91 protein-coding genes and 1 tRNA gene (1 of these 92 running past the window's edge) are annotated in these 98,377 nt (G+C 65.2%); 56 read left to right on the top strand and 36 right to left on the bottom strand.

All coding sequences use genetic code 11. The features are described from left to right. The 8 genes from B4F51_RS04230 to recA form a co-directional block, all read right to left on the bottom strand. Positions 1 to 1,460: the 5' portion of a PglL family O-oligosaccharyltransferase gene (locus B4F51_RS04230; protein ID WP_296223842.1), read on the bottom strand. 295 nt of this gene lie to the left of the window's left edge; the window shows 1,460 of its 1,755 coding nt (coding positions 1-1,460); its start codon is at positions 1,458 to 1,460; its stop codon lies beyond the left edge, outside the window. Positions 1,461 to 1,532: 72 nt separating this feature from the next. Then, on the bottom strand, positions 1,533 to 2,042 hold the full coding sequence (locus B4F51_RS04235) for a pilin (RefSeq protein ID WP_296223843.1): 510 nt from the start codon (positions 2,040 to 2,042) through the stop codon (positions 1,533 to 1,535). A 208-nt stretch (positions 2,043 to 2,250) separates the two neighbouring features. Continuing rightward, the gene (locus tag B4F51_RS04240) at positions 2,251 to 2,949 is read right to left on the bottom strand and encodes a TerC family protein (protein WP_296223844.1); all 699 of its coding nucleotides are present in this window, start codon (positions 2,947 to 2,949) and stop codon (positions 2,251 to 2,253) included. Positions 2,950 to 3,124: 175 nt separating this feature from the next. Then, positions 3,125 to 4,006 (bottom strand): succinate--CoA ligase subunit alpha, encoded by an 882-nt coding sequence (gene sucD / locus B4F51_RS04245; RefSeq protein ID WP_296223845.1) that lies wholly within the window; start codon positions 4,004 to 4,006, stop codon positions 3,125 to 3,127. A gap of 92 nt (positions 4,007 to 4,098) precedes the next feature. Beyond that, on the bottom strand, positions 4,099 to 5,265 hold the full coding sequence (gene sucC, locus B4F51_RS04250) for an ADP-forming succinate--CoA ligase subunit beta (protein WP_296223846.1): 1,167 nt from the start codon (positions 5,263 to 5,265) through the stop codon (positions 4,099 to 4,101). A 66-nt stretch (positions 5,266 to 5,331) separates the two neighbouring features. Next, positions 5,332 to 5,994, bottom strand: a complete 663-nt coding sequence (locus B4F51_RS04255; RefSeq protein WP_296223847.1) for a DUF2889 domain-containing protein — start codon at positions 5,992 to 5,994, stop codon at positions 5,332 to 5,334. A 287-nt stretch (positions 5,995 to 6,281) separates the two neighbouring features. After that, a complete protein-coding gene (gene recX, locus B4F51_RS04260; protein ID WP_296223848.1) occupies positions 6,282 to 6,761 on the bottom strand; it encodes a recombination regulator RecX in 480 nt (159 codons plus the stop codon). A gap of 96 nt (positions 6,762 to 6,857) precedes the next feature. Continuing rightward, complete coding sequence (recA, locus tag B4F51_RS04265) at positions 6,858 to 7,919, bottom strand: recombinase RecA (RefSeq protein ID WP_296223849.1); 1,062 nt, start codon at positions 7,917 to 7,919, stop codon at positions 6,858 to 6,860. Between the two features lie 259 nt (positions 7,920 to 8,178). Here recA and B4F51_RS04270 point away from each other — a divergent pair, with 259 nt between their 5' ends. The 3 genes from B4F51_RS04270 to B4F51_RS04280 are packed head-to-tail and all read left to right on the top strand — an operon-like array spanning position 8,179 to position 10,761. Then, entirely contained in the window at positions 8,179 to 8,883 is a 705-nt protein-coding gene (locus B4F51_RS04270) for a response regulator (protein ID WP_296223850.1), read from the top strand. Then, the gene (locus tag B4F51_RS04275) at positions 8,876 to 10,456 is read left to right on the top strand and encodes a sensor histidine kinase (RefSeq protein ID WP_296223851.1); all 1,581 of its coding nucleotides are present in this window, start codon (positions 8,876 to 8,878) and stop codon (positions 10,454 to 10,456) included. The genes B4F51_RS04270 and B4F51_RS04275 overlap by 8 nt, the downstream gene beginning before the upstream one ends. Further along, positions 10,453 to 10,761 (top strand): sodium/substrate symporter small subunit, encoded by a 309-nt coding sequence (locus B4F51_RS04280; RefSeq protein ID WP_296223852.1) that lies wholly within the window; start codon positions 10,453 to 10,455, stop codon positions 10,759 to 10,761. Before B4F51_RS04275 ends, B4F51_RS04280 begins: the two co-directional genes overlap by 4 nt. Positions 10,762 to 10,775: 14 nt before the next feature. On the opposite strand, the gene B4F51_RS04285 is transcribed toward B4F51_RS04280, so the two are convergent. The 4 genes from B4F51_RS04285 to B4F51_RS04300 form a co-directional block, all read right to left on the bottom strand. After that, positions 10,776 to 11,426, bottom strand: a complete 651-nt coding sequence (locus B4F51_RS04285) for a 3'-5' exonuclease (RefSeq protein ID WP_296223853.1) — start codon at positions 11,424 to 11,426, stop codon at positions 10,776 to 10,778. Between the two features lie 16 nt (positions 11,427 to 11,442). Further along, the gene (locus tag B4F51_RS04290) at positions 11,443 to 13,269 is read right to left on the bottom strand and encodes a DUF294 nucleotidyltransferase-like domain-containing protein (RefSeq protein WP_296223854.1); all 1,827 of its coding nucleotides are present in this window, start codon (positions 13,267 to 13,269) and stop codon (positions 11,443 to 11,445) included. Between the two features lie 64 nt (positions 13,270 to 13,333). Next, positions 13,334 to 15,064, bottom strand: a complete 1,731-nt coding sequence (locus tag B4F51_RS04295; protein WP_296223855.1) for a cation acetate symporter — start codon at positions 15,062 to 15,064, stop codon at positions 13,334 to 13,336. Next, a complete protein-coding gene (locus B4F51_RS04300; RefSeq protein WP_296223856.1) occupies positions 15,061 to 15,369 on the bottom strand; it encodes a DUF485 domain-containing protein in 309 nt (102 codons plus the stop codon). The genes B4F51_RS04295 and B4F51_RS04300 overlap by 4 nt, the downstream gene beginning before the upstream one ends. A 530-nt stretch (positions 15,370 to 15,899) precedes the next feature. On the opposite strand from B4F51_RS04300, the gene B4F51_RS04305 reads away from it, so the two are divergent. Further along, positions 15,900 to 17,603: an MFS transporter gene (locus B4F51_RS04305; RefSeq protein ID WP_296223857.1), complete on the top strand. Its 1,704-nt coding sequence runs from the start codon at positions 15,900 to 15,902 to the stop codon at positions 17,601 to 17,603. Between the two features lie 61 nt (positions 17,604 to 17,664). Then, positions 17,665 to 17,741: transfer RNA gene (locus tag B4F51_RS04310), tRNA-Met, on the top strand. A 107-nt stretch (positions 17,742 to 17,848) separates the two neighbouring features. Here B4F51_RS04310 and B4F51_RS04315 read toward each other — a convergent pair. The 3 genes from B4F51_RS04315 to B4F51_RS04325 all read right to left on the bottom strand — a co-directional run bounded on the left by B4F51_RS04315 (position 17,849) and on the right by B4F51_RS04325 (position 20,861). Then, positions 17,849 to 18,082 carry a hypothetical protein gene (locus B4F51_RS04315; protein ID WP_296223858.1) on the bottom strand — a complete coding sequence of 78 codons (234 nt, stop codon included), beginning with the start codon at positions 18,080 to 18,082 and terminating at the stop codon, positions 17,849 to 17,851. A 246-nt stretch (positions 18,083 to 18,328) separates the two neighbouring features. After that, positions 18,329 to 19,303, bottom strand: coding sequence for an alpha/beta fold hydrolase (locus B4F51_RS04320; RefSeq protein ID WP_296223859.1), 975 nt, complete (start codon positions 19,301 to 19,303; stop codon positions 18,329 to 18,331). A 16-nt stretch (positions 19,304 to 19,319) separates the two neighbouring features. Then, positions 19,320 to 20,861, bottom strand: a complete 1,542-nt coding sequence (locus B4F51_RS04325; RefSeq protein WP_414706677.1) for a flavin-containing monooxygenase — start codon at positions 20,859 to 20,861, stop codon at positions 19,320 to 19,322. Between the two features lie 112 nt (positions 20,862 to 20,973). On the opposite strand from B4F51_RS04325, the gene B4F51_RS04330 reads away from it, so the two are divergent. Then, positions 20,974 to 21,621: a TetR/AcrR family transcriptional regulator gene (locus B4F51_RS04330; protein ID WP_296223860.1), complete on the top strand. Its 648-nt coding sequence runs from the start codon at positions 20,974 to 20,976 to the stop codon at positions 21,619 to 21,621. 180 nt (positions 21,622 to 21,801) lie between these two features. After that, the gene (locus B4F51_RS04335) at positions 21,802 to 23,121 is read left to right on the top strand and encodes an MFS transporter (RefSeq protein WP_296223861.1); all 1,320 of its coding nucleotides are present in this window, start codon (positions 21,802 to 21,804) and stop codon (positions 23,119 to 23,121) included. Positions 23,122 to 23,164: 43 nt separating this feature from the next. Here the strand turns inward: B4F51_RS04335 and B4F51_RS04340 are convergent, their stop codons facing one another. Next, the gene (locus B4F51_RS04340) at positions 23,165 to 24,064 is read right to left on the bottom strand and encodes a LysR family transcriptional regulator (protein WP_296223862.1); all 900 of its coding nucleotides are present in this window, start codon (positions 24,062 to 24,064) and stop codon (positions 23,165 to 23,167) included. Positions 24,065 to 24,161: 97 nt separating this feature from the next. On the opposite strand from B4F51_RS04340, the gene B4F51_RS04345 reads away from it, so the two are divergent. Further along, on the top strand, positions 24,162 to 25,349 hold the full coding sequence (locus tag B4F51_RS04345; RefSeq protein WP_296223930.1) for an alpha-hydroxy acid oxidase: 1,188 nt from the start codon (positions 24,162 to 24,164) through the stop codon (positions 25,347 to 25,349). On the opposite strand, the gene B4F51_RS04350 is transcribed toward B4F51_RS04345, so the two are convergent. The 3 genes from B4F51_RS04350 to B4F51_RS04360 form a co-directional block, all read right to left on the bottom strand. Next, the gene (locus B4F51_RS04350) at positions 25,346 to 26,329 is read right to left on the bottom strand and encodes a M14 family metallopeptidase (RefSeq protein WP_296223863.1); all 984 of its coding nucleotides are present in this window, start codon (positions 26,327 to 26,329) and stop codon (positions 25,346 to 25,348) included. The two genes, B4F51_RS04345 and B4F51_RS04350, sit on opposite strands and share 4 nt — an antisense overlap. A 34-nt stretch (positions 26,330 to 26,363) precedes the next feature. After that, positions 26,364 to 27,704, bottom strand: coding sequence for an MFS transporter (locus B4F51_RS04355; protein WP_296223864.1), 1,341 nt, complete (start codon positions 27,702 to 27,704; stop codon positions 26,364 to 26,366). Positions 27,705 to 27,837: 133 nt separating this feature from the next. Then, positions 27,838 to 28,749 carry a LysR family transcriptional regulator gene (locus B4F51_RS04360; RefSeq protein WP_296223865.1) on the bottom strand — a complete coding sequence of 304 codons (912 nt, stop codon included), beginning with the start codon at positions 28,747 to 28,749 and terminating at the stop codon, positions 27,838 to 27,840. Positions 28,750 to 28,875: 126 nt separating this feature from the next. Between B4F51_RS04360 and B4F51_RS04365 the strand changes: the two genes are divergently transcribed. After that, positions 28,876 to 30,072 carry an FAD-dependent oxidoreductase gene (locus B4F51_RS04365; protein ID WP_296223866.1) on the top strand — a complete coding sequence of 399 codons (1,197 nt, stop codon included), beginning with the start codon at positions 28,876 to 28,878 and terminating at the stop codon, positions 30,070 to 30,072. A 20-nt stretch (positions 30,073 to 30,092) separates the two neighbouring features. Beyond that, positions 30,093 to 30,674 carry a hypothetical protein gene (locus B4F51_RS04370; protein ID WP_296223867.1) on the top strand — a complete coding sequence of 194 codons (582 nt, stop codon included), beginning with the start codon at positions 30,093 to 30,095 and terminating at the stop codon, positions 30,672 to 30,674. On the opposite strand, the gene B4F51_RS04375 is transcribed toward B4F51_RS04370, so the two are convergent. The 3 genes from B4F51_RS04375 to B4F51_RS04385 all read right to left on the bottom strand — a co-directional run bounded on the left by B4F51_RS04375 (position 30,658) and on the right by B4F51_RS04385 (position 33,204). After that, entirely contained in the window at positions 30,658 to 30,990 is a 333-nt protein-coding gene (locus B4F51_RS04375; protein ID WP_296223868.1) for a cupin domain-containing protein, read from the bottom strand. The two genes, B4F51_RS04370 and B4F51_RS04375, sit on opposite strands and share 17 nt — an antisense overlap. A 94-nt stretch (positions 30,991 to 31,084) precedes the next feature. Next, positions 31,085 to 31,825, bottom strand: a complete 741-nt coding sequence (locus B4F51_RS04380; RefSeq protein ID WP_296223869.1) for a response regulator transcription factor — start codon at positions 31,823 to 31,825, stop codon at positions 31,085 to 31,087. Between the two features lie 461 nt (positions 31,826 to 32,286). Beyond that, positions 32,287 to 33,204: a LysR family transcriptional regulator gene (locus B4F51_RS04385; RefSeq protein ID WP_296223870.1), complete on the bottom strand. Its 918-nt coding sequence runs from the start codon at positions 33,202 to 33,204 to the stop codon at positions 32,287 to 32,289. Between the two features lie 152 nt (positions 33,205 to 33,356). Between B4F51_RS04385 and B4F51_RS04390 the strand changes: the two genes are divergently transcribed. Then, positions 33,357 to 34,253: a pirin family protein gene (locus B4F51_RS04390; RefSeq protein WP_296223871.1), complete on the top strand. Its 897-nt coding sequence runs from the start codon at positions 33,357 to 33,359 to the stop codon at positions 34,251 to 34,253. A gap of 39 nt (positions 34,254 to 34,292) precedes the next feature. Here B4F51_RS04390 and B4F51_RS04395 read toward each other — a convergent pair whose 3' ends face one another. The 3 genes from B4F51_RS04395 to B4F51_RS04405 form a co-directional block, all read right to left on the bottom strand. Further along, entirely contained in the window at positions 34,293 to 35,345 is a 1,053-nt protein-coding gene (locus B4F51_RS04395) for a serine/threonine protein kinase (protein WP_296223872.1), read from the bottom strand. 5 nt (positions 35,346 to 35,350) lie between these two features. Continuing rightward, the gene (locus B4F51_RS04400) at positions 35,351 to 36,988 is read right to left on the bottom strand and encodes a DEAD/DEAH box helicase (protein WP_296223873.1); all 1,638 of its coding nucleotides are present in this window, start codon (positions 36,986 to 36,988) and stop codon (positions 35,351 to 35,353) included. 182 nt (positions 36,989 to 37,170) lie between these two features. Continuing rightward, positions 37,171 to 38,175, bottom strand: coding sequence for a LysR family transcriptional regulator (locus tag B4F51_RS04405; protein ID WP_296223874.1), 1,005 nt, complete (start codon positions 38,173 to 38,175; stop codon positions 37,171 to 37,173). Positions 38,176 to 38,312: 137 nt separating this feature from the next. Between B4F51_RS04405 and B4F51_RS04410 the strand changes: the two genes are divergently transcribed. From B4F51_RS04410 to B4F51_RS04540, 27 genes are all read left to right on the top strand, one after another. Next, the gene (locus B4F51_RS04410) at positions 38,313 to 39,626 is read left to right on the top strand and encodes an MFS transporter (protein WP_296223875.1); all 1,314 of its coding nucleotides are present in this window, start codon (positions 38,313 to 38,315) and stop codon (positions 39,624 to 39,626) included. 37 nt (positions 39,627 to 39,663) lie between these two features. Further along, positions 39,664 to 40,686, top strand: coding sequence for a histone deacetylase family protein (locus tag B4F51_RS04415; protein WP_296223876.1), 1,023 nt, complete (start codon positions 39,664 to 39,666; stop codon positions 40,684 to 40,686). Positions 40,687 to 40,944: 258 nt separating this feature from the next. Then, positions 40,945 to 42,000 (top strand): TetR/AcrR family transcriptional regulator, encoded by a 1,056-nt coding sequence (locus B4F51_RS04420; protein WP_296223877.1) that lies wholly within the window; start codon positions 40,945 to 40,947, stop codon positions 41,998 to 42,000. 95 nt (positions 42,001 to 42,095) lie between these two features. Then, positions 42,096 to 44,606, top strand: coding sequence for an acyl-CoA dehydrogenase (locus B4F51_RS04425; protein ID WP_296223878.1), 2,511 nt, complete (start codon positions 42,096 to 42,098; stop codon positions 44,604 to 44,606). A gap of 18 nt (positions 44,607 to 44,624) precedes the next feature. Further along, positions 44,625 to 46,037, top strand: coding sequence for a 3-oxoacyl-ACP reductase (locus tag B4F51_RS04430; protein WP_296223879.1), 1,413 nt, complete (start codon positions 44,625 to 44,627; stop codon positions 46,035 to 46,037). A gap of 7 nt (positions 46,038 to 46,044) precedes the next feature. After that, complete coding sequence (locus tag B4F51_RS04435) at positions 46,045 to 46,977, top strand: MaoC/PaaZ C-terminal domain-containing protein (RefSeq protein ID WP_296223880.1); 933 nt, start codon at positions 46,045 to 46,047, stop codon at positions 46,975 to 46,977. 4 nt (positions 46,978 to 46,981) lie between these two features. After that, positions 46,982 to 48,301 (top strand): acetyl-CoA C-acetyltransferase, encoded by a 1,320-nt coding sequence (locus B4F51_RS04440; RefSeq protein ID WP_296223881.1) that lies wholly within the window; start codon positions 46,982 to 46,984, stop codon positions 48,299 to 48,301. Between the two features lie 90 nt (positions 48,302 to 48,391). Continuing rightward, positions 48,392 to 50,131, top strand: a complete 1,740-nt coding sequence (locus tag B4F51_RS04445) for an AMP-binding protein (protein WP_296223882.1) — start codon at positions 48,392 to 48,394, stop codon at positions 50,129 to 50,131. Between the two features lie 26 nt (positions 50,132 to 50,157). Beyond that, positions 50,158 to 51,069 (top strand): DUF1571 domain-containing protein, encoded by a 912-nt coding sequence (locus B4F51_RS04450; RefSeq protein ID WP_296223883.1) that lies wholly within the window; start codon positions 50,158 to 50,160, stop codon positions 51,067 to 51,069. A gap of 198 nt (positions 51,070 to 51,267) precedes the next feature. Then, positions 51,268 to 52,155, top strand: coding sequence for an OmpW/AlkL family protein (locus tag B4F51_RS04455; RefSeq protein ID WP_296223884.1), 888 nt, complete (start codon positions 51,268 to 51,270; stop codon positions 52,153 to 52,155). 130 nt (positions 52,156 to 52,285) lie between these two features. Then, positions 52,286 to 53,284, top strand: coding sequence for an NAD(P)/FAD-dependent oxidoreductase (locus B4F51_RS04460; protein WP_296223885.1), 999 nt, complete (start codon positions 52,286 to 52,288; stop codon positions 53,282 to 53,284). A gap of 91 nt (positions 53,285 to 53,375) precedes the next feature. Continuing rightward, a complete protein-coding gene (locus B4F51_RS04465; RefSeq protein ID WP_296223886.1) occupies positions 53,376 to 53,795 on the top strand; it encodes a hypothetical protein in 420 nt (139 codons plus the stop codon). 70 nt (positions 53,796 to 53,865) lie between these two features. Next, complete coding sequence (gene miaB / locus B4F51_RS04470) at positions 53,866 to 55,233, top strand: tRNA (N6-isopentenyl adenosine(37)-C2)-methylthiotransferase MiaB (RefSeq protein WP_296223887.1); 1,368 nt, start codon at positions 53,866 to 53,868, stop codon at positions 55,231 to 55,233. Between the two features lie 27 nt (positions 55,234 to 55,260). Next, a complete protein-coding gene (locus B4F51_RS04475; RefSeq protein WP_296223888.1) occupies positions 55,261 to 56,253 on the top strand; it encodes a PhoH family protein in 993 nt (330 codons plus the stop codon). Between the two features lie 12 nt (positions 56,254 to 56,265). Then, positions 56,266 to 57,060, top strand: coding sequence for an rRNA maturation RNase YbeY (ybeY, locus tag B4F51_RS04480; protein ID WP_296223889.1), 795 nt, complete (start codon positions 56,266 to 56,268; stop codon positions 57,058 to 57,060). A 380-nt stretch (positions 57,061 to 57,440) separates the two neighbouring features. Then, positions 57,441 to 58,676, top strand: coding sequence for a hypothetical protein (locus tag B4F51_RS04485; protein WP_296223890.1), 1,236 nt, complete (start codon positions 57,441 to 57,443; stop codon positions 58,674 to 58,676). A 194-nt stretch (positions 58,677 to 58,870) separates the two neighbouring features. Continuing rightward, positions 58,871 to 59,764 carry an HlyC/CorC family transporter gene (locus B4F51_RS04490; protein ID WP_296223891.1) on the top strand — a complete coding sequence of 298 codons (894 nt, stop codon included), beginning with the start codon at positions 58,871 to 58,873 and terminating at the stop codon, positions 59,762 to 59,764. 67 nt (positions 59,765 to 59,831) lie between these two features. Then, entirely contained in the window at positions 59,832 to 61,343 is a 1,512-nt protein-coding gene (lnt, locus tag B4F51_RS04495) for an apolipoprotein N-acyltransferase (protein WP_296223931.1), read from the top strand. A gap of 174 nt (positions 61,344 to 61,517) precedes the next feature. Then, positions 61,518 to 62,489, top strand: coding sequence for a glycine--tRNA ligase subunit alpha (gene glyQ, locus B4F51_RS04500; protein ID WP_296223892.1), 972 nt, complete (start codon positions 61,518 to 61,520; stop codon positions 62,487 to 62,489). Continuing rightward, a complete protein-coding gene (locus B4F51_RS04505; RefSeq protein WP_296223893.1) occupies positions 62,486 to 63,154 on the top strand; it encodes a hypothetical protein in 669 nt (222 codons plus the stop codon). The genes glyQ and B4F51_RS04505 overlap by 4 nt, the downstream gene beginning before the upstream one ends. 70 nt (positions 63,155 to 63,224) lie before the next feature. Further along, a complete protein-coding gene (gene glyS, locus B4F51_RS04510) occupies positions 63,225 to 65,318 on the top strand; it encodes a glycine--tRNA ligase subunit beta (RefSeq protein ID WP_296223894.1) in 2,094 nt (697 codons plus the stop codon). 34 nt (positions 65,319 to 65,352) lie between these two features. Beyond that, the gene (gene gmhB / locus B4F51_RS04515; protein ID WP_296223895.1) at positions 65,353 to 65,931 is read left to right on the top strand and encodes a D-glycero-beta-D-manno-heptose 1,7-bisphosphate 7-phosphatase; all 579 of its coding nucleotides are present in this window, start codon (positions 65,353 to 65,355) and stop codon (positions 65,929 to 65,931) included. Between the two features lie 9 nt (positions 65,932 to 65,940). Beyond that, entirely contained in the window at positions 65,941 to 66,693 is a 753-nt protein-coding gene (locus B4F51_RS04520) for a lysophospholipid acyltransferase family protein (RefSeq protein ID WP_296223896.1), read from the top strand. Then, positions 66,690 to 67,574, top strand: a complete 885-nt coding sequence (locus tag B4F51_RS04525; protein WP_296223897.1) for a M48 family metallopeptidase — start codon at positions 66,690 to 66,692, stop codon at positions 67,572 to 67,574. Before B4F51_RS04520 ends, B4F51_RS04525 begins: the two co-directional genes overlap by 4 nt. Before the next feature lie 303 nt (positions 67,575 to 67,877). Further along, a complete protein-coding gene (locus B4F51_RS04530; protein ID WP_296223898.1) occupies positions 67,878 to 69,017 on the top strand; it encodes an MGDG synthase family glycosyltransferase in 1,140 nt (379 codons plus the stop codon). Then, positions 69,014 to 69,505, top strand: a complete 492-nt coding sequence (locus tag B4F51_RS04535) for a hypothetical protein (protein ID WP_296223899.1) — start codon at positions 69,014 to 69,016, stop codon at positions 69,503 to 69,505. Before B4F51_RS04530 ends, B4F51_RS04535 begins: the two co-directional genes overlap by 4 nt. Positions 69,506 to 69,518: 13 nt before the next feature. Beyond that, positions 69,519 to 70,115, top strand: a complete 597-nt coding sequence (locus B4F51_RS04540; protein ID WP_296223900.1) for a dual specificity protein phosphatase family protein — start codon at positions 69,519 to 69,521, stop codon at positions 70,113 to 70,115. A 13-nt stretch (positions 70,116 to 70,128) separates the two neighbouring features. On the opposite strand, the gene B4F51_RS04545 is transcribed toward B4F51_RS04540, so the two are convergent. After that, positions 70,129 to 71,019: an NmrA/HSCARG family protein gene (locus B4F51_RS04545; RefSeq protein WP_296223901.1), complete on the bottom strand. Its 891-nt coding sequence runs from the start codon at positions 71,017 to 71,019 to the stop codon at positions 70,129 to 70,131. A gap of 108 nt (positions 71,020 to 71,127) precedes the next feature. Between B4F51_RS04545 and B4F51_RS04550 the strand changes: the two genes are divergently transcribed. From B4F51_RS04550 to B4F51_RS04560, 3 genes are all read left to right on the top strand, one after another. Next, a complete protein-coding gene (locus tag B4F51_RS04550) occupies positions 71,128 to 72,030 on the top strand; it encodes a LysR family transcriptional regulator (protein ID WP_296223902.1) in 903 nt (300 codons plus the stop codon). 92 nt (positions 72,031 to 72,122) lie between these two features. Further along, positions 72,123 to 72,530 (top strand): lactoylglutathione lyase, encoded by a 408-nt coding sequence (gene gloA, locus B4F51_RS04555; RefSeq protein ID WP_296223903.1) that lies wholly within the window; start codon positions 72,123 to 72,125, stop codon positions 72,528 to 72,530. Next, entirely contained in the window at positions 72,514 to 73,419 is a 906-nt protein-coding gene (locus tag B4F51_RS04560; protein ID WP_296223904.1) for a DMT family transporter, read from the top strand. The genes gloA and B4F51_RS04560 overlap by 17 nt, the downstream gene beginning before the upstream one ends. Here B4F51_RS04560 and rsmA read toward each other — a convergent pair. The 4 genes from rsmA to B4F51_RS04580 form a co-directional block, all read right to left on the bottom strand. Further along, entirely contained in the window at positions 73,406 to 74,251 is an 846-nt protein-coding gene (rsmA, locus tag B4F51_RS04565; RefSeq protein ID WP_296223905.1) for a 16S rRNA (adenine(1518)-N(6)/adenine(1519)-N(6))-dimethyltransferase RsmA, read from the bottom strand. The genes B4F51_RS04560 and rsmA overlap by 14 nt on opposite strands. A 35-nt stretch (positions 74,252 to 74,286) precedes the next feature. Continuing rightward, positions 74,287 to 75,303 carry a 4-hydroxythreonine-4-phosphate dehydrogenase PdxA gene (gene pdxA, locus B4F51_RS04570; protein WP_296223906.1) on the bottom strand — a complete coding sequence of 339 codons (1,017 nt, stop codon included), beginning with the start codon at positions 75,301 to 75,303 and terminating at the stop codon, positions 74,287 to 74,289. Between the two features lie 89 nt (positions 75,304 to 75,392). Then, positions 75,393 to 76,883 (bottom strand): peptidylprolyl isomerase, encoded by a 1,491-nt coding sequence (locus tag B4F51_RS04575; RefSeq protein WP_296223932.1) that lies wholly within the window; start codon positions 76,881 to 76,883, stop codon positions 75,393 to 75,395. 7 nt (positions 76,884 to 76,890) lie between these two features. Continuing rightward, the gene (locus B4F51_RS04580; RefSeq protein WP_296223907.1) at positions 76,891 to 79,302 is read right to left on the bottom strand and encodes an LPS-assembly protein LptD; all 2,412 of its coding nucleotides are present in this window, start codon (positions 79,300 to 79,302) and stop codon (positions 76,891 to 76,893) included. A gap of 189 nt (positions 79,303 to 79,491) precedes the next feature. Here B4F51_RS04580 and B4F51_RS04585 point away from each other — a divergent pair, with 189 nt between their 5' ends. The 14 genes from B4F51_RS04585 to B4F51_RS04650 all read left to right on the top strand — a co-directional run bounded on the left by B4F51_RS04585 (position 79,492) and on the right by B4F51_RS04650 (position 92,550). Then, entirely contained in the window at positions 79,492 to 80,565 is a 1,074-nt protein-coding gene (locus tag B4F51_RS04585) for an aminoglycoside phosphotransferase family protein (protein ID WP_296223908.1), read from the top strand. 5 nt (positions 80,566 to 80,570) lie between these two features. Beyond that, positions 80,571 to 81,311 (top strand): AzlC family ABC transporter permease, encoded by a 741-nt coding sequence (locus tag B4F51_RS04590; protein ID WP_296223909.1) that lies wholly within the window; start codon positions 80,571 to 80,573, stop codon positions 81,309 to 81,311. After that, on the top strand, positions 81,308 to 81,634 hold the full coding sequence (locus tag B4F51_RS04595; RefSeq protein ID WP_296223910.1) for an AzlD domain-containing protein: 327 nt from the start codon (positions 81,308 to 81,310) through the stop codon (positions 81,632 to 81,634). Before B4F51_RS04590 ends, B4F51_RS04595 begins: the two co-directional genes overlap by 4 nt. Before the next feature lie 8 nt (positions 81,635 to 81,642). Further along, a complete protein-coding gene (gene murU / locus B4F51_RS04600; RefSeq protein WP_296223911.1) occupies positions 81,643 to 82,350 on the top strand; it encodes an N-acetylmuramate alpha-1-phosphate uridylyltransferase MurU in 708 nt (235 codons plus the stop codon). A gap of 70 nt (positions 82,351 to 82,420) precedes the next feature. Next, complete coding sequence (locus B4F51_RS04605; RefSeq protein ID WP_296223912.1) at positions 82,421 to 83,797, top strand: aminopeptidase P N-terminal domain-containing protein; 1,377 nt, start codon at positions 82,421 to 82,423, stop codon at positions 83,795 to 83,797. Next, positions 83,797 to 85,035, top strand: coding sequence for a UbiH/UbiF/VisC/COQ6 family ubiquinone biosynthesis hydroxylase (locus tag B4F51_RS04610; RefSeq protein ID WP_296223913.1), 1,239 nt, complete (start codon positions 83,797 to 83,799; stop codon positions 85,033 to 85,035). Before B4F51_RS04605 ends, B4F51_RS04610 begins: the two co-directional genes overlap by 1 nt. A gap of 186 nt (positions 85,036 to 85,221) precedes the next feature. Further along, on the top strand, positions 85,222 to 86,292 hold the full coding sequence (dusB, locus tag B4F51_RS04615; RefSeq protein WP_296223914.1) for a tRNA dihydrouridine synthase DusB: 1,071 nt from the start codon (positions 85,222 to 85,224) through the stop codon (positions 86,290 to 86,292). Next, positions 86,289 to 86,522, top strand: coding sequence for a Fis family transcriptional regulator (locus B4F51_RS04620; RefSeq protein WP_296223915.1), 234 nt, complete (start codon positions 86,289 to 86,291; stop codon positions 86,520 to 86,522). The genes dusB and B4F51_RS04620 overlap by 4 nt, the downstream gene beginning before the upstream one ends. Before the next feature lie 80 nt (positions 86,523 to 86,602). Next, a complete protein-coding gene (purH, locus tag B4F51_RS04625) occupies positions 86,603 to 88,177 on the top strand; it encodes a bifunctional phosphoribosylaminoimidazolecarboxamide formyltransferase/IMP cyclohydrolase (RefSeq protein ID WP_296223916.1) in 1,575 nt (524 codons plus the stop codon). Between the two features lie 93 nt (positions 88,178 to 88,270). After that, the gene (gene ruvC, locus B4F51_RS04630; RefSeq protein WP_296223917.1) at positions 88,271 to 88,816 is read left to right on the top strand and encodes a crossover junction endodeoxyribonuclease RuvC; all 546 of its coding nucleotides are present in this window, start codon (positions 88,271 to 88,273) and stop codon (positions 88,814 to 88,816) included. Positions 88,817 to 88,896: 80 nt separating this feature from the next. After that, entirely contained in the window at positions 88,897 to 90,039 is a 1,143-nt protein-coding gene (locus B4F51_RS04635) for a glycerophosphodiester phosphodiesterase (RefSeq protein ID WP_296223918.1), read from the top strand. A 51-nt stretch (positions 90,040 to 90,090) separates the two neighbouring features. Further along, positions 90,091 to 90,672 (top strand): Holliday junction branch migration protein RuvA, encoded by a 582-nt coding sequence (ruvA, locus tag B4F51_RS04640; protein WP_296223919.1) that lies wholly within the window; start codon positions 90,091 to 90,093, stop codon positions 90,670 to 90,672. 63 nt (positions 90,673 to 90,735) lie between these two features. Then, positions 90,736 to 91,809 carry a Holliday junction branch migration DNA helicase RuvB gene (ruvB, locus tag B4F51_RS04645; protein ID WP_296223920.1) on the top strand — a complete coding sequence of 358 codons (1,074 nt, stop codon included), beginning with the start codon at positions 90,736 to 90,738 and terminating at the stop codon, positions 91,807 to 91,809. 24 nt (positions 91,810 to 91,833) lie between these two features. Next, on the top strand, positions 91,834 to 92,550 hold the full coding sequence (locus B4F51_RS04650; protein WP_296223921.1) for a queuosine precursor transporter: 717 nt from the start codon (positions 91,834 to 91,836) through the stop codon (positions 92,548 to 92,550). On the opposite strand, the gene B4F51_RS04655 is transcribed toward B4F51_RS04650, so the two are convergent. Genes B4F51_RS04655 through tyrS form a run of 3 tightly spaced genes read right to left on the bottom strand, consistent with a single transcriptional unit; the run spans position 92,547 to position 95,026 of the window. Continuing rightward, the gene (locus B4F51_RS04655) at positions 92,547 to 93,227 is read right to left on the bottom strand and encodes a histidine phosphatase family protein (protein WP_296223922.1); all 681 of its coding nucleotides are present in this window, start codon (positions 93,225 to 93,227) and stop codon (positions 92,547 to 92,549) included. The genes B4F51_RS04650 and B4F51_RS04655 overlap by 4 nt on opposite strands. An 18-nt stretch (positions 93,228 to 93,245) precedes the next feature. Further along, on the bottom strand, positions 93,246 to 93,758 hold the full coding sequence (gene dtd / locus B4F51_RS04660; protein ID WP_296223923.1) for a D-aminoacyl-tRNA deacylase: 513 nt from the start codon (positions 93,756 to 93,758) through the stop codon (positions 93,246 to 93,248). Further along, positions 93,755 to 95,026 (bottom strand): tyrosine--tRNA ligase, encoded by a 1,272-nt coding sequence (tyrS, locus tag B4F51_RS04665; protein WP_296223924.1) that lies wholly within the window; start codon positions 95,024 to 95,026, stop codon positions 93,755 to 93,757. Before tyrS ends, dtd begins: the two co-directional genes overlap by 4 nt. 200 nt (positions 95,027 to 95,226) lie before the next feature. On the opposite strand from tyrS, the gene B4F51_RS04670 reads away from it, so the two are divergent. Continuing rightward, on the top strand, positions 95,227 to 96,387 hold the full coding sequence (locus B4F51_RS04670) for an anhydro-N-acetylmuramic acid kinase (RefSeq protein ID WP_296223933.1): 1,161 nt from the start codon (positions 95,227 to 95,229) through the stop codon (positions 96,385 to 96,387). Positions 96,388 to 96,462: 75 nt separating this feature from the next. On the opposite strand, the gene erpA is transcribed toward B4F51_RS04670, so the two are convergent. The 3 genes from erpA to B4F51_RS04685 form a co-directional block, all read right to left on the bottom strand. Continuing rightward, positions 96,463 to 96,837, bottom strand: a complete 375-nt coding sequence (gene erpA / locus B4F51_RS04675; RefSeq protein WP_003265486.1) for an iron-sulfur cluster insertion protein ErpA — start codon at positions 96,835 to 96,837, stop codon at positions 96,463 to 96,465. 127 nt (positions 96,838 to 96,964) lie between these two features. After that, positions 96,965 to 97,369, bottom strand: a complete 405-nt coding sequence (locus B4F51_RS04680) for a bactofilin family protein (RefSeq protein WP_296223925.1) — start codon at positions 97,367 to 97,369, stop codon at positions 96,965 to 96,967. A 41-nt stretch (positions 97,370 to 97,410) separates the two neighbouring features. Then, positions 97,411 to 98,157: a DUF6776 family protein gene (locus tag B4F51_RS04685; protein ID WP_296223926.1), complete on the bottom strand. Its 747-nt coding sequence runs from the start codon at positions 98,155 to 98,157 to the stop codon at positions 97,411 to 97,413. Positions 98,158 to 98,377: the final 220 nt, after the last annotated feature.

Below are 98,377 nucleotides of genomic sequence, written 5' to 3' on the forward strand. Positions count from 1 at the left end.
ATCGCCGCACTGTTTGCGATCGCCAACGTTCCGTACGGAACCAGCAGCAATTGCCCGCTGGCCTGGTAGCGTTGATACGTTGCCTGCCGCGCACCGTCTGGAATGTAGTAAAGGCGCTCAACTGATTTGTAATCGACCCACATGCGAGCGGTCAGCACTACCGTGCCCACCACCACAACCCCAGTCAACAGAGACACCATGCTGCCGGATGGCATGCGCAGTTCGCGCTCGTCCGCGTAACCGAGTGCAAATGCAAAGGGCAGCAAGAAAAATAGGTAATGCAATGGGTACTCAAGCATCGAATGCACACCCATCACCAGAATAATGGTCGCGAGGAAAGCCAACTCCGGCGTCAGGGGCCGTCTCCACGCACCATACAGCAACCACACGAAAGGCAGCGCCACGGCAAGTAATCCGATCGTCCCCACCTTGGCCAGGAGATCCAGCACGATGTTGTGTGCGTTTAACGACATCTCGACGTTGCCGAGCGTATCGGTCTGCACGTACTGGTTCCAGGCATAGTCGCCCCAGCCGCCACCGAGCCACGGATGGGCCAAGAACATGTGCCACGCGTGCTTCCAGAGCAGCAAACGCAGGTTATTGCCCTCGTCCTTGAACCGGTCGCCGAGCGACGAAGGCAGATCAAGGTGCCAGAGCACGTTAGCGTAATCCACCAGCCAATTGCAGACCTGATAGGCCACCGCCAACGCAACGAGCGGCACACAGGCCAACCACCAACGGCGCGCGCCACGCACGTCGGCAGACCAAACCAGCCCTGCGATGCCGCCCACCACACACAGGTGCAACCACGTCACGCGCGAGAACGTCAACGCCATGCCCAGCAAGAACACCAGCGCAGCCATGACCAGCGGTACCCGGCTGCGCCGGTATTTCTGCGCCAACAGCAGGCAGGCAGCCAAGCCAAACGCCAGATACGAGGCCACGTGATTCGGTTGGTTTAGGTTGCCCCACATGCGGCGCCCCGTACCAGCAGGCATCATCGCGACCCATGCCGACGGAAGACCTGGTACACGGAACAGTTGCAGACACTCGATCGCCACCGTCAAGAGCCCACCAATCAAGATGCCCACGGCAATCGCATCGAGGACGCCCGGCATACCCCGGCAACGCGCCCCTAATCCGCAGACGACCGCAGCTCCAAACAAGAACACGATGGCAGCAAAGGAGAAAAACGGATTGAGCGGTGTGGCAACAGCCAGTTGCACAAGCAACACAACAATCAGAGCGAGCGGCGCCAGCGCAATGCTCGGCAGCCCCGTCTTGCTCGCCCACGTCAAACCCAGCACGGACACTCCAAGCACGATCCAGCAAACAGCGGTGACAAACTCGCCATAGAACGTGGGAATGGGATAGGTATGCGGCGCCACCAGAAACGGAATAGACCAACATACTGCAGCGGCAATCCAAAGCGGCAACGATAGCGTGGGGAATCGGGGCATCGGCTACGGGCAAAGACGTGGCGAAACGAAAAGAGCGCCCGAAGGCGCTCTTGCTAGGCGAGCCAGTTTAGCTTACCGGCACTCTGCCGGGGCGTACTTAGTCGGAAGCGAACCCGCCGTAGTATTGGCGGCAGCGGAGGTCACTGCAGCTTGACACACCCACTTGATTTGTCCCGTCGGGGCCGTGCTGACAGTCAACGCTTTCCCACTCGCGCTATCCAAAGGAGAGAGCGTTAGCGTATTCCCGTTGGCGGAAGTAGAAACGTTCGAATTATAGGTAATCGTAATAACGCCAGTGCTCGATGCGATGGCAATCGTATTCACATTCTTGAGAGCATCGGTAGATGTCGGCGGAACGTAGCCTGCCGAAAGATCAGGCGCAGCGTTCGAAGCATTTTCAGCAACCGTGACCTTAGCAGCCGCAGCCAGCGACAAACCTTCCGTCACGCGCGCACGAATAGTGTAGTCCTGGTAAGCCGGAATGGCGATGGCAGCCAGAATACCAACGATCGCAACCACGATCATCAGTTCGATCAGCGTGAAGCCCTTCTGGGCACGCTTGTTGAAACGCATCGACTTCATAAAATCCCCCGGATTGTTTGGTTAAAGATGATGCGAGGGAGATAGAGCACGGACCGTGCCACCCGAAAAACTCCGCATATCGGCCAAAAATTGACGCGATTCGCGTGTTACGCACGCCACAGATTGTCAATTCTTGTCACAAATTGACGAGGTTCGTCAATTTAGCGTCCTCTCGATCACTTTCCGGCGCAGGGCTACGAGGAGTGGCTTATGCCTGGCGCAGCGCCCGTCGGCTTAACCACCACCCTACCGCCACCACGATCAGCGCGCCCAGGCAGCCCAGCACGACGCCAGCACGCGGCACTGCGTGCTCGAACCACACCGCATCCGCCGGGTCCGTGACCAACATGTCGCCAGCCAGATAGCCCAGCAACGCCGCCCCCAGCGTCACGATGATCGGAAACCGCGCCATCACCCCCACCAGCAGCGTGCTGCCAAAAATGATGAGCGGAACCGACAGCCCAAGCCCCAGCACCAGCAGCAGAAACGTCGTGCCCGGCGGCCCCTTCTCCGCTGCGGCGGCCACGGCGACGACGTTGTCGAGCGACATCACCAAATCGGCCATGAGGATGGTCTGAACGGCAGGCCACAGGCCGTCGCGCTGGCGATGCTCGCCGGAGGCATCCTCCTCCGCTTCAGCCTGCAGCTTGATACCGATGTAGACCAGCAGCACCGCGCCGATCGTCTTCAAATACGGCAACGCCAGCAGCTTGACCGCCAGGATGGTCAGCACGATGCGCAGCACGATAGCGCCGGCGCTCCCCCAGAAGATGGCCTGCTTCTGCTGCCGCTGCGGCAGGTGGCGCGCGGCCAGGGCGATGACCACCGCGTTGTCGCCCGACAGCACGACATTGGTCAGGATGATGGAGCCGAGCGCGAACCAGAATGCGCTGGAAGTGAGCGCCATGAATAACATTCCTGTGAATATTCTTGTTAAACAGGGATGAACGGATTAAAGGCTACGGCTTTGCTTATATACAGGTCGTGCATGGCACGCACGCCGCATTGCTCGCGAACCGTCGCCCCCAAACAAAAACGGGAGGCCAGGCCTCCCGTTCTCGCACAACCTCAAACCCTGCCGATTACAGCAGCGACTTCAGCAGTCGGCCCATCTCGGACGGGTTCTTGGTGGTCTTGATGCCGCAGGCTTCCATGATGTCCAGCTTGGCTTGCGCCGTGTCGGCACCGCCCGAGATCAGCGCACCGGCGTGGCCCATGCGCTTGCCCGGAGGCGCGGTCACGCCTGCGATAAAGCCAACCACCGGCTTCTTCATGTTGTCCTTGATCCAGTAGGCCGCGTTGGCTTCGTCCGGACCGCCGATCTCACCGATCATGACCACGGCGTCCGTTTCCGGATCGTCGTTGAACATCTTCATCACGTCGATGTGCTTGAGGCCGTTGATCGGGTCGCCGCCGATGCCGACTGCCGACGATTGGCCCAGGCCCAGCGCGGTGAGCTGGCCCACGGCTTCGTACGTCAGCGTGCCCGAGCGCGACACCACGCCGATGCGGCCCTTGCGGTGGATGTGACCCGGCATGATGCCGATCTTGATTTCGTCCGGCGTGATCAGGCCCGGGCAGTTCGGGCCCAGCAGCAGCGTCTTGCTGCCGGCCTTACGCATCTTGTCCTTGACCATCATCATGTCGCGCACGGGGATGCCTTCGGTGATGCAAACCACTAGGTCCAGTTCAGCTTCGACAGCTTCCCAGATGGCGTCAGCAGCGCCTGCGGGCGGCACATAGATGACCGACACGGTTGCGCCGGTCTGCGCCTTGGCGTCCTTGACGGTTGCGTAGATGGGGATGCCCTCGAAGTCCTCGCCGGCCTTCTTCGGGTTCACGCCTGCCACGAAGGCGTTCTTGCCGTTGGCGTAGTCGCGGCAGCCGCGGGTGTGGAACTGGCCGGTCTTGCCGGTAATCCCCTGGGTGATGACCTTGGTGTCTTTGTTGATCAGAATCGACATGCTTAATCCTCTTTGGCCTGATTGGCAGCAAGCCGCGCCGTTGGTCTCAACGGGCGCCGCTCGCGTTCGCGTATGGTTGGGCGGCGGGCGGCTTACTTGCCAGCGGCAGCGGCCACGACCTTCTGGGCGGCCTCTTCCATCGTGTCGGCGGCGATGATGGGCAGACCCGAGTCGGCCAGCATCTTCTTGCCGAGGTCTTCGTTGGTGCCCTTCATGCGCACGACCAGCGGCACCGACAGCGACACAGCCTTCGCCGCCGCGATCACGCCTTCGGCGATCACGTCGCAACGCATGATGCCGCCGAAGATGTTCACGAGGATGGCCTTCACGTCCGGGTTCTTCAGCATCAGCTTGAAGGCTTCGGTCACCTTCTCGGTGGTGGCACCGCCGCCCACGTCGAGGAAGTTGGCCGGCTCGCCGCCGAACAGCTTGATGGTGTCCATCGTGGCCATGGCCAGGCCGGCGCCGTTCACGAGGCAGCCGATGTTGCCGTCGAGCGAGATGTAGGCCAAGTCGAACTTCGAGGCTTCGATTTCGGCCGGATCTTCTTCATCCAGATCGCGGTAGGCGACGATTTCCGGGTGGCGGAACAGCGCGTTCGAATCGAAGTTGAACTTGGCGTCCAGCGCGATGACCTTGCCGTCGCCGGTCAGGATCAGCGGGTTGATTTCAGCTTGCGAAGCGTCGGTTTCCCAGAATGCCTTGTACAGGCCTTGCAGGGCTTGGCGGGCTTGCGGCACGCTCGCGTCGGGCACACCGATCTTGCGGGCGATGTCGTCAGCCTGGGCGTCTTGCAGGCCGGCTTGCGGATCGATCAGCAGCGTGTGGATCTTTTCCGGGGTGTGGGCAGCGACTTCTTCGATGTCCATGCCGCCTTCGCTCGAGGCCATCAGCGCGACCTGCTGCGACACACGGTCCACCACCAGCGACACGTACAGTTCCTTCTTGATGTCCGCGCCTTCTTCGATCAGCAGACGCTTGACCAGCTTGCCTTCCGGACCGGTCTGGTGCGTCACCAGCGTCATGCCCAGGATGCTGCTGGCGTATTCCTTGACCTGCTCCATGCTCTTGGCAACCTTCACGCCGCCGCCCTTGCCACGGCCACCCGCATGAATCTGCGCCTTCACGACCCACACCGGGCCGCCCAGGGTTTCAGCAGCCTTGATGGCCTCGTCGACCGAGAAGGCCGGAATGCCGCGCGGAACCGGCACATTGTATTTGCGCAGGATTTCCTTGCCTTGGTACTCATGGATATTCATGCGTGTTTCCTTTGCTAGGCAGTGTGAGTGTGATGAATGTTGAAAACGCGAGCGGCGCAGCGTCCGTCAGGACGACGGCTCCGAAAATGGCTCCGATTGCGGCTCGGTAACTGGCGGTAGGATCTTGGCCTCGGGCTTGGTGTGCGATTCAGGTTGTGACTGATAAGCAAACCAGCGGGGGTAATGCTTGCGGACCACCTCGCCCTCAAGGTGCAGGGCATGGCAGCCGTGGAGTTGATAAGGCGGCTTTTCGCCGGACTCGATCGGCCGGTGGTCGTTGGAATTGTCTCGTACCGGAAAGACATCACCCGCGAAGGCCTGGATAGCGGCGGTCGGCAACACGCCGCACAGCTCGGTCAGGTGCGTACAGCCCGCCACGCCGCCGAGTCTCTCACGCGAGGCCTTGCGGAAACCTTTCATCAGGTTCAAGCCGATGAGCTTGCGGTAGGCCGGACCGATCGTGTCGCAATGTGTTGGATACGGCACCCAGTCGGAGCACGCTTCGGCGTCCACGACGTTCATGCGGGTGTCGATGGTCACGCGCAGCCACAGATCGTGCAGCGGCTGACCTTCTGCGCGAACTCCGCCGCTGGCCAGCGGGATATCGCGAGGTTTGGTGTCGGTCAGGCGCGCTTCAATGTCCCACAGACCGTCTTCCCGCAAATAGGCCTCCACCGTGATGGCACGGCGGTGGCGCATGACGCGCGGGACGGGAGCAGACAAAGGCATGGACCAGACAGACCGATAGGACCGATGGAGGCAGGCGCACGCGGATCTCGCGCGCTACCTACGGGACATGCGCAACGGCGAATAGCCTGCTGCACACGAACACAACCGCCCTGCAACCGAAGTAGAGGACGGTATCAAAGCTGTGGATTTTAACACGTCGTCACGACCGGGCCGGGTCGCGTGCTGCAATGCGGTGCCAGAAGGGTTGAACAGCCGCCGGAGGTGCAAACCACCGATTCGCCGCACAGACGGATTGTTTGCGCGAATTGCCACAAGATCGGCGATGTTCAGGCCGATTCGTCACCGTCGCCCAGCAATTCATCCGCCCCGGCGATGATGCGCGACACCACCGACCGGGAAAACCCGCGCGCCATCATGTAGCGCACCTGCTTGGCGCGCTCGGCAAGGTCGGCGGGTGGATGGCCGAAGCGCTTTTCCCACAGAGCCTTGGCCCGCTCGACCTCGGTGGCCTGCAACTGGGCCTTGACCTCGCCCAGCGTCTCCTCACCGAGCTGATGCGTCTTCAACTCCTGCATCAGCCGAGCCGTGCCATAACGGCCAGCGCGGCGGTGCACCACGCTTTCGGCAAAGCGGGTGTTGGACAGCCAGTTTTCGCGCTCCAGCCAATCCAGCAGCGCGTCCACCTCCTCGGCGGATTCGGCGTGCGGGGCCAATTTGCGGCGCAGCTCGGCGCGACTGTGCTCGCGTCGGGACAGGTAGCCCAGCGCGCGCGCCTTCAGCGACAACGGTTGACGCGGCAACGGCATATGATTTCATGCCCCAAAGAAAAACGCCCACCGTTGGGGGACGGCAGGCGTGTCAAGCTCGATAGGACCACCAATCTGTGCTGGTGGCCAACCCAATTACTCTTCCTCAACCTCTTCTTCGGCCGCCACGACGGCGCCCATCGGCGTCACGCCCAGTTGCTCGCGGACCTTGTTTTCGATCTCGCGGGCCAGGTCGGGGTTCTCGCGCAGGTATTCACGGCAGTTGTCGCGGCCCTGGCCGATGCGCTCGCCGCCGTAGCTGTACCAGGCGCCGGACTTCTCGACCACCTTGGCTTCCACGCCCAGGTCGATGATCTCGCCCTCGCGCGACACGCCCTGGCCGTAGAGGATGTCGAAGATGGCCTCGCGGAACGGCGGCGCCACCTTGTTCTTGACGACCTTGACCTTGGTTTCGTTGCCGACCACCTCGTCGCCCCGCTTGATCGAGCCGATGCGGCGGATATCCAGGCGCACCGAGGCGTAGAACTTGAGCGCGTTACCGCCCGTGGTGGTTTCCGGCGAGCCGAACATCACGCCGATCTTCATACGGATCTGGTTGATGAAGATCACCAGGCAGTTGGTGCGCTTGATGGTACCGGTCAGCTTGCGCAGTGCCTGGCTCATCAGGCGGGCCTGCAGGCCGGGCAGCGCGTCGCCCATCTCGCCTTCGATTTCGGCCTTCGGCACCAGGGCGGCCACCGAGTCGATAACGATCAGGTCCACCGAGCCCGAGCGCACCAGCGCGTCGGCAATTTCCAAGGCCTGTTCGCCGGTATCCGGCTGGGAGATCAGCAGGTCCGGCACGTTCACGCCGATCTTGTCAGCGTAGGTCACGTCCAGCGCGTGCTCGGCGTCGATGAAGGCGCAGGTGCCGCCCAGCTTCTGCATCTCGGCTACCACCTGCAGCGTCAGGGTGGTCTTACCGGACGATTCCGGGCCGTAGATCTCGACCACGCGGCCGCGCGGCAGGCCGCCGACGCCCAGGGCCACGTCCAGCCCCAGCGAGCCGGTGGACACCACTTGGACCGGTTCCACCTCGGCATCGCCCATCTTCATGATCGAGCCCTTGCCGAACTGCTTTTCGATCTGCGCGAGCGCGGCAGCCAGCGCCTTCTGCTTTTCCGCGCTCATCGTGGCTGCCTTCTTGCCGTCTTCCATGGTCGTCCTTCGTGCAAATTGGTGTATAAACTGGCCGCAAGGGCTTGCGATTCCAGCGGTTGCCAGCAACAACGGGCCGCAAAGCACGACCCAATTCCATTACTTTAGCGCCGCCAAGACTACAGCACGGCGAATTCGGGATACTGTATAAAAAACCAGTGGTTTTGACAAGTCTCCCGCACTTCGTGTCGCGCAAAAACCATGTAGCGGGCGGGATGGGCAAGCCAGACACCTTGCCCGGCATCGCGGGGAGACACGCATGCGCATCTTGATTGCCGAAGACGACGCCACGCTGGCCGACGGGCTGACCCGTTCGCTGCGCCAGGCCGGTTATGCCGTTGACCAAGCCTCCGACGGGGCCGCCGCCGACGCGGCGCTGTCCGCCCAGACGGCACAAACCTACGACCTGCTCATCCTCGACGTGGGCCTGCCGCGCATGTCGGGGCTGGAGGTGCTCAAGCGCCTGCGCTCTCGCGGAGCGATGCTGCCGGTGCTGATCCTGACCGCCGCCGACAGCGTGGAAGAACGCGTCAAGGGCCTCGACCTGGGCGCCGACGATTACATGGCCAAGCCTTTCGCCCTGTCCGAGCTGGAGGCGCGCGTGCGAGCGCTGGTGCGGCGCGGCGCCGGCGGCGGTGCCACGCTCATCCGCCATGGGCCGCTGGCATTCGATCAGGTCGGGCGCATCGCCTATATCCATGACCAGATGGTGGAGCTGTCGGCGCGCGAGATCGGCCTGCTGGAGATATTGCTCGCCCGCGTGGGCCGGCTGGTGTCGAAGGAACAACTGGTCGACCACCTGTGCGGTTGGGGCGAAGAGGTCAGCAACAACGCCATCGAGGTCTACGTCCATCGCCTGCGCAAGAAGATCGAGGTGGACGGCATCCGCATCGCCACCGTGCGCGGGCTGGGCTATTGCCTGGAGCGCGTCGCCGCACCAACCCAGGCCGCCGCCCATGGGTGACCGGCTGGTCTGGCCGTGGCGCCGCCATCGCGTGCCCCGCGCACCGCTCGCAAGCGCCGCGCCCCAGGCTGATGGCCGCGATGACAGCAGCGACCTCGCCGATACCCTCCCCCACCTTGAAGACGACGCCACCCGGCCTGTCGCGCGCTCGCTCTTTGGCGAGATTCTTGACTGGATGCTCGCGCCGCTGTTGCTGCTCTGGCCGATGAGCATTGCGGTGACGTACCTGGTGGCCAAGTCGATTGCCAATGCGCCGTACGACCGGGCGCTGGAATCGAGCGTCATCGTACTGAGCCAGCAATTGCGCGAGGTGAACGGGCGCGTGACGCTGCAATTGCCGATCTCGGCACGCGAGATCCTGCGCGCGGACGAAACCGACAACATCTACTACCAGGTGCTCGGCACGACCGGCGAGTTCATCTCGGGCGATCGCGACCTGCCGCTGCCGCCCGAGGAAGACACCAACTCCGGCGGTCTCGTACAACTGCGCGACGACCGCATCCATGGCGCAGACATCCGCGTGGCGTATACGTATGTGCAGCAACCCGGCATGGGCGGCGTGAGCGGAGGCAAGCCGGCGCTCGTGCAGGTGGCCGAGACGCTGGACAAGCGCGCGCAACTGGCCAACGAGATCATCAAGGGCGTGATCCTGCCGCAGTTCGTGATCCTGCCGCTGGCCGTGATCCTGGTGTGGTTCGGGCTGACGCGCGGGCTGGCGCCGCTGACCGCCATCCAGCAGCGCATCCGTGCACGCAACCCGGGCGACACCAGCCCCATCGACGAAGGCGCCGCGCCGCAGGAGTTGACGCCGCTGGTCGCCTCGTTCAACGATCTGCTTGGGCGACTGGAGCAATCAGTGCAGACGCAGAAGCGCTTCATTGCGGACGCCGCGCACCAGATGAAGACGCCGCTGGCCGGCCTGCGCATGCAGGCCGAGTTGGCTCAGCGTGAACAATCGCCCGACGAGCTGCGCCGCACGCTCGCGTACATTGCCGACAGTTCGGACCGCACGGCGCATCTGGTCAAGCAGTTGCTGTCGCTGGCGCGCATGGAGAACATGGGCGCGACCGACGGGATGGTGCCGCTGGATATCTGCGCACTGTCACGCCAAGTGGTGGCCGAATGGCTGCCCAAGGCGTGGGCCAAGCACATTGACCTTGGCTTCGAAGAACCCGGCCCGCCGGTCATGACTTCCGGCAACGCGACCATGCTCGCCGAGATGCTCAACAACCTGCTCGACAACGCCATCCGCTACACGCCCGATGGCGGCCACGTGACGGTGCGCGTGACTACCGCGCCGTTCGAGCCCTTCCTCTTCATCGACGTGGACGATACCGGCCCCGGCATCCCCGTGGCAGAGCGCGAACGCGTGATGCAGCGCTTCTACCGCATCCTCGGCACGCAGGTCGAGGGCAGCGGGCTGGGCCTGGCCATCGTGCGCGAGATCGTGCAGCAGCACGGCGGTGACATTGAGGTGCTCGACAACGTCTACCAATCGTCGCCGCGCCTGGCGGGAGCACGCTTTCGCATCACGCTGCATCGCTGCACAGCCAATGGCGAGGCGGCCACGTGAGCATCACGCCGGGCACCCCCGCGCGCCGGCGCTGGATCGCCAACATGCGCTGGATCGCCGCACTGCTGGGCGTGTGGTTTGTGGTGACGTTCGTGGTGGCGTTCTTCGCGCGCGACCTGTCGATGCGCTTCTTCGATTGGTCGTTTGCGTATTGGGTGGCAGGCCAGGGCGCGCCCATCGTCTATGTGCTGATCACGGTGCTGTATGCGTGGCGCACCAACCGCGCCGCCGCGGATGCGGCCTCCCAAGAGGCGGAATCCGCGCAGCTCGACGCACCGAAACAACCGCCACCGCCGTCCATCTGAGGCGCCGCGCCGCGTCAGGCCGCGCCGAGGTGACGCAGTTTCACGAAGGCCAGCGCCGCCATCACCGCATCGTTGAGCGCATCGTGGGCATCCCAGGTTGGCAGATCCAGCTCGGTCATCAGGGTGGCGAAGCGCAGGTCCAGATCGGGGTCACCCTGCTGCCGATAAGGCGGCAGTTGGCGAAACTGGTAGTCGTAGTAAAGGGCTGAGACTTCGATCTGCTGCTGCGGCAGGCCGATGCCCAGCATTGGCGCCAGCACCCGGTTCAGCATCGCCACGTCGAACTCAAGGTAGTAGCCCACCAGCGGCCGGCTACCGATGAAACGCAGCAACGTCAGGATTGCCTGCTCGATCGGCACGCCGTCGGCCAGGTCGCGCTTGCGCAGCCGGTGCACGCAAATGCTCTCCGCACCCACGGTACCCTGCGGCTTGATCAGCAACTCCAGGCGTTCACTGGTCAGGATACGGTTGCCGACAATGCGAACGGCACCAATGGAGATGATCTCGTCTGTGCGCACGTTCAGGCCGGTGGTCTCGCAATCAAGCGCAACCCATTCATCGGGCGGCGGCGGATCGAACAGGAAACGGAACGTCGGATCGCGCAACCTGCGCAACTGGCGCCGCCTTTGCAGTGCCCGAAGCCAATCGGAGAGCAGCGCGGTCATGGCAGCCGACCTGCGCTCACATCCACTCGGTCCGCCAGCGCTGCCGCAGCAGCGCCTTGAACCGTTTGACTGCGCCCAGCGCGTCCTTGAGCAGGTCCCGCTCCAGCGACGACAGGCGCGACACGTGCACATCGCACGACAGCGGCTGATGCGCGTCGATCTCCGCCAGCCCGGCTTTGAGCCGCAGCGCCATCAGGAAGTGCAGGCTCTCGCGCAGCTCGGCGGCCATTTGCGCGTCGAGCGCCTGGGCACGCACCAGCGCATCCAGGCGTGGCACGGTGCCGGTCTCGTCCAGCACATGGTGCGCGAGCGCGAGACTTCGCACGCCGTGGACGATCGGGAAAATACCTTCCTTCTTCACGTCGAGCACCGGGTCGGCCTCCCCCAGGCCGAACAAGCGATCACGCCATCCGGAGGCATGGCCGAAGGCTTCGATGGCCGCGGCAAAGCGGCCCAACACGGCGTCGTTATCGAGTGTGAGATCGAGCAGGGTCCGGCGCAATTGCTTGAGCAGGGAGGCGTCGCCGCACACGGCATGCGCATCGAAGAAGATCGCCAGATGCATCAAGCCTTCCGGGCTTGGCAGGATCAGCCATTCCCGGATGCGTCGCGCGAAGTCGCTCGCGCTCAGGCACCATTCAGGCCGGCTGAGCATGATGCCGCCCGGGCAAGGCGGGTAGCCGAACGCCGCGAGCGCATCGGAGAAATGCGCAACGATGCGCGGCAGATCCGGTGGTGGCACAAAGCCGTCGCGCAGCACTAGGCCGTTGTCCTGATCGGTCTTGAGCAGTTGTTCGCCACGGCCCTCGCTGCCCATGACGAACAGGCAGCTGTTGGCCACCAGTTCCGGCGGCGCGATCATCTGCCAGGCGCGTTCGAACAGGCGCGCGTTGATTTCGCGCACCAGGTTGGCAATGTGGTCCACGCGCGAGCCGCCGCGCAGAAGCAGCGACACCATGCGCGTGATCTGCGACGCCACCTGTGCGAGCGCATCCAGATCCTGGGCCAGGTTGATCTGCACCGTCAGCAAATACGAGTGATTGGCCAGGAAACTGAACACATCCAGCGATTCGAGCAAGCCGAGAATCTCGTCTTCACGCGTCACGACCAGGCGGTGCACTCGATGGCGCAGCATCAGCGTCAGCGCGTCGCCAATCTGCGCAGATGCGGGCACGCTGATAAGCGAGAACTGGCTCATCTGCCCGACCGGCAGGCGATCGAGCGGTGTGCCATGCAGGACAGCACGCTGCAGGGAACTGCGTGTGAAGATACCCAAGCGCGGCGGAACGCTGGTGCGATCGCGCACCAGCACGTTCGACGTGCCGTGGGCCTGGAACAGCCTGACCACGGAGACGACATCCGTGTCGGCATCGACAAAATGCGCGGGCCGGATGAAAGCATCGCTCACGCGCGAGACGGCCAGCGACTGCATCGTCTCCAGGCTCTGCAACTGCGCGATCACACCGAGCTTGCTGCCCAGGTCTGAGAACAGCAATGCGCCAAAGGTTGCGTTGGCGGCAATAAGATCGCGCACCGCCTGGCGCGCAACCTGGTAGGCCACAACCTCCTCGGTGGCGACGAAACGGCTGCTGGCCTTGCCCGCCACCAGGGCTCGCCCATCAAAGCAATCGTCGGGGCCGTAGGTGGCGATCAGTTCCTCGCCGTCGTACTGGGCGACACCGCCTTTGATGATCACGAAGAGGTGCGACGGCGCCGCACCGACATCGAGGATGGTTTCCCCTTCCGGGTAGTAGCCGATATCGACGGCATCCCGCACCAGGCGCTGTTCGTCCTGGCTCAGGCAGTCGAAGGGCCAGACGGAGAAGTTGAAGGCGCTGGGCATGGGGGCCTGGAGGGCAAGCGGCGCGACGCGTCACCCGCCCTCGATCAGCACAACCCGCAGCCGCTCAGTGGCCGGATGCGCCGGCTGCCCCGAGGCCCGTCTCCGAGCGCACCTGCTGTGCGGCAAAGGAGGCCTTCTCGTTCTTGGCGCGGACGCTTGTATCAAGCACCGAGAACAGCCACACGCCCACAAAGCCGATCGTCATCGAGAACAGCGCGGGCGAGGTGTACGGGAACCACGCCGAGCCCTTCGGATAACCCAGCGTCGCTTCCCACACCGACGGCGAAACGATGGTCAGCCCCACCGACGAAATCAGCCCCAGGAACCCGCCGATGACCGCGCCACGCGTGGTGCAGCCCTTCCACAGCATCGAGAGGAACAGCACCGGGAAGTTGGCCGAAGCCGCCACCGCAAACGCCAGCGACACCATGAACGCGATGTTCTGCTTCTCGAACGCGATGCCCAGCAGCACGGCGATAACACCGAGCACCATCGTGGTGATGCGCGACACCTTCAGCTCATCAGCGCTGTTGGCCTTGCCGTTCTTGAAGACGGTGGCGTACAGGTCGTGCGACACCGCCGAGGCACCGGACAGCGTCAGCCCCGCCACCACCGCAAGAATCGTGGCAAAGGCCACGGCCGAGATGAAACCGTAGAACACATCGCCGCCAACCGTCTTGGCCACCAGCACCGCAGCCATGTTGGCTGTGCCTGCACCGCCCTTGATCACGCCCTTGGCCACGTCGGCCAGCTCGGGATTGGTCAACACCAGGGTGATCGCACCAAAACCGATGATGAAGATCAGGATGTAAAAGTAGCCGATCCAGGTGGTGGCCCAGAACACGGATTTGCGTGCTTCCTTGGCATCCGGCACTGTGAAGAAGCGCATCAGGATGTGCGGCAGCCCGGCGGTGCCGAACATCAGCGCCATACCAAAGGAGATGGCCGAGATCGGGTCTTTAATGAAGCCGCCCGGCGACATTACCGACAGCCCGATCTTGGCAGCCTCGTCGGGCGACTTACCGGCGTTTGTTGCGATGGCCGTCTTGACTTGGACCGCTTTGGCAAACAGTGCCTCCAGGCTGAAGCCGTACTGGGCCAGCACCATGATCGCCATGAACGTTACGCCGGCGAGCAGCATGCACGCCTTGATGATCTGCACCCAGGTCGTTGCCGTCATGCCGCCAAACAGCACGTAGACCATCATCAGCGCGCCGACGATGACCACCGCCACCCAGTAGTCCAGGCCGAACAACAGCTTGATGAGCTGGCCGGCGCCCACCATCTGCGCGATCAGGTAGAAGGCCACCACCACCAGCGTGCCGACGGCGGCAAAGCTGCGGATCGGACCTTGCTCGAACCGGTAGCCGGCCACATCGGCAAAGGTGAACTTGCCAAGGTTGCGCAGCCGCTCGGCCATCAGGAATGTAATGACCGGCCAGCCGACCAGGAATCCGATGGAGTAGATCAGCCCGTCATAGCCGGTGGTCATGACGGCCGCCGAAATGCCGAGGAAGGACGCCGCCGACATGTAGTCGCCGGAGATCGCCAGCCCGTTCTGGAAGCCGGTGATGCCGCCGCCCGCCGTATAGAAATCAGCCGCCGAGCGCGTGCGCGAAGCCGCCCACTTGGTGATCCACAGCGTGCCGGCCACGAACAGCGCGAACAGCACGATGGCCGTGGTGTTGGTTTCCTGCTTGGCGGTCTGCCCGACATCGCCACCAGCGGCCAGGGCTGCACCGCAAGCGCCGGCGGCCAGTAGCGCCACCAGCATCATCGAAAGCGTTTTCTTCATTTGGCGACGTCCTTCAGGATGTCCTGCGTCAGTTGATCGTATTCGTTGTTCGCGCGGCGCACGTAGATGCCGGTGATGACGATCGTGAAGACAATCACCGCAATGCCGACCGGCACGCCAACGCTCATCACGCCCGTGCCCACGGGCTTGGCGAGAAACGATTTATCGAATGCAATCAGCGCGATGTAGCCGTAGTACACAACCAGCATCAGCACCGTCAGGAAGAGGCCAAGCGCATTGCGCCGCCGCTTGAGCTCTGCATACTTTGGATGCACCTCGATTTTTCCTACCAATGAATCCTGCATCGCCTGTCTCCTCGTTCTCTCTTGGAATGGGTGCGCCGATTCTCGGTAGCGAAACTGACTGAACTCTTACTCGGCCCCTCTGCAGTGACTTGGCGGAGATAGTGGTTTTCCCTAGCGCAATGGGGCATGCGAAGGCGTGACCGACGAAGTTCGTGTACGAGCAGGCCGCCGTTTCACTCGAGCTTGCGACTCGATCACCCCAGCAACGCTGCAAACGGTGCATCTCTTGTGCGATCGCACATTCGTCGAGCCCCGCATCGCACTCGGGTATTGCGCGTGCAGATCTGTTTTTTGATGATGCGCTGCACTCGCCATCGTGGCCGACCAAATACCACGCACCGTCCGCAGGATGTGCGTCAAGTGCTTGATTTTGTTGGAGTCCTCGCGAGTCGAACGGGTGAACCAAAAAGCACGCGCCTGTCAGAACGCCGTAAGCTTCGCTTCCCACAATCGTTCACAATTCCGCGGGCGATTGCTTTGCGTTGTCATGTCCATGCCCAGCGGGACGACCTACGAAAACAGGAGACAACATGGCAACCGTGCAGAGTGCACCGAATGCGCCCGCCGGGCGCATACAGCCCGCGCCCATGACAAAGGAGGAGAAGAAGGTCATCTTCGCCTCGTCGCTGGGGACGGTGTTCGAGTGGTACGACTTCTATCTCTACGGCTCGCTTGCGGCCATCATCGCCAAGCAGTTCTTCTCTGGCCTGGACCCGACGGCGGCCTTCATCTTTGCACTGCTGGCGTTTGCTGCGGGCTTTCTGGTGCGTCCGTTCGGCGCGCTGGTGTTCGGCCGCCTGGGCGACATGATCGGGCGCAAATACACCTTCCTGATCACCATCGTGATCATGGGCACGTCGACCTTCATCGTCGGCCTGCTGCCCTCATACACCACGATTGGCGTGGCTGCCCCGGTCATCCTGATTGCATTGCGGTTGCTGCAGGGCCTGGCGCTGGGCGGTGAATACGGCGGCGCTGCCACATACGTGGCCGAGCACGCCCCGCATGGGCGTCGTGGCGCCTATACGTCATGGATCCAGACCACCGCCACGCTGGGCCTGTTCCTCTCGCTGATCGTCATCCTGGTGGTGCGCGAACTGACCGGCAAGTCCTTCGACGACTGGGGCTGGCGCATCCCGTTCCTGATGTCGATCCTGCTGCTGGCCACGTCGGTGTACATCCGCCTGTCGATGAGCGAATCGCCGGCGTTCCAGAAGATGAAGGCCGAGGGCAAGACCTCCAAGGCCCCGCTGACCGAAGCCTTCGGCCAATGGCGCAACCTGAAGATCGTGATCCTCGCGCTGCTCGGCCTGACCGCCGGCCAGGCCGTGGTGTGGTACACGGGCCAGTTCTACGCGCTGTTCTTCCTCACGCAGGTGCTGAAGGTGGACGCGTTCACGGCCAACGTATTGATTGCGGTGGCGCTGGCCATCGGCACGCCGTTCTTCGTGTTCTTCGGCTCGCTGTCGGACCGCATCGGCCGCAAGTGGATCATCATGGCCGGCTGCCTGCTGGCGGTGCTGACGTACTTCCCGCTGTTCAAGGCGCTCACGCACTATGCCAACCCAGCGCTGGAGCGCGCGCAGCAAACGGCGCAGATCGTCATCAAGGCCGACCCGAAGGAATGCTCGTTCCAGGGCAGCCCGATCGCGCGGGAAGTGGACTTCCGCTCATCGTGCGACATCGCCAAGCGCACGCTGGCACAGTCATCCGCCAGCTATGAGACGGCCGAAGCCCCGGCCGGCACCATTGCCACGGTGACCATCGCCGGCAAGGAAATCGCCTCACTCAATGCCGGCCGCACGGCCGACGGCCAGAACTTCGACGCCGACAGCAAGACCAAGATCGCCGACTTCAAGAAGCAGGTCGCCGACTCGCTCAAGGCCGCCAACTACCCGACCAAGGCCGATCCGGCGCAGATGAACACGGTCATGGTGCTGGTGATCCTGGTGATCCTGGTGATCTACGTGACCATGGTCTACGGCCCGATTGCGGCGATGCTGGTGGAACTATTCCCGACGCGCATCCGCTACTCGTCGATGTCGCTGCCGTATCACATCGGCAATGGCTGGTTTGGCGGGCTGCTGCCGACCATCTCGTTCGCCCTGGTGGCCCAGAACGGCAATATCTACCACGGCCTGTGGTACCCGATCTGGATCGCAGCCATTACCTTCGTGATCGGTGCGCTGTTCGTGCGCGAAACCAAGGACGTGGATATCTATCAGAATGACTGACCAACGCGATTGACGGAGGGGGTTGACGACCCCTCCGAAGTCGGTATAATCCCGTTTCTTCGGCGAATTAGCTCAGTCGGTTAGAGCGACGGAATCATAATCCGCAGGTCCGGGGTTCGAGTCCCTGATTCGCCACCAAACAAAACAAAGGGTTACGAGCGCAAGTTCGTAGCCCTTTGTGCTTTTCTGGCGCCGGAAAAGATCGCGAGCCCGCTGCTGTGGGGCCCACGACCTTCTATCAAGCGCTACTCAACGGTCTTCTCATAGACGTCCAGCCCATGGAAGCCGGGTGGAACCACACTCTGCCGCCGGCGGATGAATTCATCGCCATGCTCCAGCACGGCCAGCGGCGATAGCCCGCTGCCGATCCACGCATCGCTCAGCCACAGCGACAGGCGCAGCCCGAGCAATTGCCTGAGCAGCAGAACGTGCCCCGTTCCGCTGCGTTCCGCTGAGAGATCGATCGGCGTAAGCGCCATCCACGCTACCTTGCTGGACCAGCCGATAGATCGATGGAATATCCAATAGCCCCGCGCGGCGAAACACCATCTCGCCTTCTGTAACACGCATGCCCCACATCCCCCTCAATCCGACTCCGGCCTGCATTCCCTGCGGCACGTAATATCGGCGACTCTGACGAGAAGTTGGGCGGTGGGGAATCCGGGGAACTGCGATGGGGCCGCGCGATGTTGCCAGCGGTGTCTGCGGCTTTCCTGGCCGACCTGTCAGCGCTCGACCGCCTGTTCGGCAAACGCCTCGGGTTGTGCGGGCGCCGATAAGGCAAGCGCCATCACCCATTCCGTCGTCAACGCGGGCTGGGTCACGGGCAGCATGTGTCCGCCCTCCACCACGCGCAGATTGACTCGATCGAGCTTCTGCTTGAGCGCCTCGCCCTGGCGCTTCACATTGAGGATTTTGTCGCCGCGGCCATACAGCACGTCGACCGGCACCGTCATCGACGCATACCGGCGCTCCATGTCAGGCAGATCCTGCGGGGCTGAAACCAGGTCGGACGACGCTGCATAGAACACGTGCGGGCGCAGCCCGAGCAGCCCGCCGCCCTTGAACGGAAAATCCTTCGGCATGGACTCGGGCGCAAAGACGGCGTCGGTGGCCTTGCGCGCGGTGACGATCGACATCGGGATTGCCAGCGTCCACGACACCAGCCGGCGCACCAGCGGCGACGGCAGCACCAATCCATTGAACGCACCGGGCGGCGCGCTCTCGGCATGCGTGAGCGGCGCAATGAGCGCCAGCCGGCGGATCGCCTGCGGGTGGTTGAGCCCCACCGCCAGCGCGATCGCGCCGCCCAACGAATGGCCCACCAGCACAGGCTTGTCCAGCCCAAGCGCCTCGATGCATTGCGCGACCATGCGCGCCTGCGCATAGATGTTGGCCGGCGACTGCGCACCGCGCAGTGAAAGCCCTGCCCCCGGCCGGTCGATCAGGATCACGCGGTGCGACTGCGCCAGCCGCTCGAAATCCAGGTAGGCGAAGTTGCGCAGGTTGCCGCACAGCCCATGCACGAACACGATGGCCGGACCATCGCCCCGCTCGACGTAGTGCACGCGATCCCCATCGACGTCGACAAACTTGCCCTCCGGCGCAAACGCCTTGGTAACGCGACGTGCGATGAAGAACGTCAACACGACGGGCGCTGCAATCACAAGAACGATGGCGCCAAGAAGAATGCTGGTCATGATGTGTCGGGATTCGTTAAGCGGGTTGCTGCGCACCGACCGGCTGCGCGCGGCGCTCGAACTGCATCGCGCTGTCGTCGAGCGTACCGAATTTCAGCATCATCAGGTCGCGCGCATAGTTCTGGTACGACTTCCACGGCTGCTTCGTGCCTTGCTTTGGCAGGATGGCGGCGGCGCGCTGAATGTAGCCCGAGGTCAGGTCGACGGCGGGTTCGCGGCCCATGGCCTCGTCGTCCAATTGCGGCACGCAGGTGTCGAAGCCGTTGGCGTGCATATGGTTGAGCAGTCGGCACACGTACTGCGCAATGAGTTCGGCCTTGAGCGTCCACGACGCATTGGTGTAGCCGAACGACGACGCCAGGTTCGGCACGCCGCTGTACATCATGCCCTTGTAAGACACCGTCTGCGCCAGGTCGACGGGACGCCCGTCCACGGTAATGGCCGCACCACCCAGCACCTTCAGCTTGAGCCCGGTGGCAGTGACGATTACGTCGGCGTCCAGGTGCTGGCCGCTCTTGAGTTGCAGGCCGGTGGACGTGAAGCGCGCGATCTCGTCGGTGGCGATGGAGGCCTTGCCTGCGCGGATCGTCTTGAACAAGTCGCCATCAGGGACGAGACACAGGCGCTGGTCCCACGGGTTGTAACGCGGCGTCAGGTGCTTGCGCACGTCGAATTCCGGGCCGAGCTGCTTGCCCGCCATGCGGATGATGAAGTCCTTGAACGCGCGTGGCTTGCGGCGGGCGAGACCGTAGAAATACATCGTCAGCAGCACGTTCTTCGTGCGCACGAGCCGGTGTGCGAGACCGGACGGCAGCCAACGGCGCAGCGTGTTGGCCACGGCATCCTGCTCCGGTCGCGAGACGATATACGTAGGCGAGCGCTGCAGCATCGTCACGTGCTGCGCGGCGTCCGCCATGGCAGGCACGAGCGTGACGGCCGTCGCGCCGCTGCCGATCACGACCACGCGCTTGCCAGCGTAGGACAAATCGGCGGGCCAATGCTGCGGATGAACGATGCGGCCCTGGAACTGCTCCATGTCGGGCCATGTGGGCGCGTGACCTTCTTCGTAGTCATAGTAGCCGCTGCACATGTAGAGGAATTTGCACGTGAAGTGCGCCTCTTCCTTGCGCGTGCCATCTGTGCGCAGCACACGCACCGCCCAGCGCGCCGCGGCGGAATCCCAACTGGCGCCCGTCACCTTGTGGTGGAAGCGGATCGACTTGTCGATGCCGAACACGCGCGCCGTGTCGTGGATGTAATCGAGGATGGTCTGGCCGTCGGAGATGGCCTTGTTGCTGTGCCACGGACGGAAGCTGTAGCCGAGCGTGAACATGTCGGAATCCGACCGGATGCCCGGGTAGCGGAACAGGTCCCATGTGCCGCCCAGCGTCGCACGGCTCTCCAGGATGGCGAAGCGCGCGGATGGACAACGCTCGCGCAGGTGATAGGCCGCGCCCACCCCGGAGAGGCCGGCGCCGACAATCAACACATCGAAATCCGCATCCGACGCGGTTGGCTGGCTGCGGGGCGGCTGCATGCTGGCGCTCCTGTCGATCATCGTCTCCATGCGGTCTCCTTTCTGGGGCCTTGCGACCCGGCGGATTTCATCTTAAATGTGGTGTATGTCATCACCACTTTAATTTTCGGGCGTCCTGACGTCAAATAGCGAAATGGAGAAAACATTTGAAACGGCCAAGAAGGGCCGCCCGTATGGCGGCGTGGCGCCGGAAGCACGCGCAGCCGAGCGTCGTGACGCGTTGATCGGCGCGGCCACCCGCGTCTTCGGCACGGTGGGGTTCCGCAAGGCCACCGTGCGTGCGATCTGCCAGGAGGCGAAGCTCAACGATCGCTACTTCTACGCCGCATTCGACAGCACCGAAGCGCTGCTGCGCGCGACCTACCAGCAACACGCAGATCACCTGCGCGCGCAGGTCTCACACGCCGTTGCCAAAGTGGACGGCGGTTTGGAAGCGCGCATTGACGCCGGGTTGCATGCGTTCTTCACCTTTCTGCGCGATCCGTGCACGGCGCGGGTCCTACTGCTTGAGGTGATGGGCGTGAGCCCCGAAACCGATGCTACCTACCAGCGCAACCTGCTGGAATTCGGCAAACAGATCATGGCGGTCGCGCAGGGGCCCGGCACCGACGATGCCGAGGCTCGCACCGACCAACGCATCATTGGCCTGGCGCTCGTGGGCGCCATGACCAACGTCGGCGCGGCCTGGCTGCTGACCGGCTATCGCGATCCAGAAGAACAAATGGTGCGCAACTGCCGGCAGGTGCTGCTCGGTACGTTGCAGTCCCTTGTCGCGCGTTGACCTCTCCCACAACCTGCGCTGTCTTCAATTTTCTATAAAGCGAACAAACTCATCCTGATTAATTCGCTTTCTCCTGTCGTCGGCCGCCACTACCCTTGCAACGCCTGATTGCGTACCGGCGCCTGCCGCCCACACCTGCACAGGCCACGACAACAATCGAAAACGACAGGAGATCACCACGTGACCCAAGCCCGCACCCTGGCGGCCGATGCCGGCTTCCAGCAGCCCGGCACGTTTGCCCGCCTGCGCTCCATCTTCAGTGGATCGGTCGGCAACCTCATCGAGTACTACGACTGGTACGTGTACTCCGCCTTCTCCCTGTACTTCGCCAAGGTTTTCTTCCCGAGCGGTAGCCAGACGGTGCAGTTACTCAATACCGCAGCCATCTTTGCGGTCGGGTTCGTCATGCGGCCCATTGGTGGCTGGCTGGTGGGCCTGTATGCCGATCGCAAGGGCCGCAAGGCCGCACTGCTCGTCTCGGTGCTGGCCATGTGCCTGGGGTCGCTCGTTATTGGCCTGACGCCGGGCTACGCCACCATCGGCGTGGCGGCGCCTGTGCTGCTTGTGCTGGCGCGTCTGCTGCAGGGGCTGAGCCTCGGCGGTGAATACGCCAGCTCGGCCACGTACCTGAGCGAAATGGCGGACGCGCGCAGCCGTGGTTTCTATTCGAGCTTCCTGTTCGCCACGCTGTCGCTGGGGCAACTGCTGGCGATGGGCGTGCTGGTGGTGCTGCAGCAATTCTTCCTGACCACGGCGCAACTGGAGGCGTGGGGCTGGCGCATTCCCTTCCTGATCGGCTCGCTGGCGGCGGGCGCGGCGATCTACCTGCGCCGCAACATGGAAGAGACCGAATCGTTCGAGCAGCACCGGCGCGACAAGAAACGTCGCGCGTCGATCGCAGAACTGTTCCAGCACAAGCGCGAATGCCTGATCGTGGCGGGCCTGACGCTCGGCGGCACGGTCGCCTTCTACGCCTACACGACCTACATGCAGAAGTTCCTGGTCAACAGCGCCGGGATGAGCAAGGCAGATGCATCGATGGTGTCGGTCATCAGCTTGGTCGCCTTCGTGCTGATGCAGCCGGTGTTCGGTGCGCTGTCGGACCGCGTTGGCCGCCGGCCGCTGCTGATCGGGTTCGGCGTGCTGGGCACAATCTGCACGGTGCCGATCTTCTATGAGCTGACTGCCGCGCGCACCATGGGCGGCGCCCTGCTGCTGATCCTGGGCGCGCTGCTGATCGTCAGCCTGTATTCGTCGGTGAGCGCGGTGGCCAAGGCGGAGCTGTTTCCGGTCGGCATCCGTGCCCTGGGCGTTGGCCTGCCTTATGCGATTACGGTGTCGCTGTTCGGTGGCACGGCCGAGTACATCGCGCTGTGGACCAAGAGCATCGGGCACGAGACTTGGTTCTTCTGGTATGTGTCGGCGTGCATTCTGGTATCGCTGCTGTGTTACCTGTGGATGCCCGACCCCAAGCAGGTGTCGCGCATCGATCAGGATTGAATGAAAAGGTCGCCCGCGGGCGGCCTTTTTCTTGATGTGGTGACTAGCGAAAATCCGCGTACTGCCGCACCAGAGCCAGCATGGCAGGAACCAGCCCGCGCATATCGGCGCGCCGCCACTGGAAGGCATAGTGCAGCGGTGACAATGGCGGCTGGCTGGCCAGCCGTACCAGCGCGCTACCCTCTTCCCCGCTGGCTTGTGCGGCAGTCCATCCCGCCGGCAGAAAGCCAATGCCCACGCCTTCGCACAACATGCCGGCGACCGCGCTCCAGTTGTTGCAAGCTATGCGGCGCGCATTGTTGATGCCGCGCGCCAGCAACCATTCGTCCAGAATGCGCGTGGTGCCCGCGCCGGCAGGCAATGTGACCAGAGCATGCTTGGCAAGCAATTCCGGTGTGAGCGTGCGCTTGTTGCCCACCAGTGCTTGCGCCGCCATCCACGCAAACTGCGCATCGGCCACCGGCTGCGAGAGGATGCTGCTGCGCGACGAGCGGCCCGCGACCACCGCAAAATCCAATTCCCCCGTCTCCACCTGCCCTTCCAGCACCGCGCCCACGTCAACGTAAGGCTCCAGTTGCAATTGCGGATGCAGCTTCTGGACAGCCGCGACGAAACGCGGCAGCCAGGTCAGCGCAGAGAGTTCACCCACGCCAAAGCGCAGCCGCCCGGTCAGGCCCTGATGTTCCGCAAACGTGTCTTGCAATGCCGCCACCGATTCCAGCACGCGCACCGCCGCCGGCAGCAGGCGCTCGCCGTCCAGGGTCAGCACGGCCCGATGCCCACTGCGGTCGAACAGCGGCCGCCCCAGCGCCTGCTCAAGCTCATTGATGCGCTTGGACAACGACGAGACCGACAGATGCAGGCGCTGCGCCGCAGTGGCGAAATTGGCACAGGTCGCCGCCCAGTAGAAGGCGTCAAGCTGCTTGATTGTTGGCGTCGACATGTTCGCTTTTATCGAAAAATATCCTTTTCATAATATCGCTTTTTAGATATATCTTGCGTGCTTAGAATGGGCAGCCTTGATCTGGATAGACCTGCAGATGACCTTCCTCGCCAAATCCGCCCAGCCGCCGCGCGCGCTGCGGAACATCCTGAGCCTGCACGACTTCGAAGAGAAAGCGCGGCGCGTGTTGCCGCGTCCCATCTTCGGCTATGTGAGCGGCGCGGCGGAAGACAACCGCACCCGCGACGACAACCGCAAGGTGTTCGATGCGTATGGCTTTGTGACGCGCGTGCTGCAGGACGTGTCCAAACGGCAGCAAACGGTTGAACTGTTTGGCCAGCGCTTTGCCTCCCCTTTCGGCATTGCGCCGATGGGCATCAACGCCTTGTCGGTCTATCGCGGCGACATCGTCCTCGCGCGTGCGGCGCAGGCAGCGGGTATTGCGTCCATCATGAGCGGTTCATCACTGATTCCGCTGGAAGACGTTGCCGCAGCCGCGCCGCAGACGTGGTTCCAGGCCTATCTTCCGGGGGACGAGGCGCGCATCCGTGCGCTGCTCGAGCGTGTCGCGCACGCGGGCTACAAGACACTGGTGGTCACGGTGGACATTCCCGTCTCAGCCAACCGCGAGAACAACGTGCGCACCGGCTTCTCCACGCCGCTGCGGCCAAGCCCGCGCCTGGCGTGGGATGGGCTGACGCGGCCACGCTGGCTGCTGGGCACCTTTGCCCGCACGTTGCTCAAGCACGGCATGCCGCATTTCGAAAACTCCTTTGCCACGCGCGGCGCGCCGATCCTGTCGGCCAACGTGCTGCGCGACTTTTCCGCACGCGATCACCTGAGCTGGGCGCACCTCAAGCAGATCCGCCAGCAATGGAAGGGGCGCCTGGTTATCAAGGGCATCCTCAGCGTGGACGACGCCATCATTGCGCGCGATCTGGGCGCAGACGGAGTCATCCTCTCCAATCACGGCGGTCGGCAGCTCGATGGGGCCGTCTCGCCGATGCGGATTCTGGGCGACGTGGTGCAGGCGGTGGGACATGACACCCCAGTCATGATCGACAGCGGCTTTCGCCGAGGTTCGGACGTGCTGAAGGCACTGGCGCTGGGGGCGCACATGGTGTTTGTCGGGCGGCCGTTCAACTACGCGGCCGCCGTGGCAGGCGAGGCTGGCGTTGCGCACGCCATCGGCCTGCTGCAGGAAGAAGTGGATCGCAACATGGCCATGCTGGGCGTGAACCACTGCAAGCAGCTCACGCCCAGCATGCTGATCCGCAAGCGTTAGACCGCTTCCGGCCGCCCCAGCCGCACGACCGTCACGCCCGGCGCAAGGTGCCGCAACGATGGCTGCAGCAGCACGCAGTTGTCGTATGGCGTGACGATCTGCACGTCGCCATCGGTGGCGATCACAGTGCCGGCACGGGCGATGATCTCCATGCCGCGGTAATCCTCGGCAAACCGGAACGCGGTGGACTTGGCGACCACCGGATCGGTCACGCGGATGCACTGCACATCCAGCGCAGGCGCAATGCCCAGCCACGCCGAAACCGCCTGCGCGTCGACCGTGCCCTGCTCGACCAGAAAACGCGCGCAGGCGTCGAGCGCCACGTCGCGGCTCACATGCTCGAAGTGCTGGCCACATTCGATGAGCAGCGCATTCCTGGGGCTGGCGGCGTCGCCAAAACCGCCGTAGTCGCGCAGGCGGCGGCCGGCGGCATGGCCAGCATCGATCATCAGGTGAGCGGGTGCACCGATCTGCCGGCCGAACGCAACGCCCTTCTCCAGCGGGCCGGTCAGCATCAGTGGCGCGGCCTTCTCGTGCATCGAGTGGATGTCGAGCAGGGTGTCGACCGTGTCGATCACGGGGCGCAGTTCGCGCGCGCGGCGCAGCTCCAGCGTGTCGCCTGGGCCGTCGAGCTTGTCGGCAGACCACACGCGGTTCAGGTCTTCATCGATGAAGCGGGTGGCGTCCGGGTCATGGATATCGAAGCGCTCATAGGCCTCGACGTTAGCAAACGACAGCGTCAGGCGCCCGCGCACCGGGCGTATGCCGGCCGCCAGCAGTGTATCCACCGCAATGGCACCGCACAGCTCGTTGCCGTGCGTGAGCGCGTTGATCATGACGTGCGGGCCGGGCACACCGCTGTCGAACGTGTGCACGTAATCCACACCGTGCGTGCCGGTCTTCCAGCGGCGGATATCGGGTTTCTGCAGCTCGATCGGGTAGACCGACAGCGTGGCGCGCAGCGCCTCCAGGGTCATCATGCGAAATCCTTGGCGATACAAAAACGGTTTGGGTTCAATGTGCCCGGTGCGCCCAATCACGCCCGCGCAGCATCCACAGCGAGGCCAGGCTGATGAGCGTGGTCGCCAGCACATAGAAAGCGGGCGAGGTCTTGATGTGCGTGACACCGATCAGCCAGGTAACGATGAGCGGCGAGAACCCGCCGAAGATCGTCACCGACAAGTTATAGCTCAGGGCCAGGCCCGTGCCGCGCGTGCGGGTCGGGAAGATGTCAGCCAGCAGCGCAGGCAGCGGCGCGAGGATGGCCGCCAGCAGCACACCCACGATGGCCTGCATGACCAGCAGCGTCCAGAACGTCGGCTGCGCGACCAGCGTGGCGAACATCGGATAGGTCGACATGGCAATCACTACCATCGCGATCGACACCACGCGGATGCTGCCAAAGCGGTCAGCCAGCAGGCCGAAGGCGGGCGCCATCACCATCAGCATCGCACCCGTAATCATCGTGCAGACCAGCGATGCGCTGGTGGCGATGTGAAGCTGGTTGATGGCGTAGGTCGGCATATAGACCTTCTGCACGTAGTTGAACGCGGTGACGGCCACCACCACGCCCGCGCCGAGCAGCAGGCCGGGCAAGCCCTGCGTGAGCGTGTCGCGCAGCGGGGAATGCGTTTGCGGCGCGTCCTGCGCCTCGGCCTGCATGGCAATGAACTCCGGGGTCTCCGGCGTATGGCGGCGAATGTAGACGCCAATCGGGCCAATCAGCAGGCCGAACATGAAGGCCACGCGCCAGCCCCAGGCTTCCACCTGCGCGGTGGTCAACGCATACGTGAGCCACGCGCTCAGGCCTGCGGCCAACAGCGTGGCCAGGCCCTGCGTGGCCGCTTGCCAGCTCGCGTTGTAACCCATGCGCTTGCCGTTGGCGTGCTCGATCATGAAAGCCGTGGCGGAACCAAACTCGCCGCCGGCCGAAAAGCCCTGCAGCAGCCGCGCCACGATCACGATGGCCGGCGACCACAGCCCGATCGACGCGTACGTGGGTGCAAACGCGATCATCGCCGTGCCGAGCATCATCAGCAGGATCGACCACGTGAGCGCCGCCTTGCGGCCAACACGGTCAGCATAGCTGCCGAGCACCATCGAGCCCAGCGGCCGCATGATGAACGACACGCCAAACGTGCCGACGGAGAGCATCAGCGAGCTCCACGCGTCGCCCGTCGGGAAGAACAGCTTGCCGATGGTGATGGCGAAGTAGCCGTAGATCAGCAGGTCGTAGTATTCGAGCGCGTTGCCGACGCTGGCGGCCAGCACGGCGCGCCAAGGTGCGGGGTGTCGGTGCGTGTCGGCGGCGGCGCGCGCAGGCGCCTCGCTCGCATGGAGGGTGTGGGCTTGCATGATTGTCTCCCCGTGGTCTGTGCCGATCCGCCGATGGCATCTCCATGCCGGGCGAAGGTTGCGAGGGAGTCTAGGCGGCGCACCCGGTCGGCTTGTGCCGTTTCGGCACAAGGTTGGGCTTTTTGCGGTGACCTCAGGCTGCTGCGGTCTGGGCGTTGGCGACGGCCAGTTGCCACACCTCGTCGAGCAGCACGCTCTGGTTGCTGCGCACGCGCATCATGCGGATGTCGACGTGGATGTGCCAGGCCTCATCGCCGGCCGGACGCAGCTCGCCGGCGTTCAGGTGCGGCTTGGCCAGGCGATACGGCAACCACGCCATGCCGAAGCCGCGCAGCGCCATCTCCTCCACCGCCTCGTAGAAATCGGCCTGGAACACGGGCTGCAGATGCGCCTTGCGGTCGGCCGCCGCCAGGTGGCTGTCGAGCATCTGCCGCAGCGTCAGACCGCGCGCAAAGGCCAGCCACGGCAACGGTGCAACGGCCGAGCCTGGCAGCGTAAAGCGCGCGCGGCCGCGCTTGTCCGGCGCGCTCACAGGCACCAGCGTCTCGCTGCCGAGCAGGCAATGGTCGTATTTGCGCGGGTCGAGCAGCGCATCGGCCTGCGGGCTGGCATAAGCGATCAGCAGGTCGACCGTGCCGTCGGCCAGCGCCAGCATGCCCTCCTGCGTGCCACCGGTGGTAACGGTAAGCGGAAACACGCCGCGCTGGCGGGCCAGCGCTTCATACCAGCCGGGGACAAAGGTGCGCGCCAGCGTGCGCCCGGTGCCGATCTTGAGCGCCACGGGCAGTTGCGCCTCGCGCAGCAGCAAGCGCGCATCGTTCAGGCCATCGACGGCATTGGCCGCCGCATCCAGAAACAACCGCCCAGCCGGCGTGAGCGTGACCGGATGCTCGCGGCGCTCCACCAACGTGGTGCCGACCCATTCTTCCAGCGCCTTGATGCGCCGCCCGAACGCGGGGTGCGTAACGTTGCGGTTCTCGGCGGCGCGGCTGAAGCTGCGCGTCTTAGCCAGTTCCTTGAAGTCTTCCAGCCATTTGATCTGCATGGCGCGTCCGGGCGGAGGGTTGGGCAGTAAGGTTTGCGCATTATCCCTGCAGCCCGCGCGAACGGCCTTAACGTGCGTGGCCTATCGTTATCATCTCGGACAAACGATCCGCCGCGCTTTCTTCTCATGACTGCTCCCCGCCCGCTGTCCATCGGCATCGCCGGCGCCGGTAACGCCGGCCTCGCTGCCGCCATCGCGTTCGCCCGCCAGGGGCACGACGTCCACGTCTTCGAAAAGCATCCGCAACTGACCGCCATGGGCGCGGGCCTGTTGATCCAGCCACAGGGCATCCGCGCGCTGGAAGCGCTCGGCGTGGGCCGTGAGTTGCAGGGCTTCGGTGCGCCGATCGATCGGCTGGTCGGCTTGAGCCATCGCGGCTGGAGACTGCTCGACATCGACTATGCCGACTCGCCGGGCCGCGCGGTCACGCGCCATGCGCTCTCGTCGATGCTGTACGAAGCTGCACAGCGTGCCGGCGCAACGTTCCACTTCGGCTGCAGCATCGGGCAACTGCACCGCAACGGCACGCGGGCGCGCGTGGAGCACACGCAAGGCGAATCGATCTTCGACCTGTTCGTCATCGCAGACGGCGCGGCCTCCACGCTGCGCGAGCCCGCCGGATTGGCCGGCCCCTCGAGCACATACCGCTGGGGCACGCTGTGGTTCCAGGCGTGGGTCGAGGGTTGGAACCCGCGCGTGCTGCAGCAGCGCTTTCGCGGCACGCGCGAGATGATGGGCCTGCTGCCCACCGATGTGGCGCGTTCGCGCACGCGCCTGTCAATGTTCTGGAGCTTGCGCGGCGATACGGTCGACGCCTGGCGCCAGGCCGATATCGCGCAATGGAAAGCCCACGTGCTGAGCCTGTGGCCACAGGCGGCCCCCGTGGTCGAGCAGATCCGCTCACATGACGACCTGCCCTTCGCCGTCTATCGCCACACCTGGCCGCGTGCGCTTGCCAAGCCGCCGTACTGCGTCATCGGCGACGCCGCGCACGCGATGAGCCCGCAGCTCGGCCTGGGCACCACGCTGGCCGCGCAAGACGCGCTGGCGCTCGCCTCGGCCGTGCAGGCACTTGGCCCGATCGACGGCGCCCTCGCTTACCACGCGCGCCGGCTGCGCACCGTGCAGGCCTACCAGACACTCAGCCGCGCACTCACGCCGTGCTTCCAGGCCCACTACGGCGGGTGGGCACGCGACGTGGTGTTTGGCACCGGCCTGCGTATCCCCGGCGTGGCCTGGCTGATGAAGCGCAGCCTGGCGGAACCGCCCGCGCGCGACGCAGCCCTCACCTCAGCACCTGCCGGCGAAGAACCTCGGGCATGACACCATCGAAGCCCATCACCATGTCCCTGCTGCAAACCTTCCTGCCCGAGCACCAGTTCAGCGAGCAACACCAGATCGGCATCGACGCAGCGCCGGGTCGCGTGCTGGATATGGTCTCGCAGATCGACGTCGGCGACCTTCCGTTGGCGAAACTGTTCCTGCACCTGCGAGCCGTACCGGCACGCATTGCAGCGATGATGGGCAAGGAGGTCGGCCCGCGACGCGTCGATGCCGGGTTCGGGCTGCACGACTTCATCCCGCTCGGCCGCAACGCCGATCACGAACTCGCCTTCGGGCTGGTCGGTCAGTTCTGGGAACCTGCGGGCGGGCTCGTCCGCGTGGAAGCAAGTGCGTTCCGCGCGTTCGCCGCACCCGAAGTGGCCAAGCTGGTGATGACGTTCGCGGCCGAACCCGATGGCCGCAGCGGCACACGGCTAACGACGCGCACCTGCGTCCATTGCCCCGACGACGCCTCGCGCCGCCGCTTCACGCCGTACTGGGTGTTGATCCGCATCCCGAGCGGGCTGATCCGCCGAGTGATGCTGCGACGGATCAAGCAACTGGCCGAGGCGCGCGAGGTTCCGCTTACACGTCCAGAATGACCAGCGTGCCCGCACTGCCGGCGTCCACGCTGTGCGGCACGCCGGCTGGCACCACGTAGAGTTCGCCGCGCGATACCGTGACCGGCTCGCCGTGGATGCGCAGGCGCAGTTCGCCCTCGATCACCAGCAGGCCCTCTGCATAATCGTGTGCCTCGTCGGGATACGCGCTGCCGTCCATGCGCAACACCTTGAAGTTGCTGCCACCAAAACGCTCCAGCACGCGGGAAGACCAAGCCTGTGGAAGCGCGCCGGCAACGGCATTGAGATCGACAAGCGGCACCCTGGCCTCGGCGGAAGAATGAAGATCGCCGAGCATACCAGGGCGCCAAGAAACATGGAGGGCGACGCCGCGCTCCTCGCTCGGTCGCCCCACTTTCACCGGCAAGGGCACAGGCATGCCCAGCCGCGTCTTATGCCTCGTACGATTCGGCCGTCACACCCGCCAGCGCACCGGCACCTTCCGCCGGCTTCAGGTAGTCCAGACGATAGCCGTGCTTGTACACCGCCACCAGGCGCACCTCGTTCACTGGCTCGATGTTCAACTTCATGCGGATACGCGAAACATGGCTGTCGATCGTGCGCGTGTACTCCGTCGAGTTGCGGCCCCACACCTGTCCGAAGATGTGGTCACGCGACAGCGTGCGGCCCACGTTCGAGAACAGCAACAGCGCAAGCTGGAATTCGATGCCGGTCAGCGTCATCGACTCGCCATGCAGCGTGACCTGCTGGCGCTGCGGGTTGAAGTGGTACGGGCCCATATCGAAGGGCAAGCGGCCGTACGGAATCGGATACGCACGACGCAGCAGAGCATCGACGCGCGCGCGCAGTTCGGGAATGCGGAAGGGCTTTGTGATGTAGTCGTCAGCGCCCTGCGTGAGCGCACGCACGAGGCTCTTCTCGTTCTCCTCGGCCGTGACGAACAGGATCGGCAGCACATCCTTGTGGCGGCTGCGCACCACGCTCAGCACGTCGATGCCGAGCATGCCGGGCGCGTGCCAGTCGAGGATCAGCATGTCGTACGAAGAACGGCCCAGCATACGCAGGAGGGTCGCACCGTCGGCGTAGGTCACCACGTCGTGACCGGAGTGGGACAGGATCTGGACGATGACTTCGCTCTGGAAGGGATCGTCTTCAAGCAAGGCGATACGCATGTTCGGTTCCATGAAAGAAAGAAGCACACATGCGCACCAGGATGGCGCGGGCTTCTAGAATGGCCCGATCGATCGCGGTCTCACGCGATTCGTTGCATGTGTTACGTCCATGGCATTTTCATGGCGAGGTGTGCTACGAACTATGAGAAGAGTCCTATTTTGTGAAAACCCTTCCAGCACCCCGCAACGTGTATCTGCAGCCTTGCAAAAAAAAAGCCCGGACAACAAGGTCCGGGCAGCGGTGTTTCCCACAATGTGTCGGGATCTGAAACACCCAAGGGTCGCGTATGCCGGGCACGTCGCAGCACACCGGGGGGACGCGCTGCAACGGTTTACGGGGGTGACGTCAAGGATGGAATGACGTACTTATCCGGCAAACGTGAGACACATGATGCCGCGTGATGCATGCCGCCGGATCACCCGTAACAACATTTGACGAACCCGCATGCGGACCGCGCCCCTCAGATGGGATCGGCGTTCTCCAGATTCTGGCGAATCGACTCCGTCAACATGTCGATCAGCAGGCGGACGCGCTTGGGCACGAAACGCGCGGAAGGCGTGACGAGGTTCAGTGGCTCGCCGCTCGTTGCGTACTCGGGCAGCACGCGTACCAGGCGCGGCAGCGGCGCGTTCGCACGCGCGACGGCGCCCGCATACAGCGGCAGCGGGCCAATACCGGTGCCGGCGGCGATAAGCGCTTCCAGATATGACAGGCTGTCGGCATTCAGGCGAGCACGCACGGCCACGGTCTTCAGGCCATCGGGCCCGACGAGGCGCCATTGCGTCTCACCGCGCCCGGTACCGCGAAAGTCGAGGCAGCAGTGGTCGGCCAGCGCCTGCACCGTCTGCGGTGCGCCACGTCGCTGCAGGTACTCCGGCGAGGCAAACAAGCCGATGCGCAGCACGCCCAGCGGCCGCGCCACCAGCGAGCTGTCGGCCAGGCGCCCAACACGCACGGCCAAGTCGAAACCTTCCTGCACGAGATCGACATTGCGAGGAGAAAGCACGACATCCAGGTCGATGTCCGGATACTCGCGCATGAAGCGCGCCGCCACAGGCGCGACCAGCAGACGCCCCACATCCTCCGACGACGTGAGCCGCACCTTGCCGCGCGGCGTATCCTGCAATTCGCCTGCGCAGGTCGTGGCGCGTTCGATATCTTCCAGTGCATGCGACGCCACTTCGTACAGGCTCTGGCCCGCATCGGTGAGATGCAGCGTGCGCGTGGTGCGCTGTAACAGTCGTACGTTCAAATCCTGCTCAAGCGCGGCAATGCCGCGGCTGACGGACGATTTGGGCAAATCCTGGCGTGCCGCCGCTGCGGTGAAGCTCCCCGCTTCGACAACACGCACGAACAGCGCCAGTTGGTTCAGATCCATGTGATTTCCTCCTCTAATGGTCGTGCTCGCTGGCCTGCAGTTGTAATTGTCCCACCTTGAGCAACATTTTTTCCCACAATAACCGACTAGTGCAAATGGGGCAACCACCCTACATTGGGGATATGACAAATCCCCGATTCCAGGAGAACGACATGGAAACCCTCGTGCAACCGCAAGTGCAACGTGGCCGCCGCGTGGAGCGCATCGTCACCGGCCGTGCCACCTCGGACGGCGCGGGCGTGAAGCTCACGCGCGTGCTGACGAACAACCTGCAACGTCGGCTCGATCCGTTCCTGATGCTGGACGCGTTTCGCAGTGACGACCCGAACGACTATCTGGCAGGCTTTCCCGACCACCCGCACCGTGGCTTCGAAACGGTCACGTACATGATCGCGGGCCGCATGCGCCACCGCGACAGTGCTGGCCACGAAGGCCTCCTGCAACACGGCGGCGTGCAGTGGATGACGGCCGGCAGCGGCGTCGTGCACTCTGAAATGCCGGAACAGGAAGATGGCGTGATGGAAGGCTTTCAGCTTTGGCTCAACTTGCCCGCCAGCGACAAGATGACGACGCCGTGGTACCGCGACATTCCGTCGAATGAGATTCCCGAGTTCACGACGGAAGACGGCGTGGCGGTGCGCGTGATTGCCGGCGAGTCGCAAGGTGTGCAGGGTGCGATGACGCGTGAAGCGACGAAGCCGCTGTACCTCGACATCACGCTGCCTGCAGGCGCGTCGTTCGCGCAGCCGCTGCCGGCCGGACACAACGCGTTCGTCTACGTGTTCCGTGGCAGCGCACTGGTGGGTGATGCCGAAGCGTCTGGCAACGCCGGGCTGCAGCGCGTGGAAGACAAGCAGATGGCTATCCTTGCCAACACGGAAGGCAGCGACGGCGTGGTCATCCGTGCAGGAGACGCAGAGGCGCGCGTGCTGGTGGTGGCAGGCAAGCCGCTGAACGAGTCGATCGCGCAGTACGGCCCGTTTGTGATGAACACGCAGGAAGAGATCTTCCAGGCCGTGCGGGACTTCCAGGCCGGCAAGTTCGCGTAAGGCGTCTACGTAGTCGCAAAGAAAAACCGCCGCTCGGTTTCACCAGAGCGGCGGTTCGTCCAACAGCGCGATCTGTTCGCGCAACTCCAGCACTCGGTCCTGCCAGTAGCGCTGCGTGTTGAACCACGGAAACGCGGCCGGAAACGCCGGATCATTCCAGCGCCGCGCCAGCCACGCGCTGTAATGCAGCAGGCGCAGCGTGCGCAACGCCTCCACCAGATACAACTCGCGCGTGTCGAATTCGCAGAAGTCTTCATAGCCGGCCAGCAGGCTGGCGAGTTGCGATTGCATCGATGCGCGATCGCCCGAGAGCAACATCCACAAGTCCTGCACGGCGGGGCCGGTGCGGCTGTCGTCAAAATCGACGAAGTGCGGGCCAGCGCTGCGCAGCGGATCGCCTTGCTTAGCGTCGGCCTCCTCGATCCAGAGGACGTTGGAGGCATGACAGTCGCCATGCAGGCGCAGAAGAGAAACATCGCCCGCGCGGTCGTAGCAGCGGCGCACGCCGTCGAGCGCGGCATCGGCGACGCTACGCCAGGCGGGCAGCAGGTCGGGCGGAATGAAATCGTGTTCGAGCAGCCAGTCGCGCGATTGCACGCCGAAGGTATCGATGTCGAGCGCGGGGCGCACCATGAACGGCCGCTGCGCGCCGATGGCGTGAATGCGGCCGAGGAAACGGCCCATCCATTCGAGCGTGTCGTCGCGGTCGATGGCCGGCACGCGTCCGGCGCAACGCGGGAAGACAGCGAAGTGCCAGCGCTCGAATGCGTGCAGCGTGCGGCCGTCGATCTCCAGCGGCGCGATCACGGGAATCTCGGCTGCTGCAAGTTCCGCAGTGAAGGCGTGCTCCTCGACGATCTGCGCGTCACTCCAGCGGCCGGGGCGGTAGAACTTGACCACCACCGGCGCGCTGTCTTCCACGCCAACCTGGTAGACGCGGTTCTCGTAGCTGTTGAGCGCGAACATGCGGCCGTCCGGCATCAGTCCGACCTGCGCCAGCGCATCGAGGATGCTGTCGGGCGTCAGGCCGTCGTACGGCGCCTCATTGGCGTCTGCGGATGCCGGTTGGCCGCTATGGTCGCTGCCGTGCATGAACGTCAGCCTTTGCGGCCACCGAGCAATGCTGCCGCCTTGGCGAACAGGCCGTTGAACGGTTGTTTAGCCGGTTGTGCCTTCTGGGCCGGTTGCGCAGCTTGCGTGCTCGATGCGCGACGTTGACCGCCCTGCCCGTTGCCTTGGCCGTTGCCCTGGCGCTGGCCACGTGCTTGCGACTGGCCATTGCCGCCGCCGTTACCGTTACGCGGCTTCGGTGCGGCCTGTCCGTCGCGCTGGCCTTGTGCCTGACGCTGGCGGTTACCGCCACCATTGCGACCCTGCCCCTGACTTTGGCTTTGCGTCTGGCCGTTGCCGCTCGACTCGCGGCGCGGTTCGCGGGGCTCGCGCGGGGCCCGCGGCTCGCGCGGTGCAGTGTTGGTATTGGTGTTGGCTTTGGCCTGGCGCGGTTGTTGGTTGCGACCGCCGCCCGGGCGCGGGCCACGGGCATTGTTGCGACCATTCGGAATCGGCTCCGGCGCAATCGTCGGGTCCGGCTCGAAACCTTCCAGCACAGTGCGGGGCAGTTCGCGCTTGATCAGGCGCTCGATGTCGCGCAGCAGGCCGTGTTCGTCCACGCAGACCAGCGAGATCGCCTCGCCCTGTGCGCCCGCGCGACCCGTGCGGCCAATGCGGTGCACGTAGTCCTCCGGCACATTGGGCAGGTCGAAGTTCACCACGTGCGGCAGTTGGTCGATGTCGATGCCGCGAGCAGCAATGTCGGTGGCGACCAGCACGCGCAGCGTCCCGGCCTTGAACTCCGACAGCGCACGCGTGCGTGCCGACTGGCTCTTGTTGCCGTGGATCGCCAGCGCCGGAATGCCGTCGCGCGTAAGTTGCTCGGCCAGGCGGTTGGCGCCGTGCTTGGTACGCGTGAAGACCAGCACCTGGTGCCAGTCGTTGTCGCGCACGAGCTTGGCGAGCAGTTCGCGCTTGCGTTCGCGGTCCACCGGATAGATGCGCTGTTCAACCGTCTCGGCCGTCGTGTTGCGGCGCGCAACTTCGATCAGCGCCGGCTTGTCGAGCAGGCGGTCGGCCAGTTCGCGGATGTCGTCCGAGAACGTGGCCGAGAACAGCAGGTTCTGGCGCTTGGGCGGCAGGATGTTGAGGATCTTGCGGATGTCGTGGATGAAGCCCATGTCGAGCATGCGGTCGGCTTCGTCCAGCACCAGCAGTTCAATGTGCGACAGATCGATGGTGCGCTGGCCCACGTGGTCCAGCAGGCGGCCCGGCGTGGCCACGACGATATCGACACCGCGCTTGAGCGCGTCGATCTGCGGGTTGATACCCACGCCGCCGAACATCACCATGGACTTCAGCGGCAGGTATTTGCCATAGGCGCGCACGCTCTCTTCCACCTGCGCGGCAAGCTCACGCGTGGGGGTGAGCACCAGCGCGCGGATGGGAAAGCGCATGCCCTGAGGCGTGTGCACCTTGTTGGGTTGCACGGCAGACAGGCGATGCAGCAGCGGCAGCGTGAAGCCGGCGGTCTTGCCGGTGCCGGTCTGTGCACCGGCGAGCAGGTCACCGCCCTTGAGGACTGCGGGGATGGCCTGGCGTTGAATCGGGGTGGGTTCTGCGTAGCCGAGTTCGGCCACGGCACGTACCAGCTTGTCTGACAAGCCGAGTTCGGAAAACGACATGGAAAAGCGATTGGACCGGCGTGTCCCGCGCATTCGTTCGTGCGCCAATCGTGGACAAAGCCTGGGTAGGTGACGGGGCGACTGGACCCCGGGGACTGCGAGAAGGCGCGTATTTTAGCAGGACGACGTGGTGGAGCCGTTTTTTGGTTGTTTTTTGTCGTGGTCCAACACAGAAGACCAACCTACCCCGCCGGCGCCCGCAGAGCCGCCAAGGGCGCATTCACCACGTCCCCTAACCGCTCAGCCAGGGAGTACCGCGCCATATACCGCCGAAAGTGCGCCAGGAACGCCTCTTCCGCAGGGGCCAGACGGCGCTCCTTGTGCCACATCAGGTACAGATCGATGTCGGCAACGCCTTCCTCTGGTGGCAAGCGCCACAAACGTTGCTGCGCGACATCATCCGCCACGATGTGCTCCGGCAGACAGCCAATCCCATACCCCGCAAAAACCAGCCGCTTGATCTCATCCAGACTCGGCGAGGTGGCGACAATGCGCCCCGTGAATCCCTGCTGATCCCGAAACACCGCCAGCGGCGACAGCGCATCACCGAGTTGATCGCTCATGAACGAGACAAAGTTCTCGCCCAGCAGATCACTGAGCGACAACCCCATGCGCCCAAAGAGGCGGTGATGCCGCCCGCAGAAAACGGCATAGCGCTGGCGCAGGAAGAGTTGACGCTCCAGCTTGTCGATCGGTGTGCGGCACAAGCTCAACCCGATGCCCGCGCGCTTCTGTGCGAGCGCATCAAGGATGTCTGCGCTGCGCATCACCTCTACCTGCAGATCGACGCGCGGGTGATGCCGATGGAACGCCGCCAGGCATTCGTCGTATACGCCCGAGTGAATGCGGCTGACCGTCAGCAGATGGAGCACGCCGCTCACATCGCCCTCCCGCTCGCCGAGCTCTGAACCCAGGCGCGCAACGTTGCCGTAGACGTCGGTGGCGATGCGCAGCACATCCTCACCAGCGCGCGTGAGACGGAAGTGCGCGCCGCGCCGCTCGATCAGCGTGTGGCCGAGTTGATCCTCGAGCCGCCGCAGCGCCAGGCTCACGGCCGGCTGCGTGATGTGCAGCCGCACCGCCGCGCGGCTGATGCTGCGCTCGTGGACGATGGTCAGGAAGGTGCGCAGCAGGTTCCAGTCGAGCCGGTCACTGACGAGGGCCGGATCAAGAGAAGACGGGTCCATGTCGGGAATATGAGTCAAATTTATACAAAGAATAAGTATTCAGAATTTGACTAATACCCGTCAACCGGCAATAAACACACATCCGCCGCCTCGATGCGGCGGGCTAAAGAACACACACATTTGTGAGGAGCCTACCCATGCAACCGTCTCACCCTGGCGGGCGTCAGCCTGCGCGCGCGGCCACCGCCGCCTTTGTCGGCACCATGATCGAGTGGTACGACTTCTACATCTACGCCACCGCCGCCGCGCTCGTGTTCGGGCCACTGTTCTTCCCGGGTGGCGATCCGTTCCTCAGCACGCTCGCATCGTTCGGCACGTTTGCCGTGGGCTTCTTCGCGCGGCCGCTGGGCGGCATCGTGTTCGGTCATTGGGGCGACCGCATCGGCCGCAAGAAGGCGCTGATGATCACGCTCACGATGATGGGCCTGGCGACCATCGGCATTGGCCTGCTGCCGACGCATGCGACGGCGGGTGCCCTGGCGCCCGTGCTGCTGGTGCTGCTGCGCGTGGTGCAAGGCATCGCGGTCGGCGGCGAATGGGGCGGCGCGGTGCTGATGGCGGGCGAACACGCGCCCAAGGGCCGTCGCACGTTCTTCGCGTCGTTCGCGCAACTCGGTAGCCCGGCTGGGTTGATCCTGTCGCTGCTGGCTTTCCGCCTGGTCACGTCAATGGAGCGCGATGCGTTCATGGACTGGGGCTGGCGCTTGCCCTTCCTTGCCAGCGCGGTGCTGCTGGTGGTGGGCGTGGCGATCCGCCTGGGCGTGAACGAGTCGCCCGAGTTTGCGCAGGTGCAGGCACAGCGCAAGACGGCCAAGCTGCCGATCGCCGAGGTCTGGCGCACGGCGCGGGTGCCGGTGCTGCTGTGCATCGGCGCCAATACCATCGGCATCGCGGGCGTGTACTTCACCAACACGTTCATGATCGCTTACACGACGCAGTACCTGTCGCTGTCGAAGACGCTGATCCTCGATTGTCTGTTTGCGGTGGCGTTCATCCAGTTCCTCGCGCAGCCACTGGCGGCGTGGGCGGCCGAGAAGCTCGGCGGGGCGCGCTTCCTCAAGTTGATGGCGCTGCTGGCGATGGCCTCGCCGTATCCGATGTTCCTGCTGGTGCAGACGCGCCAGGCGCCGTTGATGGTGCTGGGCATTGCACTGGCCGTGGTGTGCATGGCGAGCTTCTATTCGGTCATCGCCGGCTTCGTGTCGGGCGTGTTCGAAACGCGCGTGCGGTACTCGGCGATCTCGCTGTCATACCAGGTGTGCGGCGCGGTGGCGGGCGGGCTCACGCCGCTGGTGGGCACCATCCTCGCGCAGCGCTTCCATGGCGAATGGTGGCCGCTGGCGGTGTTCTACACGCTGCTCGCCGGTGTGTCGCTGCTGTGCATCGTTGGCATCGATGCGCGCCAGCGCGGCCGCGCCATGGCCGCCGATGTCGATGCCGTGCAGGCCTGAAGTTGCCACCCCGTCTCTTCCCTAACCTGCTTTACCCATGCTGACGTTCTTCCATCCGGAACAGCTCCTGCACCATCCGCAGAGCTACTACTCGCGCGGCAAGATGCGCACGCCGCAGGAGGTGCCCGAACGGGCGCGCAACCTGCTGCAGGCCGCGCATGATCTCGGCTTCGCCATCACACAGCCCGAAGACCACGGCATCGCGCCGCTGGTCGCCGTGCACGGCGAACCCTATCTGCGCTTCCTGCAGGACGCCCACACTGACTGGCGCCGCCTGCCCGAAGACTGGGGCGACGAGGTGATGTCCAACATCTTCGTGCGCGAGCCCAATGCGCTGCGCGGCGTGCTGGCCCAGGCCGCGCGCTACCTGGCCGATGGCAGTTGCCCGGTGGGTTCCAACACGTGGCGGTCGGCGTATTGGTCGGCACAAAGCGCGGCGGCCGGAGCGCAGGCCATCCTGAGCGGAGAGCGATTCGCCTATGCGCTTTGCCGCCCGCCCGGCCACCATGCACGCCGTGAAGCCGCCGGCGGCTTCTGCTACCTGAACAACGCCGCCGTCGCCGCACAGGCATTGCGTGCCAAGTTCAAGCGTGTCGCCATCCTCGACACCGACATGCACCACGGCCAGGGCATCCAGGAGATCTTCTACGATCGTGCCGATGTGCTCTACGTCTCCATCCACGGTGATCCGACCAACTTCTACCCGGTCGTCGCCGGCTTCGATGACGAGCGCGGCGCAGGCGACGGCCTTGGCCTGAACGTCAACCTGCCGATGCCGCATCGCTCGCCGGAATCGGTATTCTTCGACAAGCTGGGCGAGGCGCTTGCGGCGCTCGAACACTTCCAGCCCGATGCACTGGTGCTGTCGCTTGGCTTCGATATCTACCGCGAAGACCCGCAATCGCAGGTGGAGGTATCGACCGACGGCTTCGGCCGCCTGGGCACCGCCGTTGGCGCACTTGGTCTGCCGACGCTGGTCGTCCAGGAAGGTGGCTACCACCTCCCCACCCTGGCGAAAAACGCCGCCGCGTTCTTCGGCGGCCTTCGTCCTGCCGGCTGACCCCTGCCACCTGGGTGCAGACATCGTTTCAGCAAATTCGATGTTTGCGCCCACTTACTTTAAGGCCAAGGCGTTTCATACGTTCTCCTGGCTGCCTCTCCTCGTCTAGAGGGCTTGCTCGAATTGGGAACTTTACGTTTTCAAACGTCTGTTCCTAACATGCCCGGGCAAACCCATACACATGTTTGAATCGTGCGTTAGATCGCTGCAACGCAGCAATCGATGCGATATCAGACCCAAAAAAACGAGGTAGGAGACATGGGACGTCCTGGAGCAGGAGACACCAAGGGCCGCATTCTGGAAGCCACCGAACTGCTGTTCATCGAGTTCGGTTATGAGGCGATGTCGTTGCGGCAGATCACTGCGCGCGCCAAGGTCAATCTGGCAGCGGTCAACTATCACTTCGGCAGCAAGGAAGCGTTGATGCAGTCGGTGCTTGGCCGCCGGCTCGATCCGCTCAACACGCGCCGCCTGGCGCTGCTGACCGCCTGTGAAGAACGTTGGACAAAGGAGCAGCTCACCTGCGACCACGTGCTCGGCGCGCTGTTCGTGCCGGCGCTGCAGATGGCGCGCAACCCCGATACGGGCGGTCCGGCCTTCCTGCGGCTGATGGGCCGCGTGTATTCCGATACCTCGCCGTTCGTGCAGAGCTACCTGCTCGGCCACTATGCGCCGGTGTTCGACCGTTTCTTCGAAGCCTTCTCGCGGGCGCTGCCGCACTTGCCGCGCGCCGAACTTGGCTGGCGCCTGCACTTCGCGCTCAAGGCGCTCGCGGGCGTGCTGGCCGGTGATGACCTCAACAACCTGGTGCCGCTGTTCACGCAGGGCAAGCCGATGAACGATGCTTCGCTGCTGGCGCGCCTGACCGCGCTGGTGGTGGCCACGCTCAATGCCCCGCTGCCCGGCGAGGCCGGCGCGCTCGACCAGGTGGTCGAACTGGCCGAAGCGCAAGTGCCCTCGCCAGTGCCGCAAGCCGACGACGCAGTCAGCGGCAACGACAGCGGCAATGGTCACGGCAACTCGGGCCGCCAGGCCGGCCATGGCAACGGCCGCGCGCCCGAACGCAACACGACACCTGCCACCGCCTCGCCCTTCTCCGGCGACCTGTTCGGCCGCACGCCCGGCACACGGGCCAACGCTGCCAATGCTGCAGACGAGCACGACGACCTTACGGCCGACGAGCACGACAGCCACGACGGCACCTCCGCCGCGCCGACCGCGCGCACCCGGGCACTGGCCATTCGCCGCAGCAATGCTGCGCGCGCCATCTTCCCGGCCAACCCGATGCGCCCCTGGCGCAGCCCGGGCGCCTGAGCACGCAAGCCACTCCCGCGCGCAGGCACGGGAGTCGCTGCGCGTTCGGTAGGTGCCGCATGCCCAGCGAGCCCATCCATTGAATGGAGACCCTCATGACGATGATCTGGATCGTCCTGCTTTGCATCGGCGCGCTTGCGCTCGCCAGCATGGAAGCCTCGGCGTTGATCTGGTTGGTTGCCACCGGGGCGTGGCTTGCGGCAGGTGCGTGGCTCGGCCTGGCTGGCCCAGTGATGACCACGGTACTCGCCATCGTTTTCGTGTTGCCCGCGCTGGTGCTCACGCTCAAACCGCTGCGCCGTGCGCTGATCACGCGCCCGGTGCTCGCGATGTTCCGCAAGATCATGCCGGAGATGTCGCAGACGGAACGCGACGCCATCGAAGCCGGCACCGTGTGGTGGGATGCCGAACTCTTCTCCGGCCGCCCGGACTGGAAGCGACTGCTCTCCGCCCCCCAGCCGCGCCTGTCGCCCGAGGAGCAATCGTTCCTCGACGTGGAAACCGAAAAGCTCTGCGACCTCGCCAACGACTGGGAAAGCACGCAGATCTGGCAGGACATGTCGCCCGAGGCGTGGGCCTATGCCAAGCAGGCCGGCTTTCTGGGCATGATCATCCCGCGGGAGTACGGCGGCAAGGGCTTCTCGGCCTATGCGCACTCGCAGGTGGTGATGAAGCTGGCGACGCGCTGCTCGGCCGCCACCGTATCGGTGATGGTGCCCAACTCGCTGGGCCCGGCGGAGCTGCTGCTGCACTACGGCACAGAGGCGCAGAAGAACCACTACCTGCCGCGCCTGGCACGCGGTGAGGAGATCCCCTGCTTTGCGCTGACCAACGCGTATGCCGGTTCCGATGCCGCCGCCATCCCCGACGTAGGCGTGGTCTGCCGCGGCATGCACGACGGGCGCGAAACGCTGGGCTTTCGCGTGACCTGGAGCAAGCGCTACATCACGCTCGGCCCCATTGCCACGGTGCTGGGGCTGGCTTTCCGCGCGGTCGACCCCGACGGGCTGCTTGGCGATGACAGGGAACCCGGCATCACCTGCGCGCTGATCCCGACCCAGCACCCGGGCGTGAACATCGGCCGCCGCCACTGGCCGCTGAACGCGGTGTTCCAGAACGGCCCGAACTCGGGCAAGGACGTATTCATCCCGATCGACTGGGTGATCGGCGGGCGGGCGCAGGTCGGGCGCGGCTGGCGCATGCTGATGGAATGCCTGGCGGCTGGACGCGCGATCTCGCTGCCGTCGTCCAACGTGGGGCTGGCCAAGCTGGCCGTGCGCAGCACCGGCGCCTATGCTGCCGTGCGCCGCCAGTTCCGCACGCCCATCGGCAAGTTCGAGGGCATTCAGGAAGCGCTGGGCCGCATGGGCGGCAACCTCTACATGATGGATGCGACGCGGCGCCTCTCCGCGCTCGCCGTGGACCTGGGCGAGAAGCCGTCCGTCATCTCCGCCATTGCCAAGTACCACGTGACCGAACGCGCCCGCGACGTCGTCAACGACGCGATGGACATCGTCGGCGGCAAGGGCATCTGCATGGGGCCGAACAACTTCCTGGCACGCGCCTATCAGCAGGTGCCGATCGCCATCACGGTGGAAGGCGCGAACATCATGACGCGCTGCCTGATCATCTTCGGGCAGGGCGTGATCCGCTGTCATCCGTACGTACTGCGCGAGATGACGGCCGCGCAAGGGGCAGACTCGCCCGAGACGGTGCGCGCGTTCGATGCGGCGCTATTCGGTCACGGCGCCTTCATCGCCGGCAACTTCGCGCGCGCGCTCCTGCATGCGCTGACGGGCGGACGGATGGCGGCGGCACCGTCGAGTGCCGCGCCGGACATGCAGCGCTACTACCGCGCCGTCAACCGCTTCTCCACCGCGCTGGCGTTGTTGTCGGATGTGTCGATGTTCACGCTGGGCGGCACACTCAAGCGCCGCGAGAGCATCACCGGGCGGCTGGGCGACATCCTCTCGCAGCTCTACCTGATTTCGTCTGCACTCAAGCGCTTCGAAGACGAAGGCCGGCCGGCCGAGGACGCGCCGCTGGTGCACTGGTCGGTGCAGGATGCGCTGGTGAAGGCGCACGATGCGCTCGATGGCGTGCTGGCGAACTTCCCGAACCGTGGCGTAGCCGGGCTGCTGCGTGCGCTGATCTTTCCGTTCGGCGCGGCGTATCGCAAGCCCTCGGACGCACTGTCTGCGCAGGTGGCCGAGTTGATGCAGACGCCCGGCACCGCACGCGATCGCCTGCTGGCCGACTCGTACTGCCCGACGCCAGACATCGACCCGATTGCCTACGGCGAGGAAGCCTTCCGCCTGCAGCCGGCCGTGGACGCGATCGAGCAGCGCTTGAAACCTGTCATCCGCGAAGGCAAGCTGCCGCCCGTGCCGCAAAGCCTGCCCGACTTCGAGGCGTGGACCGCGCAAGCCGTGGCACAGGGCCTCATCAACGAAGGCGAACGCAAGCAGCTTTGCGACTACGCGCGCTATGGCGAACACGCCGTCGCCGTGGACGACTTCCCGCCCGACTTCAACCTGCTGGCCGACCTGCAGCGCCGCAAGGATGCGCTGGATGCTTTGCAGGCCACAGAACGTCGCGCGGCCTGATCAACGACAACAGCAACGATGCAAGACAAGTACCTCGATTTCGTCGGTTCCGGTTTCGGTAAATGGCTGTCAGCCAACCTAGGCTTGCCGCAGCCCGTGCCGCTACGCCGCTATCGCGCGGGGGAGCCGGAGTTCGTCGGCCCCTTCCTGGTGGGTGCTGCGCCGGGCGGCACGATGCGCGAGACGCTCGCCGCGCTGTTCGCCGAGATCGGCACGCCGACGCGTTTTCATGAAAGCGATCCCGAATGGCTCAATGCTGCTAGTCGTCATGGGCAAATCACGGGGCGCTTCGTCGCGCCCACGGGCAAGGAAGGCGACGCATTCGACCGCATCGGCGGCATCGTCTTTGACGCGACGGGCATTGCGTCGACTGAAGACCTGGATGCGCTGTACCACGTGTTCCACGACGGCGTGCGCGCCATCGGCCGCTGCGGGCGCGTGGTGGTGATCGGCCGTCCGCCCGAGGATTGCAAAACGCCGAAGGCCGCTATCGCCCAGCGTGCGCTCGAAGGGCTGACGCGCTCGCTGGGTAAGGAGATCCGGCGCGGCTGTACGGCGCAGCTCGTCTACGTGGCAGAGGGCGCGGAGAATGTGGCTGCCTCGACGTTGCGCTTTCTGCTGTCGGCGCGCTCGGCCTACGTGTCGGGGCAGGTGGTGCGTGTGCGGCCAGCCACGGCGGTTTCCATGGATTGGCAAAAGCCACTGGCCGGGCGCACCGCGCTGGTGACGGGCGCCTCGCGCGGCATTGGCGCGGCCATCGCGCACGTGCTGGCGCGCGATGGCGCACGTGTGCTGTGCCTGGATGTACCGGCTGCGCAGGAAGGACTGAACGCCATCGCACAAGAGATCGGCGGCGAAGCGCTGGCCTATGACATTGCCGCACCGGAAACGCCCACTCAGCTTGCGCAGCAATTGGCGGCGGCCGGCGGCATCGACATCCTCGTTCACAACGCCGGCATCACGCGTGACAAGACGATTGCCCGCATGACCGAAGCCGCCTGGCGCAGCGTGCTCGACATCAACCTCACCGCGCAGTTGCACATCAACGATGCACTGCTGGCGGCCAACGCGCTACATGCAGGCAGCGCCATCGTCTGCGTGTCGTCCATCAGCGGCATTGCCGGCAACCTGGGGCAGACCAACTACGCGACGTCCAAGGCGGGCGTCATCGGCCTTGTGCAAGCGAGCGCTCCGCTGTTGGCCGAACGCGGCATCACGATCAACGCCGTCGCGCCGGGCTTTATCGAAACGCAGATGACGGCGGCCGTGCCCTTTGCCATCCGCGAGGCGGGCCGCCGCATGAATGCAATGAGCCAGGGCGGCCAGCCGGTCGATGTGGCGGAGGCGATTGCGTGGTTTGCGTGCCCGGCATCGAACGGCGTGACGGGCAACGTCGTGCGCGTGTGCGGGCAAAGCCTGTTGGGGGCCTGAGACGATCATGCGCGCTGCCGCCGTACCTGCCCTGCCCGCTCCAATGATCCCGGCACAAACGCTGGTGACCGAGCCGCCCTCGCCGGGCGCGTTGGCGTGGCGGGCACTGCTGTCGCAGCGCAAGGGCAAGCGCGGCGGGCCGCTGCCGCGCCACACGCTGGTGCGCCAGGAGGCGCCGCTCGATGCCGAGCACATCGCGCAGTACGCAGCGGTCTGTGGCTTCTCGCCCGCGCATGGCGTGCCGATGACGTATCCGCACCTGCTGGGCTTTCCGCTGCAGCTCATGCTGATGACGGAGCGCGCATTTCCGTATCCGGTGATCGGCCTGGTGCATCTGTGCAACACGATCCGCCAGCACCAGCGCCTGCAGGCCGGCGAGCGCGTGCGCGTGGAGGTGCGTCCGCGCCGGCTGTTCCAGCATGCGCGCGGGCAGGCATTCGCCATCGAAACGGCCATTATCAGGGCGGGCGCGGTGGTGTGGGAATCGCTCTCGACGTATCTGCGCATCGGCGTACCTTCGCCGCAGGGCGCACCACTGATCGCGCTGCCGACCGCGCAGGACCTTACCCCCGACGGCCATTGGGATGCCCCCGCCGACACCGGCCGCCGCTACGCCCGCGTGTCGGGCGACTGGAACCCGATTCACGTATCGAACATCGGCGCGAAGCTGTTCGGCTTTGCGCACCCGATTGCGCATGGCATGTGGACCAAGGCGCGGGCCCTGGCCACGCTGCTGCCGCCCGCGCCGCTCACGCAGGGTGAGGTGGTGGCCGAATTCAAGACGCCGCTATCACTGCCGGGCAGCGCCACGCTATGGCAGCCCATTGCTCAGGCCAACGATGCCGCGCCGGGCTGCCCCTTCGAGGTGCGCAACACGACCGGCGACAAACCGTATCTGCGCGGCGTGCTGACGCTGGCACAACTCAACACCGGAGACTGATTCCATGCTCGTCAACGCGCAGGTGCGCCGCGTCGCCATCCTCGGGGGTAACCGCATTCCGTTTGCCCGCTCGAACACGGCGTACGCCACGGCGTCGAACCAGCAGATGCTGACCGCCGCGCTGCAGGGCCTGATCGACCGGTTCAATCTGCACGGCCAGCGCCTGGACGAAGTCGTGGCCGGCGCGGTCATCAAGCACGCACGCGACTTCAACCTGACGCGCGAGTCGGTGCTCTCCACCACGCTGGCCAAACAGACGCCCGCATACGACGTGCAACAGGCGTGCGGCACGGGGCTGGAAGCGGCCATCCTGGTTGCCAACAAGATTGCGCTTGGGCAAATCGACGTGGGCATCGCGGGCGGCACGGATACGACCTCCGACGCGCCCGTCGGCCTGAACGAGAAGATGCGCAAGATCCTGCTGGAGGCCAACCGTGCCAAATCGGCCGGCGCGCGCATCAAGGCGCTGGCGGGGCTGCGGCCGTCGATGTTCGTGCGCCCGCTGCTGCCGCGCAACAGCGAGCCGCGCACGGGCCTGTCGATGGGCGAGCATTGCGAGCTGATGGCCAAGCGCTGGGGCATTCGCCGCGAAGACCAGGATGCCCTCGCCCTGCGCAGCCACCACAACCTCACGGCCGCCTATGAGCGCGGCTTCTTCACCGACCTGATGACCGCCCATCTCGGGCTGGACCGCGACAACAACCTGCGCAGCAATCTCACTGCAGATCAACTTGCCAAGCTGCAGCCGGTGTTCGACCGCAGCGCCACCGGCACGCTCACCGCCGGCAACTCGACGCCGCTCACGGATGGCGCGTCGTGCGTGCTGCTAGCCAGTGAAGACTGGGCACGCGCCCACAACCTGCCCGTGCTCGCCTACATGACCTGCGCGGACACAGCCGCCGTCGATTTCTTCAGCGGCACGCCTGAGCAGAACGAGGGGCTGCTGATGGCGCCAGCGTATGCCGTGTCGCGCATGCTCCAGCGCGCGGGCCTGACGCTGCAGGACTTCGACTTCTACGAGATCCACGAAGCCTTTGCCGCCCAGGTGCTGTGCACGCTGGCGGCCTGGGAATCGCCCGAATACTGCCGAGAGAAGCTCGGCCGCAACACGCCGCTCGGCAGCATCGACCGCAGCAAGCTCAATGTGAACGGCAGCTCGCTCGGCACCGGCCATCCGTTTGCCGCCACGGGTGGGCGCATCGTCGCCTCGGCGGCCAAGCTGCTGGCGCAGCGCGGCGGCGGGCGCACGCTGCTGTCGATCTGCGCGGCCGGCGGACAAGGCGTGGTCGCCATCCTGGAACGACCTGAACAGATGACGCACTGAACCACCCGGGCCACAACGGGAACGGCCCGATCCCCAAACCCGCGCGGCACATAACGACACCACGCCGCGTTTTTCATGGACGGAGACACCATGAACACCGTTGCCGACCTCAACAGCCTCGCCGACCGCATCTGGTTGAAGTCGTATCCCGAAGGCGTGCCCGCCGAAATCGACCCCGACCGCTACCACTCGCTGGCCGAGGTGTTTCGCGAATCGGTAGAGAAGTACCGCAACCGCGTCGCCTATGTGAGCGTCGGCACCGAAATGACCTATGCCGAATGCGAGGCAAAGGCCAAGCACTTCGCGGCATGGCTGCAATCGCGGGGCGTGAAGAAAGGCGACCGTGTGGCGATCATGCTGCCCAACAGCCTGCAGTACCCGGTGTGCCTGTTTGGCACGCTGCTGGCCGGCGCCATCGTCGTCAACGTCAACCCGCTGTACACGGTGCCGGAGCTGGCGCACCAGCTACGCGATTCGGGTGCCCAGACCATCGTGGTGCTGGAGAACTTCGCGCGCACCCTGGAGCAGGCGCTGCCGGGCACCCAGGTGCGCAACATCGTACTCACCGGCATCGGCGATCTGATGGGCGGCACCGTCAACCTCAAGGGCCGCGCGCTGAACTTCGTGATGCGCCACGTGCAAAAGCAGGTGCCGCCGTACAAGCTGCCCGCTCCTGTCTGGCTGCGCGACGCTTTGGCCACGGGACGTGCCCGTGCGCCGCAGCAGGTGTCGCTGGCGCCGGAAGACATTGCCTTCCTGCAATACACCGGTGGCACCACGGGCGTGGCCAAGGGCGCGATGCTCACCCACCGCAACATCATCGCCAACCTGCTGCAGGCAGAGGTCTGGTCCAAGGGCATGCTCTCGGATGAAGCGGAGACCAACGTCACACTGCTGCCGCTGTATCACATCTTCTCGCTCACGGTGAACCTGCTGATGTTCATGACCATGGGCGGGCGCAACATCCTGATCGCCAATCCGCGCGATACCAAGCGGGTGCTGTTCATTTTGCGCAACGAGCGCTTCTCGGGCATTGCCGGCGTCAACACGCTGTTCCATTCGCTGCTGGAAGACCCCGAGTTCGCCAAGCGCGACTTCTCGGCCATGAAGATCACCATTGGCGGTGGCATGGCCGTGCAGCGCGCGATCGCGCAGCGCTGGCAACAGGTGACGGGCCACACCATTGTCGAGGGCTATGGGCTGACGGAATGCTCGCCCGTGGTGTCGATGAACCCGCCGCAGATCACGGAGTTCACCGGCACGATCGGGCTGCCGGCACCGTCCACCGAGGTGCGTTTCAAGCGCGACGACGGCAGCGTTGCCCCGCTGGGCGAGCCGGGCGAGCTGCAGGTGCGCGGGCCCCAGGTGATGCGCGGCTACTGGCAGCGCCCGGAAGACACCGCCCGCGCCATCGACACCGACGGCTGGTTCTCCACCGGCGACATTGGCGTGATGGACGCCAACGGCTACATCCGCCTGATCGACCGCAAGAAGGACATGGTTCTCGTCTCGGGCTTCAACGTGTACCCCAACGAGATCGAAGACGTGGTCGCGCTGCACCCCGAGGTGCTGGAGGTGGCGGCCATTGGCGTGCCTGACCCGGTGGCAGGCGAACGCGTGAAGATCATCGTGGTGCCGCGCACCGGCGCGCTGACCGAGGCGGCACTGCTCGAACATTGCCGGGCCCACCTGACCGGCTACAAGATGCCGCGCATCGTCGAGTTCCGCCACGAAGAGCTGCCCAAATCCACCGTGGGAAAGATCCTGCGCCGCGAACTGCGCGACGCCGATCCCGACATCCAGCGCGCCCGCGCCCAGGCGCAGCAGTAGCGACCACAACCGCACAGGAGATCCGTATGCAACTGCGAACCCTTGCCCTCGCGACGGTGCTTGCCTGGAGCGCCGCCGGCTGGGCCCAGACCCCCGACACCTCTGCGCCAGCAGCCGCAGCGAGCACGCCAACCACTGCACCGGCATCGCAGTCCGCCGCCATCACGGGCTTTGCCGCCATGGATATTGCCCGGCAGACCGCCTGGCTCGACAGCCAGGTGCGCGCCAACGCGTTCGGCGGATGGTCCGACGACGACATCCTCGCCATGGCCCAGGCGATGAAGCCCGAAACGCTCGTGCGCTGGCTGCAGGAGGGCGTCGCCAAACTGCCCGAATACGAATACCGCATGCGCCGCCAGGAGCGCGTGAAAGACCAGTGGCAGACCCAGCCTGCCCGCATGGAGATCCGCTACCGCCATGCACCGCGCCAGGTCTATGCGCGCTGGCTCAAGGGCGGCGCGCATGCCGGCCAGGAAATCATCTATGACGAGACCGTGCGCAAGGATGAGATGTATGGCCACCTGGGCGGCATCATCGGCTTCGTATCGATCTGGAGCGCGCTGGACGGGGCGCTGGCCAAATCGCAGTCGAACCATACGGCGCGCGAGTTGGGGCTGCAGTTCATCGTCGATACGCTCGCGCGCGACGGGCGCGCCCACGCGGCGGCCGGTGGCAGCGGCAAGTTCAGCGAGGCCAAGATCGTGACCGAAGACGGCGAACGCATGCTGCGCCTGACGTGGGATACGCCCAGCGGCCCGCCCGCGTTCTACGCCAAGCGCGTGCGCCTGTATTTCGACCTCAAGAACCCCTGGGTGCGCGTTGAGGAATCGTGGGATGCGTCGGGCAATCAGCTCGAGAAAATCGTCATCGAAAGCGTCACGCGCAAAACGTGGAACGACCAGACCTTCAACCCCAAGAACCCGGAATACAAGTTTTGAAGCCCCACCCGCAGACCGTTGTGCACCAAGGCTCCGCCGCCTGGCGGACGGTATCAAACAGGACTAGGGGAAACCCCTGTTGTGTGCGTACCAGCTAGAGGAAAGCTTCGGTGAGCGCAGCGAAAACGCTGCGTTATGCTGCGGAAACAAATCGCCACACCTCGGCGAAATAACTATCACATCCAGAGAGACAACCACATGAACCGCTCCACCCGCCGCTTTGCCGCAGCACTCGCCTGCGCTGCCTGCACCCTTGCAGCCCCGCTTTCGCACGCACAATCGACTTCCGATACCGGCTCCACCGGTGGTGGCGGTTTCAGCAGCTTCATGGACAACTACGTCTGGGGCCGCAATGTCATGGCGGTGGGCTGGTTCTACATCCGCCCGATGGACTCGGCCTCGCCGCTGACCACCACCACCAGCGCGCTGGGCCTGGGCACATACCAGTCGCCGGGCACCGACGTGAAGGTCAGCAACGCCAATACGCTGTCGGTCACGTTCACGCACTTCTTCGACGACAACTGGGCCGGCACATTCGTTGGCGGTGTGCCGCCCAAGTTCAACCTGTACGGTAGCGGCAACGTGATCGCGCCGGTGCCGGTCATCGGCCCGCTCACGCTGATCAACCTGGGCCTGCCGCAGAACAACCCGATCGCCTCGGTGCGTGAATGGAGCCCGGCCATCCAGGCCGAGTACCACTTCGGCACGCCGCAGAACAAGCTGCGTCCGTTCGTTGGCGTGGGTGTCAGCTACAACTTCTTCACCAACCTGCGCCTGAACTCGAACTTCGTGAACGCGATGCAGAACCTGGGCCAGGTGCTGCAGTTGGGCATGGGCCAGGTGCCGACCGGCCCGGCCAAGGTATCGGCGGAAACGTCGAGCTCGTGGACGCCGGTCGCCAGCGTGGGCGCGTCGTACGAGTTTGCCAAGAACCTGTTTGTCACCGGCACGGTGTCGTACCTGCCGCTGAAGACCACCTCGACCATCACCATCCGCAGCCAGCAGGGCCAGGTGCTGGCGGTCAACAAGACCGACATCAAGGTCGACCCGATCGTGTTCGGCCTGAACGTGGGTTACAAATTCTGAGCCAAGCCGGTCCCGCGCAAGAACGCCACCTCTGGGTGGCGTTTTTCATTGCAGCGTGACCCGATATGATGACGGGGTTTTGCGACCGATTCCCACTCGATTCCGATTTCGCCATCCTGTCTCGTCATCCATGACCCAGCCTTCCATCGCCATCGTCGGAGCCGGCATTGCCGGTGTTGCCTGTGCCAATGCGCTCGCCGCGGAGGGCATCGCCACCACTGTCTATGAACGCGCGGGCGGCGTCGGCGGCCGGCTGGCCACCACTGTCCTGCCCGAGGGCGCTCCGGCGTATGTGTTCGACCATGGCGCGCAGTCGTTCAACGTGCGCAGCGAGGCCTTCCGCCGCGCGGTGGACGCAGCCCGCCGGCAGGGCTCGGTGCTGCCGTGGCCCGCTCGCTGGGGCCACCGCGTGGCCGGCGCCTTGCAGCCCGATACACGCGACGAAACCCGTTACGTCGGCCTGCCCGGCATGGGGGCACTGGTGCGCAGCCTGGCCGCGCCGCTGGACGTACGTTTCGGCCACGCCGTCACGCGCGTGGTGCATGAGGGCAAGCACTGGACCATCGAGCGCGACCGCGCCGACGTGGCGCACGCCGACGTGCTCGTGCTGGCCCTGCCCGCGCCGGAGTTGCCGGCGCTGTTCAGCGGCGTGGCACCCGCCTCGCTGCAGGCGGCCATCGCGCCGGTGCGTTACGCGCCCTGCTGGGCGCTGATGATGGGCTTTGCGCAGCCGCTGGACCTGCCCTACGACGGCATCCGCATCGACGACGACATGCTCGCCTGGGCCGCACGCGACAACACCAAGCCGGGCCGGGTGATGGTCGATGAATCGTGGGTCGTGCATGCATCGCCGGACTGGTCGGCCGCGCACGCCAAGGACACGCCCGAACAAGTGCTGCACGCCATGCATGCCCGCTTCGCCGAGGCGTTCCCGGGCACACCCGAGCCCGATGTGATGGCCGCTCATCTTTGGCCACACGCATTGGTGGAACACTCGGCGGGCACGCCCTGCCATTGGGACGCCGCCGCCCGCCTGGGCGCCTGCGGCGACTGGTGCGAAGGCCCGCGCGTGGAAGCCGCCTTCCTGAGCGGTGTGGCACTGGCCGCAAAGATCGCCGAAGCGCTATAAGAGTTCGGCCCGGAACGCTACAATACCGGGTTGTCTCGTGTTTCGTGTGCCGGGTCGCTCACCCGGTGATGGCTTATCCCCTGACGACGCCATGCGCACCCGACGCCAAGTCCTCTCCCTAGCCTTTGCCGCCGCTGCTGCGGTTGCATCGGCGCCGCTGCTGTCCGCCCATGCGCAGGTCCTGCGCAACATTCCGGCGACGGCCCCGGCTGCCCAGTTGACCGTCAATTCGGTCAACACCGGCACGCTGAGCACCGGCAGCACTGGCCTGGTCAGCATCCTGCTGTTCGGCTTCGGGACCAGCAAGGCGGATATCCGCTTCGCCCCGGGCGTGCGGATCCTGTCGTTGGACGGGCGCCTGATACCGACCGGCTCGGTCGTCGGTCAGACGTTCAAGGTGCGCTATCAGCTCGACCTGTACCAGCAGTTGCTGACAGCGTGGGTTGTCAGCGACGACGACTACAAGGCCGCGGTCGCCGCCCAGTCCCAGGCGCAATCGCAGTCCCAGTAGCCCCAGTCGCTCAAGTCGCCAGAAAGCCCCGCGAAACACGTGCCCCCAGGTCAACCACTGTGAACGGCACATGAAAAAAGTCTTCATCAAAACCTACGGCTGCCAGATGAACGAGTACGACTCGGACAAGATGTCCGACGTGCTCAACGCGGCTGAAGGTCTCGTCCCCACCGACACGCCCGAAGATGCGGACGTGATCCTCTTCAACACATGCTCCGTGCGCGAAAAAGCGCAGGAGAAAGTGTTCTCCGAGCTTGGCCGCGTGAAAGCACTGAAGGCGCTCAAACCGGACCTCGTCGTTGGCGTGGGTGGCTGCGTGGCCAGCCAGGAAGGCGCCTCCATCGTGGCGCGCGCGCCCTATGTGGACGTGGTGTTCGGCCCGCAGACGTTGCACCGCCTGCCTGAGCTGATCGCGGCGCGGCGCCGCACGGGCCGCTCGCAGGTTGACGTGTCCTTCCCCGAGATCGAGAAGTTCGACCATCTACCGCCCGCACGCGTGGAAGGCGCGACCGCGTTCGTGTCGATCATGGAAGGCTGCTCGAAGTACTGCAGCTATTGCGTGGTGCCCTACACGCGCGGTGAAGAAGTCTCGCGCCCGTTTGACGATGTGCTGGCCGAAGTGGCCGGCCTGGCCGAACAGGGCGTGCGCGAAGTCACGCTGCTGGGTCAGAACGTCAACGCCTACATCGGCAAGATGGGTGACACCAGCGAGCGCGCGGACTTCGCCCTGCTGCTCGAATACGTGGCCGAGATTCCGGGCATCGAGCGCATCCGCTACACGACCAGCCACCCGAAGGAATTCACCTCGCGCCTGATAGAGGCATACGCCACCAATCGCAAGCTGGTCGACCATCTGCACCTGCCTGTGCAGCACGGCTCAGACCGCATCCTGATGGCGATGAAGCGCGGCTACACGGTGCTCGAATACAAGAGCATCATCCGCAAGCTGCGCGCGATCCGGCCGAACATCTCGGTCGCCACCGACTTCATCGTCGGCTTCCCGGGCGAGACCGATGCGGACTTCGCCAAGACGATGGACCTGATCCACGAGATCGGCTACGACAACTCGTTCAGCTTCATCTACAGCCCGCGTCCCGGCACGCCAGCCGCCAACCTGCACGACGACACGCCGCACGCCGTCAAGCTGGAGCGCCTGAAGCTGCTGCAGTCGACCATCGATGCCAACATGGTGCGCATCAGCGAAGGCATGGTCGGCAGCGTGCAACGCATCCTGGTCGAAGGCCCGTCACGTAAGGATCCGACGGAGCTGCACGGCCGCACCGAGAACAACCGCGTGGTCAACTTCGCCCTGCCCGACCTGCCGCAGGCGCGCCGCGACCAACTGGTCGGGCAGATGCTGGACGTGCGCATCGTGCATGCGTACCCGCACTCGCTGCGCGGCGAGGTGGTCGTCGATGCCGACAACACGGCCCACTAATTCGATACGCCCGATACACACCCTGTGATGAAACCCACCACCGCTGAATTCGTCGCGCCCAAGAACGACAACGCGCGCCTGCAGAACCTGTGCGGGCCGCTGGATGAGAACCTGCGGCAGATCGAACAGGCACTGGACGTGACCATCAGCCGGCGCGGCAGCAAGTTCACCGTGCGCGGTGCCAACGCACAAGGCGCGGCCAATGCGCTGGAGACGTTCTACAACACCGCACGCGAGCCGCTGTCGGTCGACGACATCCAGCTCGGCCTGGTCGAGACCCGCCAGGTTGCCGCACATGGGGCCTACCTGCCTGAATCGGGCCTCGATACACCCGATGGCAACGATCTGTCGCCGGTGCTGCATACGCGCCGCACCGACCTGCACGGCCGCACGCCGATGCAGCGCGAGTATCTGCGCAACATCCTCTCGCACGACCTGTCGTTCGGCATCGGCCCGGCGGGTACGGGCAAGACCTACTTGGCCGTGGCCTGCGCCGTGGATGCGCTCGAGCGCGACGCCATCAAGCGCATCGTGCTGACGCGCCCAGCGGTGGAAGCCGGCGAGCGCCTGGGCTTCCTGCCGGGCGACCTTGCGCAGAAGGTGGACCCGTACCTGCGCCCGCTGTACGACGCGCTGTACGACCTGCTCGGCTTCGACAAGACGCAGAAGATGTTCGAGCGCCAGATGATCGAGATCGCGCCGCTGGCGTACATGCGCGGACGCACGCTCAATCACGCCTTCATCATCCTGGACGAAGCGCAGAACACCACGCCGGAACAGATGAAGATGTTCCTCACGCGGATCGGCTTCGGCTCCAAGGCGGTGATTACCGGCGACACCACGCAGATCGACCTGCCGCGCGGCCAGAAGAGCGGCCTGATCGAAGCACAGCACGTGCTGCGCGACGTGCGCGGCGTGGCGATGACGCGCTTTACCAGCGTCGACGTGGTGCGGCACCCGCTGGTGGCGCGCATCGTCGAGGCCTATGACGAATTCCATGCCCAGCATAAAGACGCTTAAGGACGCCTGACCGTGGCTAAAGCCAAGACCAAGAAAACCCAAACCACTGCTCCCGCCGCTCATGGCCCACGCGTCGACGTGTTCGACGCCAAGGGCAAGCCGAAGACGGTAGACGCCAGCGCCCTGCGCATCGCCTTTCCGGACGGCCGCAGCCTGATCGTGAGCCTGCCGGATACGGCGGACGGCGCCATCACGCTGGTGGCCGAACATTCCGATGCGAACACGCATGCCATGCTCGCGCTGCGTCCCGAGCACCACGACAGCATCACGCTGCGCATCGAGACCGTTGAAGCCGAGCCAGCAGAAGCCGCCGAAGCCAGCGTGGACGATGAAATGGCCGGCGCCGAGATGCTCACACTCGACCTGACCGTGCAGCACGGCGACGAGATCAAGGCCGCCGCCCGCAAGGCGCTGCCGAAACAGAAAGACATTGAAGCGTGGATCGCGCCGGCGCTGTTTGCCGATGCTCAGCTCAACGTGCGCTTTGTCGGCGAAGAAGAAGGCCGCACGCTCAACCGCACATACCGCGGCAAGGACTACGCCACCAACGTGCTGACCTTCTCTTACGCGGAGACCGAGGAAGACCCGGTCTCGGCCGACATTGTGCTGTGCTGCCCGGTGGTCGAGAAGGAAGCCAAGGAACAAGGCAAGCCGCTGCAGGCGCACTACGCGCACCTGATCGTGCACGGCGCGCTGCACGCCCAGGGCTATGACCACGAAGACGCGGCTGAGGCTGAAGAGATGGAAGGCATCGAGACCGAGATCCTCGGCGAACTCGGCTTTGCCGATCCGTACGCGAGCCGCTGAAGCCGACCCGCATCAAGCCTGACTCAGCCTTAAGCGCCGGCCTCGTGCCGGCGTTTTTCTTGGCGCGCACTGCATCGACCGACGCAGTGCTTCACGCCTGAATCAACCCGATATTCCGCAAACCCAATAATCATAAGGGTTTGCAGGATCCCTCCGCCATTCGGCGCATGGCCGCGCCGGTCGAACCGCCCATGCGCCCCGCATCGGCCGTCAGCCATCCGGCACCCACCCCGCTCTCCATACGGCGCATGGGCTTTGCCGTGGCGATTTCTATCCTCGAGACATAAGCCGCCACTCGAGCGCGCTCAATGAACGTCGCCGCTAACAGGCGTCACGGGCCAACCCGCGCACAGACGGCACGGCCCCGCGGGGAGGTCATCATGCGTCAACGTTTCATGGACAGCATTCCATGGACCACGCTGCTCGTCGGCGTGGGTGTCGGTACCGCGCTTGCGGTCACGCCCAAGATTGCCCACGCCGATCATCGGCAATCGTGCTACGCGGGCATCGTTGTCGTGTTCGACGGCGCGTGGCATCCGGGCGCGGTGGTCGGCTGCCGCACTGTCAATGTTTCAGGCAGCAACAGCGTCGTCGGCGCGGAAGTGAACCTGATGATCGCGCAGGGCACCGTCCGGCCGCGTGTGCAGGCGGTGGTCGGCAGCACCAGCGTGCAGGCGCTCATCGGCGGCGGCTACGATTTCGCGAGCAGCAAGGCCCTCGTGGGCGCTGGCGTCACCGGCGACCACTGGCTCGGCGGCGTGGACATGGAGATCGCCGGACGCTGGACGGCCTATGCCGGTGCAAGCACGCTGGGCCGGTATCACGGCAACTCGCAGGATCCCGTCGTGACACCCGCGCCGGCTCCGGTGGCCAACAACGTGACGCCGCCACCCCCAACGAACAACAACACGCCAGCCCCCGCACCGGCACCCGGCAAGTCGCCTAGCCCTAGCCCTAGCCCTAGCCCAACGCCCAGCCCGGCTCCCGGCGCGACGCCGAGTCCGAGTCCGAGTCCGAGCCCGAGCCCGAGCCCGAGCCCGAGCCCGACGCCAACTCCAACTCCAACTCCAACTCCAACTCCAACTCCAACTCCAACTCCAACGCCAACGCCGACGCCGACGCCGACGCCGACACCAACCCCAACCCCAACCCCGACGCCGGCACCTGGCGGTGGGCACCACCATGGGCACGACCACGGTCATCATGGCAGCCACGGCGGAGACCACGATCACGGTGGCGACCAAGGCGGCGGCGAGCATGACCATGGTGGCGACGGAAACCACGGTGGCGATCATGACCACGGCGGTGGCAACGGTGGTGGAAATCATGAACACGGCGGCGATCACGACCGCGGTGGCGGTGACGACAGCCATGGTGGCGATTCCGGCAATCACGGACACCATGGCAACCACCACGGCGATAGTGACGACCACAACCATGCCGGCCACGACAACGGCAATCAGAAAGACAAGGGCAATCACCAAGGCCAGGACAGCGGCAGCAACGGTGACGACGAGCATGGTGGCGACGGCCACCAGGGCAAGGGAACCGACGAGGGCGGCGGGAAAACCGGTGACGACGGTCACCACGACGGTGGCAAGGACGGCAGCGACTGACCGCTTCCCCCTCGGCAGAGCGCGCGCCGGGCCACCCGGGCCGGCCTCTTGAGGTGAAATAGAACGCACTTCAGGAGGCCCGCTACCCACCTCACACCCCACTGGAGGGCGGCCACCACCCTATCGCCGCGTCATCGGGGCGGCTGACCTTTTGGTGTATGCTGGGCCGGTGTTTAACGACGCGCGACCGCGCCATGAATGATCCGTATCCCAGTCCGAAGCCAGCCGACAAACCCCGCTCGCTGCTGGAACGCCTGACCGACCTCATCTCGCCCGAGCCCGAATCGCGGGCCGAGCTGCTCGAAATTCTCCAAGACGCGCACGCGCGCAGCCTGATCGACGCCGACTCCCTGTCGATGATCGAAGGCGTCTTCCAGGTCTCGGACCTGTGCGCACGCGACATCATGATCCCGCGCGCGCAGATGGACGCGCTCAACATCGCCGACGCGCCGTCAGAATTCATCCCCTTCGTGCAGGAAGCCGCGCATTCGCGCTTCCCCGTCTACGAAGGCAGCCGCGACAACATCATCGGCATCCTGCTCGCCAAGGATCTGCTGCGCTTCTATACCGATGAAGACTTCGACGTGCGCGACATGCTGCGCCCGGCCGTGTTCATCCCCGAATCCAAACGACTGAACGTGCTGTTGCGCGACTTCCGCGTCAACCGCAACCACATCGCCATCGTCGTCGATGAATACGGCGGCGTCGCCGGCCTCATCACCATCGAAGACGTGCTGGAGCAGATCGTCGGCGACATCGAAGACGAATACGACTTCGACCAGGAAGAAGACAACATCCTGGCCACCGCCGACGGCCACATGCGCGTGCGCGGCCTGACCGAGATCAGCCAGTTCAACGAAGCCTTCGGCACGCACTTCTCCGACGAAGACGTCGACACCATCGGCGGGCTGCTGGCGAATCACCTGGGCCGTGTGCCGCACCGGGGCGAAAAGATCGTTCTGGGCACATTGCAGTTCGATGTGCTGCGCGGCGATGCACGGCAGGTGCAAGTGCTGCTGGTGCGCCGTCTCGCCGCGCCAGTTGGCGGCAGCGCCCCGGCCACCTCCTCCGGTTCCAACCCCGCCTGATTCTTCCGTGCCTGCTCAGTTCTCCTCCCCTGCCGCCGCATCGTCCCGCCGGCAGGACACCCAGGTTGTGCCGCTCGCGCGGCTTCGCTTCGCCATGCCGCTGGCGGCGCTACTGGGCGTCATGCATACGCTGTCGTTCGCGCCCAACCACTGGTGGTGGCTGCAGATCCTGTCGCTGACAGGGCTCGCGGCGCTGGTGCAGCGCGCGCCGCGCCTCAGGGATGCCGCCTGGCTCGGCTATACCTTCGGGCTTGGCTGGTTCCTCTCGGGCGTCTGGTGGCTCTACATCAGCATGCACGTGTACGGCGACATGCCGGCATGGATGTCGGCGCTGGCGGTGCTGCTGTTCTCGGGCTATCTGGCATTGCATCCGGCACTGGCGGTGTGGGCGTGGCAGTGGCTCACGCGGCGCCGTCGTTGGTCGGGGGGCGGATCGGCGCTGGTATTCGGCGCGGCGTGGGCGATCACGGAATGGCTGCGCGGCACGGTGTGGACGGGATTTCCCTGGATCAACGGCGGCTATGCACACACCGACGGCCCGTTGGCCGGCTACGCGCCGCTGGTAGGCGTGTACGGCATCGTGCTGATCGCCGCCGTGCTGGCCGGCCTGCTGTGCGTGGCCGCCGAGCGCCGCCTGCACTGGCTGACGGCCATCGTGGGCGCCATTGTGCTGGTGGCCGGCTGGCCGCTTCACGGCATCGCGTGGACGCAACCCGTGGGCAAGCCAATCTCCGTGCGCCTTCTGCAGGGCAACGTGCCGCAGGACGTGAAATTCCAGCAGACCGGCATCGAGCATTCGCTTGAGCTGTACACCAAGCTGGTGACCGAGCAGCCCGCGCAACTGGTGATCACGCCCGAAACGGCCTTCCCGATCATGATCCAGGACATGCCGCAAGAGATCGCGCTGGCCATTCGCAAGTATGTGGATACCACCGGCTCCAGCGTGCTGTTCGGTGCTGCCAGCGAGGATTCGCGCGTCGACTACACCAACAGCGTGTTCGGGGTTGGGCCACAGTTCCAGGGTGTGTACCGCTACAACAAGCACCACTTGGTGCCCTTCGGCGAGTTCATCCCCTTCGGCTTCCACTGGTTCGTCAACATGATGAACATGCCGCTGGGAGACTTCCGGCGGGGCCAGCTCGTGCAGCCACCCATGCCCGTTGCGGGTCAGTATCTTGCGCCCAACATCTGTTACGAAGACTTGTTTGGCGAAGAGATTGCCGCCTCGCTGCGCTATGCGGAGCAGCCGGCCACCATGCTCGCCAATACGACCAATCTGGCGTGGTTTGGCGACACGATCGCGTTGGACCAGCACCTGCAGATCTCGCGCATGCGCGCGCTGGAAACCGGCCGCCCGATGCTGCGCGCCACCAATACCGGCGCCACTGCCGTGGTGCGCCCGGACGGCAGCGTGCAGGCACGCCTGCCCGTCTTCACGCTCGGCACGCTGGCCGCCGAGGTACAGGGCACGCAGGGCCTGACGCCGTTCGTGCGCGCGGGCAACGCGCCGGCGCTGGGCGTTGGCATGCTGGTGCTGCTGGCCGCATTCGTGCGTCGCCGCCGGGCACAAGCCAACTGATCGATCCTTGCCTGGCGACTTTTCAGCCACTTTCCAGAGCGGCTGACAAAAAACGCTAAAATTCAATGTTTTACGGCGGGCACGCTGCCATGCGCATGCGTGCCCGCCGCTGCATTCCACCGCCGCGCGGCGCCCTGAGTCGTTTGGCACCGCTGCGGACCAACGGGACCCACCATGCTTACCTTCCAGCAACTCATTCTCAAGCTGCAGTCGTACTGGGACGCCCAGGGCTGTGCCCTGCTGCAACCGATCGACCTCGAAGTCGGCGCCGGCACCTCGCACGTGCACACGTTCCTGCGCGCGATCGGTCCCGAGCCGTGGCGTGCCGCCTATGTGCAACCGTCGCGCCGCCCCAAGGACGGCCGCTACGGCGAGAACCCCAACCGCCTGCAGCACTATTACCAGTATCAGGTGGTGCTCAAGCCGGCGCCGGAGAACATCCTCGACCTGTATCTCGGCTCGCTGGAAGCGCTGGGCCTGGACCTGAAGCAGAACGACGTCCGCTTTGTGGAAGACGACTGGGAGAACCCCACGCTCGGCGCCTGGGGCCTGGGCTGGGAGGTGTGGCTCAACGGCATGGAAGTCACGCAGTTCACGTATTTCCAGCAGGTCGGCGGCCTGGACTGCAAGCCCGTCACCGGTGAGATCACCTACGGTATCGAGCGTCTGGCGATGTACCTGCAGCAGGTCGAGAGCATCTACGACCTGGTCTGGACCGAGTGGGAAGAACCCGGCCCCAACGGCCCCGTCAAGCGCCGCCTGACCTACGGCGACGTCTATCACCAGAACGAAGTCGAACAATCGACTTACAACTTCGAGCAGGCCGACACCACCGTGCTGTTCCGCCGCTTTGCCGAGCACGAAGCCGAGGCCAAGCGCCTGATGGGCGTGCGCGAAGAAGGCGCTGCGGATGACGGCACGCCGGTCGTGCGACTCGCCCTGCCCGCCTATGAGCAAGTGCTCAAGGCCGGCCACACGTTCAACCTGCTGGATGCGCGCGGCGCCATTTCGGTGACGGAGCGCGCGGCCTACATCGGCCGTATCCGCAACCTGTCGCGCCTGGTCGCGCAGGCCTACTACGACTCGCGCGAGCGCCTGGGCTTCCCGATGTGCGGCACGGCTGCCGCTGCCACGGAGGCCGCATGACGGCCACACGGGTCCAAGCCGCACGGCGTGGGCTGGCCATGCTGACGGCGGCATCGATCGCCTCGCTGGCGATGCCCGCGGGCATCGCACAGGCGGCGCGGCATCGTGCATCCAAGCCGACATCGACGGAGAAGATCTTCGTCGTGCCCGACAATCTGGCGCAGCTCTGCGTGGCCGATTCCAAGCCGCTGCAGCAGGCGTTGGGCGCGCAGTGGACGCCGGCTCCGCCGTCGCTCGACCAATGGACGAGCCTGGTACGCACCATGGCCTGCGACCTGTCCGGCGCGCGGGATCTCGGCTGGCATCGCGTGCCGCTGCGGACGTACGCCACCGCCCTGCGCTTCCCGCTCAGCTGGGTCGAATGGCAAGGCTCTGGGGCAAAGGCGCAGCGCCGTACACGCGTGTTCCGCTCGTCGGCCCAGATGCCGAGCCGGCTGGAATTCAATGTGTCCGGCACGCTGCAGGAAGTGCGCTACGACGCGCGACGCGGCCTGCTGTCGGCCCGTTTCCTGCGCCGCGATGCTGCCCTGCCCGGCACCAACCCGGCGCCGATCGCGCCACCGCCTCCGCCTGGCCAGTGCGCCGGCACGCAGTTGCAGTTCCAGCAGCAGAACGGCGTATGGCTGCTCTCGGGCGTGGAGCCCGTGCCCGGATCGCCCTGCTAACCATTCCGTAACCGCCGCACGCAAGAAGACCTGAGCGGCGCAGAACAACGACGTTACCGATTCAACCGCTATGTCCACCCTCCTGATCGAACTGCTGACCGAAGAACTGCCGCCCAAGGCGCTGGCCCGCCTGGGCGAGGCGTTTGCGCGAGGCCTGTTTGAAGGTCTGTCGTCGCAAGGCCTGCTTGAAGAGGGCGCCAGCGTGGAAGGCTTTGCCACGCCGCGCCGCCTGGCCGCGTCGATCACTGGCGTGCGGCGCGCAGCGCCCGACCGCGAACTGCGCGAGAAGGTGCTGCCCGTGAGCATCGCCTTCGATGCCGAGGGCAAGCCGGCCGCACCGCTGGTCAAGAAGCTGGCCGCACTGGCCAAGTCGGTGGGCGTGGAAGCCATTGCTCCCGAATCGCTCGAACGCGCGCCGGACGGCAAGGCCGAGTCGCTCTTCTACCGCTACACCGCACGCGGCGCCGTGCTGGCCGATGGCCTGCAGACAGCGCTCACGCAGACCGTCACCAACCTGCCGATCCCGAAGGTGATGACGTATCAGCGCCCGAACGGAGACAACGTTCAGTTCGTGCGCCCGGCACACAAGCTGACTGCGCTGTTCGGCAGCGAAATCATCCCCGTGAGCGTGCTGGGTCTGCAGTCGGGCAACGTCACGCTGGGCCACCGCTTCCTGTCGGCTGGCGAGATCGTCATCGCCGATGCCACCTCGTACGCGAGCACGCTGGAAGCGCAAGGCAAGGTCATCGCCAGCTATGACAAGCGCCGAGAAGCCATCCGCGCCGAGCTGCGCAAGACAGCTGGCGCCGATACCGTGGTCATGCCCGAAGCGCTGCTGGATGAAGTGAACGCGCTGGTCGAATGGCCCGTGATCTACCCCTGCCATTTCGAGGAAGCCTTCCTCGCCGTGCCGCAGGAGTGCCTGATCCTGACCATGCAGACCAACCAGAAGTACTTTGCGCTGACCGACGCGCAAGGCCATCTGCGCAACCGCTTCCTGATCGTCTCGAACATCGCCACCGGCACGCCCGAGGCCATCATCGAAGGCAACGAGCGCGTGGTGCGCCCGCGCCTGGCCGACGCGCGCTTCTTCTTCGAGCAGGACAAGAAGAAGCCGCTGGCCGACCGCGTACCGCTGCTTTCGCGCGTGGTCTATCACAACAAGATCGGCACGCAGCTTGAGCGTGTGTCGCGGCTGCAAGCCATCGCTGGCCAATTGGCCGAGAAGCTTGGCGCGGATGTGACGCACGCCTCGCGCGGCGCACTGCTGGCCAAGGCCGACCTGCTGACCGACATGGTGGGCGAGTTTCCCGAGTTGCAGGGCACGATGGGCACGTACTACGCTCGCCACGATGGCGAGCCCGACGACGTGGCACTGGCCTGCTCTGAACACTACCAGCCGCGCTTTGCCGGCGACGCACTGCCCAGCACCGCCACCGGCACCGTCGTGGCGCTGGCCGACAAGCTGGAAACGCTGGTCGGCATCTGGGGCATCGGCCTGCAACCCACGGGGGAGAAAGACCCATTCGCGCTGCGCCGCCACGCGCTGGGCATCCTGCGCATGCTGATTGAGAAACCGCTCGCGCTCACGATCGACGATGCACTGCAGATTGCCGCAGCCAGCTTCGATGGCATTGCCACCGTCAAACCGGACCTGGCCGCCATCACCGACTTCCTGTACGACCGCCTGCGCGGCTACCTGAAGGACAAGGGCTACAGCACCAACGAAGTGGAAGCCGTGGTCAGCCAACGCCCGCAGCGCCTGGACGACATCGTCGCGCGCCTCGAAGCCGTGCGCGCCTTCGCCGCCCTGCCGCAGGCCGAAGCGCTGGCCGCCGCCAACAAGCGCATCACCAACATCCTGAAGAAGACCGACGTCGCCATCGGCACGGTGCAGCCGCAACTGCTCAAGGAGGACGCCGAGCGCGCACTGCATCAGGCCGTTGCATCGTCGGAGCCGCACGTGCACGACGCCTTTGCGCGCGGCGATTTCACCACCGCGCTCAAGACGCTGGCCGGCCTGCGCGAAGCGGTCGACAGCTTCTTCGACGGCGTGATGGTGATGGCCGAAGACACCGCGCTGCGCGACAACCGCCTCGCGCTGCTGGGCGAGCTGCACGGCCTGATGAACCGCGTGGCGGACATCTCCAAGCTGGCCGCTTGATTGGCACCCTGAGCATCGTTCTTCGGAGCCTGACATGCCCCACGCCCCCAAGCTGGTGATCCTCGACCGCGATGGCGTCATCAACCTCGACAGCGACCAGTTCATCAAATCGCCCGACGAGTGGATCGCCATCGACGGCAGCCTGGAAGCGATTGCCGAGCTGAACCAGGCCGGCTTCCAGGTGGTGGTAGCCACCAACCAGTCGGGCATCGGGCGGGGGCTCTTCGAGGCTGCTGCGCTCAACGCAATGCACGAGAAGATGTACAAGGCGCTGGCGACCCACGGCGGCCGTGTGGATGCCATCTTCTTTTGCCCGCACACCGCCGCTGAAGCCTGCGAATGCCGCAAACCCCGCGCCGGCATGTTCAACGAGATCGCGCGCCGCTTCGATGTAGACCTGACCGGCGTGCCGGTGGTCGGCGATTCGCTGCGCGACCTTCAGGCCGGCGTGGAAGTGGGTGGCGTGCCGCACCTCGTGCTGACCGGCAAGGGTGTCAAGACGCGCGACGCCGGCAACCTGCCGCCCGGCACCCGGATCCACAAGGACCTGCGTGCCTTCGCGCGCGCGCTGCTGTCACCTGCGCCCCAGGGCACGCCATCGCGCGCCCCTTGAATCTGCACCATGACCTTTATCCGTTCACTGCTGTTCCTGGTTTTCTTGATTGTCTGGACACCGCTCTATGCGGTGGCTTGCTTCATCGTTTTTCCGTTCATGAACCCGCATCGTCGTTTCTGGATGGTGACGGGCTGGACCAAATCCGTCGTCTGGATGGCGCGTTGGCTGGTCGGCATCCGTTGGCAATACCAGGGCTGGGAGCACGTCCAAGAGGCAGTCGCCACCAACAAGCAGGTGGTCCTGCTCTCCAAGCATCAGTCGGCCTGGGAGACCATTGCCTTTGTCGCGACCATGCCGCGCCCCCTCTGCTATGTGTTCAAGCGCGAGCTGCTATACGTGCCGTTCTTTGGCTGGGCGCTCGGCATGCTCAAGATGGTGCACATCAACCGCAAGGACGGCGCCAATGCGTTCGCCTCGGTGGCGCGCCAGGGCAAGGAGCGCATGGCCGACGGCGCCTGGGTGATCATGTTCCCGGAGGGCACGCGCACACGCTCGGGCGACCCCAAGCCGCGCTACAAGAGCGGCGGCGCCCGCTTTGCTGTCGACACCGGTGCATGGGTCATTCCCATCGCACACAACTCGGGACGGTTGTGGCCGCGCAACTCCTTCGTCAAGCACGCGGGACTGATTACGCTGTCAATCGGGCCGGCCATTTCGAGTGCCGGCAAGACCAGCGATCAGCTCAACCGTGAAGTCGAAGCGTGGATCGAAGCAGAAATGCGTAGAATCGACGCCGATAGCTACCGCGAGCGTGCATGAAACTGCTGCGACCACCGACTTCGCCCACCACCGCCGACAGCGCACAGCTCGAACTGCCGTTGCTCGCGCCCGAAGCCGAACCGCAGCGGAACGCCGCACCGACCGACAGCGCCCTCCTCGCTCCGCCCGCACCGGGCCTCACAACCACACCGCTCGACCCCAACCAGCGTCGCCTGACGCTGGGGGAACGCGCACTGGTCTACAACCTCAAGCGCTCGTCGCGGCGCACCATCGGCTTTGTCATCGACGATCGCGGACTGTCCATCACGGCGCCGCGCTGGGTCACGCTCAGCGAGATCGAGCATGCCATCGCCGAGAAGCAGAAGTGGATCTTCGCCAAGCTGGCCGAATGGCGTACCAACGCCGCGCGCCGCGTGCTGCCGCCCATGCAGTGGCAGGATGGCGCAACGCTGCCCTTCCTTGGCAAACATGTCACGCTCAAGCTGGAATCGCCCATTGGTGCGCTGATGTTCGATGCCGATATGTGCAGGCTGCATCTAGGCCTGCCGCCCTCTGCCTCCGAGCAGCAGATCAAGGACCGCGTGCAAGGTTGGCTGCAGACGCAGGCACGCCGCCTGTTCGGCGAGCGGCTTGACGTGTATGCCGAGCGGCTGGGCGTCCGGCATAGCGCGTATGCACTGTCGTCAGCCGCCACGCGCTGGGGAAGCTGCACAGCCGACGGCAAGATCCGCTTGAACTGGCGCCTCGTGCATTTCCCGTTGAGCCTGATCGACTACGTGGTCGCGCACGAACTGGCGCATCTCAAGGAAATGAATCACAGCCCACGCTTCTGGGACACGGTGGAGTCGATCTTCCCCGAGTTCCGCGAAGCGCGCGAGCAACTGCGCTCGCATCCGCCGGAATATCTGCCTGCGTTCTGAGGGCGCAGGCCCTTTGCCTGCCCCGCGCACGGCTCACGCGTGCCGCGCCGCCATTCATGATCTTTGCTCCCACTCTCTCCCTGCTGGGTTTCCTGCTGCTTGTCAGACGGCCCTGGCGCCAGGTTCAAGCCAAGCCAGTGGCAGTTTCGCAGTTGCCAGGACGACGCTTCGATCTCCCGCCCATCGCACCACACTGAGGCGTCTGTTCGGCGCCCAACCGGATGGCCCATTCCACGGGGCACGGCTGTTGGTGGAGAATACGGCACCTGGCAACCCTATGAAGCCGGGATTCCAACACCAACCATGAAGAAGATCCTGCTCTTGAGTGTCAGTGCCGGCGCCGGCCACATGCGCGCCGCTGAAGCCATTCGCGCCTTCGCCGATACGCATCCCGCGGGCATCGATGCCACGCACCTTGATGTGATGGACTTTGTGTCGGCAGGCTTTCGCAAGCTCTATACCGACCTCTACATCAAGCTGGTCAGCAACCAGCCGGCGCTGTGGGGTTATCTGTACCAGAAGACCGATGAGGCGGCGCCCAGCGCTCTCTCCCAGAAGATCCGCCGCGCGATCGAGCGGCTGAACTGCCGCCCGCTGCTGGCCGAGATCAAGCGCCAGCGCCCGGACGCCATCATCTGCACGCACTTCCTGCCTGCGGAGCTGCTCTCCCGCGAGCTGGGCAAGGGGCGGGTGGATATACCGGTCTGGGTGCAAGTGACCGATTTCGATCTGCACAGCATGTGGATCGTGCCGAACATGCGCGGCTATTTCGCGGCCAATGAAGAGATCGCCTGGCGCATGCGCGAGCGCGGCCTGGCGGCGGAGGCCGTACATGTGAGCGGCATCCCCGTCATGCCGGCGTTCGGCGAGCCGCTCGACCGCGCTGCGTGTGCCGCAGAGTTCGGTATCGACCCACAGCGCAAGACATTCCTGATGATGTCGGGCGGCGCGGGCCTGGGCGGCCTTGATACGCTGGCCGAGCGGCTGCTGGCGATGGACGGCGACTTCCAGCTCATCGCATTGGCGGGCAAGAACCAAGCGATGCTGGAAGCCCTCCAGCGCGTCGCACAGCGCCATCCGGGCAGGCTCTTCCCGCAAGGTTTCACACAGCAGGTGGAGCGCCTGATGGCCTGCGCCGACTTGGTCATCACCAAGCCGGGCGGCCTGACTACCTCCGAGTGCCTGGCAATGCAGTTGCCGATGATCGTCAATTCACCGATTCCCGGCCAGGAAGAGCGCAATGCCGATTTCCTGCTGGAGCAGGGCGTCGCGCTCAAGGCCATCGACGATGCCGCGCTCGAATTCCGCATTCGGGCACTGCTGACGGAGCCGGACCGGCTGGCAACCATGCGGCGCAAGATCGCGCCGCTGGGCCGCCCGTACGCCGGACAGTTCGTGCTCGACCGCGTGCTGGATATCGGGGCGCAAGCCCGCGCCGCATGAACGCTGCCGCCTTCATTGCGCAGCGCCGGACGCTGGCGCTGGTGGCTTGGGTGCTGCTGCTCGGCTTCTTCTTCGCCAATGTCGAGATCCAGATCGAAGGCAGCGCCGGCTGGGCCGCCAACCTGCCCACATGGCGCATCGAAAAACACTGGCTGCTGAACCTGTTTTGGGGCGGTCGTCCGATGACCGGCTACCACGCGTGGGTATTCCCGTTCGTGGCGCTGTTCTTCCACCTGCCGGTGGTCTTCAACGGCCAATGGTCCTGGCGCATCGAGGCGCGCATCATCGCCTGCATCATGGTCTTTTGGCTGGCGGAGGACTTTCTCTGGTTCGTGCTGAACCCCGCTTACGGCCTCGCAAAGTTCACGCCGGCTTATGTGCCATGGCACATCCACTGGATCGCCTTTGCGCCGACCGACTACTGGACCATGAGCGCTGCCGCGTTCGTGCTGTTCTTCATCTCCCGCATGCGCCCCACCCAGCGCTGACCTGCCCACCACCGTGCGCATTCTCGCCCTTGCCACCGCCGCGCTCCTGCTGATCGGCCATCTCCAATCTGCCGGTGCGACCACACCTGAGCCCACCCAGTCTTCGGCTGACCGCCCGCTCCAATGGGCGCAGAACGTACCGGACACCGCCGTGAACAACCTGCACCGCATCACGCCGTCGCTCTACCGCAGTGCGCAGCTCTCGAAGGACGATGTGCCGCAGTTGCAGAAGCTCGGCATCAAGAAGGTCATCAGCTTCCGCGCCTTTCATTCGGACAGCGAGGTCCTGGCGGGCAGTGGGATCACCATGCAGCGCATTCCGATCAACACGTGGAACATCCGCGACGAAGATATGGTGAGCGCGCTCAAAGCCCTGCGCGAAATCGAGCACGACGGTCCGGTGCTGATCCATTGCCAGCATGGGGCGGACCGCACAGGGTTGGTGTCGGCGCTGTATCGCGTGGTGTACCAGGGCTGGAGCAAGGAGCAGGCGCTGGATGAGCTGCAGCACGGCGGGTACGGCTTCCACGCTATCTGGCAGAACATCTCGCGCTATATGCAACGCGTGGATATCGAGCGGCTGCGGCGGCAGGTCAAGGACCAGGGCTGACGCTTTCGCCTTATCAAGCCGCGCTGGCCTCGCGCGTAGCAGCCGCCAGCTCACCGATGTACTGTGCCAGCGTGCGCGGCGGCCGCCCGAGAATGGCACGCAGCGTCAGGCTGTTGCCGCGCAGCCCATGCTGTGCATAGTGCTTCTGGATGTTGCCGAGCATTGCAAGCTGACGCGCATCGAGCGTCTGCGCCGCGCGCGCGGACCACTGCCCGAAGGGCATCTCCGATGCCTCGATCTCGCGCCCCAGCGCATAGCTGATGAGTTGGGCAATCTCCTCGCGCGTGGGCGCCTCATCGCCGCATAGCTCGAATGTTCCGTACGCCAGGCAATCCGATGTGAGCGCAATGGCGGCCACCTCAGCCACATCGCGATAGTCAACGCGCGCCACGCGCGTGGTCACTGGATACGGCTCGGCAAAGCGCCCTTGGGCAATGATGCCGTCCCAGCCGCGCTCCAGGTTCTGGAAGAAGTTGGCCGGATGCAGGATCGTGTAGGCCATGCCAGACGCGTACAGTGCGCTCTCCACCGGCACCTTGACGACGTGGTTCTCGAGCGACGTGTCGGTCGGCTGGATCACCGACGAGAAGACGAAGCGCCGGACGCCCGCACGGCGCGCCGCGTCGACCATGTTCAGACCCATCTGCGTCTCGTCTGGTGCAAAAGCCGGACCGATGTGGAACACACCGTCGACACCCGCCACCGCGCGCTCCAGCGAGCCCAGATCACGCAAGTCACCGATGGCGACCTCACCGGCGCCACGCTGAGTTGCGCGCGCCGCGTCGCGCTCGCTGCGTACGAGGCCGCGTACGCGCACTCCGCGTGCCACCAGTTCCGGCACCACCAGACCGGCAAATTTCCCAGCCGCCCCCACCACCAACACCGTCTGTATCGACTTCGACATCGCACGCTCCTTACCTTGCAAGAGAGATGCGTGCATCGTAAATTGCACCCGCCACCGAGAGAATATGGCTTCTTATGCATACACTCTCTCGATAATCAGGAGAATTCTATGGACCGAGCCGACGACATTGCTGTCTTCATCGCCGTGGTGGAGGCCGGCAGCTTGACCGCAGCCGCGCGCCAGCTCGGGCGCTCGCTGCAGGCTGTCAGCCGTGCGCTGGCATTGCTGGAGCAGAGCATCGGCATCGCACTGATCCGGCGCACCACACGCCGCTGCAGCCCGACCGAGGCCGGTGCAGCGTTCTACCGGCGGGTGAAGCCCGCGTTTGCCGAAATCCACGACGCCTGGGCCGAAGCGGCTGAGTTGCGCGACGCCCCCTCCGGCGTGCTGCGCATCAGCGCGCCGGTGCTGTTCGCGCCGGCCTACTTGGTGCCGGCTGCGGCGAAGTTCATGGCGCGCCATCCGCGTGTGGAGGTCGACCTCACGCTCGCGGACGCCTTTGCCGACCTGATCGGCCAGGATCTGGATCTGGCCGTACGCATCGGCGATTTGCCCGACTCCGACCTGAAAGCGCGGCGTTTGGGCGTACTTCGACGTGTGGTGTTCGGCACGCCGGACTACTTTGCTCGGCACGGCTACCCGCAGCATCCGTCGGACCTTGCACAGCACGAATGTGTGGTACGGCCGGTACCGGGTCGGGACAGCACGTGGCCGTTCCACATCAACGGCAGACTGCGACGCGTAAAGGTCAGCGGACGCTTCCGCGCAGACGCCAGCGCCACGGCCATTGAAGGCGTGGCGCAGGGGCTGGGGCTCGGCTTCGGGCCGCTGTGGCAGGTGCGCCATCTGCTCGATTCGGGCCGGATCGAGATCGTGCTGGTGCCGTTCGAACCGCCACCAACGCCTGTCCAGCTCGTCTGGCACCCGACACGCACACCACTGGCACGCACGCGGCTGTTTGCCGACTTTCTCGTCGACGAACTGAAAGGCGTGCGCGACTTGGCGATCTGAAACGTCATCAATGCAGGCCTTCCGGGCGCCAGCGAAATTGCGCGAGGCGCCCTAAAATAGCGCCTCTTTGCAGTCCCTCATGGAGGAACCCCATGCGAATGCTCCACACCATGCTGCGCGTCGGCGACATGCAGCGCTCGATCGATTTCTACACCAAGGTGCTCGGCATGCAGTTGCTGCGCACCAGCGACAATCCCGAATACAAGTATTCGCTGGCCTTCGTCGGCTACGGCCCGGAGAGCGGCAATACCGTCATCGAACTGACCTACAACTACGGCGTTAGCGAGTACGAACTCGGCACCGCGTTTGGCCACCTCGCCATCGAGGTCGACAACGCCGCACAGGCCTGCGAACAGATTCGCGCTGCCGGCGGCAAGGTCACGCGCGAGGCCGGCCCGGTCAAGGGCGGCAGCACCGTCATCGCTTTCGTGGAAGATCCGGACGGCTACAAGATCGAACTGATCCAGGCACGCTCGATGCCCGATGGCAACCGTCACTGACGCGGTCCGCCGGCCGCTGGACGGCACCGCCATCGGCCTGATGGTGGTGCTGTGCATGTGCTGGGGCTTCCAGCAGGTGGCCATCAAGGTCGCAGCGCACGACGTCGGGCCGGTGATGCAGGCCGGCGTGCGCTCGTCGATCGCGGCAGTGCTGGTGCTGGCGTTTGCGCTGTGGCGCGGGACGTGCCTCTCGGTGCGCGACGGCACGCTGCCCGGCGGGCTGATGGCGGGCATCCTGTTTGGCGTCGAGTTCCTGTGCATCTTCATCGGCCTGGGCTACACCACGGCCTCGCGCATGGCGGTGTTCCTCTACACCGCGCCGATCTTCACTGCACTCGGCCTGCAATTCTTCGTGCCGGGGGAGCATTTGCGACCGCGCCAATGGATCGGCATCGGCATTGCGTTTGCGGGGATCTTGTTGGCATTTGCCGACGGCATCCTGCACCCGGCAGCCGGCCCTTCGACGTCGTTGGGTGATGCGCTGGGCGTGGTGGCGGGTGCGCTATGGGGTGCGACAACCATCGTCGTGCGTGCGAGCAAGCTGTCGAACGCGCCGGCAGCGAAGACGCTGCTGTACCAGTTGGCCGTCTCGGCCGTGCTGCTGATGGTGATGGCAGCCGGCACCGGCCAGGCCTTCACGGCCAACCTGACGCCGACCGCACTGGCCAGCCTCGCCTACCAATCCGTGCTGATTGCCTTTGCGAGCTACCTGACGTGGTTCTGGCTGCTACGCCGCTACCTGGCGTCGCGGTTGTCGGTGTTCTCGTTCCTGACACCGCTGTTTGGCGTGGCCTTCGGCGTGCTGCTGTTGCACGAGCCGGTCGGCTTGCGATTTGTGCTGGCAGCCGCGCTGGTGCTCTCCGGCATCCTGCTGGTCAATCTTCGGTGAGGTCAGACACGCTGCCGGCGATCAGGTGCGCCGGCAGCGCGTTCGCCACCGCTACGAAATCCTCCACCGGCACCTCTTCCGCACGGCGGCCCAGATCGAAGCCGAGCGCTTCGAAATCGATCGCATCGCGCAGCGACCCCAGCGTGTTGCGCAGCACCTTGCGCCGCTGCGAGAACGCCATCGTCACCACCATGCCCAGCGCGCGCATGTCCACAGGGGCATACGGCGATTTGTCCGCCGGCCAAGGAATCATCCGCACCACTGCCGAATCCACCTTGGGCGGTGGGTTGAATGAACCCGGCGGCACGTCCAGTACCTGCTCCATGTAGTACCGCACCTGCAGCATGACCGACAGCCGGCTGAACGCCTTGCTGCCCGGCGCGGCCACCATACGATCGACCACTTCCTTCTGCAGCATGAAGTGCTGGTCGCGCACACGGTCGGCAAATGCCGCCAGGTGAAACAGCAGCGGGCTGGAGATGTTGTACGGCAGGTTGCCGACGATGCGCAGCGGTCGACCGGGCACATGCAGCGCGCCAAAATCGAACGTCAGCGCATCGCCTGCATGGACGATCAGCCGATCACCGAAACGCCGCTGCAGGCGTGCGACCAGATCGCGGTCCAGTTCGACCACTTGCAGCGTACGCACGCGCTCCATCAACGGCACAGTGAGCGCACCCAGGCCGGGGCCGATCTCGACCAGCACGTCGTCCGGCTGCGGATCGATGGCCGAAACGATGGCGTGGATCACGCCGTCATCGACCAGGAAGTTCTGGCCGAAGCGCTTGCGGGCCTGGTGCCCCTGGTGAACGCCGGTCGTGGATCGTGCCATCGTGCAACTCGAAATCAAAAAGGTGAAAGCGGGAATCAGGATCGCGTTGTATGCCGAGCCATGGCAATCGCGGTATCGATCGCCTCGAGCATGCTGCCGAATTCTGCGCGACCAGTGCCGGCCAGATCCAGTGCGGTGCCGTGATCGACCGACGTGCGCACGAACGGCAAACCCAGCGTGATGTTCACGCCATGACCGAAGGTGCCGTACTTGAGCGGCGCCAAACCTTGGTCGTGGTACATCGCAAGCACGCAATCGGCACCGGCCAAAAGGCGCGGCTGGAACAGCGTGTCGGCCGGATACGGGCCGCGCGCATCGATGCCGCGCGCGCGCGCGCGGGCGATGGCTGGTTCGATCACCTCGATCTCCTCCCGGCCGAGGTGGCCGGACTCCCCGGCATGTGGGTTCAGCCCGGTCACGAGGATGCGCGGCGCGGCCAGCCCGAAACGGGTGCGCAGGTCACGTTGCACGATATCGAGGGTTTCGTCGAGCACCAAGGGCGTGATGGCATCCGGCACGTCGCGCAGCGGCAAGTGCGTAGTCGCTAGCGCCACACGCAGCATGGCGTTGTCGTGCGCAGGCTGTGGGCCGGCCAGCATCATCACCACGCGCGGCGTGCGACTGCGCTCGGCGAGATATTCGGTGTGGCCCCTGAAGGGCACGCCGGCATCGTTGATGGTGCTCTTCTGCACCGGCGCCGTCACCATCGCGTCATAGCGCCCGCCATCTGCCGTACCCAGCAGGCAACCATCGATGGCCGCGTCGAGCAGGTCGAGCACATAGCGCCCGTTGGCGGCGTCGAGCACGCCTGCCCGCACCTGCGCACCGAGCGGCCGCGCCACGATGGTCAGCGCTGTGGACGCCACGCGCCAGAAATCGCCCTGGCCAATGGCATCGGCACGCGCCTGCAACAGCGCTGCATCGCCGATCACGTGCCATTGCACGTCGGCATAGCGCGACGACGCCTGCCGCGCCAGGTGCAGCAGGGCTGCCACGGTAATGTCGGGACCGATGCCGGCAGGCTCGCCGGTGGTAATCGCAATGTTCAGCATGAAGCGCTTGTCGGAAGCGATCTAGTAGTCAATCCAAAAACGCCACGGCCGCCCGCAGGCGGCCGTGTGCGATGCGGATACCCGTAAGCTTACTGCTGACGGTTCACGCGGTATTCCACGTGCGCCGTGTCGCGCAGTTCACGCAACCAGTCTTCGTACGCTGCCTGGACCTTCTGCTCGCGGATCACCGAGCGCGCATAGTCGCGCTGGCGGTCCACCGGCACATCGGCCTCGCGGCGGCCTTCCACCTGGATCAGGTGCACGCCGAACTGGCTCTGCACCGGCTGCGAAACTTCGCCCGGCTTGAGCTGATTCATCGCCTGCTCAAATTCCGGCACAAGCTGACCCGGCGACACCCAGCCCAGCTCGCCACCCGCGCTGGCCGAGCCATCCTGCGAGAAACGGCGCGCCGCATCGGCAAAATCGTAGCCGTGGACGATACGGTCACGCAGGCCAGCCAGTTGGCGACGTGCGTCGTCGGCCGACATGGTCGGACCGGTCTTGATCAGGATGTGGCGCGCCTGCGTCTGCTGCACCTTGGTAGCGATGGCCGTGCCCGGCGCGCGCTTCTCAAGCAGCTTGAGCACGTGGTAGCCCGCAGGGCTCTCGATGACTTGGCCCGCCACCTGGCCGGGCTTCATGTCGATCACCGCGTTGGCGAACACGGCCGGCAGGCGGCCGATCGGGCGCAGGCCCAACTCGCCGCCCTGCGCAGCATCCGGCCCGCCGGAGTTCTCGCGCGCCAGCTTGGCGAAGTCCGCGCTGCCCTGGGCTTGCTTGAGCAGGCTTTCAGCCTTGCTGCGTGCAGCCGCCTTCTGGTCAGCCGTGGCGTCCTCCGCTACCGGCACGAGGATCTGCGCAACGTTGTATTCCTGCTCACCGGCCGCAGCAGCACCGCCACCCTGCTGCACAAGGAAGTTATCGATTTCGCCGTCGTAGACCTGCACCTTGGAATCGACCTCGCGCTCGCGCAGACGGGCCAGCAGGATCTCCTGGCGCAGATCTGCGCGGTATTTGTCGTAGGTCAGGCCCGACTGCGACAGCTTGCTCTTGAGCTGTGCTACCGACAGGTTATTGCGCTGGGCCACGCTTTCCACCGCACGGTCCACATCGGCATCGGACACGCGGATCCCGCTTTCCTTGGCGGTCTGCGCCTGCACGCGCTCCAGAATCAGTTGCTCGAGCACTTCGCCCAGCAAAGCGGCGCGCTGAGGCAGCGGGCGATTCTGCGCCTGGAAGGTGCGCTCGACCAGATCGGCGCGGTTGAGCAGTTCGCGGCGGGTGATGACATCGGTGTTGACCACGGCCACCACCTCGTCGACGAGCTGGCCGCGCTGCGTGCCGGCGGCGGCCGGGCCGGGCAGCGTCCCCTGCAGCAGCGGCTGGCTGGGCGATGCATCCGGAGAGGAGAAGACGCCGCGCAGCGGCGCGCCCTTCTTCTGCTGCGGCTGTTGTGCATGGGCCGCAGGCGCTAGTGCGACACCGACGGCCAGTGCGACCAGTGCACCGGTCATGGCGCCCAGGCGGCGGGTGTGCGCCACGCGTGTGGCAATACGGTCAGCGGTCGATTTGAATGCCATCATGTCGTTATTCATATTGATCCAGCACGGACGGCGTAATCGGCTGCGCGGTCACCGGCTGATAGCCAGGCACGTTCAGACGGATCACGTCAATCGGATTGTTCCCCACCTTCGACAGGCCCTTGAACTCGATCTGGGCAAAGATGTGCGTCGTGTAGCCCGAAACCGCGTTGCTATAGCGCTGCACCGCCAGGCGGCCGACCCAGCAGTCAGCCACATACTCCAAGCCGACCAGCATGTCCGACGGCTTGTGCGCATTCATGTCGTAGCCGATGCGTCCCAGGCCGTACAGGCGCCGCGTGATCGGCCACTGTGCCGAGATGTCGGTCTGCTCCAGCGGCAACTGACCGGTGTTGGCATCGGCGCGGTAGTAGCGGTAGCCGAGGTTGATCACCTTGTTGGCTTCCGGCTTCCAGCTGAACGCCACGGTCGAGCGCATGATGCGGTCGATGTCCTGATTGTACTGAAGGTTGGTGTCGAAAAAGATGCCGCGGAACATCTGGATCGTGGTCGCGCCCAGAAGGTCCGAATAGCGGCGCACCGAGGTGGGCGCGGCACCCGCCAGCGTCACACGCTGGCCTTCGAAATCGATGCGCTGCGCGATCGTGGCGCGCAGGCGTTCGATGCCCGACTCCGCCTCGACAAAGCGTGTGGTCACGCCAGCCGTCAGCTTGTTGTTGTCGGCGATGCGGTCGTAACCGGTGTAGGCGTTCTCGGTGAAGATCTGGCCGAGGTTGTAATCCGACTGGCCAGTGTCGAACAGTGGAATTTGCGACTGGTCGCGGTACGGCGTGTAGACATAGAACAGACGCGGCTCCAGCGTCTGGATGTAGCTGACGCCGAACAGCTTGGAGACCAACGGCGCGTCGCGCTCGAAGGTCAGACCGGAGTCGAGCGAGAAGGTCGGCAGCGTGCGGTTGATCTGCGTATCCTGGGTGTCGCCCGCAGGCCGGTCCAGCCGGTACGACGTGGCGTTCAGGATGAATTTGGGCGTAACGTACCAGCCCGGACGGACGATCGGATAGCTGATCGTCGGCTGCATGAACAGGCGCTCGCCCTGCACGGTATCGGGCGTCGGGATCGAGAACCGCGTGTAGTTGGTCAAGAAGTTGATGTCGAACCCGCCGAAATCGTACCGGTTGTATGCCAGGCTCAACTCAGGCAAACGCTCGTACGGCGGCGACAACGGCGTGGTGGCCGTCGACAGGGTCTGGAACTTCTGCACCCGGGCCGTGGCCAGCCAGTCGCCGATCGCATACGTGACGCCGCCTTCCTGCGCGTACTGGCGCTGCGTCGCCGTGACGATGCTGCGGCCCAGGTCGTCCGGATAGGTGTTGTCGGAGACCTTGTTGTAGTTCACATAGGCGGATAGGCCAGGCGCCAGGCGCTGCGTGTGATTCACCGAAACCGACCAGCGGTTGCGGCCGGCCTCGCGATCATCGGGTAAGAACTCGCCGCGCAGGACGCCGCCGTACGACGAATCCAAATAGCGGTATTCGGCGCCCAACTGCAGTCCGCGCGTAGTCAGCAAGCGCGGATACAGCGTCAGGTCGCGGTTGGGCGCGATGTTGAAGTAGTACGGCAGCGTGACGTCGGCCCCGCTGCGGCTGTTGTAGCCGAACACCGGCGCCAGGAAACCGCTGCGCCGGTCGTCGTTGAGCGGGAAATCCATCATCGGTGCCGCAAACACCGGCACGCCGAAGAAATGCAGCACGCCATTGCGGCCGGTACCCACTTGGCGATCGCTGTCGAGGTCGATGCGGCTGGCGCTGAAGTACCAGTCGACGTTATCCGGCGAACACGTGGTGTAGGTGCCGCGCGTGATACGGCTGTTGTCCTTGTCGATGAAGTCGATGCGGTCTGCGGTGCCGTGGCCGCCGGTCGAGTGGAACTCGTACGCCGGTGTGCTCATGGTGCCTTCATTGGCAGTCACCTTGAGCTTGGCATCCGGACCGGTGACCAGCGTACCGCCGCGGAATACCCGAACGTTACCGGTGGCAGTGGCCACGTCGGTGTCCTGGTTGTAATCGAGCGTATCGCCCTTGAGCACCGCACCGTTACGGCGCAACTCGCCGTGGCCGCGCAGGTGAATGTCCTCATTGGTGCGGCCGTCCATCGTGTCAGCCGCGGTGAAGGTGGGAGCGGTGTTGTCCGGGCGCTGGATGGGCTCGGCCATCTTCGGCACCAGCGGGCTGCCGCCCGGCGTGGTCGGGCCGGAGGTGGCCAGCGCCGTCACGGACGCAGCCGCCGACTGCGTGGCGTCCGCGCTCTGCGCCGCAGACGTCGCCGTCCAGACACCGGCCACCGCAAACACCAGCGGGCGCAATGCCAGCGCGCCACGCCGGTTGGCGCCGCGCTCATCGGACTTGGCAACAGCGGTACGCTGCCGGGGTTTCCTGGCTCGGTTCGGTTCGGTCATGCAGATCGGGAACTGGGCCGCGCGTGCACAAGGCACACACGAACGCTTAATCGGTCAAACTCGCGGTCAGTACTGCGCGGTATCCCGCTATCGGGCGCGGCCCGGACAGGGCCTGCGCTCGCTCGCGGCGAAACTCGGTCGGGTATTATACGGGGCTTCCTTCCTGCCTCATTCCAGCACTCCCTCAGCATGGCTTCGACCCCTGGCGCCACCACAGGCGCAACCGACGCGCGCCTCAATCAACTGCGCCACTGGCTGGGCACGTTGCCCGCCGCTCACAGCCTGCGCATCGACACGCTGCGCCCCGCCTCGGCCGACGCGAGCTTCCGCCGCTATTTCCGCCTGGACGGTGCAATGGGTGATCAACCAGCCACGTTGATCGCCATGGACGCTCCGCCGCCGCAGGAAGACTGCCGGCCGTTCGTGCACGTGGCCGGCCTGCTGAATGGCGCCGGCGTACACGCGCCGCAGGTGCTGGAGCAGGATCTCGCGCAAGGCTTCCTGCTGCTGACCGACCTCGGCCCGCAAACCTACCTGCAATCGCTGCGCGAGCGCGATTTCGACCTCGCCTACGCCGATACGCTGTTCCGCCCGGCCATCAACACGCTGGTGCGCTGGCAACTGGCCTCGCGCGAGGGCAAGTTGCCGCCATACGACGAAGCCCTGCTGCGCCGCGAGCTGTCGCTGTTCCCCGATTGGTATGTCGACCGCCATCTGCAACGCCCGCTCGACGCCGCGCAGCGCGAGTCGCTCGACAAGGTGTTCAAGCTGCTGGTCGACAGCGCCCTGGCCCAGCCGCGCGTGTATGTGCATCGCGATTACATGCCGCGCAACCTGATGATCAACGCGGCCGATCCGTCGCAGCCGGGCGTGCTGGATTTTCAGGACGCCGTCTACGGCCCGATCACGTATGACGCCGCCTCGCTGCTGCGCGATGCCTTCCTGTCGTGGGAAGAAGAGCAGGAGCTGGACTGGGCCGTGCGCTACTGGGAAGCCGCCCGCCACGCCAAGTTGCCAGTGGACGAAGACTTCGGCGAGTTCTACCGCGCGCTCGAATGGATGGGCGCGCAGCGTCACCTCAAGGTGGCCGGTATCTTCGCGCGTCTGCGCTATCGCGACGGCAAGATCGGCTACGTGGAAGACACCCCGCGCTTCATCGCCTACCTGCGCCGCGTATGCGGCCGCTACAACGCATTGGCGCCGCTCGCCCGTCTGCTCGACCAGCTCGAAGACCGCGCCGCCCAGGTGGGCTACACCTTCTGATTCCGATGGCCTCTCCGCGTGCTGCCGAATTCCGTGCTGGCGTCCTGGCGCTTGCGCCCATGCTGCTGGGCGTGGTGCCGTTCGGCCTCATCTATGGCGTGCTGGCAACCTCCGCCGGCATGCCGGCATGGCTGGCGGTGGCGATGAGCGCCATCGTCTTCGGCGGTGCATCGCAGATGATCCTGGTGCAGTTATGGGCGGGAGGCGCGCCCGCGCTGGTGATTGCCGCGACGGTTTCGATGGTCAACCTGCGGCACGCGCTGTATTCGGCCAGCATTGCCCCGGCGCTGGCGCACCTGCCGCGCCGCTGGAAATGGCTGATCGCCTATCTGCTGACCGATGAGGCCTTCGCAGCAATGAACCGGCGCGTGGTCAATGCACGTTCCAACACCAACTCCAGCGCGGAAGAGACAACCTACCGCCACTGGTACTTCCTCGGTGCCGGCGTGGCGCTGTGGACGAGCTGGCAGACGTCGACCATCGTCGGCGTGGTGCTGGGTGCGCAGGTGCCGACCACCTGGCCGCTCGATTTCTTCCTGCCGCTCACATTTATCGCCATCGTCGTGCCGGCGCTGCGCACGCGCGCGCAACTGGCGGCTGCGCTCACCGGCGCCGTGCTGGCGGTCGCATGGACGGGCTGGCCGCACAAGCTGGGGCTGATGAGCGCGGCATGTGTCGGTATCGCCATTGGTGCGATCGTCGAGCGGCTGCTGGCCAAACCTGCCGATAAAGGGGCCACGGCATGAAGGCGCTCATCCTCTTCGGCGTGCTGCTGATCTCCGGCGCCGCGACTTACCTGATCCGCCTGTCGTTCATCGCGCTCGAAGGGCGCATGAACCTGCCGCTGTGGTTCCGCAGCGCCCTGCCCTATGTGCCGGCCGCCATGCTGACGGCGCTGATCGCCCCCGACCTGTTGATGCGCGAAGGCACGCTGGCGCTGTCGATCGACAACCCGCGCCTCATAGCTGGCCTCGTCGCCATCGTCATCGCGCGCGTCACCAAGAGCGCGATGTGGACCATCGTCGGCGGCATGGCTATCCTGCTTGTCCTGATGAAGGTGATGGCTTAATGAGTACGATGCGAGCCATGATTTTTGCTGCCGGCCGCGGCGACCGCATGCGGCCGCTGACCGACCACACGCCCAAGCCCCTGCTAAACGTAGGCGGCAAGCCATTGATCGTCTGGCAGATCGAGCGCCTGGCCGCAGCTGGCGTGCGCGACATCGTCATCAACCATGCGTGGCTGGGCGCGCAGATCGAAGCCGCACTCGGCGACGGCAACGCCTGGGGCGTGCACATCGCCTATTCGCCCGAAGGCGAAGCGCTGGAAACGGCGGGCGGCATCGCCCAGGCCATGCCGCTGCTGCGCACGGGCGAAGATCACAGCGTCTTCCTGGCGGTTGCGGGCGACGTGTTCTGCGACATGGATTACGCCCCGCTGCTGCGCCGTGCGCCGATGCTGGCCGCGCAAGCGGCGCCTGGCATGCACCTGGTGATGGTGCCGAACCCGCCCTATCACTCGCGCGGCGACTTTGTCCTGGCGGATGACGGCATCCTCCGCGCCGATGGTCCCCAGCGCCTCACGTTCGGTAGCATCGGCTTGTACGATACCCGCCTGTTCGCCGGCATCACAGCCGGCACGAGATTGGCGATGACGCCGCTGTACCACCAGGCCATCGCCGAAGGCCGTGCCAGCGGCGAGCGCTTCGACGGCCGCTGGGAGAATGTCGGCACGCCCGCTCAACTGGCGGCGCTGGACGCCGAATTGGGTACCCAGTCGGCTTGAGCGCACACAAGGCGGCCGGGAAGCACAGCGGTACAATCGTTGCGTCCCTGTGCTTCGAGCCAACACTGCCATGTCCGCTACTGAACTCGCCTTCCTCCAGACCTATCGCCAGCGCCGCGAGCGTGTCGTGCAGTGGCTGCGCGCGGCGGGCGGCGGTGTGGCCATCGTGCCGACCGCGCCGGAAGCCATGCGCAACCGCGACAGTGACTACCCCTACCGGCACGACAGCTATTTCTATTACCTGACCGGCTTCACCGAGCCAGAAGCGGTGCTCGCAATCGTCGTGCCCTCAGGCAGCAGCCCCGCGCATAGCGTGCTGTTCTGCCGCCCCAAGCATGAAGAACGCGAAATCTGGGACGGTTTCCGCTTCGGCCCAGAGGCTGCCAAAGAAGCCTTCGGCCTGGATGAAGCCCATTCAGTCGAAGAGATCGACGCGACGCTGCCAGGCCTGCTCGCCAACGCGGCGGCAGTGGCCTATCCGCTGGCCGAGAGTGGCACATTCGACCGCCACATGCGCCGCTGGCTCGACGCCGTGCGCATGCAAAGCCGCGCGGGCGTATCGTCACCGCACCAGGCGCTGGACGTGCGTGCCATCCTCGACGAGATGCGCCTGTTCAAGGATCCGGGCGAGCTCGACATCATGCGCCGCGCTGGGCGTATCTCCGCAGGTGCTCACGTGCGCGCCATGCAGGCCTCGCGCGCCGGGCTGCGTGAATACCATCTCGAAGCGGAACTCCTGTACGAATTCCGCCGCCACGGCGCGCAAAGCGTCGCCTACAACTCCATCGTCGCCACCGGCCCGAACGCGTGCGTGCTGCACTACCGCGCCGGCAACGCCGAACTGCGCGACGGCGAGCTCTGCCTGATCGACGCTGGTTGCGAGTTGGACGGCTACGCATCGGACATTACGCGCACCTTCCCCGTCAATGGCCGCTTCACGGGCCCGCAGCGCGAGCTGTATGAGCTGGTGGTAGCCGCGCAGGAGGCTGCCATCGCCGAAACCCGCCCCAGCGTGCCTTACAACGTGCCGCACGACGCCGCCACGCGCGTGCTGGCGCAGGGCATGCTCGACACCGGCCTGCTCGACGCCAACAAAGTCGGCACACTCGACGACGTGATCGCCGGCGGCCAGTACCGGCAGTTCTATATGCACCGCACTGGCCACTGGCTCGGCATGGACGTGCACGATGTGGGCGAGTACCGCACACCGGGCGCAGCGGCACCCGCACAAGGTGAACGCCCCTGGCGCCCGCTTGAAGCCGGCATGGTGCTCACCGTCGAGCCCGGCATCTACGTGCGCCCCGCACCGGACGTGCCCGAGCAGTACTGGCACATCGGCATCCGCATCGAGGACGATGCCATCGTGACACCCGACGGCTGCGAATTGATCACGCGTGACGTGCCTGTGACCGTGGACGAAATCGAAGCGGTGATGCGGGGCCAGTGATGACGGACACGAATGCCGCAGGTGCCGCAGCAGCACCGGACTTCGACGTGGCCATCGTTGGCGCCGGGCCGGTGGGGCTGGCGCTGGCCAACTGGCTGCTGCGCGATACCGACTGGCGCGTCGCCCTGTTCGACGCGCGCGATGCAGAGGCCGCCTCCCGCGATCCGCGCGCGCTGGCGCTGTCGCATGGCTCGCGCGTGCTGCTGCAGGAAATTGGCGGCTGGCCCGCGCGCGCCACGCCCATCACGCATATCCATGTGTCGCAGCGCGGCCACTTCGGCCAGGCGCACATCCGTCGCGAAGATTACGACATCCCCGCGCTCGGTCACGTCGTCCAGTACGGCGACCTGAGCGCGGCGCTCAATGCCGCACTGGCGGCGCAAATGCAGCGCTACCCGAACCGCCTCACGCGCCACGACCACACGCCGGTCGAACGCGTCGAGCAACTGCCGCGCGCCGACGGCACCGTGGCGCCGGCGCGCGTCCGAGCGCTGCGCGAGGGGCGGCATCCGCTCGCCGTCGAAGCCGAAATCATCATCCAAGCCGAAGGCGGCTTGTTCGACGATGCGCGCAGGCAGGCCGGTGGCCTCTCGCATGCGCGCCGCCGCGACTACGGCCAAACGGCGATCGTCGCGCACGTGCGCTGCGCCGCGCCGCTGGAAGGTTGGGCTTGGGAACGCTTCACACCCGAGGGCCCGCTCGCGCTGCTCCCGCAGGACGACTCACAAGGGCCAGGCTACGCGCTGGTGTGGTGCTGCTCGCCCGACGAGGCTCGCCGCCGCGCCGGGCTGCCCGACGATACCTTCCTCGCCGAACTGGGTGCGGCTTTCGGCGACCGGATGGGCCGCTTCACGCAAGTCGGCCCGCGCCATACCTTCGCCCTCGGCCTGCATGCACAGCGCATCCCCGTCGATCGCCGTGTCGCCGCCATCGGCAACGCGGCGCAAACCATCCACCCGGTTGCCGGCCAGGGCTTCAACCTGGGCCTGCGCGATGCCTTCGAAATGGCGCGCACGCTGCGGGATGCCGCAACCCCGGCGGCGCTGGCGCGCTTTGCCCGCGAACGCGCGTTTGACCGCGCCGTCACCATCGGCCTGACCGACCTGCTGCCGCGGGCTTTTGCCGTGCCGGGCCGGCCATTCGGCCATCTGCGTGGCGCCGCGCTGACGCTGCTGGAATGCCTGCCACCGCTCAAGCACGGGCTGGCGCGGCAGATGATGTTCGGGCAGCGGGGCTGACCACTGCCCCACCAACGACCGCATTGCCGCATAGTTTGTGCACAACATTTAGGCAATCCGGCCGTTTGGCGGTAAAATCCCGTCCTCGCATTTTTTACTCCCGTCGCTCCGCCCGATGCATCAACCGATCCTGGGCGGAAGGGGTGTTTTTTCGTTTCTTCCACGCCGTTTCTCCCACGCTCAGCCTTGCAGATCGGACCGCACACCCTCCGCAACAACCTGTTCGTCGCCCCCATGGCGGGCGTGACGGACCGCCCGTTCCGCCAGCTGTGCAAGCGGCTGGGCGCGGGCTATGCGGTGTCCGAGATGGTCGCGTCCAACGCGCAGCTGTGGAAAAGCGAGAAGACGATGCGGCGCGCCAACCACACCGGTGAAGTCGAGCCGATCGCCGTGCAGATCGCCGGCGCCGAGCCGATGATGATGGCCGAGGCTGCGCGCTACAACGTCGACCGTGGCGCGCAGATCATCGACATCAACATGGGCTGCCCGGCCAAGAAGGTGTGCAACGTGGCGGCCGGTTCCGCCCTGCTGCAGAACGAACCGCTGGTCACGCGCATCGTCGAGGCGGTGGTGGGCGCCGTGGGCGACCGCGTGCCGGTTACGCTCAAGATCCGCACTGGCTGGGACCGCGAGCATCGCAACGCGCTCACCGTAGCGCGCATCGCGCAGGACGCCGGCATCAGCATGCTGACCGTGCATGGCCGCACGCGTGCGGACCTGTATCACGGTGAGGCGGAATACGACACCATTGCCGCGGTCAAGGCGTCGGTACGCATTCCGGTGGTGGCCAATGGCGACATCACCACGCCAGCCAAGGCCCGCCACGTGCTGGCCGTGACCGGGGCAGACGCCATCATGATCGGCCGCGCGGCGCAGGGGCGCCCGTGGCTGTTCCGCGAGATTGAGCACTTCCTGCAAACCGGCACGCTGCTGCCGGCGCCGGAGGTGGAAGAGATTCGCGGCATCATGAACACGCATCTGGAAGAGCACTACGCGTTCTACGGCGAATACACGGGCGTGCGCACCGCACGCAAGCACATCGCCTGGTACACGCGCGGGTTGGCGGGGGCCAACCTGTTCCGTCACCGCATGAACACGATCGAGGACACCACGGCGCAACTGGCCGCCGTCAACGCGTTCTTCGACGAACAGCGCGCACTGTCCGATCGCCTGGTCTATGAGGATCAGACGGCAGCCGACGGCGAGCACCCCACGACGGGCAACAACAACGACAACAAGGAACTGCTTGCCGCATGAGCCGCAACCCGATCGAACGCTGCATCCGGGACAGCCTGGATGCGTACTACCGCGACCTGGATGGCGAAAACCCGTCCAACGTCTACGACATGGTGCTGCAGGCCATCGAGCGGCCGCTGTTGGAAACCGTGATGAAATGGGCTTCCAACAACCAGTCGCAGGCGGCGGATTACCTCGGCATCAACCGCAACACGCTGCGCAAGAAGTTGCAGCAGCACGGCCTGCTCTGAGGTTGCGGGCCGGCCTTCCTACCGATTTCCCTTTCTGACGGCGCCGCAAGGTGCCACACCCGCCCACCGGCGTTTCCATCATGATCCAGCAAGCCCTGCTTTCCGTTTCCGACAAGACCGGCATCGTCGACTTTGCCCGTGCCCTGCACGAGCGCGGCGTCAAGCTTCTTTCAACCGGCGGCACCGCCAAGCTGCTTGCCGAGTCCGGCCTGCCCGTGACGGAAGTGGCGGACTACACGGGCTTCCCGGAAATGCTCGACGGTCGCGTCAAGACGCTGCACCCGAAAGTGCACGGCGGCATCCTGGCCCGCCGCGACCTGCCCGAACACATGGCCGCGCTGGCCCAGCACGGCATCCTGACCATCGACCTGCTGGTGGTGAACCTGTACCCGTTCCAGCAGACTGTTGCCAAGGATGAATGCACGCTGGCCGACGCCATCGAGAACATCGACATCGGCGGCCCGACGATGCTGCGCTCGGCGGCCAAGAACCACCGTGATGTGACGGTCATCGTCGACCCGGCCGACTACGCCACCGTGCTGGCCGAGATGCAGGCCAACAACAACACCGTCGGTTACGAAACCAACTTCATGCTTGCCAAGAAGGTATTCGCGCACACCGCGCAGTACGACGGCGCCATCACCAACTACCTGACGAGCCTCGGCGCCGACAAGTCGCACAGCACGCGCAGCGCCTACCCGCAGACGCTGAACCTGGCCTTCGACAAGGTGCAGGAGATGCGCTATGGCGAGAACCCGCACCAGTCCGCCGCCTTCTACCGTGACCTGAAGGTCGTGGACGGCGCGCTCGCCAACTACAAGCAACTGCAGGGCAAGGAGCTGTCGTACAACAACATCGCCGACGCCGATGCCGCGTGGGAATGCGTGAAGTCGTTCGACCCGGCCAACGGCGCGGCGTGCGTCATCATCAAGCACGCCAACCCGTGCGGCGTGGCCATCGGCAGCACCGCGCAGCAAGCGTACGAGAAGGCCTTCAAGACCGATTCGACCTCGGCCTTCGGCGGCATCATCGCCTTCAACGTGCCGCTGGATGAAGCCGCCGCGCAGGAAGTCGTCAAGCAGTTTGTGGAAGTGCTGATTGCGCCGGCATTCTCGGAAGCTGCACGCGCCGTGTTTGCCGCCCGACAAAACGTGCGCCTGCTGGAGATTCCGCTCGGCAAGGGGCTCAACCCCTACGACTTCAAGCGCGTCGGCGGCGGCCTGCTGGTGCAGAGTCCGGACGCCAAGAACGTGCAGGCCAGCGAGTTGCGCGTGGTCACCAAGCGCCACCCGACCCCGAAGGAAATGGACGACCTGCTGTTCGCTTGGCGCGTCGCCAAGTTCGTCAAGTCCAACGCCATCGTGTTCTGCGCCGGTGGCATGACGCTAGGTGTGGGCGCCGGCCAGATGAGCCGTGTCGATTCCGCCCGCATCGCCAGCATCAAGGCGCAGAACGCGGGCCTCACGCTGGCCGGTTCGGCGGTGGCGTCGGATGCGTTCTTCCCGTTCCGCGACGGGCTGGACGTGGTGGTCGATGCCGGCGCCTCGTGCGTGATCCAGCCGGGCGGCTCGGTGCGCGACGATGAAGTGATCGCCGCCGCCGACGAGCGCAACGTGGCCATGATCTTCACGGGCACGCGTCACTTCCGTCACTAAGCGATACCGTCCGCGCGACGGCTGAACGGGGCAAGGCGTAGACTGTCGCCTGCCCCGTTTTTCTTTTGCATTTCGCTCCTCGCTCACGTCTTCATGCGCATCCTCGGCATCGACCCCGGCCTTCGCACAACAGGTTTTGGCGTGCTCGAACGGCACGGCCACAAGCTCGTCTACGTGGCCTCGGGCACGATCAAGAGCAACGGCAATGCTGATCTGCCCAGCCGTCTGAAGACGCTGTACGACGGCGTATCGGAACTGGTTCACACCTACCGGCCGGACTGCGCCTCCATCGAAAAGGTGTTCGTCAACGTCAATCCGCAATCGACGCTGCTGCTGGGTCAGGCGCGCGGCGCAGTGATCTGCGGGTTGATGAGCGGCAACCTGCCTGTGTTCGAATACACCGCGCTGCAACTGAAGCAGGCCGTGGTCGGCTACGGCCGCGCCAACAAGGACCAGGTGCAGGAGATGGTCGTGCGCCTGCTCAATCTGGAAGGCAAACCCGGCTCGGACGCATCCGACGCGCTGGGCGTCGCGATCTGCCATGCGCACGGCGGCGAGACGCTGGCCGCCATGGCCGGGCTGGCGCCGCAGCTTGCGCAAAAGGGCTTGCGCGTGCGGCGCGGGCGGCTGGTGGGCTGACAGGGTTTTCAAAGCCAACGGGTAGCCCCAGGCGTACGTCGCGACTACCATGCGGGGAGCCCGTTTTCAGGAGTCCCTCGATGCCGCCTCGCCTCGCCCTGCTGAGCCCGCTTGTCTTGACCGCAGTCGTTGCACTCTCTGCTTGCCGGATCGAATACAACCACGGCGGCGACAATGGAGGCGGCAACACCACGCCCATCGCCACCGTCCAGGTGATCGGCCATCGCGGTGCGCCCGCCTTGCGGCCTGAGCACACGCTGGCCTCATACCAGAAGGCCATCGACGACGGCGCCGACATCATCGAGCCGGACCTCGTCTCCACCAAGGACGGCGTACTGGTGGCGCGCCATGAGAATGAGATTTCCAGCACCACCAACGTGGCTGACGTAGCCGCGTTTGCCGGTCGCAAAACCACCAAGACCATCGACGGCCAAAGCGTTACAGGCTGGTTCACCGAGGATTTCACGCTCGCCGAACTCAAGACGCTGCGCGCGCGCGAGCGTATCCCAAACATCCGCCCAGACAACATCGCCTACAACGATCAATTCGACATCCCCACGCTCGACGAGATCATCGCGCTGGCGCGGGACCAATCCGCCAAGCTCGGCCGCAACATCGGCATCTATCCGGAAACGAAACACCCGACGTACTTTCAGTCGATCGGGCTGCCGCTGGAAGACAAGCTGATCGACGGCCTGCGCCGCGACGCCTTCACGGGCAGCCGGACCACCGTCTATATCCAGTCGTTCGAGGTCGCCAACCTCAAGGCCATCCGCAACAAGATCGGCGGCAGCCAGCCAAACTGGAAGCTTGTGCAACTGCTGGGCACGTCCGGCAGGCAGCCCTACGATTTCGTTGTCGCCAAAGACACCCGTACCTTCGGCGACATGATGACCGACCGTGGCATGCGCGACATCGCCGCGTATGCCAACGGTGTCGGCCCTGACAAGAGCAGCATCATGGGTCTGGATGCCAACGGCCGCCTCACCGACCCGACCGACCTGATCCGCAACGCGCACAACGCTGGGCTGATTGTCCACCCGTACACCTTCCGGCCCGAGAACACCTTCCTGCCACCATCGCTGCGCAGCGGCGCCGACAACACGCGCAACGTGAGCGGCTCGATCCAGGAAATCCAGGCCTTCCTGCGCGCGGGCGTCGATGGCTTCTTCACCGATGATCCAGCGGTCGGCCGGCAAGCGCTTTCAACGTTCAAGCGCTGAGGCCCACCCGGCATCGGCTACACTGCGTGCCGTTTTGGAGGAACTTCACGCATGATCGGACGCATCGCCGGGACGCTGATCGAAAAGAACCCGCCGCACCTGCTGGTCGATTGCCACGGCGTCGGCTATGAGATCGACGTGCCGATGAGCACGTTCTACAACCTGCCCGCCACCGGCGAGAAGGTCGTCCTGCTCACCCAGCAGATCGTGCGCGAAGATGCGCACCTGCTCTACGGCTTCGGCACCGCGGCCGAGCGCGAGACCTTCCGCCAGCTCATCAAGATTTCCGGCATCGGCGCGCGCATTGCGCTGGCGGTGTTGTCGGGCATGTCGGTGGCCGAACTCGCGCAGGCCGTCACGCTGCAGGAAGCCGGGCGGCTGACGCGCATTCCGGGCATCGGCAAGAAGACCGCCGAGCGCTTGCTGCTGGAACTCAAGGGCAAGCTTGGTGCTGACCTGGGCGCGGTGCCGGGCGGCCCGGCGGTGTCGGATGACGCAGTGGACGTACTCAACGCCCTGCTGGCGCTCGGGTATTCCGACAAGGAAGCGGCGCTCGCCATCAAGCAGGTGCCGGCGGGCACGGGCGTCTCCGATGGCATCAAGCTGGCGCTCAAGGCGCTGTCCAAGGGCTGACGCCCGTGCGCGGCGAGACGGTAGAATGGCCTGTTCGCGCCTTCCCGGCGCCGTCTGCCCGTCATGATCGAAACCGACAAGCTCGCCGCCAAGGCTGTCTCTGCTGAGCGCATCATCTCAGCCTCCCCCACCTCCCCCAACGAGGAGGCGTTCGAGCGCGCGCTGCGCCCCAAGCTGCTCGACGAATACGTCGGCCAGGAAAAGGTGCGCGGCCAGCTCGACATTTTCATGACAGCCGCCAAGAACCGCCAGGAGGCGCTGGACCACGTGCTGCTGTTCGGCCCGCCGGGCCTGGGCAAGACGACGCTGGCGCACATCATCGCGCGCGAAATGGGCGTCAATCTGCGCCAGACCTCCGGCCCCGTGCTTGAGCGTCCGGGTGACCTGGCCGCGCTGCTCACCAACCTCGAAGCCAACGACGTCCTCTTCATCGACGAGATCCACCGGCTTTCGCCCGTGGTGGAGGAAATCCTGTACCCGGCGCTCGAGGACTACCAGATCGACATCATGATCGGCGAGGGCCCGGCGGCGCGCTCGGTCAAGCTCGATCTGCAGCCGTTCACGCTGGTGGGCGCCACCACGCGCGCAGGCATGCTGACCAATCCGCTGCGCGACCGCTTCGGCATCGTCGCGCGGCTGGAGTTCTACACGCCAACGGAGCTGGCGAAGATCGTCACGCGCTCGGCTGGTCTGCTTCATGCGCACATCGCCGAGGATGGCGCGCTGGAAATCGCCAAGCGCTCGCGCGGCACGCCCCGCATCGCCAACCGCCTGCTGCGCCGCGTGCGCGACTTTGCCGAGGTGAAGGCCGATGGCGTCATCACCCGCAAGGTGGCCGACGCCGCGCTGGCGATGCTCGACGTGGATGCGGTCGGCTTCGACCTGATGGACCGCAAGCTGCTCGAAGCGATCCTGCACAAGTTCAATGGCGGGCCGGTCGGCATCGACAACCTGGCGGCCGCCATCGGCGAGGAGCGCGACACGATTGAAGACGTGCTTGAGCCCTACCTGATCCAGCAAGGCTACCTGCAGCGCACCCCACGCGGGCGTGTCGCCACGGCATCCGCGTATCAGCACTTCGGGCTGGGCGCACCCAAAAGCGGCCCGGTGCGTGAACTCTGGGACGACAACCAATAAGCGCCCCCTCCCGCCCACCCCGACATGTCCGCCGCCCCGCATCACCCGAACCGCACGTTCCGCTACTACGACTTCATCATGGCGGCCTTCGTCACGGTGCTGCTGTGCTCGAACCTGATCGGGGCGGCCAAGGCAGCGCAGGTGACGCTGCCCATCATCGGGCCGGTCACGTTTGGCGCGGGCGTGCTGTTTTTCCCGATCTCGTACGTTTTTGGCGACATCCTCACCGAGGTGTACGGCTACGGCCGCGACCGGCGCGTGGTGTGGGTCGGCTTTGCCGCGCTGATCTTCGCGTCGTTCATGTCGCTGGTGGTGCTGGCGCTGCCGGTGGCGCCATTCATGGCCGATTACCAGAAAAGCCTGACCGATGTGTTTGGCAACACCCCGCGCATCGTCGCCGGATCGCTCATTGCATTCTGGTGCGGCAGCTTCGCCAACAGCTACACGCTGGCGAAGATGAAGATCTGGAGCGAGGGCCGATGGCTATGGACGCGCACCGTCGGTTCCACGGTGGTGGGCGAGGCGGTCGATTCGTCGCTGTTCTACGTGATCGCCTTCTACGGCATCTGGCCGCACCAGCAGGTGCTGCGCGTGGCCATCGCGCAATACATCCTCAAGACCGCCTGGGAGATCGTTGCAACGCCCGTGACTTACCGCGTCGTCGCCTTCCTCAAGCGTGCTGAGAACGAAAACTATTACGACCGCGATACCGATTTCACGCCGTTCCGGCTGAGAGTCTAGGGCACGCGACGATCCACTTCGTCGAGCACCAGCAGGTCCAGATGCGCCACATCCCCCCACTGCACCACCGTCAGTTGATGACCATCCGATGAGAGCCGGTTGATGCTGGCATTGCGCAGCTCATGCTGGCGCGGCTCGGTCAGCGTCATCGCGTTGGCGTGGCGATACAGGCAATCGAGCACACCGCCATGGCTGACCAGCGCGATGCGCTCGCCGGGGTGACGGCGGATCAGGCGCAGCGCAGTCTCCACTGCGCGCTCGTGGAACGCGGTCAGCGTCTCGCCACCAGGCGGGGCGAAATCGGGCACGCGATTCTGCCAGGCCTCGAATTCGGCTGGATGCTGCTCGGCGACTTCGGCGTAGGTCAAGCCCTCGAACTGGCCGTAGTGGCGCTCGCGCAGGCCAGCGTCATCGCGCACCGTCACGCCAATCCCACCGGCCAGCGCCTGAGCGGTCTGCTTGGCACGCGAGAGGTCGCTCGCATAGACGGCATCGAACTGCTCGCGCGCAAGCGCCTTGCCCAGTTGCGTAGCCTGCTCCAGCCCCTGAGTATTCAGCGGCACGTCAAGCTGGCCTTGCAGGCGGCGCTCGCGGTTCCAGTCGGTCTCGCCGTGGCGGACCAGCACGATATGGGTGATCTGCGGCATCGGTAGCGGGGTGGTGGCGGCACGTGACATCACAGGTTCCCGAACAAGTCAGACAGATTTGGCAGCTTCCGGCACGGTCGTTTTTGCAGCAGACGGCACAGCTTGCGGCGCCACCTGCAGCCAGAACGTGACCGGGCCATCGTTGACGAGCGATACCTGCATCATCGCGCCGAACTCACCGGTGGCGACGATGGGGTGCTGAGCCTGGGCCCGCGCCACGAAATGCTCGTACAGCCGGCGGCCCTCTTCAGGCGCCGCAGCCGGCGTGAAACTCGGGCGCGTGCCGGACTTGGTATCGGCTGCCAGCGTGAACTGCGAAACCACTAGTAAGCCGCCTGCCTGCCCGTTGCCGTCGATGTTGCGAACCGACAGGTTCATCTTGCCCTGCGCATCGGAAAACACGCGGTAGTTCAGCAACTTCTCCAGCAGGCGGTCGGCCTCGGCAGTCGTGTCACCACGCTCGGCACAGACCAGCGCGAGCAGCCCCGGGCCGATCTGGCCGACCACGCGGCCGTCCACGCGCACGGCGGCTTCGGACACACGCTGGATCAGCCCGATCACTTGAGCACCACGCGCGCGAAGCGACGCTTGCCGACCTGCATCACAAAGGTGCCGGCTTCGACCTTCAGCCCCTTGTCGCTGATGACCGTACCGTCGATCTTCACGCCGCCCTGCTCGATGTTGCGGTTGGCTTCCGAGGTGGACGGGCACAGGCCGGCCTGCTTGAGCAGTTGCGCGATGCCCAGCGGCGCACCCGACAGCTCGATCTGCGGAATATCGTCCGGCACACCGCCGCGTGCGCGGTGGTTGAAATCTTCCAGCGCGCGCTCGGCATCAGCCTGGCTGTGGAAGCGGGCGACGATTTCCTGCGCCAGCAACACCTTGCAATCCCGCGGGTTGCGACCCAGCGCGATCTCTTGCTTCATCATGTCGATCTCGGCCAGCGGGCGGAACGACAGCAGCGTGTAGTACGTCCACATCAGGTCGTCGGAGATGCTCATCAGCTTGCCGAACATCTCGCTGGGTGCCTCGGAAATGCCGACGTAGTTGCCCTTGGACTTGGACATCTTCTCCACGCCGTCCAGGCCCACCAGCAGCGGCATCGTCAAGATGCACTGCGGCTCCTGGCCGTATTCCTTCTGCAGCTCGCGACCGACCAGCAGGTTGAATTTCTGATCAGTGCCGCCCAGCTCCAGGTCGGACTTGAGCGCCACCGAGTCGTAGCCCTGCATCAGCGGGTAGAGGAATTCGTGCACCGAGATCGGCACGCCAGCCTTATAGCGCTTGGTGAAGTCGTCACGCTCCATCATGCGGGCGACGGTGTACTTGGCCGCGAGCTGGATCATGCCGCGTGCGCCCAGCGGGTCGCTCCACTCGCTGTTGTAGCGGATCTCCGTCTTGCTCGCGTCCAGCACCATGCTGGCCTGACGGTAATAGGTCTGCGCGTTGGCCTCGATCTGCTCGCGCGTCAGCGGCGGGCGCGTGGCGTTGCGGCCGGACGGATCGCCAATGGTCGAAGTGAAATCGCCGATCAGGAAGATCACCTGATGCCCCAGGTCCTGCAACTGGCGCATCTTGTTGAGCACCACGGTGTGGCCAATGTGGATGTCGGGCGCGGTCGGGTCCAGGCCCAGCTTGATGCGCAGCGGCACGCCAGTCGCGGCGCTCTTGGCCAGCTTCTGCTCCCACTCCGCTGCGATCAGCAGCTCGTCGCAGCCGCGCAGCGAGACTTCCATCGCATGCAGCACTTCCGGCGTCACCGGATACTTGGGTTTGCCCGGCGTGGCGTGTTCGGAAGCGAGGGTAGCGGAAGCGTCGGATGCGGTCATGGCAAAAAGGAAGGTCACCGCGCGCCAACAGAGAAGGACGGCAACGCGGACAGAAAAAAACAATCGGGGAAACCAGTGCGTGCGCGATGGCCGACACGTCCAGCCTGCGCGATCCCGCGATTTTACCGTGATGCGCAGTCCCGCCCAATGGATGCCTCGCGGAGCGCGGCGTGCGTACCTACCCAGCGCGCGCCACTGGTATGCTCACGCGCATGACGATCGCCCACCCTTCCCACAGCGAGCTTTACATCGGCCTGATGTCCGGCACCAGCCTGGACGGTGTCGATGGCGTGCTGGTTGACTTCTCCGGCGCCCATCCGGTGCTGGTGGCGGACGCCTACACGCCCTTCCCGCCCGACTTGCGCCGCGCCTTTCTGGATCTGCAGCAAACCGGCCATGACGAGATCCACCGCGAGGCGCTGGCCGCCAACGCGCTCGCGGGCCTGTATGCGGAGTGCGTCGAGCAACTACTGAAGAAAAGTGGCTGCATCCGGCGCGAAATCCGCGCCATCGGCGCGCACGGCCAGACCATCCGCCATCAGCCCGGCGCCCACGACGGCCTGGGCTATACGCGCCAGACGCAGCACGCCGCTGTGCTGGCCGAACGCACCGGCATCGACGTCATCGCCGACTTCCGTAGCCGCGACGTGGCCGCCGGCGGCCAGGGTGCACCGCTGGTGCCTGCCGTCCACCGCGCGCTGTTCGGTCTGCCCGATGTGTGGCGCGTGGTTTGCAACATCGGCGGCATCGCCAACCTCACGGTGCTGCCACCGCAGGCGTCCGACGGGCGCGATTCCGTGCTCGGCTTTGACTGCGGCCCCGGCAACGCCCTGCTCGACCATTGGGTCCACACCCACCACGGGCACACCTTTGACCGTGACGGCGCCTGGGCGCGCACCGGACATGTCGACGCAGCCTTGCTCGCCCGCTTGCGCGCTGAACCGTTCTTCGACCTGCCGCCGCCCAAGAGCACCGGCCGCGACCTATTCAACCCCGCCTGGCTGAAATACCGCGCCGGCGATGCACTGAACCACCTGCGCCCCCAGGACGTGCAAGCAACGCTGCTCGCCCTGACCACGGACACCATCGCCGATGCCGTACGCCGCCACGCACCTCAGGCAACATCCCTTGTGGTATGCGGCGGCGGCGCGCGCAATGGTGCGCTGATGGCACGGCTGGAAGCACAGTTGCCGGGCGTCGAGATCGCCCCCAGTGATCAGTTCGGCGTACCCGCCAACCAGGTCGAAGCTCTCGCCTTCGCTTGGCTGGCACGCCAGTGCGTGCGGCGCGAGCCAGGCAACCTGCACCACGCGACCGGCGCAGCGGGGCCGCGCGTGCTCGGCACGATCTACCCGGCCTGACGCAACGTGCGAGGCAATCCCGCAGGCAACAAAAAAGCGCACCGAAGTGCGCTTTTTCTTTGACCGACGGTAACGTCAAACCGAGAACGACGAGCCGCAACCGCAGGTGGTCGAGGCATTCGGGTTCTTGATGACGAACTGCGCGCCGTTGATGTCTTCCTTGTAGTCGATCTCGGCGCCCACCAGGTACTGGTAGCTCATCGAGTCGATCAACAGCGTCACGCCATTCTTGGTCATGGTCGTGTCGTCTTCGTTGGTGTCTTCGTCAAAGGTAAAGCCGTACTGGAAGCCCGAGCACCCGCCGCCTTGCACGAACACGCGCAGCTTCAACTCCGGGTTGCCTTCCTCTTCGATCAGTTGCTTGACCTTGTCCGCAGCGCTGTCGGTAAAGACCAGCGGAGCCGGAACCTCGTTCACATCGGGCGTGGCTGCCTGCGCGACTGCGTTCATGAAAATCTCCTGTGGGAACGTCTCAAAACTTGCCTGTATTTTAAGCGCAAGCTGCAAATCGTGCCGAAGTCCCCGGTTTCAAGAGGATATTGTGCGGTGCGCCAGCAACGCCCGGCGTACTGGGTGATCAGTCCTGATTCGACGCCAGCTTGAGGTTGGGCAGCAACTTCACATCGCCCGGCGCCGAGTGCGTCAACGTACCCATCACAACGGCGCCCTGGTGCATTTCCAGAGCCGCGTACTGCACATTGCCTTCGATGCGCGCCTTCGGCTGCAGCTCCAGCAGTTCAGCGACGTGCACCGGACCGACTACCGTGCCGTTCAGGATCAGGTGTCCGACGTGCACCTCACCTTCGATGCGTGCGGACTCGGTAATGACCAGCATGCTGGGCTTGTCCGGATCGCCGTAGACATTGCCCTTGACCTCGCCGTCGATCCGCAAGCCCCCCGAAAAGCGCAGATCCCCCTCCAGCTTGGTGCGGGCACCCAGCAACGTTTCGATCGCCAGCCCTTTCTTCTTGCCAAACAGCATCGTCGACTCCTCTTTGTACGGATCCGATGGGCCTGCGCCCGTCAGATGGAAAAACTCTGGCTCGCCTTGATCTTGCCGTTCTGCAATACCTTCACCATCACCGACTTCACCGTGGTGCTGGGCGGCACATCCACCCAGCCTTCCAGGCGCTGGTAATGCGTGAGTTTGACGCGCGTGGCCGTGGTGGAGGCCGCCCCGCCGGGGAAATCGATCGTAGCAGGTTTGCCCGCCTGCACCACGTTCAGCGTGAGGGCCAGTTGCCCCTCGAATTCGGAAACCGGAGCGAAGGCCTTGCCACCGCCCTGCATCAGCAAAACACGAAAATGCAGGCGCGTCGGCTGAGCATCGTCCGGCGCGATCCGGAAACTGCGCACGTAGATACCAGCGGAATTGGTAGGCGCGGGCAGCAGGCTGTCGAAGAACGCCAAGTCTTCCTTCAACTGCGCGTTCTCGCCTTCCAGCGCCTTGAGCTGCTCGGCCATCTGCGTCTGCGCGCCTTCAGCGATACCCAGGCGGGACTCCACCGTGCCTGCGGCTGCGGCGAGCTTGTCGCGCTCGGCCTGCACAGCAGCCAGCTTGGCGGTCAGCTCACGATTCATGGCGCGCAAGTCACTGTCGTGCGGGCCCGTCAGCCGTCGGCCCTCTTCAAAGGCCCACAATGCCACCGCACCGGCCAGACCAATCACCACGGCAATCAGCAGCACCGTCACCGGCCACGGCAAGCGCGAACGCACCGTGACATTCGGGGCGAGCACGGAAGCGCGACGCAACAGGCGACGCGCCTTCATGCGGTCGCCCCTTGACCCGCGCTGCGAATCAGAATCGGATTAAGATGAACAGCGGATTGCATCATACGGACCGAACGCCAACGGAATGTGAATTGTAGTCTCGCCGACATGTCGGAGCTGTTGCAAAGGGTAAGCAAGGTGACCGACGAATCACACCGTTTGATTGAAGCGCTCAAAAACAAAAAAACCACACCCGAAGGTGTAATGCCGTTCAGTTAAG

The sequence above is a fragment of the Ralstonia sp. UBA689 genome (assembly GCF_002298975.1).
Lineage (GTDB): Bacteria > Pseudomonadota > Gammaproteobacteria > Burkholderiales > Burkholderiaceae > Ralstonia.

Bases quoted from the DNA above. Each gene is read 5' to 3' on its own strand.
- B4F51_RS04235 (WP_296223843.1), bottom strand. From the start codon at position 2,042: ATGAAGTCGATGCGTTTCAACAAGCGTGCCCAGAAGGGCTTCACGCTG.
- B4F51_RS04240 (WP_296223844.1), bottom strand. From the start codon at position 2,949: ATGGCGCTCACTTCCAGCGCATTCTGGTTCGCGCTCGGCTCCATCATC.
- sucD (WP_296223845.1), bottom strand. From the start codon at position 4,006: ATGTCGATTCTGATCAACAAAGACACCAAGGTCATCACCCAGGGGATT.
- sucC (WP_296223846.1), bottom strand. From the start codon at position 5,265: ATGAATATCCATGAGTACCAAGGCAAGGAAATCCTGCGCAAATACAAT.
- B4F51_RS04255 (WP_296223847.1), bottom strand. From the start codon at position 5,994: ATGCCTTTGTCTGCTCCCGTCCCGCGCGTCATGCGCCACCGCCGTGCC.
- recX (WP_296223848.1), bottom strand. From the start codon at position 6,761: ATGCCGTTGCCGCGTCAACCGTTGTCGCTGAAGGCGCGCGCGCTGGGC.
- recA (WP_296223849.1), bottom strand. From the start codon at position 7,919: ATGGAAGACGGCAAGAAGGCAGCCACGATGAGCGCGGAAAAGCAGAAG.
- B4F51_RS04270 (WP_296223850.1), top strand. From the start codon at position 8,179: ATGCGCATCTTGATTGCCGAAGACGACGCCACGCTGGCCGACGGGCTG.
- B4F51_RS04275 (WP_296223851.1), top strand. From the start codon at position 8,876: ATGGGTGACCGGCTGGTCTGGCCGTGGCGCCGCCATCGCGTGCCCCGC.
- B4F51_RS04285 (WP_296223853.1), bottom strand. From the start codon at position 11,426: ATGACCGCGCTGCTCTCCGATTGGCTTCGGGCACTGCAAAGGCGGCGC.
- B4F51_RS04290 (WP_296223854.1), bottom strand. From the start codon at position 13,269: ATGCCCAGCGCCTTCAACTTCTCCGTCTGGCCCTTCGACTGCCTGAGC.
- B4F51_RS04295 (WP_296223855.1), bottom strand. From the start codon at position 15,064: ATGAAGAAAACGCTTTCGATGATGCTGGTGGCGCTACTGGCCGCCGGC.
- B4F51_RS04300 (WP_296223856.1), bottom strand. From the start codon at position 15,369: ATGCAGGATTCATTGGTAGGAAAAATCGAGGTGCATCCAAAGTATGCA.
- B4F51_RS04305 (WP_296223857.1), top strand. From the start codon at position 15,900: ATGGCAACCGTGCAGAGTGCACCGAATGCGCCCGCCGGGCGCATACAG.
- B4F51_RS04315 (WP_296223858.1), bottom strand. From the start codon at position 18,082: ATGGCGCTTACGCCGATCGATCTCTCAGCGGAACGCAGCGGAACGGGG.
- B4F51_RS04320 (WP_296223859.1), bottom strand. From the start codon at position 19,303: ATGACCAGCATTCTTCTTGGCGCCATCGTTCTTGTGATTGCAGCGCCC.
- B4F51_RS04325 (WP_414706677.1), bottom strand. From the start codon at position 20,861: ATGATCGACAGGAGCGCCAGCATGCAGCCGCCCCGCAGCCAGCCAACC.
- B4F51_RS04330 (WP_296223860.1), top strand. From the start codon at position 20,974: ATGGAGAAAACATTTGAAACGGCCAAGAAGGGCCGCCCGTATGGCGGC.
- B4F51_RS04340 (WP_296223862.1), bottom strand. From the start codon at position 24,064: ATGTCGACGCCAACAATCAAGCAGCTTGACGCCTTCTACTGGGCGGCG.
- B4F51_RS04345 (WP_296223930.1), top strand. From the start codon at position 24,162: ATGACCTTCCTCGCCAAATCCGCCCAGCCGCCGCGCGCGCTGCGGAAC.
- B4F51_RS04350 (WP_296223863.1), bottom strand. From the start codon at position 26,329: ATGATGACCCTGGAGGCGCTGCGCGCCACGCTGTCGGTCTACCCGATC.
- B4F51_RS04355 (WP_296223864.1), bottom strand. From the start codon at position 27,704: ATGCAAGCCCACACCCTCCATGCGAGCGAGGCGCCTGCGCGCGCCGCC.
- B4F51_RS04360 (WP_296223865.1), bottom strand. From the start codon at position 28,749: ATGCAGATCAAATGGCTGGAAGACTTCAAGGAACTGGCTAAGACGCGC.
- B4F51_RS04365 (WP_296223866.1), top strand. From the start codon at position 28,876: ATGACTGCTCCCCGCCCGCTGTCCATCGGCATCGCCGGCGCCGGTAAC.
- B4F51_RS04370 (WP_296223867.1), top strand. From the start codon at position 30,093: ATGTCCCTGCTGCAAACCTTCCTGCCCGAGCACCAGTTCAGCGAGCAA.
- B4F51_RS04375 (WP_296223868.1), bottom strand. From the start codon at position 30,990: ATGCTCGGCGATCTTCATTCTTCCGCCGAGGCCAGGGTGCCGCTTGTC.
- B4F51_RS04380 (WP_296223869.1), bottom strand. From the start codon at position 31,825: ATGCGTATCGCCTTGCTTGAAGACGATCCCTTCCAGAGCGAAGTCATC.
- B4F51_RS04385 (WP_296223870.1), bottom strand. From the start codon at position 33,204: ATGGATCTGAACCAACTGGCGCTGTTCGTGCGTGTTGTCGAAGCGGGG.
- B4F51_RS04390 (WP_296223871.1), top strand. From the start codon at position 33,357: ATGGAAACCCTCGTGCAACCGCAAGTGCAACGTGGCCGCCGCGTGGAG.
- B4F51_RS04395 (WP_296223872.1), bottom strand. From the start codon at position 35,345: ATGCACGGCAGCGACCATAGCGGCCAACCGGCATCCGCAGACGCCAAT.
- B4F51_RS04400 (WP_296223873.1), bottom strand. From the start codon at position 36,988: ATGTCGTTTTCCGAACTCGGCTTGTCAGACAAGCTGGTACGTGCCGTG.
- B4F51_RS04405 (WP_296223874.1), bottom strand. From the start codon at position 38,175: ATGGACCCGTCTTCTCTTGATCCGGCCCTCGTCAGTGACCGGCTCGAC.
- B4F51_RS04410 (WP_296223875.1), top strand. From the start codon at position 38,313: ATGCAACCGTCTCACCCTGGCGGGCGTCAGCCTGCGCGCGCGGCCACC.
- B4F51_RS04415 (WP_296223876.1), top strand. From the start codon at position 39,664: ATGCTGACGTTCTTCCATCCGGAACAGCTCCTGCACCATCCGCAGAGC.
- B4F51_RS04420 (WP_296223877.1), top strand. From the start codon at position 40,945: ATGGGACGTCCTGGAGCAGGAGACACCAAGGGCCGCATTCTGGAAGCC.
- B4F51_RS04425 (WP_296223878.1), top strand. From the start codon at position 42,096: ATGACGATGATCTGGATCGTCCTGCTTTGCATCGGCGCGCTTGCGCTC.
- B4F51_RS04430 (WP_296223879.1), top strand. From the start codon at position 44,625: ATGCAAGACAAGTACCTCGATTTCGTCGGTTCCGGTTTCGGTAAATGG.
- B4F51_RS04435 (WP_296223880.1), top strand. From the start codon at position 46,045: ATGCGCGCTGCCGCCGTACCTGCCCTGCCCGCTCCAATGATCCCGGCA.
- B4F51_RS04440 (WP_296223881.1), top strand. From the start codon at position 46,982: ATGCTCGTCAACGCGCAGGTGCGCCGCGTCGCCATCCTCGGGGGTAAC.
- B4F51_RS04445 (WP_296223882.1), top strand. From the start codon at position 48,392: ATGAACACCGTTGCCGACCTCAACAGCCTCGCCGACCGCATCTGGTTG.
- B4F51_RS04450 (WP_296223883.1), top strand. From the start codon at position 50,158: ATGCAACTGCGAACCCTTGCCCTCGCGACGGTGCTTGCCTGGAGCGCC.
- B4F51_RS04455 (WP_296223884.1), top strand. From the start codon at position 51,268: ATGAACCGCTCCACCCGCCGCTTTGCCGCAGCACTCGCCTGCGCTGCC.
- B4F51_RS04460 (WP_296223885.1), top strand. From the start codon at position 52,286: ATGACCCAGCCTTCCATCGCCATCGTCGGAGCCGGCATTGCCGGTGTT.
- B4F51_RS04465 (WP_296223886.1), top strand. From the start codon at position 53,376: ATGCGCACCCGACGCCAAGTCCTCTCCCTAGCCTTTGCCGCCGCTGCT.
- miaB (WP_296223887.1), top strand. From the start codon at position 53,866: ATGAAAAAAGTCTTCATCAAAACCTACGGCTGCCAGATGAACGAGTAC.
- B4F51_RS04475 (WP_296223888.1), top strand. From the start codon at position 55,261: ATGAAACCCACCACCGCTGAATTCGTCGCGCCCAAGAACGACAACGCG.
- B4F51_RS04485 (WP_296223890.1), top strand. From the start codon at position 57,441: ATGCGTCAACGTTTCATGGACAGCATTCCATGGACCACGCTGCTCGTC.
- B4F51_RS04490 (WP_296223891.1), top strand. From the start codon at position 58,871: ATGAATGATCCGTATCCCAGTCCGAAGCCAGCCGACAAACCCCGCTCG.
- glyQ (WP_296223892.1), top strand. From the start codon at position 61,518: ATGCTTACCTTCCAGCAACTCATTCTCAAGCTGCAGTCGTACTGGGAC.
- B4F51_RS04505 (WP_296223893.1), top strand. From the start codon at position 62,486: ATGACGGCCACACGGGTCCAAGCCGCACGGCGTGGGCTGGCCATGCTG.
- glyS (WP_296223894.1), top strand. From the start codon at position 63,225: ATGTCCACCCTCCTGATCGAACTGCTGACCGAAGAACTGCCGCCCAAG.
- gmhB (WP_296223895.1), top strand. From the start codon at position 65,353: ATGCCCCACGCCCCCAAGCTGGTGATCCTCGACCGCGATGGCGTCATC.
- B4F51_RS04520 (WP_296223896.1), top strand. From the start codon at position 65,941: ATGACCTTTATCCGTTCACTGCTGTTCCTGGTTTTCTTGATTGTCTGG.
- B4F51_RS04525 (WP_296223897.1), top strand. From the start codon at position 66,690: ATGAAACTGCTGCGACCACCGACTTCGCCCACCACCGCCGACAGCGCA.
- B4F51_RS04530 (WP_296223898.1), top strand. From the start codon at position 67,878: ATGAAGAAGATCCTGCTCTTGAGTGTCAGTGCCGGCGCCGGCCACATG.
- B4F51_RS04535 (WP_296223899.1), top strand. From the start codon at position 69,014: ATGAACGCTGCCGCCTTCATTGCGCAGCGCCGGACGCTGGCGCTGGTG.
- B4F51_RS04545 (WP_296223901.1), bottom strand. From the start codon at position 71,019: ATGTCGAAGTCGATACAGACGGTGTTGGTGGTGGGGGCGGCTGGGAAA.
- B4F51_RS04550 (WP_296223902.1), top strand. From the start codon at position 71,128: ATGGACCGAGCCGACGACATTGCTGTCTTCATCGCCGTGGTGGAGGCC.
- gloA (WP_296223903.1), top strand. From the start codon at position 72,123: ATGCGAATGCTCCACACCATGCTGCGCGTCGGCGACATGCAGCGCTCG.
- B4F51_RS04560 (WP_296223904.1), top strand. From the start codon at position 72,514: ATGGCAACCGTCACTGACGCGGTCCGCCGGCCGCTGGACGGCACCGCC.
- rsmA (WP_296223905.1), bottom strand. From the start codon at position 74,251: ATGGCACGATCCACGACCGGCGTTCACCAGGGGCACCAGGCCCGCAAG.
- pdxA (WP_296223906.1), bottom strand. From the start codon at position 75,303: ATGCTGAACATTGCGATTACCACCGGCGAGCCTGCCGGCATCGGTCCC.
- B4F51_RS04575 (WP_296223932.1), bottom strand. From the start codon at position 76,883: ATGGCATTCAAATCGACCGCTGACCGTATTGCCACACGCGTGGCGCAC.
- B4F51_RS04580 (WP_296223907.1), bottom strand. From the start codon at position 79,302: ATGACCGAACCGAACCGAGCCAGGAAACCCCGGCAGCGTACCGCTGTT.
- B4F51_RS04585 (WP_296223908.1), top strand. From the start codon at position 79,492: ATGGCTTCGACCCCTGGCGCCACCACAGGCGCAACCGACGCGCGCCTC.
- B4F51_RS04590 (WP_296223909.1), top strand. From the start codon at position 80,571: ATGGCCTCTCCGCGTGCTGCCGAATTCCGTGCTGGCGTCCTGGCGCTT.
- B4F51_RS04595 (WP_296223910.1), top strand. From the start codon at position 81,308: ATGAAGGCGCTCATCCTCTTCGGCGTGCTGCTGATCTCCGGCGCCGCG.
- murU (WP_296223911.1), top strand. From the start codon at position 81,643: ATGCGAGCCATGATTTTTGCTGCCGGCCGCGGCGACCGCATGCGGCCG.
- B4F51_RS04605 (WP_296223912.1), top strand. From the start codon at position 82,421: ATGTCCGCTACTGAACTCGCCTTCCTCCAGACCTATCGCCAGCGCCGC.
- B4F51_RS04610 (WP_296223913.1), top strand. From the start codon at position 83,797: ATGACGGACACGAATGCCGCAGGTGCCGCAGCAGCACCGGACTTCGAC.
- B4F51_RS04620 (WP_296223915.1), top strand. From the start codon at position 86,289: ATGAGCCGCAACCCGATCGAACGCTGCATCCGGGACAGCCTGGATGCG.
- purH (WP_296223916.1), top strand. From the start codon at position 86,603: ATGATCCAGCAAGCCCTGCTTTCCGTTTCCGACAAGACCGGCATCGTC.
- ruvC (WP_296223917.1), top strand. From the start codon at position 88,271: ATGCGCATCCTCGGCATCGACCCCGGCCTTCGCACAACAGGTTTTGGC.
- B4F51_RS04635 (WP_296223918.1), top strand. From the start codon at position 88,897: ATGCCGCCTCGCCTCGCCCTGCTGAGCCCGCTTGTCTTGACCGCAGTC.
- ruvA (WP_296223919.1), top strand. From the start codon at position 90,091: ATGATCGGACGCATCGCCGGGACGCTGATCGAAAAGAACCCGCCGCAC.
- ruvB (WP_296223920.1), top strand. From the start codon at position 90,736: ATGATCGAAACCGACAAGCTCGCCGCCAAGGCTGTCTCTGCTGAGCGC.
- B4F51_RS04650 (WP_296223921.1), top strand. From the start codon at position 91,834: ATGTCCGCCGCCCCGCATCACCCGAACCGCACGTTCCGCTACTACGAC.
- B4F51_RS04655 (WP_296223922.1), bottom strand. From the start codon at position 93,227: ATGTCACGTGCCGCCACCACCCCGCTACCGATGCCGCAGATCACCCAT.
- tyrS (WP_296223924.1), bottom strand. From the start codon at position 95,026: ATGACCGCATCCGACGCTTCCGCTACCCTCGCTTCCGAACACGCCACG.
- B4F51_RS04670 (WP_296223933.1), top strand. From the start codon at position 95,227: ATGCTCACGCGCATGACGATCGCCCACCCTTCCCACAGCGAGCTTTAC.
- erpA (WP_003265486.1), bottom strand. From the start codon at position 96,837: ATGAACGCAGTCGCGCAGGCAGCCACGCCCGATGTGAACGAGGTTCCG.
- B4F51_RS04680 (WP_296223925.1), bottom strand. From the start codon at position 97,369: ATGCTGTTTGGCAAGAAGAAAGGGCTGGCGATCGAAACGTTGCTGGGT.
- B4F51_RS04685 (WP_296223926.1), bottom strand. From the start codon at position 98,157: ATGAAGGCGCGTCGCCTGTTGCGTCGCGCTTCCGTGCTCGCCCCGAAT.